The sequence below is a fragment of the Homoserinimonas sedimenticola genome (assembly GCF_026094475.1).
Taxonomy (GTDB): domain Bacteria; phylum Actinomycetota; class Actinomycetes; order Actinomycetales; family Microbacteriaceae; genus Homoserinimonas; species Homoserinimonas sedimenticola.
Genome location: NZ_JAPELL010000001.1, coordinates 113197 through 228539 on the forward strand (window position 1 = coordinate 113197; position 115343 = coordinate 228539).

The 115343-nt window shown below is 66.6% G+C and carries 106 protein-coding genes, 4 tRNA genes and 1 pseudogene (2 of these 111 only partly in view); 90 read left to right on the top strand and 21 right to left on the bottom strand.

The annotated features are described in order from the left end of the window. Positions 1 to 555, top strand: partial view of a flavin monoamine oxidase family protein gene (locus OH146_RS00505; protein ID WP_265156303.1) — the end only. Its footprint begins 888 nt before the window's first position; the window shows 555 of its 1443 coding nt (coding positions 889-1443); its start codon lies off the left edge, out of view; the stop codon is at positions 553 to 555. A 52-nt stretch (positions 556 to 607) separates the two neighbouring features. On the opposite strand, the pseudogene OH146_RS00510 reads toward OH146_RS00505, so the two are convergent. Both OH146_RS00510 and OH146_RS00515 read right to left on the bottom strand, forming a co-directional pair. After that, a pseudogene (locus OH146_RS00510) lies at positions 608 to 1009 on the bottom strand (Pr6Pr family membrane protein); the annotation flags it as partial. 172 nt (positions 1010 to 1181) lie between these two features. Continuing rightward, the gene (locus OH146_RS00515; protein ID WP_265156305.1) at positions 1182 to 1625 is read right to left on the bottom strand and encodes a hypothetical protein; all 444 of its coding nucleotides are present in this window, start codon (positions 1623 to 1625) and stop codon (positions 1182 to 1184) included. Between OH146_RS00515 and OH146_RS00520 the strand changes: the two genes are divergently transcribed. From OH146_RS00520 to OH146_RS00535, 4 genes are all read left to right on the top strand, one after another. Beyond that, positions 1624 to 2328 carry a CDP-alcohol phosphatidyltransferase family protein gene (locus OH146_RS00520; RefSeq protein ID WP_308214927.1) on the top strand — a complete coding sequence of 235 codons (705 nt, stop codon included), beginning with the start codon at positions 1624 to 1626 and terminating at the stop codon, positions 2326 to 2328. The two genes, OH146_RS00515 and OH146_RS00520, sit on opposite strands and share 2 nt — an antisense overlap. Before the next feature lie 144 nt (positions 2329 to 2472). Next, positions 2473 to 2898: an FHA domain-containing protein gene (locus OH146_RS00525; RefSeq protein WP_265160564.1), complete on the top strand. Its 426-nt coding sequence runs from the start codon at positions 2473 to 2475 to the stop codon at positions 2896 to 2898. After that, positions 2899 to 3621: a transcriptional regulator FtsR gene (ftsR, locus tag OH146_RS00530; RefSeq protein WP_265156307.1), complete on the top strand. Its 723-nt coding sequence runs from the start codon at positions 2899 to 2901 to the stop codon at positions 3619 to 3621. It abuts the gene before it with no gap. A 184-nt stretch (positions 3622 to 3805) separates the two neighbouring features. Further along, entirely contained in the window at positions 3806 to 4354 is a 549-nt protein-coding gene (locus OH146_RS00535; RefSeq protein ID WP_265156310.1) for a MerR family transcriptional regulator, read from the top strand. An 81-nt stretch (positions 4355 to 4435) separates the two neighbouring features. On the opposite strand, the gene OH146_RS00540 is transcribed toward OH146_RS00535, so the two are convergent. Continuing rightward, entirely contained in the window at positions 4436 to 5224 is a 789-nt protein-coding gene (locus tag OH146_RS00540) for a ParA family protein (protein WP_265156311.1), read from the bottom strand. Positions 5225 to 5326: 102 nt separating this feature from the next. Here OH146_RS00540 and OH146_RS00545 point away from each other — a divergent pair, with 102 nt between their 5' ends. Genes OH146_RS00545 through def form a run of 3 tightly spaced genes read left to right on the top strand, consistent with a single transcriptional unit; the run spans position 5327 to position 10677 of the window. Then, on the top strand, positions 5327 to 8731 hold the full coding sequence (locus tag OH146_RS00545) for a pyruvate carboxylase (RefSeq protein WP_265156312.1): 3405 nt from the start codon (positions 5327 to 5329) through the stop codon (positions 8729 to 8731). 46 nt (positions 8732 to 8777) lie between these two features. Continuing rightward, a complete protein-coding gene (locus tag OH146_RS00550) occupies positions 8778 to 10166 on the top strand; it encodes a MinD/ParA family ATP-binding protein (protein ID WP_265156314.1) in 1389 nt (462 codons plus the stop codon). A 22-nt stretch (positions 10167 to 10188) separates the two neighbouring features. Then, positions 10189 to 10677, top strand: a complete 489-nt coding sequence (gene def / locus OH146_RS00555; protein WP_265156317.1) for a peptide deformylase — start codon at positions 10189 to 10191, stop codon at positions 10675 to 10677. A gap of 74 nt (positions 10678 to 10751) precedes the next feature. Here def and OH146_RS00560 read toward each other — a convergent pair whose 3' ends face one another. Then, on the bottom strand, positions 10752 to 12578 hold the full coding sequence (locus OH146_RS00560; protein ID WP_265156319.1) for an AMP-dependent synthetase/ligase: 1827 nt from the start codon (positions 12576 to 12578) through the stop codon (positions 10752 to 10754). A gap of 187 nt (positions 12579 to 12765) precedes the next feature. On the opposite strand from OH146_RS00560, the gene OH146_RS00565 reads away from it, so the two are divergent. From OH146_RS00565 to OH146_RS00575, 3 genes are all read left to right on the top strand, one after another. Continuing rightward, positions 12766 to 13713 carry an ROK family glucokinase gene (locus tag OH146_RS00565; RefSeq protein WP_265156321.1) on the top strand — a complete coding sequence of 316 codons (948 nt, stop codon included), beginning with the start codon at positions 12766 to 12768 and terminating at the stop codon, positions 13711 to 13713. A gap of 32 nt (positions 13714 to 13745) precedes the next feature. Further along, on the top strand, positions 13746 to 14435 hold the full coding sequence (locus OH146_RS00570) for a lysophospholipid acyltransferase family protein (protein WP_265156323.1): 690 nt from the start codon (positions 13746 to 13748) through the stop codon (positions 14433 to 14435). Positions 14436 to 14591: 156 nt separating this feature from the next. After that, positions 14592 to 15926 carry a class II 3-deoxy-7-phosphoheptulonate synthase gene (locus OH146_RS00575; protein ID WP_265160567.1) on the top strand — a complete coding sequence of 445 codons (1335 nt, stop codon included), beginning with the start codon at positions 14592 to 14594 and terminating at the stop codon, positions 15924 to 15926. A 34-nt stretch (positions 15927 to 15960) separates the two neighbouring features. On the opposite strand, the gene pknB is transcribed toward OH146_RS00575, so the two are convergent. Then, positions 15961 to 17889, bottom strand: a complete 1929-nt coding sequence (pknB, locus tag OH146_RS00580) for a Stk1 family PASTA domain-containing Ser/Thr kinase (RefSeq protein ID WP_265156325.1) — start codon at positions 17887 to 17889, stop codon at positions 15961 to 15963. A gap of 82 nt (positions 17890 to 17971) precedes the next feature. Next, on the bottom strand, positions 17972 to 19240 hold the full coding sequence (locus OH146_RS00585) for a LysM peptidoglycan-binding domain-containing protein (protein WP_265156327.1): 1269 nt from the start codon (positions 19238 to 19240) through the stop codon (positions 17972 to 17974). A 194-nt stretch (positions 19241 to 19434) separates the two neighbouring features. On the opposite strand from OH146_RS00585, the gene OH146_RS00590 reads away from it, so the two are divergent. Further along, positions 19435 to 19779: an Rv2175c family DNA-binding protein gene (locus tag OH146_RS00590; protein WP_372508442.1), complete on the top strand. Its 345-nt coding sequence runs from the start codon at positions 19435 to 19437 to the stop codon at positions 19777 to 19779. 16 nt (positions 19780 to 19795) lie between these two features. On the opposite strand, the gene OH146_RS00595 is transcribed toward OH146_RS00590, so the two are convergent. After that, the gene (locus OH146_RS00595; protein ID WP_265156331.1) at positions 19796 to 20884 is read right to left on the bottom strand and encodes a polyprenyl synthetase family protein; all 1089 of its coding nucleotides are present in this window, start codon (positions 20882 to 20884) and stop codon (positions 19796 to 19798) included. A 72-nt stretch (positions 20885 to 20956) separates the two neighbouring features. Here OH146_RS00595 and OH146_RS00600 point away from each other — a divergent pair, with 72 nt between their 5' ends. The 24 genes from OH146_RS00600 to OH146_RS00715 all read left to right on the top strand — a co-directional run bounded on the left by OH146_RS00600 (position 20957) and on the right by OH146_RS00715 (position 46907). Continuing rightward, entirely contained in the window at positions 20957 to 21322 is a 366-nt protein-coding gene (locus OH146_RS00600; protein ID WP_265156333.1) for an SCO2097 family morphological protein, read from the top strand. Between the two features lie 327 nt (positions 21323 to 21649). Continuing rightward, entirely contained in the window at positions 21650 to 22081 is a 432-nt protein-coding gene (gene mraZ / locus OH146_RS00605; protein ID WP_265156335.1) for a division/cell wall cluster transcriptional repressor MraZ, read from the top strand. A 98-nt stretch (positions 22082 to 22179) separates the two neighbouring features. Then, positions 22180 to 23136 (top strand): 16S rRNA (cytosine(1402)-N(4))-methyltransferase RsmH, encoded by a 957-nt coding sequence (gene rsmH, locus OH146_RS00610; protein WP_265156338.1) that lies wholly within the window; start codon positions 22180 to 22182, stop codon positions 23134 to 23136. Beyond that, positions 23133 to 23741 carry a cell division protein FtsL gene (ftsL, locus tag OH146_RS00615; protein ID WP_265156340.1) on the top strand — a complete coding sequence of 203 codons (609 nt, stop codon included), beginning with the start codon at positions 23133 to 23135 and terminating at the stop codon, positions 23739 to 23741. The genes rsmH and ftsL overlap by 4 nt, the downstream gene beginning before the upstream one ends. A 101-nt stretch (positions 23742 to 23842) precedes the next feature. Then, positions 23843 to 25534: a peptidoglycan D,D-transpeptidase FtsI family protein gene (locus OH146_RS00620; RefSeq protein WP_265156342.1), complete on the top strand. Its 1692-nt coding sequence runs from the start codon at positions 23843 to 23845 to the stop codon at positions 25532 to 25534. A gap of 13 nt (positions 25535 to 25547) precedes the next feature. Continuing rightward, positions 25548 to 27086 (top strand): Mur ligase family protein, encoded by a 1539-nt coding sequence (locus OH146_RS00625; RefSeq protein WP_265156344.1) that lies wholly within the window; start codon positions 25548 to 25550, stop codon positions 27084 to 27086. Beyond that, complete coding sequence (locus tag OH146_RS00630) at positions 27086 to 28093, top strand: Mur ligase family protein (protein ID WP_265156346.1); 1008 nt, start codon at positions 27086 to 27088, stop codon at positions 28091 to 28093. Before OH146_RS00625 ends, OH146_RS00630 begins: the two co-directional genes overlap by 1 nt. Then, positions 28090 to 29196: a phospho-N-acetylmuramoyl-pentapeptide-transferase gene (gene mraY / locus OH146_RS00635; RefSeq protein ID WP_265156348.1), complete on the top strand. Its 1107-nt coding sequence runs from the start codon at positions 28090 to 28092 to the stop codon at positions 29194 to 29196. Before OH146_RS00630 ends, mraY begins: the two co-directional genes overlap by 4 nt. Positions 29197 to 29216: 20 nt before the next feature. Then, positions 29217 to 30203 carry a Mur ligase family protein gene (locus tag OH146_RS00640; RefSeq protein WP_265156350.1) on the top strand — a complete coding sequence of 329 codons (987 nt, stop codon included), beginning with the start codon at positions 29217 to 29219 and terminating at the stop codon, positions 30201 to 30203. 65 nt (positions 30204 to 30268) lie between these two features. Next, positions 30269 to 31543, top strand: a complete 1275-nt coding sequence (gene ftsW, locus OH146_RS00645) for a putative lipid II flippase FtsW (RefSeq protein ID WP_265156352.1) — start codon at positions 30269 to 30271, stop codon at positions 31541 to 31543. Next, on the top strand, positions 31540 to 32619 hold the full coding sequence (locus tag OH146_RS00650) for a UDP-N-acetylglucosamine--N-acetylmuramyl-(pentapeptide) pyrophosphoryl-undecaprenol N-acetylglucosamine transferase (RefSeq protein ID WP_265156354.1): 1080 nt from the start codon (positions 31540 to 31542) through the stop codon (positions 32617 to 32619). The genes ftsW and OH146_RS00650 overlap by 4 nt, the downstream gene beginning before the upstream one ends. A gap of 5 nt (positions 32620 to 32624) precedes the next feature. Continuing rightward, positions 32625 to 34037: a UDP-N-acetylmuramate--L-alanine ligase gene (gene murC / locus OH146_RS00655; RefSeq protein ID WP_265156356.1), complete on the top strand. Its 1413-nt coding sequence runs from the start codon at positions 32625 to 32627 to the stop codon at positions 34035 to 34037. A 352-nt stretch (positions 34038 to 34389) separates the two neighbouring features. Next, positions 34390 to 35064: an FtsQ-type POTRA domain-containing protein gene (locus OH146_RS00660; RefSeq protein ID WP_265156358.1), complete on the top strand. Its 675-nt coding sequence runs from the start codon at positions 34390 to 34392 to the stop codon at positions 35062 to 35064. Positions 35065 to 35229: 165 nt separating this feature from the next. Continuing rightward, the gene (gene ftsZ, locus OH146_RS00665) at positions 35230 to 36381 is read left to right on the top strand and encodes a cell division protein FtsZ (protein WP_265156360.1); all 1152 of its coding nucleotides are present in this window, start codon (positions 35230 to 35232) and stop codon (positions 36379 to 36381) included. Then, positions 36378 to 37082: a YggS family pyridoxal phosphate-dependent enzyme gene (locus tag OH146_RS00670; protein ID WP_265156362.1), complete on the top strand. Its 705-nt coding sequence runs from the start codon at positions 36378 to 36380 to the stop codon at positions 37080 to 37082. The genes ftsZ and OH146_RS00670 overlap by 4 nt, the downstream gene beginning before the upstream one ends. A 39-nt stretch (positions 37083 to 37121) precedes the next feature. Then, positions 37122 to 37604, top strand: a complete 483-nt coding sequence (locus OH146_RS00675) for a cell division protein SepF (RefSeq protein WP_265156364.1) — start codon at positions 37122 to 37124, stop codon at positions 37602 to 37604. A 19-nt stretch (positions 37605 to 37623) separates the two neighbouring features. Continuing rightward, complete coding sequence (locus OH146_RS00680; RefSeq protein WP_265156366.1) at positions 37624 to 37935, top strand: YggT family protein; 312 nt, start codon at positions 37624 to 37626, stop codon at positions 37933 to 37935. Positions 37936 to 38048: 113 nt separating this feature from the next. Further along, on the top strand, positions 38049 to 38771 hold the full coding sequence (locus OH146_RS00685; RefSeq protein WP_265156368.1) for a DivIVA domain-containing protein: 723 nt from the start codon (positions 38049 to 38051) through the stop codon (positions 38769 to 38771). Then, positions 38758 to 39372: a signal peptidase II gene (lspA, locus tag OH146_RS00690; RefSeq protein ID WP_308214928.1), complete on the top strand. Its 615-nt coding sequence runs from the start codon at positions 38758 to 38760 to the stop codon at positions 39370 to 39372. The genes OH146_RS00685 and lspA overlap by 14 nt, the downstream gene beginning before the upstream one ends. A 3-nt stretch (positions 39373 to 39375) precedes the next feature. After that, complete coding sequence (locus OH146_RS00695) at positions 39376 to 40296, top strand: RluA family pseudouridine synthase (protein ID WP_265156370.1); 921 nt, start codon at positions 39376 to 39378, stop codon at positions 40294 to 40296. A gap of 138 nt (positions 40297 to 40434) precedes the next feature. Further along, positions 40435 to 43896: a DNA polymerase III subunit alpha gene (gene dnaE, locus OH146_RS00700; RefSeq protein WP_372508483.1), complete on the top strand. Its 3462-nt coding sequence runs from the start codon at positions 40435 to 40437 to the stop codon at positions 43894 to 43896. 47 nt (positions 43897 to 43943) lie between these two features. Further along, positions 43944 to 45272 (top strand): histidinol dehydrogenase, encoded by a 1329-nt coding sequence (gene hisD / locus OH146_RS00705; RefSeq protein WP_265156374.1) that lies wholly within the window; start codon positions 43944 to 43946, stop codon positions 45270 to 45272. A 72-nt stretch (positions 45273 to 45344) separates the two neighbouring features. Continuing rightward, the gene (nrdR, locus tag OH146_RS00710; RefSeq protein WP_265156376.1) at positions 45345 to 45812 is read left to right on the top strand and encodes a transcriptional regulator NrdR; all 468 of its coding nucleotides are present in this window, start codon (positions 45345 to 45347) and stop codon (positions 45810 to 45812) included. A gap of 33 nt (positions 45813 to 45845) precedes the next feature. Further along, positions 45846 to 46907, top strand: coding sequence for a quinone-dependent dihydroorotate dehydrogenase (locus OH146_RS00715; RefSeq protein WP_265156378.1), 1062 nt, complete (start codon positions 45846 to 45848; stop codon positions 46905 to 46907). Here OH146_RS00715 and OH146_RS00720 read toward each other — a convergent pair. Continuing rightward, positions 46882 to 47457, bottom strand: coding sequence for a DUF3043 domain-containing protein (locus OH146_RS00720; protein WP_265156380.1), 576 nt, complete (start codon positions 47455 to 47457; stop codon positions 46882 to 46884). The two genes, OH146_RS00715 and OH146_RS00720, sit on opposite strands and share 26 nt — an antisense overlap. A 39-nt stretch (positions 47458 to 47496) precedes the next feature. Here OH146_RS00720 and OH146_RS00725 point away from each other — a divergent pair, with 39 nt between their 5' ends. The 6 genes from OH146_RS00725 to OH146_RS00750 all read left to right on the top strand — a co-directional run bounded on the left by OH146_RS00725 (position 47497) and on the right by OH146_RS00750 (position 53126). Then, on the top strand, positions 47497 to 48921 hold the full coding sequence (locus OH146_RS00725) for a dipeptidase (protein ID WP_265156382.1): 1425 nt from the start codon (positions 47497 to 47499) through the stop codon (positions 48919 to 48921). Positions 48922 to 49021: 100 nt separating this feature from the next. Next, positions 49022 to 49405 (top strand): iron-sulfur cluster insertion protein ErpA, encoded by a 384-nt coding sequence (gene erpA / locus OH146_RS00730; RefSeq protein WP_265156384.1) that lies wholly within the window; start codon positions 49022 to 49024, stop codon positions 49403 to 49405. Positions 49406 to 49579: 174 nt separating this feature from the next. Further along, positions 49580 to 50455 carry an aa3-type cytochrome oxidase subunit II gene (ctaC, locus tag OH146_RS00735; protein ID WP_265156386.1) on the top strand — a complete coding sequence of 292 codons (876 nt, stop codon included), beginning with the start codon at positions 49580 to 49582 and terminating at the stop codon, positions 50453 to 50455. 78 nt (positions 50456 to 50533) lie between these two features. Continuing rightward, positions 50534 to 52219 carry an aa3-type cytochrome oxidase subunit I gene (gene ctaD / locus OH146_RS00740; protein WP_265160573.1) on the top strand — a complete coding sequence of 562 codons (1686 nt, stop codon included), beginning with the start codon at positions 50534 to 50536 and terminating at the stop codon, positions 52217 to 52219. A gap of 6 nt (positions 52220 to 52225) precedes the next feature. Further along, a complete protein-coding gene (locus OH146_RS00745; RefSeq protein ID WP_265156388.1) occupies positions 52226 to 52696 on the top strand; it encodes a cytochrome c oxidase subunit 4 in 471 nt (156 codons plus the stop codon). Continuing rightward, positions 52665 to 53126, top strand: a complete 462-nt coding sequence (locus tag OH146_RS00750; RefSeq protein WP_265156390.1) for a GNAT family N-acetyltransferase — start codon at positions 52665 to 52667, stop codon at positions 53124 to 53126. Before OH146_RS00745 ends, OH146_RS00750 begins: the two co-directional genes overlap by 32 nt. A 73-nt stretch (positions 53127 to 53199) precedes the next feature. Here the strand turns inward: OH146_RS00750 and OH146_RS00755 are convergent, their stop codons facing one another. From OH146_RS00755 to OH146_RS00770, 4 genes are all read right to left on the bottom strand, one after another. Beyond that, positions 53200 to 55329: a 3-hydroxyacyl-CoA dehydrogenase NAD-binding domain-containing protein gene (locus OH146_RS00755; RefSeq protein WP_265156392.1), complete on the bottom strand. Its 2130-nt coding sequence runs from the start codon at positions 55327 to 55329 to the stop codon at positions 53200 to 53202. Next, the gene (locus tag OH146_RS00760; protein WP_265156394.1) at positions 55326 to 56528 is read right to left on the bottom strand and encodes a thiolase family protein; all 1203 of its coding nucleotides are present in this window, start codon (positions 56526 to 56528) and stop codon (positions 55326 to 55328) included. The genes OH146_RS00755 and OH146_RS00760 overlap by 4 nt, the downstream gene beginning before the upstream one ends. A gap of 73 nt (positions 56529 to 56601) precedes the next feature. Next, positions 56602 to 57831, bottom strand: a complete 1230-nt coding sequence (locus OH146_RS00765) for a ribonuclease D (RefSeq protein ID WP_265156395.1) — start codon at positions 57829 to 57831, stop codon at positions 56602 to 56604. A 28-nt stretch (positions 57832 to 57859) separates the two neighbouring features. Next, on the bottom strand, positions 57860 to 58453 hold the full coding sequence (locus OH146_RS00770; protein WP_265156397.1) for a DUF3000 domain-containing protein: 594 nt from the start codon (positions 58451 to 58453) through the stop codon (positions 57860 to 57862). A gap of 22 nt (positions 58454 to 58475) precedes the next feature. Here OH146_RS00770 and OH146_RS00775 point away from each other — a divergent pair, with 22 nt between their 5' ends. Next, a complete protein-coding gene (locus OH146_RS00775; protein WP_265156399.1) occupies positions 58476 to 59675 on the top strand; it encodes an alpha/beta hydrolase family protein in 1200 nt (399 codons plus the stop codon). Here OH146_RS00775 and OH146_RS00780 read toward each other — a convergent pair. Next, positions 59653 to 60090: a SufE family protein gene (locus tag OH146_RS00780; RefSeq protein WP_265156401.1), complete on the bottom strand. Its 438-nt coding sequence runs from the start codon at positions 60088 to 60090 to the stop codon at positions 59653 to 59655. The two genes, OH146_RS00775 and OH146_RS00780, sit on opposite strands and share 23 nt — an antisense overlap. A 43-nt stretch (positions 60091 to 60133) precedes the next feature. After that, complete coding sequence (locus OH146_RS00785; RefSeq protein ID WP_265156403.1) at positions 60134 to 61033, bottom strand: sulfurtransferase; 900 nt, start codon at positions 61031 to 61033, stop codon at positions 60134 to 60136. A gap of 195 nt (positions 61034 to 61228) precedes the next feature. Between OH146_RS00785 and zapE the strand changes: the two genes are divergently transcribed. From zapE to OH146_RS00800, 3 genes are all read left to right on the top strand, one after another. Continuing rightward, positions 61229 to 62269, top strand: a complete 1041-nt coding sequence (zapE, locus tag OH146_RS00790) for a cell division protein ZapE (protein ID WP_265156405.1) — start codon at positions 61229 to 61231, stop codon at positions 62267 to 62269. 221 nt (positions 62270 to 62490) lie between these two features. Further along, positions 62491 to 63705: an ammonium transporter gene (locus OH146_RS00795; RefSeq protein ID WP_265156407.1), complete on the top strand. Its 1215-nt coding sequence runs from the start codon at positions 62491 to 62493 to the stop codon at positions 63703 to 63705. Positions 63706 to 63824: 119 nt separating this feature from the next. Further along, positions 63825 to 64670 (top strand): hypothetical protein, encoded by an 846-nt coding sequence (locus tag OH146_RS00800; protein WP_265156409.1) that lies wholly within the window; start codon positions 63825 to 63827, stop codon positions 64668 to 64670. On the opposite strand, the gene OH146_RS00805 is transcribed toward OH146_RS00800, so the two are convergent. Both OH146_RS00805 and OH146_RS00810 read right to left on the bottom strand, forming a co-directional pair. Further along, the gene (locus OH146_RS00805; protein ID WP_265156411.1) at positions 64651 to 65994 is read right to left on the bottom strand and encodes a cryptochrome/photolyase family protein; all 1344 of its coding nucleotides are present in this window, start codon (positions 65992 to 65994) and stop codon (positions 64651 to 64653) included. The genes OH146_RS00800 and OH146_RS00805 overlap by 20 nt on opposite strands. Positions 65995 to 66123: 129 nt before the next feature. Beyond that, a tRNA-Val gene (locus tag OH146_RS00810) sits at positions 66124 to 66199 on the bottom strand. A gap of 136 nt (positions 66200 to 66335) precedes the next feature. Here OH146_RS00810 and OH146_RS00815 point away from each other — a divergent pair. From OH146_RS00815 to OH146_RS00835, 5 genes are all read left to right on the top strand, one after another. Beyond that, positions 66336 to 66407: transfer RNA gene (locus OH146_RS00815), tRNA-Gly, on the top strand. A 34-nt stretch (positions 66408 to 66441) separates the two neighbouring features. After that, positions 66442 to 66515: transfer RNA gene (locus tag OH146_RS00820), tRNA-Cys, on the top strand. Between the two features lie 20 nt (positions 66516 to 66535). Further along, positions 66536 to 66607 (top strand) — tRNA-Val (locus tag OH146_RS00825). A 334-nt stretch (positions 66608 to 66941) separates the two neighbouring features. Continuing rightward, complete coding sequence (thrS, locus tag OH146_RS00830; protein ID WP_265156413.1) at positions 66942 to 68897, top strand: threonine--tRNA ligase; 1956 nt, start codon at positions 66942 to 66944, stop codon at positions 68895 to 68897. Beyond that, positions 68897 to 69457 (top strand): HIT family protein, encoded by a 561-nt coding sequence (locus OH146_RS00835; protein ID WP_265156415.1) that lies wholly within the window; start codon positions 68897 to 68899, stop codon positions 69455 to 69457. Before thrS ends, OH146_RS00835 begins: the two co-directional genes overlap by 1 nt. 9 nt (positions 69458 to 69466) lie before the next feature. On the opposite strand, the gene pdxY is transcribed toward OH146_RS00835, so the two are convergent. Continuing rightward, positions 69467 to 70318, bottom strand: a complete 852-nt coding sequence (gene pdxY / locus OH146_RS00840; protein ID WP_265156417.1) for a pyridoxal kinase PdxY — start codon at positions 70316 to 70318, stop codon at positions 69467 to 69469. Between the two features lie 26 nt (positions 70319 to 70344). Beyond that, complete coding sequence (locus tag OH146_RS00845; protein WP_265156419.1) at positions 70345 to 71694, bottom strand: aminotransferase class I/II-fold pyridoxal phosphate-dependent enzyme; 1350 nt, start codon at positions 71692 to 71694, stop codon at positions 70345 to 70347. 61 nt (positions 71695 to 71755) lie between these two features. Here OH146_RS00845 and pdxS point away from each other — a divergent pair, with 61 nt between their 5' ends. From pdxS to OH146_RS00895, 10 genes are all read left to right on the top strand, one after another. Next, entirely contained in the window at positions 71756 to 72643 is an 888-nt protein-coding gene (gene pdxS / locus OH146_RS00850) for a pyridoxal 5'-phosphate synthase lyase subunit PdxS (protein WP_265156421.1), read from the top strand. After that, positions 72594 to 73256 carry a pyridoxal 5'-phosphate synthase glutaminase subunit PdxT gene (pdxT, locus tag OH146_RS00855; RefSeq protein ID WP_265156423.1) on the top strand — a complete coding sequence of 221 codons (663 nt, stop codon included), beginning with the start codon at positions 72594 to 72596 and terminating at the stop codon, positions 73254 to 73256. Before pdxS ends, pdxT begins: the two co-directional genes overlap by 50 nt. 38 nt (positions 73257 to 73294) lie before the next feature. Then, the gene (locus OH146_RS00860; RefSeq protein WP_265156425.1) at positions 73295 to 74053 is read left to right on the top strand and encodes a YebC/PmpR family DNA-binding transcriptional regulator; all 759 of its coding nucleotides are present in this window, start codon (positions 73295 to 73297) and stop codon (positions 74051 to 74053) included. 9 nt (positions 74054 to 74062) lie between these two features. Beyond that, entirely contained in the window at positions 74063 to 74647 is a 585-nt protein-coding gene (gene ruvC / locus OH146_RS00865; RefSeq protein WP_265156427.1) for a crossover junction endodeoxyribonuclease RuvC, read from the top strand. Further along, the gene (ruvA, locus tag OH146_RS00870; RefSeq protein ID WP_265156429.1) at positions 74644 to 75267 is read left to right on the top strand and encodes a Holliday junction branch migration protein RuvA; all 624 of its coding nucleotides are present in this window, start codon (positions 74644 to 74646) and stop codon (positions 75265 to 75267) included. The genes ruvC and ruvA overlap by 4 nt, the downstream gene beginning before the upstream one ends. A gap of 38 nt (positions 75268 to 75305) precedes the next feature. After that, entirely contained in the window at positions 75306 to 76313 is a 1008-nt protein-coding gene (gene ruvB / locus OH146_RS00875; RefSeq protein ID WP_265160576.1) for a Holliday junction branch migration DNA helicase RuvB, read from the top strand. 74 nt (positions 76314 to 76387) lie between these two features. Next, positions 76388 to 76729: a preprotein translocase subunit YajC gene (gene yajC, locus OH146_RS00880; protein ID WP_265156431.1), complete on the top strand. Its 342-nt coding sequence runs from the start codon at positions 76388 to 76390 to the stop codon at positions 76727 to 76729. Between the two features lie 88 nt (positions 76730 to 76817). Continuing rightward, positions 76818 to 78650: a protein translocase subunit SecD gene (gene secD, locus OH146_RS00885; protein ID WP_265156434.1), complete on the top strand. Its 1833-nt coding sequence runs from the start codon at positions 76818 to 76820 to the stop codon at positions 78648 to 78650. After that, positions 78650 to 79645, top strand: a complete 996-nt coding sequence (gene secF / locus OH146_RS00890) for a protein translocase subunit SecF (protein WP_265156436.1) — start codon at positions 78650 to 78652, stop codon at positions 79643 to 79645. Before secD ends, secF begins: the two co-directional genes overlap by 1 nt. A 75-nt stretch (positions 79646 to 79720) precedes the next feature. Continuing rightward, entirely contained in the window at positions 79721 to 81967 is a 2247-nt protein-coding gene (locus OH146_RS00895; RefSeq protein ID WP_279348662.1) for a RelA/SpoT family protein, read from the top strand. Here the strand turns inward: OH146_RS00895 and OH146_RS00900 are convergent. From OH146_RS00900 to OH146_RS00910, 3 genes are all read right to left on the bottom strand, one after another. Next, the gene (locus OH146_RS00900; RefSeq protein ID WP_265156438.1) at positions 81957 to 82514 is read right to left on the bottom strand and encodes a type IV toxin-antitoxin system AbiEi family antitoxin; all 558 of its coding nucleotides are present in this window, start codon (positions 82512 to 82514) and stop codon (positions 81957 to 81959) included. The genes OH146_RS00895 and OH146_RS00900 overlap by 11 nt on opposite strands. Positions 82515 to 82599: 85 nt before the next feature. Further along, a complete protein-coding gene (locus tag OH146_RS00905; protein ID WP_265156440.1) occupies positions 82600 to 83832 on the bottom strand; it encodes a DUF349 domain-containing protein in 1233 nt (410 codons plus the stop codon). Positions 83833 to 83907: 75 nt separating this feature from the next. Beyond that, on the bottom strand, positions 83908 to 84687 hold the full coding sequence (locus OH146_RS00910) for a peptidylprolyl isomerase (RefSeq protein ID WP_265156442.1): 780 nt from the start codon (positions 84685 to 84687) through the stop codon (positions 83908 to 83910). A 97-nt stretch (positions 84688 to 84784) separates the two neighbouring features. Between OH146_RS00910 and OH146_RS00915 the strand changes: the two genes are divergently transcribed. The 29 genes from OH146_RS00915 to OH146_RS01055 form a co-directional block, all read left to right on the top strand. Continuing rightward, positions 84785 to 86119: a replication-associated recombination protein A gene (locus tag OH146_RS00915; protein ID WP_265156443.1), complete on the top strand. Its 1335-nt coding sequence runs from the start codon at positions 84785 to 84787 to the stop codon at positions 86117 to 86119. 178 nt (positions 86120 to 86297) lie between these two features. Beyond that, complete coding sequence (gene rpsD, locus OH146_RS00920) at positions 86298 to 86927, top strand: 30S ribosomal protein S4 (RefSeq protein WP_265156445.1); 630 nt, start codon at positions 86298 to 86300, stop codon at positions 86925 to 86927. A gap of 187 nt (positions 86928 to 87114) precedes the next feature. After that, positions 87115 to 87342 carry a hypothetical protein gene (locus OH146_RS00925; protein WP_265156447.1) on the top strand — a complete coding sequence of 76 codons (228 nt, stop codon included), beginning with the start codon at positions 87115 to 87117 and terminating at the stop codon, positions 87340 to 87342. 71 nt (positions 87343 to 87413) lie between these two features. Continuing rightward, entirely contained in the window at positions 87414 to 90071 is a 2658-nt protein-coding gene (alaS, locus tag OH146_RS00930) for an alanine--tRNA ligase (RefSeq protein WP_265156449.1), read from the top strand. A gap of 2 nt (positions 90072 to 90073) precedes the next feature. Further along, complete coding sequence (gene ruvX / locus OH146_RS00935) at positions 90074 to 90550, top strand: Holliday junction resolvase RuvX (RefSeq protein WP_265156451.1); 477 nt, start codon at positions 90074 to 90076, stop codon at positions 90548 to 90550. Beyond that, positions 90534 to 91847, top strand: coding sequence for an endolytic transglycosylase MltG (mltG, locus tag OH146_RS00940; RefSeq protein ID WP_265156453.1), 1314 nt, complete (start codon positions 90534 to 90536; stop codon positions 91845 to 91847). Before ruvX ends, mltG begins: the two co-directional genes overlap by 17 nt. Continuing rightward, the gene (locus OH146_RS00945; protein WP_265156455.1) at positions 91840 to 92676 is read left to right on the top strand and encodes a shikimate dehydrogenase; all 837 of its coding nucleotides are present in this window, start codon (positions 91840 to 91842) and stop codon (positions 92674 to 92676) included. Before mltG ends, OH146_RS00945 begins: the two co-directional genes overlap by 8 nt. Before the next feature lie 40 nt (positions 92677 to 92716). Next, on the top strand, positions 92717 to 93928 hold the full coding sequence (aroC, locus tag OH146_RS00950; RefSeq protein ID WP_265156457.1) for a chorismate synthase: 1212 nt from the start codon (positions 92717 to 92719) through the stop codon (positions 93926 to 93928). A gap of 8 nt (positions 93929 to 93936) precedes the next feature. Next, positions 93937 to 94485 carry a shikimate kinase gene (locus OH146_RS00955; protein WP_265156459.1) on the top strand — a complete coding sequence of 183 codons (549 nt, stop codon included), beginning with the start codon at positions 93937 to 93939 and terminating at the stop codon, positions 94483 to 94485. Then, on the top strand, positions 94482 to 95555 hold the full coding sequence (gene aroB, locus OH146_RS00960; RefSeq protein ID WP_265156461.1) for a 3-dehydroquinate synthase: 1074 nt from the start codon (positions 94482 to 94484) through the stop codon (positions 95553 to 95555). Before OH146_RS00955 ends, aroB begins: the two co-directional genes overlap by 4 nt. A gap of 119 nt (positions 95556 to 95674) precedes the next feature. Continuing rightward, positions 95675 to 96238, top strand: a complete 564-nt coding sequence (efp, locus tag OH146_RS00965; RefSeq protein WP_265156463.1) for an elongation factor P — start codon at positions 95675 to 95677, stop codon at positions 96236 to 96238. Then, positions 96238 to 96654, top strand: a complete 417-nt coding sequence (nusB, locus tag OH146_RS00970; RefSeq protein ID WP_265156465.1) for a transcription antitermination factor NusB — start codon at positions 96238 to 96240, stop codon at positions 96652 to 96654. Before efp ends, nusB begins: the two co-directional genes overlap by 1 nt. Before the next feature lie 89 nt (positions 96655 to 96743). After that, on the top strand, positions 96744 to 97568 hold the full coding sequence (locus OH146_RS00975; RefSeq protein ID WP_265156467.1) for an ABC transporter ATP-binding protein: 825 nt from the start codon (positions 96744 to 96746) through the stop codon (positions 97566 to 97568). Between the two features lie 43 nt (positions 97569 to 97611). Beyond that, complete coding sequence (locus OH146_RS00980; protein WP_265156469.1) at positions 97612 to 98643, top strand: aliphatic sulfonate ABC transporter substrate-binding protein; 1032 nt, start codon at positions 97612 to 97614, stop codon at positions 98641 to 98643. Continuing rightward, complete coding sequence (locus OH146_RS00985; protein ID WP_265156471.1) at positions 98643 to 99548, top strand: ABC transporter permease; 906 nt, start codon at positions 98643 to 98645, stop codon at positions 99546 to 99548. The genes OH146_RS00980 and OH146_RS00985 overlap by 1 nt, the downstream gene beginning before the upstream one ends. 121 nt (positions 99549 to 99669) lie before the next feature. Next, positions 99670 to 100212 carry a bifunctional pyr operon transcriptional regulator/uracil phosphoribosyltransferase PyrR gene (pyrR, locus tag OH146_RS00990; protein WP_265156473.1) on the top strand — a complete coding sequence of 181 codons (543 nt, stop codon included), beginning with the start codon at positions 99670 to 99672 and terminating at the stop codon, positions 100210 to 100212. Beyond that, a complete protein-coding gene (locus OH146_RS00995) occupies positions 100209 to 101162 on the top strand; it encodes an aspartate carbamoyltransferase catalytic subunit (protein WP_265156475.1) in 954 nt (317 codons plus the stop codon). Before pyrR ends, OH146_RS00995 begins: the two co-directional genes overlap by 4 nt. After that, positions 101159 to 102487 (top strand): dihydroorotase, encoded by a 1329-nt coding sequence (locus OH146_RS01000; RefSeq protein ID WP_265156477.1) that lies wholly within the window; start codon positions 101159 to 101161, stop codon positions 102485 to 102487. The genes OH146_RS00995 and OH146_RS01000 overlap by 4 nt, the downstream gene beginning before the upstream one ends. Further along, positions 102480 to 103016 (top strand): PH-like domain-containing protein, encoded by a 537-nt coding sequence (locus OH146_RS01005; protein ID WP_265156479.1) that lies wholly within the window; start codon positions 102480 to 102482, stop codon positions 103014 to 103016. The genes OH146_RS01000 and OH146_RS01005 overlap by 8 nt, the downstream gene beginning before the upstream one ends. Continuing rightward, entirely contained in the window at positions 103016 to 104161 is a 1146-nt protein-coding gene (gene carA / locus OH146_RS01010) for a glutamine-hydrolyzing carbamoyl-phosphate synthase small subunit (RefSeq protein ID WP_265156481.1), read from the top strand. The genes OH146_RS01005 and carA overlap by 1 nt, the downstream gene beginning before the upstream one ends. Continuing rightward, on the top strand, positions 104161 to 107466 hold the full coding sequence (gene carB / locus OH146_RS01015) for a carbamoyl-phosphate synthase large subunit (protein ID WP_265156483.1): 3306 nt from the start codon (positions 104161 to 104163) through the stop codon (positions 107464 to 107466). The genes carA and carB overlap by 1 nt, the downstream gene beginning before the upstream one ends. Beyond that, a complete protein-coding gene (gene pyrF / locus OH146_RS01020) occupies positions 107459 to 108298 on the top strand; it encodes an orotidine-5'-phosphate decarboxylase (RefSeq protein ID WP_265156485.1) in 840 nt (279 codons plus the stop codon). The genes carB and pyrF overlap by 8 nt, the downstream gene beginning before the upstream one ends. Before the next feature lie 9 nt (positions 108299 to 108307). Further along, the gene (gene gmk, locus OH146_RS01025) at positions 108308 to 109222 is read left to right on the top strand and encodes a guanylate kinase (protein ID WP_265156487.1); all 915 of its coding nucleotides are present in this window, start codon (positions 108308 to 108310) and stop codon (positions 109220 to 109222) included. A 22-nt stretch (positions 109223 to 109244) separates the two neighbouring features. After that, positions 109245 to 109502 (top strand): DNA-directed RNA polymerase subunit omega, encoded by a 258-nt coding sequence (rpoZ, locus tag OH146_RS01030; RefSeq protein WP_265156489.1) that lies wholly within the window; start codon positions 109245 to 109247, stop codon positions 109500 to 109502. Between the two features lie 10 nt (positions 109503 to 109512). Continuing rightward, complete coding sequence (coaBC, locus tag OH146_RS01035; protein WP_265156491.1) at positions 109513 to 110730, top strand: bifunctional phosphopantothenoylcysteine decarboxylase/phosphopantothenate--cysteine ligase CoaBC; 1218 nt, start codon at positions 109513 to 109515, stop codon at positions 110728 to 110730. Between the two features lie 25 nt (positions 110731 to 110755). After that, positions 110756 to 111952 carry a methionine adenosyltransferase gene (gene metK, locus OH146_RS01040; protein WP_265156492.1) on the top strand — a complete coding sequence of 399 codons (1197 nt, stop codon included), beginning with the start codon at positions 110756 to 110758 and terminating at the stop codon, positions 111950 to 111952. A 13-nt stretch (positions 111953 to 111965) separates the two neighbouring features. After that, positions 111966 to 113948 (top strand): primosomal protein N' family DNA-binding protein, encoded by a 1983-nt coding sequence (locus tag OH146_RS01045; RefSeq protein ID WP_265160582.1) that lies wholly within the window; start codon positions 111966 to 111968, stop codon positions 113946 to 113948. A gap of 40 nt (positions 113949 to 113988) precedes the next feature. Beyond that, positions 113989 to 114936: a methionyl-tRNA formyltransferase gene (gene fmt / locus OH146_RS01050; RefSeq protein ID WP_265156494.1), complete on the top strand. Its 948-nt coding sequence runs from the start codon at positions 113989 to 113991 to the stop codon at positions 114934 to 114936. Next, positions 114933 to 115343: the 5' portion of an RsmB/NOP family class I SAM-dependent RNA methyltransferase gene (locus OH146_RS01055; RefSeq protein ID WP_265156496.1), read on the top strand. It continues 1002 nt past the right edge of the window; only the first 411 of its 1413 coding nucleotides appear in the window; it begins with the start codon at positions 114933 to 114935; the stop codon falls past the right edge of the window. Before fmt ends, OH146_RS01055 begins: the two co-directional genes overlap by 4 nt.

Below are 115343 nucleotides of genomic sequence, written 5' to 3' on the forward strand. Positions count from 1 at the left end.
CCTGTCCTTGCTGAGGGCGACGAACTCGTCACCGGCGACTTCCAGAGCTTCGTGGCGGCTGAGCTTGAGGGCATCGACGTCCTTCCCTCGAGCCACGTCTCGCACATCACGACGACGGAGCACGGTGTGAGCCTACGGCTCGTGCGCGGCGAGTCCTATTCCGCCGAGCGGGTCGTCGTGACGGTGCCTCTCGGAGTGCTCAAGGCCGGCACGATCGAGTTCGAGCCGCCCCTCCCGTTCTCACATCGCGGCGCCATTAGCGCGCTCGGAATGGGCTTGCAAGACAAAGTGCTGCTGCGTTTCGAGAAGCCGTTCTGGTCGACGGATGCCGCGGTCTGGACGGTCATCGACGGTGACACCGATTTCCCGCTCTGGCTCAACCTCCTGCCAGCGACGGGGGAGGCGATCCTCGTGGGCCTCACGGGCGGTGAGGCAGCGCAGCGCCTCGCGGAGTACGGCGATCAGGAGGTCCTGGATGCCGCTCTCGCGAGTCTTGAGCCGTTCCTTGACCCCTCGCTCGCCTCGCCGCGGCCCTCGAGTGGTGTCGGCGGCTGATCACGATGAGGGCGGCCACCACGAGAGAGAAGACGCCGACGATCGCGAGTAGGTAGAGGCCGAACTCCACGGGAATTCCGACGAGGGCCGGGTCGAGGAAGAAGTAGGGGTACCAGTAGACGTTGGCTCCGCGGATCATCGTGTAGACGACCCACACCGCGGGAAACGGCAGCACGAGACCGAGGGTCCTCCACGGCACCTCCCGCCCGGGGGCAAGCCACCAGTCGAGCAGGGCGTAGGTGGGTAGCACGAAGTGCAGAAGCTGGCTCGACCAGGGAGCCCAGACGGGCACGCCCCGGCTGGTTCCCTCGATCAGGAGCGCTGCGAAGACGACACCCGAGACAGTGACGTAGGTCGTCGTGAGGGCGCGCGCCTGATCAAGCCAGACGGGGTCGCGCGGCCGCGTCAGGGCATTGATGGCGCCCATGATGAAGACGAGCGTGGCGAGCAGCATGCTCTGGACGGTGAAGTAGCTGAAGAAGTTCGCGATCGCGAGGGGACCGGCCCCGATCGTGAAGTTGATGTCTCCCACGAGGGCGATGATGGCCGTGATGGCAGCGAGGATCCGCGCGACTCCGAACCACTTCCGGCGTGAGTGCACTCGTCTGGGGAGGGTCGGGCGCGACTCAGGCGTCGACGAGGGTGCCCTTCCAGTGCACAAGCTTGCGCACTGTGGCACTGGGGTCGGTCGAGAGGCGCTCCATGACGTCGGCGGGCACGTAGTAGTTGACGGCGAGCCAGCCTCGCACGGTCTCGGAGGGGTCATCGGCCATGCTGCGCAGCACATCACATGGAGTGTGCTCGTTGCGGGCAACACAACTGCGCACACCCTCGTCAGGGTCGCGCGCGAGCTCCGCGATCACGTCGGCGGGAGTGTTGTAGTTGCTCGCGGCGCTCTCCCGGATGCGGGAGTTGTCGCTCTGCGCGAGCAGGCGCAGGCGGCGTAACTTGCTTTCGGTCACGGGCGGCGCGGGGTGCAGCCTCGCGGCCTCCTCGGGGCTCAGCATCGCCGGGGCGTGGTCTCGCATCGCCTGGCGTTGGGCCGGGGTGTTGAAGCGGATGCACGACATGTCCCGAGCGTACCCCGCCCGCCTGCGCAGCTGCGGAACGGGCGGGGCGCGCCGTCTGCGGGGCGCGGTCGATAGACTCGGGCTCGTGGAGGAGGCGTCGATGGCTGCGCGGCGGGGGCGCGTGTTCACGGTGCCGAATATCCTGAGCATGCTGCGCCTCCTGATGGTCCCGCTCTTTCTCTTCTTCGTCGCAAGCGGCGACGATGTGCCCGCGCTGATCGTCCTCGCAGCCTCGAGCATCACCGATTACCTCGACGGCATCATCGCCCGCCGTTTCAACCAGATGACGCGCTTGGGGCAGATCCTCGATCCGGCGGCGGACCGGCTCTTCATCTTCGCGGCGCTGCTCGGACTCGCAATGCGCGAGGTGTTGCCGTGGTGGCTCGTTGCCGTCGTCGTCGCTCGCGATGTCATGCTTCTCGCGGTGGGCGTCGTGCTCGCGAATCACGGCTACGGGCCCCTCCCCGTGCATCACATGGGCAAGTTGGCCACATTCTGCCTGCTCTACGCCTTTCCCCTCCTGATGCTGGGTCAAGCTGTGCCGTCGACGGCGCCCATCGCCGATCCGCTCGGTTGGGCATTCGGGCTCTGGGGCGCGTTCATCTATTGGTGGGCTGCCGCGGTCTACGCGCGTCAGGCGTTCCGTCTGATCGCAAATCCGACTCCCGTGGAGCGGGGCGAATCCGATACGCTGGATCGCTAACGAGCTAGGGAGGTTCACATGGTCGATTCGACGCCATCCGCGCATGACCCGCACGCCCGTCGTTCCTCCCCGTCCGAGGAGGGCTCCCGCGACGTCGTCTCGAGCGACACGGTCGCCGTCACGCCTCGCCCGTCGTCGAGCACGATGGACACGACGGCGCATTTCGGGCCCGAGTTCGAGTCGCAGCTCGCGGCACTCAGCGGGGATGTCACGCCCGAGGAGCTCGAGGCTGTGGGCGCCCTTCCGTCCCGCTCAGCTCTCTTGATCGTGCGCCGCGGACCCAACATCGGCGCCCGCTTTCTCCTTGATTCGGATGTCACGACGGTGGGTCGTCACCCCGACGCCGACATCTTTCTCGACGATGTCACGGTCTCGCGCAAGCATTCGCAGTTCGTCCGTTCGGGTTCGACCTTCGAGATCCGTGACCTGGGCTCCCTCAACGGCACGTATTTCGACGGCGTCCGCGTGGATTCGGCCGTGCTCACCGATGGGGCCGAGGTCCAGATCGGCAAGTTCCGTCTCACCTTTTACGCGTCTCGTCTTGATCTCGCGACGCGGGCGGGAAGCTAGATGGGCCGGGCCGCGGCCCAGGTCAAGGCAGTCCCGGAGTCGGCAGGTGCGGCATCATCCGCCCCGCTCCTCAGCATCGGGCAGGTCCTTGCCCGGCTGACCTCCGAATTTCCCGATCTGACCCCTTCGAAGCTTCGCTTCTTGGAGGAGCGCCGCCTCGTCTCGCCGGCGCGCACCGAGTCTGGCTACCGCAAGTTCTCTCACGACGATGTCGAGCGGCTTCGGCTCGTCCTGACGATGCAGCGGGACCACTATCTGCCGCTCAAGGTGATCAAGGGGTACCTCGACGACCTCGACGCGGGGCGCTCGCCCGAGTTGCCGGGAGTTCCCAACGTCTCGACGACGTCGATGCTCTCCACCGAGCGGCGCTTTGGCCGCGAGGAACTCTTGCGCGAGGCGGGGGCGACTTCGCAGTTGCTCTCGGACGCCGTCTCGTCGTCCCTCATCGTCGCCGCGGATGTCTACGGGGAGGACGCCCTGCGGGTGCTTCAAGCGCTTGTGGAGCTGAAGCGCTCGGGGATCGAGCCCCGGCACCTGCGAGGCTTCCGCGCCGCGGCGGAGCGTGAGCTAGGCCTCATCGAGAGCGCCCTCATGCCGGTCGCTGCGCGGCGCGACGCCTCGAGCCGCGCGAAGGCGGGAGAGCTGGCGCGGGAGATCGCGGGCCAGCTTGAGGTTGTCCGCAGCAGCCTGATTCGCAGTGCGCTTTCGCGCCTCGAACCGTAGACTTGGCTCACCGCATCCCGCATCAGGACGACACGCCGGGCTCGACTCGAGTCAATGCAGACTTCGAGGGCTCGGGCCTCGTAGCGTTGATGCAGGATCAAGTTCAACCACACATTGAATGTTGCTCCCGGCCACCGTCCCGTGGTCATGAGGCGTCAGAGACCCACGTGGAAGGCACAGCGAGATGAGCGAACTCAGCAGCAAGAACGAGGACTCTCGCTACGACCTCGGCCTCCTCTTCACAGACGGGCTTCCCGACCTGGACGACGCCGCCGGCTACCGCGGTGCCGTCGCCGCCCGAGCGGCGGGCATCAGTTACCGTCAACTCGACTACTGGGCTCGCACGGAGCTCGTGCAGCCCACCGTCAGGGGCGCGGCAGGCTCGGGATCGCAGCGGCTCTACGGTTTCCGCGACATCCTCGTCCTCAAGCTGGTCAAGCGACTTCTTGACACGGGAATCTCACTGCAGCAGATCCGCACGGCAGTGAATCAGTTGAGGGAGGCCGGCGTAAACGACCTGGCGCAGACGACGCTCATGAGCGACGGCGCGAGCGTCTACCTCTGCACGTCCAACGATGAGGTCATCGACCTCGTGAACCGGGGACAGGGCGTCTTCGGCATCGCCGTCGGCAAGGTCCTGCGTGAGGTCGAGACGAGTCTCGTCGACCTCGAGACCGATAAGCCGGAGGCGCTCGACGAGCTCGCGGCTCGCCGGGCATCCCGCGCCTCCTAGCGCGTATCGCGGGCGGTGTTCCTTCGGGCAACGACCGTGCCGCGGCTCGAGTAGCGAGCGCAGCGATCGGTCCGAAGCGCCTTAGACCAGCCCGGCCGTCCGCATGATGCGTTCAAGCAGCTGATCGAAGTTTCGAGCCATCTCCTGCGCGCTCTCGCCGGGCCACATGTGTAGGGGCTTGGCGGCGCCCTGAGCCTGCTGGAGCGAGGTGCGCTCGGGCAACTGGGGGCTGAGAACGAGTGGACCGAACATGTCGCGCAGTTCCTTGATACGGAACTGATGCTCGAGCGACTGCACGCGGGCCCTGTTGACGATGATGCCGAGCGGTTGCAGGCGGGGGCTGAGACCCCGTCGGATCTCTTCGATCGCCCGGAGGGCGCGGTCGGCGGCCGCGACCGAGAAGAGCCCCGGCTCCGTCACGACGGTGACGCGATCACTCGCAGCCCACGCGGTGCGGGTCAGGGCGTTCAGTGAGGGGGCGCAGTCGATTAGCACGAGATCGTAGTCGTCCTCGACGTTCGCGAGTGCCTCTTCGAGCTTCCAGATGTCGCGGATGCTCGGATGCGGCCCGTCGAAGTTGATGGCCGAGGGGCTGCCGATGAGCACATCCACCTTGCCCGGCCGCCCCTTGGTCCAGCCGCTCGGTGCGATCGCCTGCCGCACGACCTTCTCTTTGGGGGAGGCGAGCACGTCGGCGATGTTGAGATGACCTGCGACATTGATGTCCATGCCGGTCGAGACATCCGACTGGGGGTCGAGGTCGACGACGAGGGTGCGCAGCCCCTTGGCGAAGGATGCCGAGGCGAGGCCGAGCGTGACGGTCGTCTTGCCGACGCCTCCCTTGAGGGAGCTCACGCTGAGTACATGCACAACACGAAACTCTACCTTCAGTAGTCTGAAGGCAACCACCATCGCGGCTGCCCTGCGTGTCCGCGATGTACCCGTGTGCAGTGCCGTGCCGAAAGGGGCAGGATGTTCTCCAAGATTCTTGTGGCCAACCGTGGCGAGATCGCGATCAGGGCGTTTCGGGCCGCATACGAACTGGGGGCCCGCACGGTCGCCGTCTACCCGTATGAGGACCGGAACTCCTTGCACCGGCAGAAGGCAGACGAGGCTTACCAGATCGGTGAGAAGGGGCACCCTGTCCGCGCGTACCTGGATGTCTCGGAGATCATCCGGGTCGCGAAGCTGAGCGGGGCAGACGCGATCTATCCCGGCTACGGCTTCCTCTCGGAGAACCCGAATCTCGCCCGCGAGGCCGCTGCGGCGGGCATCACCTTCATCGGCCCCGGCGAGAGCGTGCTCGAGATGGCGGGCAACAAGGTGACCGCCAAGGAGCACGCGATCTCGGCGGGCGTGCCCGTGCTCGCCTCGTCGCCCGCGACGACCGACATCGAGGTGCTCCTTTCGGCGGCGGACGAGATCGGTTTCCCCGTATTCGCCAAGGCGGTTGCGGGAGGAGGCGGCCGCGGCATGCGGCGGGTCAACACGCGTGAGGAGTTGCGCCCGGCCCTCGAGGAGGCGATGCGCGAGGCCGACAGCGCGTTTGGCGACCCCACGATGTTCGTCGAGCAGGCGGTGCTGCGTCCTCGCCACATCGAGGTGCAGATCCTTGCGGATGCGACGGGGGAGACCGTCCACCTCTTCGAGCGCGACTGTTCCATCCAGCGCCGCAACCAGAAGGTCGTCGAGATCGCGCCGGCGCCGAATCTCGACGAGTCGATCCGGCAGGCGCTCTACCGCGACGCGGTCGCCTTCGCGAAGTCGATCGGCTACATCAACGCGGGCACGGTCGAGTTCCTCCTCGACACGGAGGGGGAGCGCGCGGGCCAGCATGTCTTCATCGAGATGAACCCGCGCATCCAGGTCGAGCACACGGTGACGGAGGAAATCACGGATGTCGACCTCGTGCAGTCGCAGATGCGGATCGCTGCGGGGGAGACGCTCGAGCAGCTGGGGCTCCTGCAGGAGCAGCTGCGGATGCACGGCTCCGCCCTCCAGTGCCGCATCACGACCGAGGACCCCGCCCAGGGCTTTCGCCCCGACACGGGCAAGATCACGACCTACCGTTCACCGGGAGGCAGCGGCATCCGTCTCGATGGCGGCACGGTCGCGACGGGTTCGGAAATCAGCCCCCACTTCGACTCGATGCTCGTCAAGATGACGTGTCGGGGCCGCGACTTTCCCTCTGCCGTGAGCCGGGCCCGCCGTGGTCTCGCGGAGTTCCGCATCCGCGGCGTCTCCACCAACATCCCCTTCATTCAGGGCGTGCTCGAGGACCCGCAGTTCGTTGCGGGCGATGTCAGCACGGCTTTCATCGACACGCGCCCGCACCTGGTGCACGCTCATCCGACGCGCGATCGCGGCACCAGGATCCTGAACTGGCTCGCGGATGTCACGGTGAACCAGCCGCACGGAGCCGGGGACAGTGCGCTCAACCCCGCCGTGAAGCTTCCCAAGGTCGATCTCTCGACGGACGCACCCGCAGGTTCGCGCCAGCGCCTGCTGGAGCTCGGGCCGGCCGGTTTCGCTACCGACCTTCGGCAGCAGAAGGCCCTCGCGGTGACGGAGACGACCTTCCGGGACGCCCACCAGTCACTGCTCGCGACCCGCGTCCGCACGCGCGATCTCGCGGCCGTCGCCCCCTACGTCGCCCGGCTCACGCCCCAGCTGCTCTCGGTCGAGGCGTGGGGCGGGGCGACCTACGACGTTGCCCTGCGCTTCCTCGGCGAGGACCCGTGGGAGCGGCTCGCAACCCTGCGCGAGGCTCTCCCGAACGTCGCCATCCAGATGCTCCTCCGTGGTCGCAACACGGTCGGCTACACGCCCTATCCGACGGAGGTGACGGATGCCTTCGTGCGCGAGGCCGCGGCGACGGGCGTCGATATCTTCCGCATCTTCGACGCCCTGAACGATGTCTCTCAGATGCGTCCCGCGATCGACGCGGTGCTCGAGACGGGCACCTCCGTCGCGGAGGTGGCGCTCTGCTACACGGGCGATCTGCTGAACCCCGATGAGAACCTTTACACGCTCGACTACTACCTCCGACTGGCGGAGCAGATCGTTGAGTCGGGCGCGCACATCCTCGCGATCAAGGACATGGCGGGACTGTTGCGGGCAGGCGCGGCGGAGACCCTCGTCTCGGCCCTGCGCGAGCGCTTTGACCTGCCCGTCCACGTGCACACGCATGACACGGCCGGCGGCCAGTTGGCGACCCTGCTGGCCGCGAGCCGTGCCGGCGCGGATGCGGTGGATGTCGCATCCGCCCCCATGGCGGGCACGACGAGCCAACCCTCCATGTCGGCTCTTGTCGCGGCGCTCTCGAACACGGAGCGCGACACGGGGCTCTCGCTCGCGGGTGTCTCGGACCTCGAGCCGTACTGGGAGGCCGTGCGCGACGTCTACGCCCCCTTCGAGTCCGGTCTTCCCGGGCCAACGGGTCGCGTCTACCACCACGAGATCCCCGGCGGGCAGCTCAGCAACCTTCGTCAGCAGGCGATCGCGCTCGGCCTCGGCGACCAGTTCGAGCGGATCGAAGACGCCTACGCGGCCGCAAATGCCATGCTCGGTCGCCCGCCCAAGGTGACGCCGTCGTCGAAGGTCGTGGGTGATCTCGCCCTGGCCCTCGTCGCCGCCGACGCCGATCCGGCCGACTTCGAGGCGAATCCGCAGAAGTACGACATCCCTGACTCCGTCATCGGCTTCATGGCGGGCGAGCTCGGTGATCTTCCGGGCGGATGGCCGGAGCCCTTCCGTAGTCGCGTGCTGGAGGGACGCACCGTGCGCGTCGGGGTGAACGAGCTCTCTGACGAAGATCGCGAGGCGCTGGCCGGCTCGCCGGAGGAGCGCCGGGAGCGGCTCAACCGGCTGCTCTTCCCCGCCCCGGCCGCGCAGTTCGCGGAAGTGCGGGAGCAGTTCGGCGATCTCTCCGTCGTCGACACGGTCGACTACCTCTACGGCCTCCGGCAGGGCGAGGAACACGTTGTCGAGATGGAGAAGGGCGTGAGCCTCTACGTCGGCCTCGAGGCGATTGGCGACGCGGATGAGAAGGGCATGCGCACTGTCATGACGACCATGAACGGACAGCTTCGCCCCGTCTTCATCCGCGATCGAAGCATCACGGTCGAGACGCGGTCGACCGAGAAGGCGGATGCCTCGAAGCCCGGCCACGTCGCGGCCCCCTTCGCGGGCGTCGTGACCCTCCAGGTGGAGGAGGGGGCCATGGTGGAGGCTGGTCAGGCAGTCGCAACGATCGAGGCGATGAAGATGGAGGCAGCCATCACGGCGGGCATCTCGGGCGTCGTGCGCCGGCTCGCGGTCAAGGCCACCTCGCCCGTGGAGGGCGGTGACCTCCTGCTCGAGATCGGCGCCGACTGAGCGTTTGGTAGTCTCGAGAGTTGCCTTCAGCGAAAGGAATCCGCCCGTGACATCCCCCCGTGATGCGTCGGACCCGCTCGCCGGGTCAGATTCCGCTGATGACCCCGGTGCCGCGGAGAAGGACGCCCCTGCCCCGAGCTTCGCCGAGTCGGTGCTGCTCCATGACTCCGACGATGACTCCGAGGAGCCGACATCGACCCTCACGGTGAGTGTCGACCTGCCGGCAGAGGTGCGAACGATTCCGGAGGACGAGCTCGCCGTGACGATCAGCGCGGAACCCGTCACGCCGAACATCCTGACGGGGGTCGAAGCGGCGAACGTCTCCATCAGTGTTGATCCCGTGCTGATCGATCGCAGCGACGAGGAGGAGTCTCCCGTCGACGCGGTCGAGGTACCGCCGCTGCCCGCGCGCGACATCCCCGAGCAGGATGCGCAGGCTCACGAGCGGCAGAGCCGGAGAGAGCGGCTGAGGGGCGAGATCTCGAGCACCCCCGAATCGGCGAACATGCTTACGGCCGACCGGCTGATCGACGTCAAGAAGCGCAAGCGAGCCGCTCCCGAGGGCGCCTGGCCCGCCTTCGTCTACGCCGCGAGCCTTCACCTCGTGAACCTCGGGGATTCGCCCAAGGCGCGGGAACGCAAGGAATTGGATGCCCGCATCGACAAGCAGTTCGAGGGTGGCACGCGCTTCGTGCCCGTCCTCACTCGTAAGGGCGGCGTCGGCAAGACGACGGTCACAACCCTGCTCGGCATGGCGCTCTCCGATGTGCGCGAAGACCGCATCATCGCGATCGACGCCAACCCCGACCGCGGCACTCTCTCCGAGCGGGTCAGCAAGCAGACCCGCTCGACCGTGCGGGACGTCGTCACCCAGGCGGCATCCATCACAAGCTTCAACGACTTCTCGACGATGGTCTCGCGCGACGACACGCGGCTCGACATCCTCGCCTCTGACACCGACCCCCTGCTCTCGGAGGCTTTCGATGAGAACGACTACAACGTGGTCGCGGACCTCGCGGCACGCTTCTACTCGATCGCTCTGACGGACTGCGGCACGGGAATCGTCCACTCGGTCATGCGGGCCACCTTGCAGCGCGCCGACTCGATCGTGATCGTCTCGGGTGGCAGCGTCGACGAGGCCCGTCTCGCCTCCGAGACCCTCACTTGGCTGGAGTCGAACGGCTATGCGGATCTCGTGCGCAACGCCGTCGTGGCTCTCAACACGGCCACGCAGGCCACCAACCTCATCAAGCTCGACGAGATCGAGTCGCACTTCCAATCTCGAGTGCGAGAAATCGTCCGTATTCCCTACGATCCGCAACTCGCGGCGGGATCCGTTATCGACTATTCGCGGCTCAAGCCGCTCACGCGCGAGGCCGCCCGTCGCCTCGCGGCCCTCGTCATGGACGGCCTGCCCGCGCGTCGCACCGAATGACCGCCCAGGAGGAAAACAGAAGATGACCGAGCGACAGATCAGGTACTTCGGCGATCCAGTGCTGAAGACCGTCTCGGACCCGGTGCGGCCCGGGGATGATGTGCGCGGCCTCGTCGAGGATCTCATCGACTCGGTCAAGGTGCCCGGGCGTGCTGGCGTCGCCGCGCCCCAGATCGGGGTCAACCTCCGCGTATTCAGCTACAACGTCGACGGCGATATCGGCTACGTCATCAACCCCGAGCTGGTCGAGGTCTCGGGTGAGCCAGAGCTCATCGATGAGGGCTGCCTCTCAGTTCCGGGCTTCTACTTCAAGCGCCGACGCTATCCCTTCGCGAGGGTGCGCGGCGTCGACCTCGACGGCAACGTCATCGAGCTCAGCGGGACGGGGACGATGGCGCAGGCGCTCCAGCACGAGACCGACCACCTCAACGGCGAGCTCTATATCGACGGTCTTGACAAGGAGACCAAGCGTGAGGCTATGAGGGCGATCCGCGAGTCCGACTGGTTCTAAATTCGTCTCGCCGTCTGAACGGCGAAGGGGCCCGCATGCTCGGCATGCGGGCCCCTCGTGCGTTCGCTCGCGGATCAACCGGAGACGGAGATACCCTCCGTCGCGGGGGACTCGTTGTACATCCCCTCGATGACGCCCGCGAAGTCGCGCAGGATCACGTCACGCTTGATCGAGAGCTTGGGCGTGAGGTGTCCGCTCGCCTCTGTGAGCTCCTTCTCGAGGATCGTGAACTTGCGGATCGACTCGGCGCGCGAGACCGCGGTGTTGGCGGTGTCGATCGCGCCCTGGATCTCTGCGAGCACCTTGGGGTTCTTCGCCGCCTCGACAACGCTCATGGTGGCATCCTCGCCTGCGTTGTTGAGCCAGACGGGCAGCATCTCCTCGTCCAGGGTGATGAGCGCCGAGATGAACGGCTTCTGGTCGCCGACCACGATCACCTGTCCGATGATCGGGTTCGCGCGGATCGGGTCCTCTAGCACGGCGGGCGCGACGTTCTTGCCGCCGGCCGTGACGATGATCTCCTTCTTGCGACCCGTGATCGTAAGGTAGCCGTCGTCGTCGAGTTCGCCGATGTCGCCCGTCTTGAACCACTCGCCGTCGAAGGTGTCTTTCGTCGCCTGCTCGTTGTTCCAGTAGCCCGCGAAGACGCTGACGCCCTTCGCCTGCACCTCGCCGTCCTCGCTGATACGCACCGCGTTGCCAGGAATCGCTGGTCCGACCGTGCCGATCTTGAAGCGCGAGGGCTTGTTGACGGTGACGGGGGCCGTGGTCTCGGTGAGACCGTAGCCCTCGAGGATCGTGAGGCCGAGGGCGCGGTAGAAGTGTCCTAGGCGCAGGCCGAGGGGCGCCGACCCGGAGACGGCGTATTCGACGCGGCCGCCCATCGCGTCCCGCAACTTCGACAGCACGAGGCGGTCGAGCACGGCGAACTTGAGCTTGAGTCCCAGCGGCACCTTGCCCGCGTCGAGCGCCTTCGAATACTCGATCGCAGTGGCTGCTGCGGCGTGGAAGATCTTGCCCTTGCCTCCGGCCTCCGCCTTCTGCTCGGAGGCGTTGAACACCTTCTCGAAAACGCGGGGCACCGCGAGAAGGAAGGTGGGGCGGAAGCTGCCGAGCGCTTGCAGCAGCTTCTTGGTGTCGGGCTCGTGGCCGACCTTGACGCCGCCGTGGATGCTCAGGACGGAGATGAAGCGGGCGAACACGTGCGCAAGGGTGATGAAAAGCACGGTGCTCGAGTCCGAGTGCATGACCTCGGGAATGTCGAGGCGGCTGTTGCGTGCCAGCTCGTAGAAGTTCGAGTGGTTGAGCCGCACGCCCTTGGGCTTGCCCGTAGTGCCGGAGGTGTAGATAAGGGTCGCGATGTCATCGGCCTTGGCGAGCGTGCGGCGACGTTCGATCTCCTCGTCGCTCACCCCCGTGCCGGCGGCGCTGAGCTTCGCGATGTCTCCGAGGTCGATCTGCCAGACGTTGCGGATTCCGGGAAGGTCGGCGCGCACCTCGTCGAAGCGGGCGAAGTGGTCTGGGGTCTCTCCGAAGAAGGCGACGGCCTCGGAGTCGGTGAGGTACCACTGAATCTGAGCGGGGGCGGATGTCTCGTAGATCGGCACGAGCATGGCGCCCGCGTACCACGCCGCGAAGTCGATGAGTGTCCACTCGTAGCGGGTCTTCGCCATGAGAGCGATGCGCTCTCCAGGCTCGATTCCCGCCGCGACGAAGCCCTTCGCTAGTGCGATGACCTGACGCTCGAACTCGCGGGACGTGACATCCTGCCACGTACCGTCGGGCATGGGAATCGCGAAGAGCGCCTTGTCGGGCGTCTGCTTGACTCGGTCGACGAGAAGGTCGGTGGTGTTCGCGTTGGGATCGGCCTCCACCAACGCGGGCGCGCTGTACTCTTTCACGGCAACTCCTTCGGTACCTCAGAGGGTGCGGGTATTCGATCCAGAGTACCGGGTGGAGCAGCGTCATCCCGAGGTGCTGGTGGATTCCCTACACTTGTTCGAGGACCCGCCAGAGGTCCGTTGTCGCGCATCGCACTAGACCGCCGCGCGCAGCATCCACCCCCGAGCCCAGAAGCGAGGACACCTGATGCACGCTGTCGGAATCGACATCGGCGGGACGAAGATCGCGGGCGCCCTCGTCGCGGAGGATGGCACGATCCTCCGCACCGATCGCGTCCCCACGCCGGCGGGTGATCCCTCGGCCATCGTGGATGTCGTTGTCGGCATGATCACGCGTCTCGCGGAGGGCGAGGAGGTCACCGCGGCCGGCGTGGCGGCGGCGGGCTTTATCGACGACCAGCAGTCGACCGTCTACTACGCCCCCAACATCAACTGGCGCAACGAACCCTTCCGCGACCGGCTTCAGGCCCAGCTTGACCTCGATATCACGATCGATAACGACGCCAATGCCGCCGGCTGGGCCGAGTATCGTTTCGGCGCGGGTCGTGGGGTCTCGGACATGACGATGCTCACGATCGGCACGGGCGTCGGCGGCGCCGTCGTCGTGGGCGGACGCCTGCTGCGCGGAGGCTTCGGTGCCGGCGCCGAACTGGGTCATCTTCGAGTCGTTCCGGGTGGCCTGCCCTGCGGTTGCGGTTCGCGCGGATGCATCGAACAGTACGGTTCGGGACGGGCTCTCCTTCGGATGGCGAACGACATCGCTGACGTGGGGGGAATCGGTCTGCGCCTCGCTGAGCTCCGAGAGCACCATGGGCAGCTCGCGGGAGAGCATGTCGCGCAGCTGATCACGGCGGGAGACCCCGGCGCGCGGCAGGCGCTTCGGGAGCTCGGCGGGTGGCTGGGGCAGGCCTGTGCCTCCCTCAGCGCGGTGCTCGACCCGCGTCTCTTCGTCTTCGGCGGGGGAGTCGCCGCGGCCGGCGAGCTCCTGCTTGAACCGGTGCGCGAGGCCTATCTCGCCCACCTCCCCGCCCGCGGCTACCACCCTGAACCCGAGTTCGTTACGGCACAGCTCGTGAACGACGCGGGCGTCGTGGGGGCGGCAGACCTCGCACGGCTCCACTGGCGCTCGCGCTAGAGTGTTCGAGCCATCCCCGTAGAGAGGTATCGATGTTCTACTGGTTCATGAAGAACCTCATCGCGGGTCCCATCCTGCGTACCGTCTTCCGCCCCTGGGTGCTTGGTCACGAGAACATTCCGAAGACGGGCGGGGTCATCCTCGCGAGCAACCATCTCTCCTTCATCGACTCGGTATTCCTGCCGCTCGTCATGGATCGCCGCATCAGTTTCCTTGCGAAAAGCGACTACTACACGGCGCGAGGCATTAAGGGCTGGGCCATCAGGAACTTTCTCACGGCGACCGGGATGCTGCCGATCGACCGTTCGGGCGGCAAGGCTTCCGAGGCGTCGCTCAACACCGGGCTCGGGGTTCTCGCCCGCGGCGAGGTGCTCGGCATCTACCCAGAGGGAACTCGTAGTCCGGACGGCAAGCTCTATCGCGGCCGCACGGGTGTCGCGCGCATGATCCTGGAGGCGGGCGTGCCGGTTGTCCCCGTCGTCATGGTCGACACCGAGAAGGTCATGCCGATCGGCACCCGCATTCCTAAGGTCCGCCGCGTCGGTGTCATCATCGGCGAGCCGCTCGACTTCTCCCGTTTCGAGGGGCTGGAGGGAGATCGCTTCATTCTGCGGGCCATCACAGACGAGATCGTCTACGAACTCATGCGTCTCGGCGGGCAGGAGTACTCAGACGTGTATGCGTCTTCCGTCAAGGAGAAGCGCGGCAGTCTGAGTCGCTGACGCTCTGAGCAGGGGCATACCGTCGGGCTCAGACGATGGCCCGTAGTCGGCTAAGCTGGCTCAACCGGGTCGAGGCACCCGGATTTTCATTGCACTTCGAAGGAACCACCCGTGGCTAAGTCGTCAGAAGAAACCGTCGTACATGCTGATCCCTCAGTGGTCGCGGGTCTCGACTATTGGCGCACGCTGCCCATCAAGCAGCAGCCGCAGTGGCCCGATGCAGATGCCGTCGGTGCCGCCTCGGCTGAGATCGCGGCGCTGCCCCCGCTCGTCTTCGCGGGTGAGGTCGACCAGCTGCGCAGTCGTCTCGCCGATGCCGCAGCGGGTCGCGCGTTCCTCCTCCAGGGAGGCGACTGCGCTGAGACCTTCGCGGGCGCGACGGCGGAGCAGATCCGCAACCGCGTGAAAACGATTCTCCAGATGGCCGTCGTGCTCACCTACGGAGCCTCCATGCCCATCGTCAAGATGGGTCGGATGGCGGGACAGTTCGCGAAGCCGCGGTCAAGCGACACCGAGACCCGTGGCGACGTCACCCTTCCCGCGTACCGTGGCGACATCGTCAATGGCTACGACTTCACGCCTGAGTCCCGGGAGGCGGATCCCCGCCGGCTGGTGCAGGGCTACCACACCTCCGCGTCGACCCTCAATCTCATCCGCGCCTTCACGCAGGGCGGCTTCGCCGACCTGCGCGAGGTGCACAGCTGGAACCGCGGCTTCGCCTCCAACCCGGCCAACAAGCGCTACGAAGCGCTGGCTCGCGAGATCGATCGGGCCATCAAGTTCATGGAGGCCGCTGGAGCGGACTTCGACGAACTCAAGCGGGTCGAGTTCTACTCGAGCCATGAGGGCCTTCTGATGGACTACGAGCGCCCCATGACACGAATCGACTCGCGCACAGGAACCCCCTACAACACCTCGGCGCACTTCCTCTGGATCGGGGAGCGCACTCGCGAGCTCGATGGCGCACACATGGACTTCTTCTCGCGCCTTCGCAACCCCATCGGTGTCAAGCTGGGCCCGAGCACGACGCCCGAGGTCATGGAGCAAATCATCGACAAGCTCGACCCCGAGCGCGAGCCGGGGCGCCTCACCTTCATCACGCGCATGGGTGCCGGCAAGATCCGCGACGCCCTGCCGCCCCTCCTCGAGGCCATCAAGGGGATGGATGCGACGCCACTGTGGGTCACGGACCCGATGCACGGCAACGGCATCACGACGCCGACGGGCTACAAGACGCGTCGCTTCGACGATGTCATGGATGAGGTCAAGGGTTTCTTCGAGGCTCACCGAGCCGCGGGGACGCACCCTGGCGGCATCCACGTGGAGCTCACGGGCGACGATGTCACCGAATGCCTCGGCGGGTCGGAGTTCATCGACGAGGAGACCCTGGCGACGCGCTACGAGTCACTGTGCGACCCGAGGCTCAACCACATGCAGTCGCTCGAGCTCGCGTTCCTCCTCGCCGAGGAACTCAGCGCCAGCACCCAGTAGCTACCGCTGAGGCTGAGTGGGGGCGTGCCCCCGCTCAGCCGGCAGCGAGTCCGACGGTCACGGTTGAGCCCTTGTCGATGGGCGTTCCCGCGGGCGGGTCGACGTAGGTGACCCGCGCGTTGTCGGGCACCGCGGAGAGGAACTCGCTGATCGGGTTGCGGAACTCGACTGCGAAGCCAGCATCCGTGAGTTGCTGACGCGCCGTACGCCATGTCGCACCCTCGATGTCGGGGACGGGCACCTGCTCGACGCCCTTCGAGAGGATGAGGTTGACCGTGCCACCCTCGGGGACAACGGCTTGGTCCTGCTGCGGCTGCGCTCGGATGACGCGCCCCGCCTCGATCGTGTCGTGGAACTCTTCGGCGGCCTCGACCCCCGTGAGCCCGACGGCCGCGAGGGTGGCCTTGGCCTCCTCGACTGTCTGGCCAGCAACATCCGGAATCGCTCCCAGCGACACGACAAGGGTGACCTGCTGTCCTTCGCCGTAGCTCGGAAGCGTTGTGAGATCGACGTCGCCCTCGCCGAGCGCCTGCACGACAACGCCCTCGGCGACCGAGCCGTGGAAAACGTAGCGCGGGGCAGCCGCGGTGAAGCGGGACTCCTCGATGACGCGGATAGCCTCATCCTCGGCGAGGCCGACGAGAGTGGGGATGGGAAGCTGCTCCGGTCCGAGCGAGACGACGAGGGTCACCGTGGCGCCGTGGTCGAGGGCGGTGCCCTGCGGCGGATCTGTTCCCACCACGTGGTCGACGGGTATCTCCGGATGGTGCGCGGTTGCTGTTTCGGCAGAGACGACGAGGTCCTGCTCTTCGAGGGCCGCAGTGGCCTCCTCGACAGTGAGGCCTGCCACATCCGGCACCGCGACGGCCGAGCCAGGGCCGGCGCCGAAATACCATCCGGCGCCCGCAGCGACACCGGCGAGAAGCAGGACGAGCCCCAGCAGCCAGGCGCCTCGTGTGCGCCGCCGCTGGCTCTGTGCAGCGAGAGCATCGACGGTCGGGCTGTTGGAGGGCTCAGCCCGCTGAGCTTTGACAGGGGCGATGACCTGCGTCGCGTCGGTTCCTCCGACGGCCATGGGCAGCACCATGGTGGGCTGCGGTCCCTGGTGCCCCTGCGTGCCGGACAGCTGGCGTTGGATGTCCATCAGCTCCGAGAGCATGATGCTCGCGTCGTGGGGGCGCTGCTCGGGGTCCCGCGCGGTGGCCCACAGCACGAGCTCGTCGAGCTCGGCAGGTACGGCAGGGTTGCGCGTGCTCGGCGTGGGCACAGTGTCATTCGCATGCTGTTGTGCGATCTGGAAGGGCTGCTCACCGCGATAGGGCTGCTGCCCGGCGAGCATTTCGTACAGCATGATCCCCACGGCGTAGATGTCGCTGCGAGTATCCGCGACGCCGCGGGTGACGAGTTCGGGGGAGAGGTATGCCACCGTGCCAAGGAGCGCATTCCCTGTGGCCGTGTTGGCGGATGCCGCACGGGCTAGTCCGAAGTCGCTGATCTTGATGCGCCCATCGTCCGCGAGGAGCACGTTCTCGGGCTTGAGGTCTCGGTGGACGATACCGCTGCGGTGTGCGGCGGCGAGACCGCTGAGGACGGCTTCCATGATGTCCAGCGCCTGCTCGGTCGTGAGCACCTGGTGGTCGCTGAGGAGGTCGCGCAGGGTGATCCCCGGCAGGTATTCCATGACGAGATAGGCGGTCTCGGAGTCCTGGCCCTGGTCGTAGACATTCACGACGTTGGGATGGGCCAGGCGTGCGGCGGAACGGGCCTCTTGGATGAAGCGAGCCCGATACTGTGCGTCGTCGGCGAGGTGAGGGTGGATGACCTTGATGGCGACGCGCCGCTCGAGTCGCAGGTCGGTAGCGAGGTATACGGTCGCCATACCGCCTCGCGCGATGCGGGAGCGTACCTGATATCGGCCGTCGAGCAGACGGCCGATCATCGGGTCCGAACTCACATTGCTCACCGCTCAAGTCTAGAGTCGGGGGTGTCTCCGACCGCGGCGTGAAACGCCTCTGGGTGCAGAAGGCGAAAGGCTCCTGGTGCGTTCAGCCGATCTGCGCAAGCCACGCCCGCGCCGACGTCTCCCACTTGGCGTATGCGTCGGGAAAGGCCGAGATCTGCACGGCCTGGGCAGCCTGTGTGACGGTCATGGACTGCCACCCGGGGATGTCGAGGAGTCCCCGGGTGATTCCCGCGTTGGGATTGCTCGGACCGCCGAAGAAGAGTCGGGCTGCGTAGTCGGGGGTCGTCAGCTGGCTGACGGTTCCCCATCCCGCACTCGGCCGCTGCTGAAAGAGTCCGACCGAGTCGAGGTCGCCCCAGTCGAGATTCCGCAGGGTCGACTCCTGTGCCGCCGTTGCGAGAGCAATGACGAGCCCGTAGTCGCTGACACCGAGGGCTCGACCGACGCCCACGATGGTGCGCGCGTGGCCCTCCATTTCGCTCGTCATGGGCACGACGGTGCTGGAGGTCGCGGGCACCGTGCCTGCTGGCTGCACAGCGGGGACGACGAGGGAGGCGCCCGCGTAGATCGTGCTCGTCGTGGTCAGGCCGTTGGCCGAGAGCAGGGCCTGCACGCTCACGCCCAGTGTGTTCGCGATCGACGTGATGGTGTCGCCGGCGACGATCGTGTACTTCGTGACAGGGGCGACGCCGACAGCGACGGCCGTGTCGGCGGCCGCGGGGGAAGAGGGAATGACGATCCGCTGCCCGGGGTAGATGATGGACCCCATGCTGAGCCCGTTCGCCGAGAGGATCGACTGGACGCTGACGCGGAAGGTCGCGGCGATGCCGCTGATCGTGTCGCCGCGCGAGATCGTGTAGCTGCTGCCGGCAGCGGAAGCGAGGGGCGCCGCGGCGACGGGGCCAGCGCTCTTGGCCAGTACCAGCACTTGCCCCGGGTGGATGACGGACTTCCAGCCCAGCCCGTTCATGGCGAGCACGGATGCGGTGGAAAGTCCGAATCGTCCTGCGATGCCGCTGACGGAATCGCCTGATTGCACAGTGTAGGTCGCGGGGCCTGAGTAGGTCGATGCTGTAGCGAACTGTCCCGCAGGGGTCGGCGACGCGTGAGCGGGGGCGTGACTGACGGACGCGAAGGCCGAGCGGGCACTGTCGCGAAGGTGGGACGGGGTCCTCTCGTCCCCGCTGTCCTTGCCCCCGTCTCGGTCGAGAACGATGGGGCCGCTGAGGTTCATGCTCATGGCGAGCGACGACGCGATGACGAGCGGGACGGTCGAGAGTGAGACCTTGGCGTTACGCGGGCGCCCGAGCTGCAGGCGGTTGCGAATGCGTCGGTCGAAGGTGGCAGTCATATTCGGTCTCGATCGGTGATGAGCGGCTCGTGCAGCGACGTACGACAACGTGACACAGAACCATACGGATGTCAATCATCGTGGCTAGCGTGACGACTGTGAAAGAAGTTTACAAGCATGTAACATCGCGCTCGGCTTCCCCCCTTCTCCGCACCCCGGCGGTCTCGCCGTGCGGCGGGGATTTCTGACAGGCTTTGACTGTGAATACCGCTCCAGACATCCGCTGGTTGACCATCCCCGACCTTGTCGAGATTCTCGGGCTCGGCGTGAGCAAGGTTCGTCGCCTGATCGAGGACCGCAGTCTCGCGGCTCGCCGCATCGACGGTGTATGGCAGGTCCCCGAGCCCTTCATCCGTGATGGCGAGCCGCTCTCGGAGTTGCGCGGCACGCTCATCGTCCTCGCCGACAACGGTTTCAGCGACGACGAGGCAATCGACTGGTTGTTGGCACCTGAGGAGAGTCTCGGCACGTCTCCCATCGAGGCTCTTCGGGCGGGGCGCAAGGCGGAGGTTCGGCGGGTGGCCCAGGCGCTCGCCTGAGCTCTTACCCGCGGAGCTACACCACCCGCTGCGTAACGGCCTCCACGAGGGCCAGCAGCTGCCCTCGGGTGACGGCGTCGATTTCGCAGTCCGCCAGTGAGGCACGGGCTCGGTCGGCGTTCCTCGCAATCGCCCGCTCGACGTCCTCGACCGCACCGCTCTGGCGAAGGGTCGACTGAAGCGTTCGCACCTGCTCGTCGCTCAGTTCGGGATCACCCAACAGTTCGTCAAGGAGCCGGGCCGACGGGGCGGAGAGACGGCGCCTTGCCTGTGCTACCAGCACGGTCCTCTTGCCTTCGCGGAGATCGTCGCCCGAGGGCTTTCCCGTCTCCGTCGGATCTCCGAATACCCCGAGGAGGTCGTCGCGTAGTTGATAGGCGATCCCGAGAGGCAGCCCGAAGCCGCGGAGGCCTTCCGCGACCCCGAGGCTTCCGCCCCCGAGCATGGCTCCGATGAGGAGGGGCGCCTCGACGCTGTACTTCGCCGACTTGTAGACGATGACGCGCTGGGCACGCTCGAGGTGCAGGTCATCCGCCCAGGATCGCCAAGAGTGCTCCTCGAGCACATCGAGATATTGGCCTGCCGTGACCTCGGTGCGCATGCGATTGAATTCGCGCCGTGCGGCGCGCGCTGCCGAAACGTCCCTGAGGCTCTGGATGCCGTCGTCGAGGATCTCGTCACTCCAGCCGAGGAGGAGATCGCCGAGCAGGATGGCACTGGAACGACCGAAGGACGAGGCATCCCCGCTCCAGCCTTCCGCGGCGTGCATTGCCTTGAAGCGTCGATGCGCGGCGGGTTTCCCGCGCCGCGTGTCGGAGTTGTCAATGATGTCGTCGTGGACAAGAGCCGCGGCATGAAAGAACTCGAGGGCCGTCGCGGCGGATGCTACGGCCTGGAGCTCTGAACCGGGGTCGCCGCCGCCGGCGCGCCAGCCCCAGTAACAGAACTGCGCCCTGAAGCGCTTGCCGCCAGCGAGGAGCTCGCGGGAGGCGTCGACGAAAGGTGCGAGATCGGGGGAGACCTCGGCGAGTAGGGCAGCTTGATCGTCGAGTATGCGGTCGATGGAGGTCTGCACTCGGTCAACTATCCGCGTACTCTCAGTCACGCATATAGCCTAGTCAGCGAGTGCAGCATAGAATTGGCAGGCAGTTGATCTGATTCGCCGGGAGGAGTCATCATGCCGCTGTCGGAACGTGAGCAGCGTCTCCTGGACGAGATGGAGCGGAGCCTCTATCAGAACGACGCCGATTTCGTGTCTACCGTGAGTCCTCGGCGAGGCCGCCCGAACTACCGGCTTCTCATCATCGGCGTGCTCATCGCCATCCTGGGAATCGCGGCCATCATCGTCGGGGTGTTCATCAAGCAGCCTCTTGTGGGGGCACTCGGCTTCGTCGTCGTCTTCGTCGGTGCACTCCTCGCGATCTCTCCACCGCGAAACTCCGTGGGTCCCGCAGAGACAATCTCAAGCCCCTCCCGCGGGCGCTCCACGAGCTTCATGGACCGCATGACTGAACGCTGGGAGCGTCGCCAGGGCGACCGCTGAGCCCACCGCAGGCAGCTCGGTCCACCGCAGGTTCCATCGTGCTGATGGCTGCCATGGAGCGTCGTGACACGTAGTGTCACGGGCGATCGAGTCCTTTTCTAGGCACGCCGCCCGATAATCACAGCCGGCCCTTCGGGGCTGGCTTTTTTTGTGCCCTCCTGCCGCAATTTCCCTCCACCCTCCTCCACCGCGGTTTTCGCCCGTATTTCGGGGCCTTTCGGAGCCTCACTGCTCGAAATCGCGCCCAAAATCCTTGTTTGGTGGATGAGAGTGGAGTAAAGTGGAGCCAACCTGAAGCTGGGCCGGAGTCGGAAGGGGGTGCCGGGGATGTTTCTTGGCACCTACGCGCCGAAGCTCGACGACAAAGGTCGCGTCATCCTGCCCGCGAAGTTCCGGCCTGAACTGGAGAACGGAGTGGTGCTCGCTCGCGGCCAAGAGCGGTGCCTCTACGTCTTCAGCACGCGCGAGTTCGAGGAACTCGCGGACAAGATGCGCCAGGCGCCCGTCACGGGAAAGCAGGCGCGCGACTTCATGCGCCTCTTCCTCTCGGGAGCGGCGTCCGAGGTTCCTGACAGCCAGAATCGCGTCACGATCCCCGCAGCGTTGCGCTCCTACGCCGGACTCGACCGTGAACTCACGGTCATCGGCGTGGGCAACCGGGCCGAGATTTGGGACACGGCCGCATGGGAGGCGTACTACTCCGAGCAGGAGAGCGCCTTCGCCGACACGACGGAGGAGGTGATTCCCGGACTCTTCTAGCTCCCTGGGCGTGACTCCCAGCCGAACGCCCTGCCGCACTTCCCCGGCGGCAGGTCGAGTCGGATGGGGATCAGGCCACGGGGGCTCCCGGAACTCTTATGACCGATAACTCTGCGATCCACACTCCTGTCATGCTCGAGCGCTGCATCGAGCTGCTGGCACCCGCTCTCGGTCGCCCCGGCGCTGTCATCGTCGACGCGACGCTTGGCATGGGCGGGCATGCCGAGGCGCTCCTCGAACGCTTCCCCGGGCTGACACTCGTCGGCCTCGACCGGGACACGGATGCTCTTGCCATCGCGGGCGAGCGGCTCGCGGCCCACAGGAACCGCGTCCACCTTGTGCACACCGTCTACGACGAGATCGCGGGTGCCCTGGAGGGACTGGGTATCAGCGAGGTTCAGGGCATCCTCTTCGACCTCGGTGTTTCCTCGCTGCAACTCGACCGCACGGAGCGCGGCTTCTCGTATTCGCAGGACGCGCCCCTCGACATGCGCATGGACGCGACCTCGGAGCTGACGGCGGAGCGCGTGCTCGCGGAGTACAGCGAGGCGGAGCTGCGCCGGATCTTCCGCGAATACGGCGAGGAGCGGCTCGCCCCGCGGTACGCGCAGCGGATCGTGCGGGCGCGGGAGACTGCCCCGCTCACGTCATCGGCACAGCTCGTCCGCATCATCACAGAGGCGACACCCGCGGCGATCCAGAGGAAGGGTCATCCGGCCAAGCGCGTATTCCAGGCCCTGCGGATCGAAGTCAATCAGGAGCTGGCCGTCCTCGAGCGGGCCATCCCGGCCGCTGTAGCGCGGCTCGCTGTGGGGGGTCGCATCGTCGTGCTGGCGTATCAATCGCTCGAGGACAGGCTCGTCAAGCGCTACCTCGCCTCCCTGTCGTCCTCCAGCACGCCTGCTGGTCTTCCGGTCGAGTTGCCTGAGCACGCTGCCCAGCTGCGACTTCTCGTGCGGGGCGCCGAGCTCGCAAGCGAGGAGGAGCGCGCAGCCAACCCCCGGTCCATTCCCGTGCGACTTCGTGCCGCCGAACGTGTGAGGAGTGCGGCATGAGCAACGCACACGCCGTAGTCACCCCCGCCCCGCGGCCGGCAGCCCCAGCCCCCTACCTCGAGATCGCGCCTTCGCGCGAGCAGCGGCGCGCCCGACCTCGGCTCGCCTACGCGATGATCGTCGTGGGCGGGCTCTTCGCGGTGCTCGTCTCGCAGTTGCTGCTGAGCATCGCTCTCGCCGACGGCGCCTACGAGATCGCGGCGCTGCAGGCGGAGCGCAAAGAGCTCAGCCGGGACGAGCAGATCCTGAGCGAGCAACTTGACGTGCTGAACTCTCCCCAGAACCTGGCGGCCCGCGCGGAGTCACTCGGCATGGTGGCCAACGAGAGCGCCGTCTACCTGAGCCTTGCCACGGGCGCCGTGCTCGGAGTGCCGAAGCCGGCGAGCGAAGGTGCAGGCAGCGTCGTCGGCGAGAACGGCACGCTCCTCATTGCCAACGAGTTGATCGGCGAGGTACCTGACATGGGCGGCCTGCTCGTCACACAGGCGGCCGCCGATGCGGATGCGGCCGCGGGAACAGAGGAGGCGGGCGTGGCGCCCGGCGTGGCGGCGGATGCCTCGGTACCGTCGTTCCCGAACGGAATACCCGCGCCGGTGACGCAGTGAGCATTCGGGCGACGCGTGGTCAAGCGGGGAGGTGACGTGTGAGCGACAGGCGAGTGGCGAGTAGGCGACTTTCCCTGGCAATCCTTGCCACGATTGCATTGATGGCGGTCTTCGTGGTGCGTCTTGTCGATTTCCAAGTGGTGCGGGCCAACGAACTGAATGCGGAGTCGGTCAACAAGCGGGCCGTCGAGACCACGACCTACGGCATCCGCGGGCAGATCCTCGACGCGAACGGCACGATCCTCGCCGACACGGTGCTGCGGTACAACGTGACGGTCGCCCCGAAGATCGTCGGTGACTCCTTCGACCGCGAGACCGAGGATGGTCAGGTCGAGGAGGTGACAACGCTCGATGCGCTCGAGGAGATCGCGGCCATCACAGGGGGAAACGCCTCGGAGATGTACCTGACGATCACGACCAACCCTGACTCCAATTACGAGATCCTCGCAAAGGATCTCGACACGGAGCAGTACAGGGCGGTGCGTGCTCTCGGCATCCCCTGGCTCTACTTCGAATCGCTGCCCGACAGGACCTACCCCAACGGTGCCGTCGCGGGAAACCTCGTGGGTTTCGAGGGCACAGACGGCCCGCAGAACGGACTCGAGTACACCGAGAACGACTGCCTCGGCGGTCAGAACGGCACCTCGACCTATGAGCGGGGGGTCGACGGCGTGCGGTTGCCGGGCAGCACGGTCGTGACGCAGGAGGCCATCGACGGCGGCACCCTCAATCTCACGATCGATAGCGACCTCCAGTGGTTCGTGTCGCAGCGCCTTGCAGAACAGGCGACGGCCATCGGCGCCGACTCCGCATCGGCAATGGTCGTGCGCGTCAAGGACGCCCACATCATGGCGGCTGCCGACTGGCCCGCCGTGGACCCCAACAACGTGGATGCGACGCCGATCGAATACCTGGGCGCCGCCGCGTTCTCCGCGAGCTACGAGCAGGGCTCGACCTTCAAGCCGCTCAGCGCGGCGATGTTGATCGAGGAGGGTGCGGCCTCCCCGGGCACGCAGCTGACGGTGCCTGCGCTATGGGATACGCCTGAGGGCGGTCAGGTGCGGGATGCGGCTCCGCATCCAACGCAGAACCTCACACTCACGGGAGTGATCCAGACCTCCTCCAATGTCGGAATCTCGATGCTGTCGTCGAAGCTCTCCAACTCGACGCGCTACGACTATCTCAAGAAGTTCGGGATGGGTGAGCAGACTGCGGTCGGGTTCCAGGGCGAGGGCTACGGCATCCTGAGCGACTACTGGGATTCGCAGCAGAAGTACGACGTCTCCTATGGGCAGGGCGTCGCATCCACTCTCGCTCAGCTCGCCGGGGCCTATCAGGCTCTCGCCAATGACGGCGTGCGGCTGCCTCTCCGGCTCGTCAAGAGCTGCACTCTTCCTGACGGCACCGAGATCATCGACGAGCAGCCGGAGCCCGTCACGGTCGTCTCGAAGTCGACTGCCGACCAGGTCCTCGCCATGATGGAGACGGTTGCGAGCGGCGGCGGGCTTTCCGAGCAGCTCACGATTCCGGGCTATCGCGTCGCCGCGAAGTCCGGAACGGCCCAGCTGGCCGTAGGCGGCGTCTACACCTCGGAGCGCGTCGTCTCGGTGGCGGGCATGGCGCCGGCCGAGGACCCCCAGTACGTCGTCCTCGTGAGCTTCGTCAAGCCGGATATTATTAAGACTTCCGCGGCGGCGGCCCCCACATTCCAGAAGATCATGACCCAGGTGCTCAAGACGTTCCGCGTCGAGCCGTCCACGCAGCCGGCCCCGAACCTCCCGACGACCTGGTGAGAAAGAGGACCCATTGCCTGATCGGATTCCCCCGGTCCTTCGGCCGGAGCATCCGTCGGCGAGATCCCTGATCGGTCTCGTCTCCGAGTTCGGCCTCGACTCCGTCGGATCGCTCGACGGTGTTGAGATTACGGGTATCACCCTGCGCTCCAATGAGGTGCAGCCGGGGGACCTCTTCGTGGGAGTTCCCGGTGCTGCCGCACACGGTGCTGAGTTTGCGGTGGCTGCCCGCGAGGCGGGTGCCGTCGCTCTCATGACGGATGCTCGGGGCGCTGAGCTAGCGGCCGACGCGGGTCTTCCCATCGTGCTCGTTGACTCGCCGCGCGCTGCGCTCGGCGAGGTCTCGGCCTGGCTTTATCAGACCAACGAGCGCCCGCCCCTCACCCTCGGGGTCACGGGGACGAATGGTAAGACCTCCACTTCCTACATCCTCGAAGCGATCCTCCGCCAACTCGGTCTCGTCACAGGGTTGAGCACGACGGCCGAGAGGCACATCGGCGAGCTCACGGTCGTGAGCCGGCTCACGACGCCGGAGGCGAGCGAGATCCACGCTCTTCTCGCCCGCATGCGGGAGAGTGAGGTGCGCGCTGTCGTGCTCGAGGTAAGCGCTCAGGCGCTCAGCCGCAACCGCATCGACGGAATTACCTTCGATGTGGTCGGGTTCACCAATCTCAGCCACGACCACCTCGACGACTACCGCGACATGGAGGAGTACTTCGAGGCGAAGCTGGCCTTCTTCGATCCGGATCGGGCCCGCCGCGGTGTCGTGTCGCTCGATTCGCCGTGGGGAGAGCGCGTGGTCGAGGCCTCGCGCATCCCGGTGTCGACCGTGTCGGCGACGGAGGGTGTCGAGGCGGAATGGCAGCTCGAGGTGCTCGAGGAGCGCGCCGAGTACACCGCCTTCCGCCTGACGGGCCCCGAGAATCGCTTCATCGAGACGAGCGTTCCCCTGATCGGGCGGCACATGGCCGCCAATGCAGCCCTCTCGATTGTCATGCTCGTCGAGGCCGGGTTCGAGCTTGAAGCGATCGGGCATGCCATCAAGGACGGAATCGCCGCATACCTGCCCGGTCGTACCGAGCGCGTGTCGGGTGAGCGCGGGCCCGCAGTATTCGTCGACTTCGGGCACAGCCCCGACGCGTTCCTCAACACCCTCACGGCGGTGCGTACCTTCACGACGGGCCGCACGATCATGGTCTTCGGCGCGGACGGCGACCGTGATGCGAGCAAGCGGCACGAGATGGGGCGGATCGCATCGGAGTACTCCGACATTCTGGTGATCACGGACCATCACCCGCGCTTCGAGGATCCCGCGTCTATCCGCGCGACCCTCATCGAGGGTGCGCACCTTGCGGAGAATCAGGCGGAACTGCACGAGGTCAGCCCGCCTGAGCAGGCGATCCGCCATGCGGTGTCGCTCGCCCAGGAGGGGGACTCCATCCTCTGGGCAGGTCCCGGGCACCAGGATTATCGCGACATTCGCGGCGTCCGCACCCCTTACTCGGCGCGTGACGAGGCCCGTGCGGCTCTCCGCGAGGCGGGTTGGGCATAGTGCCGCCGAGTTCCGTGCAGGCGAGCGCGACACCGCCCATTCCTGCGCTGCACGCCACGGTCGTGGGCATGGCGGGCCGCCGCTCGACCCGGCGGATGCTCGAAGCCATCGCCGCTTCGACGCCGGAGCTCGAGTGGCCCCGCGTTGTGGTCCTGCTCTCGCGCGGTGAGACCCGCGCCGACGGCTCGGATGAGGTGCGGTCGTGGAGCGAGGTGCTGTCCTCCGTGCATCCGGATTCCGTCGTGGTCGCACCGTCTGATGACCAGCAGCTGCTTGACGCGGTGCGCGTCTCGGGGGCGCGAGTGGTGACCTTCGGCACGGATGCTCCGGCCGACGTCCGTGCACACGGACTCGTTGCGCGATCCTCAGGCACCGAGTTCACCGTGTCGGCGGCGGGGGAGTCGCGCCACGTGAGCCTTGCTCTGCTGGGGGAGCATCTCGCGGCGAACGCTCTCGCAGCGTTCGCCGCCGCAACCGGCGCCGGTGTTGCCCTCGAGACCGCGATCCATGCGGTTTCCTCCCTCGGCGACGTCGGCGAGGGCGTCATGCGTCCCCTTTCGCGCCGCGATGGCACCCTTGTCATTGACGACTCCGCCTCCGCGAGCGCCGTCTCTGTCGTGGCCGCACTCAAGGCGCTCGCCATGTTCGGCACGGAGGGCCGCCGCACCGTTGCGGTTCTCGGCCCCCTCGATGCACCTGGCGCGCTGTCGCGGGAAGAGCTTCGTGAGGCACACGACCGGATCGGGCGGATGATCGTCCGTCTGGGCCTCTCGCAGGCGATCGTGGTCGGCGATGACGCGCGTCACATCCACAATGCTGCGGGGCTGGAGGGGTCGTGGAACGGAGAGTCGGTCCTCGTCAGCACCGCCTCCGAGGCTTACGATCGGGTGCGTGATGATCTTGGTCCGGATGACGTCGTGCTGCTGAAGCTCGCGGGAGTTCCCGGTGCCGAGGATGTCGTCTCCGCGCTCCGGACGCGCGAGGCCACGGGGGGTCGCGTGCGATGATCGCGCTGCTTCTCGCGGCGGGCGTCTCCCTTGTATTCTCGCTGCTGCTCACGCCGCTGTTCGCCCGCACGTTTCGGCGGATGAATCTCGGTCAGTTCATTCGGGCAGACACCCCGACGACTCATGTCGTCAAGCGTGGGACACCGTCGATGGGTGGAGTCGTCTTCATCCTTGCTGCCGTGGTGGGGTATTTCATCGGCAATCTCGCCGGTCAGGAACGACCCTCCGTCGCGGCGATGCTCGTGATCCTCATGATGCTCGGCCTCGGCCTGATCGGCTTCATCGATGACCTCATGAAGGTGACGCGGCAGAACAGTCTGGGCCTGAGCGGACCAGCGAAGATCATCGGCAGTGTGCTTGTGTCGATCCTCTTCTCGGCGCTCGCTCTGAGCTACCGCGACCAGAACGGGGTGAGCCCCGCGTCGGCGGCGATCTCCCTGGTACGCGACATTCCGGCCCTCGACCTTGTGGCAATCTTCGGTGTCGGGCTCGGCACGGTGCTCGCGATCGTGTGGATGGCGTTCCTCACGACCAGCGTCTCCAACGCGGTCAATCTCACCGACGGTCTGGACGGGCTCGCGGCGGGTTCGTCGATCTTCGCCATCGGCTCCTATGTCGTGATCGGCTTCTGGCAGTACAACCAATCGTGTTTCGCGCCGCGACTCGACCCTGCTGTCGCCGAGCAGTGCTACGTCGTGTCCAACCCTCTCGACCTGGCCGTCATCGCCGCCGCGATTGTTGGAGCCCTCATCGGATTCCTCTGGTGGAACACTTCTCCGGCTCAGATCATGATGGGTGACACGGGGTCGTTCGGGCTGGGGGGCGCGCTGGCGGCTCTCGCCATCCTCTCCCGCACCGAGCTGCTCCTGATCCTTCTCGGCGGGATCTTCGTCGTCGTCACGAGCCAGGTCATCATTCAGCGGCTCTACTTCAAAGCAACCAAGGGCAAGCGCATCTGGCGGGCGAGTCCGTTGCATCACCATTTCGAGATGGTGGGCTGGCTCGAGGTCACGATCGTTGTACGCTTCTGGCTCATCGCTGCCCTCTTCGTCGCGAGCGGGATCTTCCTGTTCTACATCGAATGGTTGGCGCTGCTGCCGTGACTTCTCGCTGGGATTCCCTCGTGAGCTGGCACGACGACTGGCGGGGCCTCCGGGTCGCCGTGCTGGGGCTGGATGCGCGGGGCTTCGCGGTCGCGGATACGCTGCTGGAGCTCGGGGCGGATGTCACGGTGCTGTCGCCGGGCGGACACACGCAGGATCGCGAGGAACTCCTCTCGGTCATCGGCGGACGACTGCGGCTTATCCCCGCCGATTCTGACGCTGTCTCCGTTCTCCAAGCGATCGAGCCGGAGGTTGCCGTCGTGACGGCGGACTTCGGTCCGCGGCATCCGCTCGTCGCGGCGGTGCGGGGAGAGACTGCCGTCGTGAGCGAACTCGAGCTCGCGTGGCGTCTTCGCGACAAGGTGGGTGAACCCGCTCCCTGGCTGCTCGTGACGGGCGGTGAGGGCGCTGGTTCGACGGCCCACCTCGCCGAGGCGATGCTGCTGGCGGCCGGAAGGCGCGTCATGGCCTGCGGGGCGACAGAAGCGGGTGTTCCCGTGCTCGACGCCATTCGCGTGCCCGAGGGCTGGGAGTGCGTCGTGATCGCAGCCAGTGGCGACGATCTGCATTTCGCGACCTCGGTCTCGGCCGTCGCAGCGGCGTGCCTCTCATCCGAGGGGCAGCGAGGAGCGGATTCCGATCTCGCCCGCGTATACACGAACGCCCAGGTCGCATGCGTGTACAACCGCGATGACGAGGAGACCATGCACATGGTCGAGGAGGCGGAGGTCATCGAGGGCTGCCGCGCGATCGGCTTTGGATTGGGCATTCCGGGGCCGAGCGACTTTGGCGTCGTCGAGGGGATCCTGTGCGACCGTGCCTTCCTCGAGGAGCGCCATGCCTCCGCACTGGAGTTCGCAACGGTTGATCTTCTGGGCTCAGCGGGCCTTGCCACCGGCGAGGGGGTTGCGCGCGTGCTTGCCGCCGCTGCCCTCGCACGCTCCGTGGGCGTGCCCGTCTCAGCCCTCAACGCGGCGCTTCGCGGCCTCGGACCTGCCCTCGGCTGAGCACCGTTACGCGACACGCGCCCCGGGGTGATCGGGATCGCGTGCCCGTGGCTGAGACTAGGTGAGTGACTGAGCGGGGAGGACGACGGATGCCGACGACACGATTCGTCGCTTCCCCCGAGCGCGATGCGGGCGCTGGCCCGGGGCGGAGCGACGCACCGCCGCGCGGGGGTGCAGCCGTCGTCGCGGTCCGCCGCCTCTTCGGCGCAGAGACGGGCAACTTCTACCTGCTTCTCGGCACGACACTCTTCCTTGTCGCATTCGGTCTCGTCATGGTGTTGTCCGCCTCCTCGGTCACGTCCTACACGGAGTCGCAGCAGTTCTTCGGCGGCTTCGAGCGGCAGGCCCTCTTTGCCGCCCTCGGCATTCCGCTCATGCTCGTCGCCTCCCGCGCGCCAAGCAGCTTCTGGAAGCGGTGGGCTCCCATCGCGATCATGGCGGCCGTCACTCTGCAGTTCCTCACGGTGGCAACTCCCCTCGGCTATGACGTCAACGGCAACCAGAACTGGATCAGGCTCGGCGAGTCGCTCAGCTTCCAGCCGTCCGAGACCGTCAAGTTGGCGCTCGTCATCTGGATGGCGCTTATCCTCTCGCGCAAGCAGGGGCGCATCCGCGAGTGGAAGGAACTGCTCCTGCCGCTCGGGCCCGTCACGGCCGTCGCGATCGGCCTCGTGCTCGCGGGCGGTGACCTCGGCACTGTCATGATCCTCGTGGCAATGGTGCTCGGCACGCTCTACTTCGCGGGTGCTCGCCTCCGTCACCTCGGCGTCGCGATCCTCGCCATGGTCTCGGTGGCGCTACTGTTCGCGGCGAGCACGGCATCCCGTCAGAGCCGCATCGATGCGTGGCAGAACGGATGCGTGGGCGTCGATGACTACGACGGCCTCTGCTGGCAGACGCTTCACGGCTGGTGGGCCCTCGCATCCGGGGGTTTCTTCGGGGTCGGCCTTGGCAACTCGAAGTCGAAGTGGAATTGGCTTCCGGAGGCCGACAACGACTTCATCTTCGCGATCATCGGCGAGGAGCTCGGGCTTCTGGGCGCGGTGACGGTGCTTGCGCTCTTCGTCGTGATGATGATCGCTTTCGTCCGGATCATCCGTGCCAACACGGATCCTTTCGCACGGGTCGCCGTCAGCACTGTCATGGTGTGGATCATCGGGCAGGCCTTCGTCAACATCGCTGTCGTCCTCGGGGTGCTCCCGGTGCTCGGCGTTCCGCTGCCCTTCATCTCGGCGGGAGGCACTGCGCTCATCTCGGGCATGATCGCCATCGGAATCGTGCTGTCGTTCGCCCGACGACCGGTATCCACCGGAGCGCGGGGGAGGGCGACTCGGCAGTGACCACCTACCTCTTGTGCGGGGGTGGCACTGCGGGGCATGTGAACCCCCTGCTCGCCATCGCCGACCGGCTCCGCAGAGACGAGGCGGATGCCCGCATCATCGTTCTCGGTACGGCGGAGGGCCTCGAATCACGGTTGGTTCCCGAGCGCGGCTATGAGCTTGTCACGGTCGAGAAGCTGCCGTTCCCCAGACGGCCGAACCGGGCGGCGCTCGCTTTCCCAGCCCGGCTGCGGGGTGTCATCCATGGCATCGCGACTCTTATCGCAGAGCGTGACGTCGACGTTGTCGTGGGTGTCGGGGGTTACGTTGCCGCCCCTGCCTATCTCGCGGCTCGGCGCGCACGGGTTCCGATCGCCCTGCACGAGGCGAATGCGCGGCCCGGCATGGCGAACCGCCTGGGCAGTCTCCTCACCCGGCATGTTGCGGTCGCGTTCGACGGTACGCCCTTGCGTCACGCTCGCACGGTGGGCATGCCCCTGCGGGCCGAGATCGAGTCGCTCGATCGGGAGGCCTTACGGCCGGAGGCGATCGAGCGCTTCGGCCTGGACCCGGAGCGTCGCACCCTGCTGGTGACGGGTGGTTCCCTCGGCGCCCAACGCATCAATGAGACGATTCGGAACACGGTGAAGGAGCTGGTCGGCACCGGATGGCAGGTGCTGCACATCACGGGGGAGCGTGACAGCTCAGCCACCGCCGCCGCGATGCCCGGCTACCGCGCGCTCGACTACTGCAGCCGCATGGACCTCGCCTTCGCTGCTGCTGACCTTGCGGTCTCTCGCGCGGGGGCGGCCACCGTGAGCGAGCTCACCGCTCTCGGCATCCCTGCCGTGTATATTCCGCTCGCGATCGGCAACGGGGAGCAGCGGCTCAATGCGCGCAACGCCGTCGAGGCGGGCGCGGCGATGCTCGTCGAGAATGCGGCCTTCACAGGGGAGTGGTTGCATGCGCAGCTGCTCCCGCTCATGGCGGACGACGCCACCCTCGCGGCGATGGCCGCAGTGGCGCGTCGCATCGGCGTTCGCGACGGAACCGCGCGCATGATCGAAGTCGTGCACGAGGCAGGCGGGATACGGTAGGGGCGATGATCAAGTCGGACTTCTCAACCCCCATTCCCGATCGCCTCTCCGCCGTGCACTTCGTCGGGATCGGCGGCGCGGGGATGAGCGGCATCGCCGCCATGTTCCATGAGCAGGGGATCGCCGTCACGGGTTCCGATTCGCGCGGAGGTGCGACGGTCGACGCGCTGCGCGAGCGCGGTATCCAAATCATGATCGGCCACGACGCGGCGAATGTACACGACGTCGATGCCATCGTCGTCACGGGCGCGATCGCGGAGGACAACCCAGAGTACCTGGCGGCGCGAGAGCGGGGCATTCCCTCTCTGCATCGCGCGCAGGCGCTCGCCTGGCTCACCCGATCCTCCCGACTCGTCGCGGTCGCGGGTGCACACGGCAAGACGACGTCGACGGCCATGCTCGCGACCGCGCTGCTGCGCCTCGGGGCGCAGCCCAGCTTTGTCAACGGCGGAGTCATCCGAGAGCTGGGGGTGAGCGCGGCCCACGGTGAGGGTGAGATGTTCGTCGTCGAGGCTGACGAGTCCGACGGCTCCTTCCTGCTGTACGACACGTCCGTCGTGCTCATCACGAATGTCGATCCTGATCACCTCGACCACTACGGCTCCCGCGAAGCCTTCACCGACGCATTCGTACGTTTCGCGGAGACGGCTGCCGAGCTCGTCGTGATCTCCGCTGACGATCCGGGGGCTGTGCAGATCACGGGTCAACTGGCCGCACGCCGCGTCATCACCTTCGGGATGTCGCAGGGTGCTGATGTGCGCATCCACGGAGTGGACACGGGGCCAACCGTCACCTTCTCGATTGAGTGGGCGGGGGTCGATCACGCCGTTCGACTGCGGGTCGCGGGGGCGCACAACGCTCTGAACGCCGCTGGCGCATTCGCGGTGTTGGTGGGTCTCGGCTTCGATCCGGTCGAGTCGGTCGCTGCGCTTGAACACTTCGAGGGGGCAGAGCGGCGTTTCGAGTTCCGAGGCGAGGTCGGCGGCGTCCGCGTCTTCGACGACTTCGCGCATCATCCCACCGAGGTAGAAGCGGCCCTCTCCGGCGCGCGGGGGGTTGCGGGCACGGGCCGTCTGATCCCGCTCTTCCAGCCACACCTCTTCACACGAACTCAAGACATGGCGCAGGAGTTCGCGGACACGTTCGAGCGCCTCGCCGACCACACGGTCGTCGTTCCCATCTATCCGGCCCGTCAAGAGCCCATCCCCGGCGTCACGGGCATGCTCATCGCGGAACGATTCACGGATGCCGCAGCCGGCCGCTACATCGATGACTGGTCGTCCGCGGTCGACTACATCGCCTCTATCGTTCGCCCGGGGGATGTTGTGATCCCCATGGGCGGGGGCGACATTCACCTGATCATCCCGCAGCTGCTCGCTGCCCTCGAAAAGAACTCCTCGACGGATGCGACGGCCTGAGGGTTTCGACCCGCGCGGCTCTTCCCTGCCCGAGGAGGACACCCAGCCGACGGGGCGCGCCCGGTTTTCGCGCTCGAAGCAGCCCCAAGGGACTGCGCCGACACGGGCGGAGTCACCGAAACAAGGGTCCGTGAAGCTGCGACGTCTGAAGCCCGAGGGCGATGAGAAAAGCGCGCCTAAGCGGATGCGTTCCGCCCGAAGGCCAGAGCCCAGCGAGGCGCAACGCGCCGCGGCTTCGGCTCGTGCCCAGGCCAAGGCTGCGCAGCGCGATGCTCGCCGTGCTGCGGCGGAGCGGAGACGTTTCGAGCGTGCCGAGGTGCGGCGGTTCACGCGGCGTGCGAGGAATCGTCGCATGGCGTGGCTCGTCACAGGCGGCGTAGTCGTGACGCTCGGGGCTCTGATCGCGACGGCGGTGTTCTCGCCCCTGCTCGCCCTTGAAGAGATCCGCGTCACGGGGACTTCCCGACTCGATGCGAGCGAGGTCCAGGACGCGGTGGACTCGCAGCTCGGCACCCCTCTCGCGCTCGTGGACTTTGATCAGCTCACGCAGGATCTCTCTGACTTTCCGCTCATCAGGAGCTACGTGACTGAGACGATTCCCCCGCATACTCTCGTGATCCACGTGTCAGAGCGGCAGCCGGTCGCCTCGGTCATGGCGGGAGACGGGTATCTTTTGATCGACCCGGCCGGGGTGGAGATCGAGCAGTCCGAGACACGGCCGGCGGGGGTACCGCTGCTCGAGCTAGAGGAGGATGAGGTCGGCGGAGATGTCTTCGCCGCCGCCATCGAGGTGCTTCTGGCTCTCCCTGCTCCTCTGCTCGCCCAGGTGGATCGGGTCGCCGCATCCACACTCGACGACGTCACCCTCGTGTTCGCTGGCGGGGGGCAGCGCGTGGTGTGGGGGAGTGCCGAGCGCTCCGAGCTCAAGGCTCGCGTTCTCGAGCGGCTCATGGCTGCCCACGGCGGGGGTTCCGCTGTCGAGTTCGATGTCACGGCTCCCCTCAGCGCTGTGGTTCGTCCGCTCTGACCAGAATGCGCGCGTATCCTGCGAATTCGCGCACGGTTTCGCGACACGCCCGCGTGAGTGGGGCGAGCAGGGGAGGCTCGCGCATACCGTCGCATGCAGGAAATACATACTGAGCATAACTTTAAGCCTCTACTAGAGGTTGAAGGTTCCCAGCGGAGGCCGGACGTGTCAACAAACCAGAACTACCTCGCCGTGATCAAGGTCGTCGGCATCGGCGGCGGCGGCGTCAATGCGGTCAACCGCATGATCGAGCTCGGGCTTCGCGGAGTCGAGTTCATCGCCATCAACACGGATGCTCAGGCGCTCCTCATGAGCGACGCCGACGTCAAGCTCGACGTGGGCCGCGAGCTCACGCGCGGTCTCGGCGCGGGCGCAGATCCCGAGGTCGGTCGCCGCGCGGCCGAGGACCACGCGGACGAGATCGAGGAGGCGCTCGCGGGTGCCGACATGGTCTTCGTGACGGCGGGTGAAGGTGGCGGAACCGGGACGGGCGGTGCGCCGGTGGTGGCTCGCATCGCCAAGTCGATCGGTGCGCTCACGATCGGTGTCGTGACGCGTCCCTTCGGTTTCGAGGGCAAGCGGCGCGCGGCACAAGCCGAGCTCGGCATCGCGGCTCTCAAGAGCGAGGTCGACACCCTCATCGTCGTTCCCAACGATCGCCTTCTCGAGATCAGTGACCGGGGCATCAGCTTCCTCGAAGCCTTTGCGACAGCCGACCAGGTCCTCCTCGCCGGTGTTCAGGGCATCACCGACCTCATCACGACCCCGGGCCTCATCAACCTCGACTTCGCCGACGTCAAGTCGGTCATGCAGGGCGCCGGCTCGGCGCTCATGGGCATCGGCTCATCGCGCGGGGCCGATCGCGCCATCAAGGCGGCCGAACTGGCGGTCGCTTCCCCCCTTCTCGAGGCCAGCATCGACGGTGCTCACGGAGTGCTTCTCTCGGTGCAGGGCGGCTCCAACCTCGGCATCTTCGAGATCAACGATGCCGCCAAGCTCGTGCAGGAGGCGGTGCACCCCGAGGCGAACATCATCTTCGGCGCCGTGATCGACGACACCCTCGGCGACGAGGTCCGCGTCACGGTCATCGCCGCCGGCTTCGATGGCGGCGAACCTGTCGTCAAGCGGCAGGGCCACCGCTCCAACTTCGTCGACCCCGGTGACGAGGCCACTTCGGCGGCCGTCCCTGCGGCTACCGAGGAGGGGGACCGCGGTCAGGCGGCGTGGAGCGCCGAGCCCGAGCTTCCTAAGGCGCCCAGCGACCCTGTCTTCGACGACAACGACGACAATCTCGACATCCCCGACTTCCTGAAGTGACGGAACGGCCGCAGCATCCGAGTCCCGATCCGGGGCTCGCCGAGCGCCTCGCACGAGTGCAGGGCGAGATCGCGGATGCCGCGGCCACCGCCGGCCGCTCGGTCGACGAGCTCACGCTCATCGTCGTGTCGAAGTTCCAGCCCCTGTCGCTCATCCGTGACCTCATGGCCCTCGGTGTTCGAGACTTCGGTGAGAACCGGCACCAGGAGGCTCAGGTCAAGGCGGCCGAGCTCTCGTCGGATCCGCCGAGATGGCACTTCGTCGGTCAGTTGCAGAGCAAGAAGGCGCGGGCAGTGCGCGAGTACGCCCACAGCATTCATTCCTTGGACAGACAGAGCCTTGTGGACGCGCTCTCGGTCGGCGCAACGACCGAGATCGATTGCTTTGTGCAGCTGAATCTGACGGAGGACCCCTCGCGAGGAGGTGTCGACGAGGCGGGTCTTGAGGCGCTCGTGGAACAGGTGCTGGCCTCGGATGCGCTGCGCCTTCGGGGCATTATGGCGGTCGCTCCGCTCGATGAGGAACCGCGTCGGGCCTTCGCCCGGCTGCGGTCCGCATCCGAGCGCGTGCGGGCCCTCGAGCCACACGCGGACCGCATTTCGGCGGGAATGTCGCACGACTTCGCGGACGCGATCCTCGAGGGCGCGACACACCTCCGCATCGGTTCCGCAATCACGGGAAATCGGCCGAGCCGGGGTTAATCTCGTGACGAGACACAACGACCAGGAGGCTCAACACTGATGGCTAATCCGCTTCGCAAGACGATGGTCTACCTCGGACTTGCCGATGAGGAGTTCGACTACGACGAGCAGCCCGCCCAGGCCGCTCCCGCTCCGGTCCAGAATGCCGCTCCTGCTCCGGCTCCCGCCCAGAATTCAGCCCAGCGTGCACCGGTGACGCCGCTTCGTCGTCCCACGCCCGCGCGAGTAGTGGGACCCACCGAGATGAACGAGATCCTCACCGTCCACCCCCGCCAGTACAAGGATGCACAGGCTATCGCCGAGAGCTTCCGCGAGGGCATCCCTGTCATCATCAACCTCTCCCAGATGAGCGAACCGGATGCTCGTCGTCTCGTCGACTTCGCGAGCGGCCTGTCTCAGGGGCTCTACGGCAAGATCGAGCGGGTCACCTCGAAGGTCTTCCTCCTCTCGCCGGCACACGTTGCCGTTAGTGGGGAGCAGGGGCTCTCCGACGACGCTGAGTCCGTCTTCGGACACCAGTAGACCCGGGCGAACACCGCCCGTGGTTCTCGCTGTCCTGCTGACGATCGCTTATATCGCTCTTTTCGTCTACTTCCTGGTCATGTGGGCTCGCTTCGTGCTTGAGCTCGTCACTGTTTTCCAACCGCGCTGGCGACCGCGCGGCGCTGTACTCGTGGTGGCGGAGGGGGTCTACACCCTCACGGACCCCCCGGTTCGCTTCACCCGGCGCCTCGTGCCGCCGGTTCGCTTCGGCGGAATCTCGCTCGACTTCGCGTGGAGCATCGTGATGCTCGTGGTGTTGGTGTTGCTTTATGTAGTCTCGTGGGGTCGCCAATTCGCCGGTTCCCTGTAATCTAGTGAAGGTCCGGTGCCCGGCGACGCTTCGATGCCTCGCCAAGGGGCTCATTGCACGGTCAGGACCGGCGGCACTGCCGGTCGAGAAGAGAATCATCAGAGGTGACGAGAATGGCCCTTACGCCTGAAGACGTGGTCAACAAGCGGTTCCAGCCGACGAAGTTCCGCGAGGGCTACGACCAGGACGAGGTCGATGACTTCCTCGACGAGGTCGTCGTCGAGCTCCGCCGTCTCGGCCAGGAGAACGAGGAGCTTCGCCAGCGCCTCGTCGCGAGCGAGTCCCGCATCGCGGAGCTGCAGCGCAGCGGTGGCGAGCAGCAGGCGGCTCCCTCCTACTCGGAGTCCGCTCCCGCTCCCGAGCCCGTTCCGGCCCCTGAGCCCGCTCCTGCGGCTCCCGCGCCCGCAGCGGCAGCTCCAGAGACCACACCCGGCCTCGACGAGACGGGCAGCACCAACAACCTTCTGCAGCTCGCACGTCGTCTCCACGAGGAGCACGTCCGCGAGGGCATCGAGAAGCGCGACGCTCTTATCGCTGAGGGCCAGGCAACCGCGGCGCGGCTGGTCTCCGAGGCCGAGGCCGAGCACGGCAAGAAGGTGGCGGAGCTTGAGCAGCAGCGCACGGCGCTCGAGTCTCAGATCGATGAACTGCGCTCCTTCGAGCGCGACTATCGTTCGAACCTCAAGAGCTACATCGAGGGCCAGCTGCGTGAGCTGGACTCCGCCGAGTCGGTGAACACGGGCGGATCCAACGCTCCGGCCGGCGACTTCGGTGGCGATTACGGCGTTCCCGCGCATCAGCCCCCGGCCAACTTCCAGGGCTTTGTCGGCAACTGAGCCGGTAGTTCCCGCCTCCGCACCTCGCTCCCGGCTCCGGGCGCTCCTGTCGCTGGTCTGCGTCGCGATCCTCGTATACGGCGCAGACCAGCTCAGCAAGCACTGGGTTGTCACCACCCTGCCGGAACGGGTGAGCGAACCCGTGTTGGGCGAGTTGCTGCAGTTCACCTTCGTCCGCAACCCCGGTGCTGCCTTCTCGCTCGCGAGCGGCTCGACGTGGATCTTCTCCATCGCGGCTGCCGTCGTCACGGTCGTCATCCTTGTGTTTGCGCGTCGCATCCGTGCCCTGAGCTGGGCTCTGCTGTTCGGGATGCTGCTGGGCGGGGTGCTGGGCAACCTGACGGATCGTCTGCTGCGTGAGCCCGGCTTCGGGGTCGGCCATGTGATCGACTTCATCGAGGTGTGGGGCTTCCCTGCGATTTTCAATATCGCGGACATCTTCATCGTCTCGAGCATGGGGCTCTTCGTGATTCTCACGCTTCGCGGAGTGCGTCTCGACGGCACGCGAGAGTCGGCAGTCCGCGCTGACGACGTGCTCGCCCAGGAATCCACCGTGTCGGATGCCGCGTTTGACGCCGACCGTCGGCGCGACCGCGGCTGAGCCATGGAATCTCGCAGTCTCCCTATTCCCGACGGCCTCGCGGGCGAGCGCCTCGACGCGGCCCTCTCGAAGCTCATGGGGTTCTCCCGTAGTTTCGCCGTCGAGGTCATCGAGGCGGGAGGCGTCCGCATCGACTCCGTGACCGCGGCAAAGTCCGACCGGCTGCGCTCGGGTGCATGGCTCGAGGTCGAGTGGATGCCGCGGTCGGCTCCCACGATCGAGGCGGCCGTCGTCCCCGGCTTCGAAGTCGTGCATGATGACGACGACATTGTCGTCGTGGACAAGCCGGTGGGGGTAGCAGCGCATCCCTCTATCGGCTGGACGGGACCGACCGTCCTTGGCGCCCTCGCAGGTGCAGGTTTCCGCATTTCGACGTCAGGTGCCGCCGAGCGAGCGGGCATCGTCCATCGGCTCGATGCCGGCACGAGCGGCCTCATGGTCGTCGCGAAGTCGGAGCGCGCCTACACGGAGCTGAAGCGGGCGTTCCATGACCGCGATGTCGACAAGGTCTATCACGCGGTCGTGCAGGGGCATCCGGATCCCCTGCGCGGCACGATCGACGCGCCCATCGGTCGCCATCCTTCTTCTGCTTGGAAGTTTGCGGTCGTCGCGGGCGGCAAGGACTCCGTCACCCACTACGAGACGCTCGAGGCATTCCCGTCCGCCTCGCTGCTCGAGATTCACCTCGAGACAGGGCGCACGCATCAGATTCGTGTCCACATGGCGGCGCAGCGGCATCCGTGTGTCGGCGACGCGATGTACGGTGCGGACCCCACGATCTCGGCCCGGCTGGGGTTGAGCAGGCAGTGGCTGCACGCCATGAGGCTGGGGTTCCGCCATCCCGCGAGCGGCGAGTACGTCGAGTTTGCCTCGCGCTATCCCGCGGACCTTCAGCACGCTCTCGACGTGCTCCGCGCCGTCTGAGGGCGCTTCCTCCGCCTGTCGTTCGAGGCTGTGTCGGCGCTCGGTCGTAGACTTGATGCCGACCCCGAGCCAGACGGAGAAGCAGTGCCCGCGAGCAGCGATTCCTTCGTGCACCTGCATGTGCACAGCGAGTATTCGATGCTGGATGGAGCTGCGCGCATCAAGCCGCTCATCGACGCCGCGATTGAGCAGGGGATGCCCGCAGTCGCCGTCACTGACCACGGCAATGTCTTCGGGGCCTACGAGTTCTGGAAGGCGGCGACGGCGGCCGGGATCAAACCCATCATCGGCACGGAGGCTTACCTCACGCCGGGAACGCATCGCAGCGACAAGACTCGCGTGAAGTGGGGCGACGGCGGGGGAGACGATGTTTCGGGCGCCGGCGCCTACACGCACATGACCCTCCTCAGTGAGACGACCGAGGGGCTCCAGAACCTGTTCCGGCTCTCCTCCAAGGCCTCGCTCGAGGGGTACTACTTCAAGCCGCGCATGGACCGCGAGCTCCTTTCGGAGTACGGCAAGGGGCTCATCGCGACGACCGGATGCCCGAGTGGCGAGGTGCAGACGCGCCTGCGCCTCGGACAGTATGAGGAGGCCAAGAAGGCTGCGGCAGACTTCAGGGACATCTTCGGGCGAGAGAACTATTTCGCCGAGATCATGGATCACGGTCTCGGCATCGAGCGGCGGATCATGGGCGACCTGCTCCGCCTCGCCAAGGAACTCGACCTTCCGCTCGTCGCGACCAATGACCTTCATTACACGCACGCCCACGACGCGACGAGCCACGCGGCACTCCTGTGTGTCCAGTCGGGCACGACTCTCGATGACCCCAAGCGCTTCAAGTTCGACGCCGACGAGTTCTATCTCAAGTCGGCCGCACAGATGCGCCATCTCTTCAGCGACCATCCTGAAGCATGCGACAACACCCTGCTGATCGCCGAGCGGTGCGACGTCGTATTCGATGAGAGCGCCAACTACATGCCCCGGTTCCCCGTCCCGGAGGGGGAGACGGAGGAGACCTGGTTCGCGAAGGAGGTTGAGAAGGGCCTCCACTACCGTTATCCGGGCGGCATTCCCGACGATGTGCGGCAGCAGGCCGAGTACGAGAAGCAGGTCATCATCCAGATGGGCTTCCCGGGCTACTTCCTCGTGGTGGCCGACTTCATCAACTGGTCGAAGGAGAACGGCATCCGCGTGGGTCCGGGTCGTGGCTCCGGTGCGGGCTCGATGGTCGCCTACGCGATGCGAATCACGGATCTCGACCCCCTGCGCCACGGGCTCATCTTCGAGCGCTTCCTCAACCCCGACCGAGTCTCGATGCCTGACTTCGACGTCGACTTCGACGACCGCCGCCGGGGCGAGGTCATCAAGTACGTCACCGAGAAGTACGGTGACGAGCGCGTCGCGCAGATCGTCACCTACGGCACGATCAAGGCCAAGCAGGCGCTCAAGGACTCCTCTCGAGTGCTCGGCTTCCCCTTCGGCATGGGGGAGAAGCTGACGAAGGCGATGCCGCCGCCCATCATGGGGAAGGACATCCCGCTGACGGGGATCTTCGACAAGGAGCATCCGCGTTACAAGGAGGCCGGCGACATCCGCTCTGTCGTCGAGACGGATCCGGATGCCAAGACGGTCTTCGACACGGCCCTCGGCCTGGAGAACCTCAAGCGGCAGTGGGGGGTTCACGCGGCGGGCGTCATCATGTCGAGCGAGCCGCTCATCGACATCATCCCAATCATGCGTCGTGAGCAGGACGGCCAGATCGTGACGCAGTTCGACTACCCTGCGTGCGAGTCGCTCGGGCTCATCAAGATGGACTTCTTGGGCCTGCGCAACCTCACGATCATCTCGGATGCCCTCGACAACATCGAGTCCAACCGCGGTCAGCGGCCGGATCTCGAGCTGCTTGAGCTCGACGATGCGGCGGCGTATGAGTTGCTCGCCCGCGGCGACACGCTCGGGGTGTTTCAGCTCGACGGCGGGCCGATGCGCGGACTGCTTCGCCTCATGAAGCCCGACAACTTCGAGGACGTCTCCGCCGTCATCGCGCTGTATCGCCCGGGGCCCATGGGCGCCGACTCGCACACGAACTATGCGCTCCGCAAGAACGGGCTCCAGGAGATCACGCCCATTCATCCGGAACTTGAGGAGCCTCTCCGCGAGATCCTCGACGGCACCTACGGCCTCATCATCTACCAGGAGCAGGTGATGGCGATCGCGCAGAAGGTCGCTGGCTTCTCGCTAGGACAAGCCGACATCCTGCGCCGCGCGATGGGCAAGAAAAAGAAGTCCGAGCTCGACAAGCAGTACGAGGGCTTCAGCGGCGGTATGAAGGAGCGCGGTTTCTCGGATGCCGCAATCAAGGCACTGTGGGACATCCTCCTGCCGTTCTCCGACTATGCCTTCAACAAGGCACATTCGGCGGCCTACGGCATGATCTCCTACTGGACCGCCTACCTCAAGGCGCACTTTCCCGCGGAGTACATGGCAGCTCTCCTCACGAGCGTGGGTGATTCCAAGGACAAGCTCGCGATCTATCTCAACGAGTGCCGTCGCATGGGCATCAAGGTTCTGCCCCCCGACGTCAATGAGTCGATCGGCTTCTTTGCGGCCGTCGGCGACGACATCCGCTTCGGCCTTGGCGCCGTGCGCAACGTCGGGTTCTCGGTTGTCGAGCTCATCCGCGCCGCCCGCGAGGAGAAGGGGCGCTTCTCCTCGTTCGACGATTTCCTCAAGAAGGTCCCGATCGGCGTCACCAACAAGCGCACGATCGAGTCGCTCATCAAGGCAGGCGCCTTCGATTCCCTGGGGCACACGCGCCGGGCGCTCTTCGAGATCCATGAGGATGCCGCCGAGGCGGCCGTGCGTGAGAAGCGCGCGGAGGCCAATGGGCAGGTGGGTTTCGACTTCGACGACCTGTGGGATGAGCCCCAGGAGGCGGGCACGGTGCCGGACCGCCCGGAGTGGTCGAAGCGCGACAAGCTCGCCTTTGAGCGGGAGATGCTGGGCCTCTATGTCTCGGATCATCCCCTCGCGGGACTTGAGCTTCAACTCGCGAAGCACGCGAGCACGACGATCGCAGAGATCCTGGCGGGGGAGTCGGTGCATGATGGCGACACCGTGACGATCGCCGGTCTTGTGACCTCTGTGCAGCATCGCACTGCCCGCAACTCGGGCAACCAATACGGTCTCGTGACGGTCGAGGACTTCGGCGGCGAGATCACGGTCATGTTCCTCGGCAAGACCTACCAGGAGTTCTCACCCGCCTTGGCGGCGGACTCGATCGTCGTCATCCGAGCCAGGGTCAGTCAGCGCGACGATGGAGTGAACCTCCACGCGAACAGCATGTTCGTGCCCGATCTGGGGGCGAGCCTCGGCTCCGGCCCACTGATGATCTCGGTGCCGGAATTCCGGGCGACGACGGATGTCGTGGCGGCGCTGGGTGATGTGCTCATCCGGCACGCTGGGGAGACCGAGGTGCGCCTCAAGCTCATTAAGGGCTCGACAGCTCGCATGTTTGAGGTGCCGTATCCCGTCTCGGTGACGGCGGATCTCTACGGTGAGCTCAAGTCGCTGCTGGGTCCGGCCTGCCTCACCTGACATCCGGGCAGATCGACGTGAGTCAGCGCGGCTAGAGTGGTGTGGCCATGATCCAGACCATCGACCTGACCGGTCGGCGCCCCAGCGCCGCCGAACTACTCGCGCTCATTCCTCGCTCGCTGACCGATGTCTCGGCGGCGTCTTCGATCGCCCAGGAGTTGATCGACGATGTCCGTGCCCGGGGGAGCGCGGCTCTGCTCGACCAGGCGGAGCGCTTGGACGGCGTGCGTCCCGCCCAGGTGCGGGTGCCCGCCGACGAGATCTCCGCCGCCGTCGCGACGCTCGAACCGGACGTCCGGGAGGCTCTCGAGGAGGCGATTGTGCGGGTGCGGGCCGCCAGTTCCGCGCAGGTTCCCGAGCCCGTCACGACGTCGCTCGGGCCGGGCGCGAGCGTTGTCCAGCGTTGGGCTCCGATCCCGCGCGTGGGCCTCTACGTGCCGGGCGGCAAGGCGGTCTATCCTTCGAGCGTCGTCATGAATGTGGTTCCCGCCCAGGTGGCGGGCGTCTCCTCGGTGGCGCTCGCCTCGCCCCCGCAGAAGGACTTCGGCGGTTCCGTTCATCCGACGATCCTCGGTGCTGCCGGGCTGCTCGGAGTCGACGAGGTGTATGCGATGGGCGGCGCCGGCGCCGTCGGTGCGCTTGCGTACGGTGTCGCCGACGCGGGTTTGGATCCCGTGCAACTCATCACGGGCCCGGGCAATGTGTTCGTCGCCGCAGCCAAGCGCCTCGTGCGCGGGCAGGCGGGTATCGATTCCGAGGCGGGTCCGACGGAGATCCTTGTGATCGCGGATGCTTCGGCCGACGCGTCGATCGTCGCCGTCGACCTCATCAGCCAGGCGGAGCATGACGAGCTCGCCTCGGCCGTACTCGTGACGAATTCCGTGGAACTCGCCGAGGCCGTCGTGTCGGAGTTGGCACGCCTGGCGCCGTTCACGGCGCATCGCGAGCGTGTGGCGGAGGCGCTGCGGGGGCCCCAGTCGGCGATTGTCCTGGTGGACGATTTGGCCGTTGCTGCGGACTTCAGCAATGCCTACGGTCCTGAGCATCTAGAGCTGCAGGTCGAGGACGTCGACTCCTTGCTCTCGTCGATCGACAGTGCGGGGGCGATCTTCCTCGGCCGCTATTCGCCTGTGAGCCTGGGGGACTACCTTGCCGGGTCCAACCACGTGTTGCCGACAGGGGGCCAGGCCCGCTTCTCCTCGGGTCTCGGGGCTTATACCTTCCTGCGTCCCCAGCAGGTCGTTCGCTACGAGGAGTCGGGTCTGCGCGAGGTCGAGCGCCGCATCGTCGCCCTCGCTACGGCGGAGGATCTGCCGGCGCACGCGGCCGCGGTGACGGCTCGCTTCGAGCGTGACGTCCCTCCGACCGCGTCCTGATCCGATCGAGCGCCCGCCGCTGCCGCCTGTCGCCGCGTCTTCCCGTCGTCGAAGGCCTATCCTTGGGGCACCATGTACTGCCCCTTCTGTCGCCATCCCGATTCTCGCGTCATCGACTCGAGGACGAGCGACGACGGTCTTTCGATCCGTCGGCGTCGTCAGTGTCCCGAGTGCGGCCGCCGCTTCAGCACGACCGAGACGGCAAGTCTCAGTGTTGTGAAGCGCAACGGTGTTCTCGAGCCCTTCAGCCGGGAGAAGGTCGTATCGGGGGTTCGCAAGGCCTGCCAGGGGCGTCCGGTCACGGACACGGATTTGGCACTGCTGGCGCAGCGCGTCGAGGAATCAATCCGCGCGACGGGCGCGTCTCAAATCGAGGCGAACGATATCGGTCTCGCGATCCTCGCCCCCCTTCGCGAACTCGACGAGGTAGCCTTCCTCCGTTTCGCGAGCGTGTATCAGGCCTTTGAGTCGCTCGAGGATTTCGAGTCGGCGATCTCGCAGCTGCGGGAGGAGCACGGGTCCGTGGGCGACAGCGCATGAGAGTCGTCCCCGGCGCGCTAGGGTGACCTAGGCATGTATCGCTTCCTCTTCTCCACCTTTCTCACGCGGCTCGACCCGGAACGAGCGCACGGTCTCGCCTTCCGCGTGATCCGGCTGCTCCCAGCCCTCGGTGTCGGGGCTCTCGTGCGCATCTGGTCTCGCCCTGCTCCTGCACTGGAGGTGGAGGCGTTGGGACTCCGCTTCTCCTCGCCCTTCGGACTTGCGGCGGGCTTCGACAAGGAGGCTCTCGCCATCCGGGGCCTCGGTCAGCTCGGTTTCGGCCATGTCGAGGTGGGCACGCTCACGGCACAGCCCCAGCCGGGCAACGATCGTCCGCGCATGTTCCGCCTGGTGAGGGATCGCGCGCTCGTCAACCGCATGGGCTTCAACAATCACGGCGCTGCGGATGCCGCACCGCGTCTCGCGGCCGCCCGTCGGCGCCGCAGCCGGCCCATCGTGGGCGCCAACATCGGCAAGAGCCGCGTCGTCGAGGTGGATGCTGCGATCGAGGACTACCTCGCGAGCACGCGCCTGCTCGCGCCCGTGAGCGACTACCTCGTCGTCAATGTAAGCTCGCCCAACACGCCGGGCCTGCGCGGGCTTCAGGAGCTCGATCGGCTGGAGCCCCTGCTCGCTGCGGTGAGGGATGCTGCATCCGGAACCCCCGTGCTCGTGAAGATCGCCCCGGATCTGTCGGACGAGGAGGTCGAGCGCATCGCAGGGCTCGCCACTCGCCTTGGCCTCGGGGGCGTCATCGCGACGAACACGACGATTTCGCGGGAGGGGCTGCGCAGCGACGCGCAGCAGGTTGCTCGGATCGGGGCCGGCGGCCTCTCGGGAGCACCGCTCAAGGCCCGCTCGCTCGAGGTGCTCTCTCTCCTGCGCCGGGTGCTCCCCGAGGAGATGTGCGTCATCTCGGTGGGGGGCGTCGAGACGGCGGCGGATGTCGCGGCGCGCCTGCGGGCGGGCGCCACGCTCGTTCAGGGTTATACGGCCTTCGTCTACGAGGGGCCGCTATGGGCGGGACGCATCAACCGCGAGCTCGCGCGTCTCGCGCGCGAAGGCCGTCTCACGCGGGGTACTGGCCCCGCTTGACCTGGGGCTTCGGCAGGCGCATCGGCCGCATCTGAAGGCAGCGCATGGCGGTGTACCAGCGCACACCCTTCTGCACCTGTTCCTTTCCAAACTTCTCTGCGAGGCGACGCGAGACGATCATTCCTGCGATCACGCAGTCGACGACAGCCAGGATGAAGAAACCCCACAGCACCAGGAAGCTGGCGACGGCGACGGTGGGGTCGGGGACGAGGGTGAGTACGATCACGAGCAGCATGACGGGGATCATGAGCTCGCCCATGCTGAAGCGGGCGTCGACGTAGTCGCGCACGAATCGGCGCTGGGGGCCCTTGTCGCGCTGCGGGAGGTACTTCTCCTCGCCGTTGGCCATACCGATGCGGGCGCGGTCGCGTGCCTTGTTGTACTTGGCCCTGGCCTCCTTGTTCGCGGCACGGCGGTCGTTGGATACGAGTGGACGCAGGTTGGCGGCCTCGCGCTCCTTGCGCTTGGGAGTCGGGCGTCCCTTGCCCTGGTTCGTGCCCTCGTCGTCGCTCGTGAGCGCGGGCTGCGGTTCGTGTGTGGGCTTTGCCATGGAGATTCCTTGCGTTGGGGACTGCTTAAGATTACCTGCATGACTTCTCCAGAAGATGCGGGCGCAATGTCGCAGGACCGGCAGCTCGAGGCCCTCTCGGCGGTCGTGCAGGAGGGGTTCCCCTCCGCCGTTGCCGATCTCTCCCGTCTCGTTCGCATCCCCTCGGTGTCCTGGCCCGCCTTCGACGAGCGGCACGTCGAGGAGAGCGCTGCCGCTGTGGCGAGCCTTTTGGAGGAGCTCGGCATCTTTGAGTCGGTCACAGTGTCGAGTGCGCCCAAAGCGGATGCCTCGGGGCAGGGCAAGCCGGCTGTGCTCGCGACCCGTCCCGCGCGCCGTGGCCGTCCGACTGTGCTGCTCTACGCGCACCACGACGTCCAGCCGCCGGGGGACGAGGGGGAGTGGGATTCGCCCGCCTTCGAGCCGACCCTGCGTGGCGACCGTCTTTACGGTCGTGGCTCGGCCGACGACAAGGCCGGAGTCATGGCGCATGTCGCTGCGATCCGCGCCCTCCGCGAGACCCTCGGTGACGACTTCGATCTGGGCATCACGGTCTTCATCGAGGGCGAGGAGGAGGCCGGGTCTCCCTCGTTCGGCAATTTCCTCAGGCAGCACCGCGAGCAGCTCGCCTCGGATGTCATCGTGGTCGCCGACTCGGACAACTGGAGCATTGACACCCCATCGCTCACGGTGTCGCTCCGGGGCAATGTAGCCTTCGCGTTGGAGGTCCGCACGCTCGCTCATGCGTCGCACTCCGGCATGTTCGGGGGAGCGGTTCCCGACGCCATGATGGCGCTCGTGCGCATTCTCGCATCGTTTCACGACGAGGTGGGTGCGGTCGCGATCGAGGGACTCACGACGGCGCCGCTCGAGACTCCCGCGGACGACGAGTCTCGGCTCCGCGACGACGCCGGGCTTCTCGACGGCGTCACTCCCGTGGGGCGCGGCAACATCCTGTCTCGGGTGTGGGCCCAGCCTGCCGTGACGGTGACAGGCATCGATGCACCGTCGGTCGCGAATGCGTCGAACACTCTTCTCCCCGTGGCGCGCGCTCGCGTGAGCGTTCGGATCGCACCCGGCCAGGATGCACAGGAGGCCTACGCCGCGATTCAGCGTCACATCGAGCGGCACACGCCGTTCGGCGCCCAGGTCTCGCTCGCCCATCCGGAGCTCGGCAATCCCTTCCTGGTGGACACCTCGGGCTGGGCCGTCGCGGAGGCTCGTGCGGCAATGGCGGATGCGTGGGGAGCAGACGCCGTTCTTGCTGGAGTGGGCGGCTCCATCCCCTTCATTGCGGATCTCGTCGATGAGTTCCCGTCCGCCCAGATCCTCGTGACAGGGGTTGAGGATCCCGAGACTCGCGCGCACAGTCCCAACGAGTCGCTGCACCTCGGGGTTCTTCGCAGGGCGATCCTGACGGAGGCGCTCCTGCTCTCCCGCCTCAACACGCGCGACGACCTGGGGTAAACCCTCTCCCTTCAGGGAATGGTTTCCCATCTGCCCGCGTTTACACTGGAATGAGCACCGGGGGCGGACATCCGACGGTGCCGAGACGTGAGGAGACGGCATGACCGACACGACCGTGAACAACGCGACCCTGGCCGACACGACGGCGGATGCTCCCGCTCACGGCGTCTCGCTGACTGACGCCGCTGCGACCAAGGTCAAGTCCCTTTACGAGCAGGAGGGCCGCGACGACCTGCGCTTGCGCATCGCCGTGCAGCCCGGCGGATGCTCGGGGCTGATCTATCAGCTCTACTTCGATGAGCGGCTGCTCGACGGCGACGCGACTGTCGACTTCGACGGCGTCGAGGTCGTCGTCGACAAGATGAGCGTGCCCTACCTCGACGGCGCGAGCATCGATTTCGAGGACACGATTCAGAAGCAGGGTTTCACGATCGACAATCCGAATGCGACGGGCAGCTGCGCCTGCGGGGATTCGTTCCACTAGACGTTTCATACCGATCATCGGGAGGGGAAGCCGCGACGCGGCTTCCCCTCCCGCCGTTTCGTGAAAGCGCCGGCTGACGGTGTCGGCGTTCGTTGGCGCGTCACGGGAGCGGTAGGCTGGTTCGTGTCAATAGACTGAGTTCGATCCAGTCCCGCGTCATCCGAGAGGTCACAGGTGCGCTCTAACCGCCGTCTTCGATGGGCTGCCCTCCCCGTGGCAGCATCCCTTGTTGTCGTCCTAGCAGGATGCACGCAGGCGCAGCTGCGCGGCTTCATGCCGGGCGAGCCCGGTGTCACGAATCACAGCGACCGCATCACGGGGCTCTGGACGACCTCGTGGATGATCCTGCTCGTGGTCGGCCTCGTCACCTGGGGTCTCATCCTGTGGGCGGCCATCGCCTACCGACGCCGTAAGGGCCAGTCGGGGCTTCCTGTCCAGCTCCGCTACAACATGCCGATCGAGATCCTCTATACGGTCGTGCCCTTCATCCTCGTGATCGGCTTCTTCGCCTTCACGGCGCGCGACCAGGCCGCGATCGAGGAGCCGATTGACGACCCCGACGTGCAGATCGAGGTCTATGGCAAGCGCTGGGCCTGGGACTTCAATTACCTCAACGAGGGCCCGGGGGGCGATGGCGTCTACTACCAGGGAATTCAGGCGCAGGAGAGGGACGAGTCTCCCTACATCGACTACGACCAGCTGCCCGTGCTGTACCTCCCGGTCGATCAGACGGTTGAGATCAAGCTCGAGAGCCGTGACGTGATTCACTCCTTCTGGGTTGTTGACTTCTTGTACAAGAAGGACACAGTCCCAGGCAAGAGCAACTACATGTACTTCACTCCCCAGGAGGAGGGCGAGTACATCGGAAAGTGTGCCGAGCTCTGTGGTGAGTACCACGCGCTCATGCTCTTCAAGGTCAAGGTCGTCTCGCAGGCCGAGTACGACGACTACATCCAGAGCCTCGTCGATGCCGGCAACACGGGAACACGCGGGCCTGAGTACAACACGAACAGCAACCTGCCGGGCACCGAGCCCGTGCGCCCAGAGTAAGGCGAGATCATGAGCACCACTACGGAGAGTCGTCCAGAGGCCGCACCCACCGCCGGTAGCGCCACGGCGAGCCACACGATGTCGCCCAGCGCACGCCGCAAGGGCAACGTCCTCGTGAACTGGATCACGTCGACCGACCACAAGACGATCGGGTACATGTACCTCATCAGCTCGTTCGTCTACTTCTGCATCGGCGGAGTGATGGCCCTCATCATCCGCGCGCAGCTCTTCGCGCCCGGGCTTGACCTGCTGCAGACCAAGGAGCAGTACAACCAGCTGTTCACGATGCACGGCACGATCATGCTTCTCATGTTCGCGACGCCGCTATTCGCGGGTTTCGCGAACGTGATCATGCCCCTGCAGATCGGCGCCCCGGATGTCGCGTTCCCGCGTCTCAACGCGTTCGCGTACTGGCTCTATAGCTTCGGTAGCCTCATGGCGGTCGCAGGCTTCCTCACCCCGCAGGGTGCGGCATCCTTCGGTTGGTTTGCCTACACCCCGCTCTCGACGACGACGTTCACGCCCGGCGTGGGCGGCCATCTCTGGGTGGTTGGACTCGCGATCTCGGGCTTCGGCACGATCCTCGGTGCCGTGAACTTCATCACGACGATCATCGCGATGCGCGCTCCGGGCATGACCATGTGGCGCATGCCGATCTTCACCTGGAACACGCTTGTCACTTCGATCCTGGTCCTCATGGCGTTCCCGGTTCTCGCTGCCGCCATGTTCGGTCTCGCGGCCGACCGTCTCTTCGGGGCGCATATCTACAACGTGGACGCGGGGGGTGCCATCCTCTGGCAGCACCTCTTCTGGTTCTTCGGCCACCCCGAGGTGTACATCATCGCCCTGCCGTTCTTCGGCATCGTGTCCGAGGTGTTCCCGGTCTTCAGTCGTAAGCCGATCTTCGGCTACAAGACGCTCGTCTACGCGACGATCGCCATCGCGGCGTTGTCGGTGACGGTCTGGGCGCACCACATGTACGTCACGGGCTCGGTACTGTTGCCCTTCTTCGCACTCATGACGATGCTGATCGCCGTGCCGACGGGCGTGAAGATCTTCAACTGGATCGGGACGATGTGGCGTGGCTCGGTGACCTTCGAGACACCGATGCTGTGGGCGATCGGCTTCATCGTGACGTTCGTCTTCGGCGGACTGACCGGCGTGATTCTCGCGTCGCCGCCGCTCGACTTCGCGGTCTCCGACACGTACTTCGTCGTCGCCCACTTCCACTACGTGGTGTTCGGCACCGTCGTGTTCGCGATGTTCAGCGGCTTCTACTTCTGGTGGCCGAAGTGGACTGGCAAGATGCTCAACGAGCGCCTCGGCAAGATCCACTTCTGGGTGCTTTTCATCGGCTTCCACACGACCTTCCTCATCCAGCACTGGCTCGGCGTCGTCGGCATGCCGCGGCGCTACGCCGTGTACCAGCCTGAGGATGGCTACACGTGGATGAACCAGCTTTCGACGATCGGTGCGATGATCCTCGGGGTCTCGCTGATCCCGTTCCTCCTCAACGTGTACCTGACTGCGCGCAAGGCACCCAAGGTGACGGTCAACGACCCGTGGGGCTACGGCCGCTCCCTCGAGTGGGCGACATCGTGCCCGCCCCCGCGCCACAACTTCACGTCCATCCCGCGTATCCGTTCGGAGTCCCCGGCCTTCGACCTGCACCACCCGGAGGCGGGCATCCCGGTCGGTGTGGGTCCTGCGAAGGACGCCCCCGACGCCCCCGTGTACGACAGCGCCGACGAGAAGGTGAAGTAGCAACAAATGAAGGTCAACGCCAACATCTTCTGGCTCCTCGCCGTCTTCTTCGCTGTCGTTGCCGTCGCGTACAGCATCTGGAGCTACTTCGTGTCGCTCGCACAGATCGAGGACTACGCGCAGCGTGTGGGGCCGGGCGGTATCACCGAGGGCCACCCCGAGTGGGTGGGCACAATCGCGCTCGCCCTCTGCGCGGTGCTCGCCGGTTTCATCGCCTTCTACATCGGCAAGGTGCACAAGGCCCAGGGCGGCGAGCTGCCCGAAGATCGCCTCGATGCAAACATCGACGATGGCGATCCCGAACTGGGGCACTTCAGCCCCTGGAGCTGGTGGCCGATCGTACTTGCCGGTGCAGGGTCGCTGGTGATGCTGGGTCTTGCCGTTGGGGTGTGGATCTCCTTCATCGGTGCTGCGCTCACCTTCGTCGCCATCGTCGGGTGGGTCTATGAGTACTACCGCGGCAACTTCAGCCACTGAGGTTGCGATACGCAGGGCGTCGTCGGCAGATGCCGACGGCGTCTTCGCGCTGGTTGCGCAGCTCTCCGAAACCTACGACGTCGAGCGGTCAGCCTTTGACGCCGCGTTTGAGGACGCCGTTGAGCACCCGACGCGCAATGTGCTTCTTGTGGCGGAGAATGGCGATCGCATCCTCGGCTACGCGCTTATGACGGTCGCCCGCCTGATGTACACACGCGCGGATGCGGCACAGATCCAGGAACTCATCGTCGACGAGGGTCATCGCGGTCTCGGCATCGGCAGTCGACTGGTTTGGGCTGTAGAGGACATCTGCCTCGAGCTCGGCTTGCAGCAGCTCACGGTGGCAAGTAGCCGTGCGCCAGCGTTCTATGATCGGCTCGACTTCCGATCCACGGCCGACTACCTCAAGAAGGTCTTCCGCAGCGAGTAGGACGTTCTTGACGGCGAAAGGGCCCCGCAGCGTAAGCTGCGGGGCCCTTCGCATGAGTCAGAGTCACGGCCCGTCAGGCGTGCTCGATCCCGCGAATCTGGGGAGTGTGGAACGTCCCACCAAAGACCCGCTCGGATGCGCCGACCCTGTCGAGGTAGGGCGTCGCGCCGCCCATCTGGAACGGCCAGCCGGCACCGAGGATCATGCAGAGGTCGATGTCCTCGGCGGCCGCGACGACGCCGTCGTCTAGCATGCGCTTGATCTCATCGGCGAGCCCGTCTTCGAGTCGACGGAGAATCTCCTCGCGGCTCATGGGCGTCGTTCCGCCGGAGACGATCTTGACGGCCTGCTTGTCGAAGCCCTTGATCTCGCCCTTCTTGTTTCGCTCGAAGATCGCCCCGTGCTCAGCGAGCCGGTGCAGGTTCTCGCTCTCGAAGAAGCGCTCGGGGAACGCCGCGTGGTGAGTGTCCAGCACGTGGGCCCCGACCTTGAGTCCGACGAGTTCGAGCAGCTCGAAGGGGGACATCGGCAGGCCCAGGGGATCCGCTGCCGTGTTCACCACCTCGAACGGTGTGCCCGTGTCGACCGCATGCATCGCCTCGCCCAAGAGTTTTGCGAGTACACGGTTGACGACGAACCCAGGAGTGTCCGCCGTGATGACCGCCGTCTTGTAGAGCTTGCTGGCCGTCACCATCGCGGTACTGAGTGTCTCGTCGTCGGTCTTCGGTGTCTTGACGACCTCGATGAGCGGCATGACCGCGACAGGGTTGAAGAAGTGGAATCCGACGAGCCGCTCGGGGTGGGTGAGCTTCGCACCGATCTGCTCGACGGACAGCGACGAGGTGTTGGTCGCGAGCACAGCAGTCGCTGAGACATGCTGTTCGATCTCGGCGAAGACGTCCTGCTTCGCCTCGAGGTTCTCGAAGATTGCCTCGATGACCCAGTCGGCGTCGGCGAAGTCCGCCTTGTTGGTGGTCCCCGTGACGAGAGCCTTGAGCCGGTTGCTGTCGTCGCTCGAGAGCTTGCCCTTGGCGTGCAGCTTGTCGATCTCTCCGTGGATGTAGGCGAGACCCTTGTCGATCTGCTCCTGCGAGATATCGGTGATGACGACGGGCACCTTGAGCCTGCGTACGAAGAGCAGGGCGAACTGCTGCGCCATGAGGCCCGCGCCGATGACGCCGATCTTCGTGACAGGCTTCGCGAGCGCCTTGTCGGGCGCGCCGGCCGGGCGCTTGCCGCGCTTCTGCACGAGATTGAAGGCGTAGATGCTCGCGACGAACTGGTCGCCCGCGACGAGCTCCGCGAGCTTCTCATCCTCCGCCGCGAAACCCGTCGCCTTGTCGCTCTTCTTGGCAGCCTTGAGCAGTTCCAGGGCGGCGTAGGGAGACTTCGCGACCGTGCCGATGCGCTCCTCGAGCATCTTCTTCGCCACGCTGATGGCGATATCCCACTTGAAGGCGCGCTCGGCCTTGCCCGGCTCGTTCGGTCGCGTGACCTTCGTGGTGCCGGAGATGACGCCGTCCGCCCAGCGGATGGACTCCTCGAGGTAGTTCGCGGGGTCGAAGATCGCGTCGGCGATGCCCATGTCGAAGGCCTGCTGCGGCTTCAGCATGGTGTTGTTCTTGAGCGGGTTCTGAATAACGACCTTGAGCGCGTTCTCGATGCCGATCAGGTTGGGCAGCAACCAGGCTCCGCCCCAACCGGGGATGAGCCCGAGGAAGACCTCGGGAAGCGCCACCCCGGCACCAGAGCGGTCGATCGTGCGGTAATTGGCGTTGAGAGCCACCTCAAGGCCGCCACCGAGGGCGAGGCCGTTGATGAAGACGAAGGAGGGGACGCCGAGATCCTCGAGCTTGCCGAAGACATGGTGACCGAGCTGTCCCAACTTCTTCGCCGCATCCCTGCTCGGGATCTCACTCACCTTGCTGAGGTCGGCACCCGCGGCGAGGATGTATTGCTTGCCGGTGATCGCGAGTCCTGCGATCTCACCGTGAGCCGCGCGCGACTTCTGTGCGTCGAGCACCTCGCCGAGTTCGAGGAGGCCGAGCGGGCCGAAGGTGTTGGGTCGGGTGTGATCCTTGCCGTTGTCGAGAGTCACGAGCGCGAGCGTGCGTCCGCCCGACAGCGGGACATCCGTAACGTACGAGTGCGTCACGACCTCATCGGTGGACAGTTCCTTGAGTTCGTCGAACTGCGACGTCATTTCTTCTTCCTCCCAGTGAAGTGCGGGTTCTCCCAGATAACCGATCCGCCCTGCCCGAGGCCGACGCACATGGCGGTCAGGCCGTAGCGAACCTCCGGGTGCTCCTCGAACTGGCGGGCGAGCTGAATCATGAGCCGCACGCCTGACGATGCGAGGGGGTGTCCCACTGCGATCGAGCCGCCCCACTTGTTGACGCGGGGGTCGTCGTCGGCGATCCCGAAGTGGTCGAGTAAGGAGAGGACCTGCACGGCGAACGCCTCATTGAGTTCAAAGAGACCGATGTCGTCGATCGAGAGGCCCGCCTTAGCGAGGGCTTTCTCCGTTGAGGGGATCGGGCCGATTCCCATGATCTCCGGCTCGACGCCGGCGAAGGCATAGCCCACGAGCCGCATCCGCGGGGTGAGGCCGAGTTCCTTGGCCGCCCGCCCGCTTGCGAGCAGGCTCACTGTCGCGCCGTCGTTGAGCCCGGAGGAGTTACCGGCGGTGACCCGACCGTGCGGGCGGAACGGAGTCTTGAGTCCCGCGAGTCCCTCCATCGTCGTTTCCGGACGCGGTGCCTCGTCGCGTGTCGCAAGTCCCCAGCCCTCTGCCGTCTTGACGGCCACCGGCACGAGGTCGGGGTCGATCTTGCCCGCAGCGACCGCAGCGGCGAACTTCTGCTGGCTTCCCAGCGCAAAACGGTCGGCCCGCTCCTTCGTGATTGCGGGGAGGCGGTCGTGAATCTTCTCCGCCGTGTTGCCCATGTTGAGCGCCTCGGGGTTGACGAGCTTCTCGGCGACGAAGCGGGGATTGGGGTCCACGCCCGAGCCCATCGGGTGATGTCCCATGTGCTCGACGCCACCCGCGATCGCGAGGTCATAGGCGCCGAGGGCGATGCCACCCGCGATGGTCGTCACGGAGGTCATGGCACCCGCGCACATGCGGTCGATCGCGTAGCCGGGAACCGTCTGGGGGAGACCCGCGAGGATCGCCGTGCTGCGGCCCAGAGTCAGGCCCTGGTCGCCGGACTGGGTGGTCGCGGCGATTGCCACCTCGTCGATCCGGTCTTTCGGCACGGACGGGTTCCGCTCGAGCAGAGCGATCATCGCTTTGACCACCAGGTCATCGGCGCGGGTGTTCCAGTACATCCCCTTCTCGCCCGCACGTCCGAAGGGAGTCCTCACCCCGTCGACGAACACGACATCTTGCATTTCGGCCACAACGCCTCCTTGGTCTGGGATCTGGCTTGATCCTAGGTGGGCGGTTTTTCGGTCCGGAATCCTTTGCACCTTCCTACGAAGGGCTTTCCTCGCCCTCCGAGACGCCTTGGCTCGCCTCTACAAAGGCATCGTGAATGATCTGTACAGTTGCGTCAATCTGCCAGGGTCGGGCGCCGAGGTTTGCTAGCGCCACGACAAGGCTCTCCACGGTGAGAGGCTCGGGAGGAGTCCACGCGACCCGCCGCAGCGTGTCGGGGGTCAGCAGGTTCTCCACGGGAAGCGAGAGCGCTTCCGCCCTCTCGACGACGCGCGGGCGGGCCGCCTTGAGCCGTCGGTCCGCGTCCGGATTCCGATCCGCCCATGCCTTGGGAGGAGGGATCGTCTCGACGCCGGGCACCCGCAGCGACGGCAACTCCTCGGCAGCCTTTCCCTCCTCGATCGCCGACCACCAGCGGCCGAGCTCGCTTCGGCTCGCCCTGCCGATGAACTCTTTCAGGCTGGCGAGTTCTCGTTTGCTCGCGGGGAGTGCTTTGGCAGCGGCGACGAGGCTCGCGTCGGGCACGAGACGGCCGGGAGCGACATCCGTCTCTCTCGCGTAGGCATCCCTCGCCTCCCACAGCGCCTTTGCCACCGCGAGATTGCGGGGATTGCGAATCGAGTGAACTCCCGAGAGCCGCCGCCAGCCCTCTCCGCGGGAACTCGGCCTCGCCGTGCGGTTGAGGACCTCGGCAAACTCCTGATCCGCTATCTCGGATTTGTCCTGCTCCTCGAGCAAGCGGGCGACCGCCTCTCGCAGGTCGACGAGAAGCTCGACGTCAAGTGCGGCGTAGAGGAGCCAGGATGCGGGGAGCGGCCTCGTGGACCAGTCGGCTGCCGAGTGCTCCTTGGCGAGGTGGATGCCGAGGAGAGACTCGACCACCGTGCCCAGCCCCACCCTCGGGAGACCGGCGAGGCGTGCTCCGAGCTCTGTGTCGAAGATTCTCTGCGGGTCCAGGCCCACCTCGCGGAGGCACTCCAGATCCTGGCTGGCAGCGTGGAAGACCCACTCGACATCGTGCACCGCCTCGTTCAACTCCGCGAACGATCCGATGGCGGGCGGGTCGAAGAGGAAGGTTCCCGCACCGCGGCGGAACACCTGGATGAGGTAGGCGCGCTGTGAGTAGCGATAGCCGGATGCCCGTTCCGCATCGATCGCGAGGGGCCCTTCGCCCCCGGCGATGCGCTCGACGGCCGCGAGGTAGTCCTCCCGCGTCTCGATGACGCTGTAGGTGCCTCCGGATTCGTTCACGGATGCGGCACTCACGCCGTCCTCCTGCACTCGGTCCTCCTCGTCATGATTGCCGAGCCGCCCTGTGGGTCGTGAGTGACCTCACGCCCTCCGCGGGGGGAAGGCCCGCGAGCATGCAGAGCAACTCGCCCCAGCCTTCGACATGCGCCGTGACATCCGCATCGTGGGGTGTCCAGGAGGCTCGGAGCTCGATCTGCGCGCCGTCGCCCTGCTCAGCGAGCTCGCCGTAGCCGGTGGAGAGGATCTTGGTCGCGGTTCCGGACGCGCGAGAGTAGCGGGCGCCCCGGGCGTCGAGGGCGTCGGTGAGCCACGACCATGCGACATCCGCGAGGAAAGGGTCGACGCCGATGTCCGTCTCAAGGGGAGCCTGCACGAAGCAGACGACCCGAAACTGGCCGTCCCAGGCATCCTGACCCTCGGGGTCGTGCAGCAGCACGAAACGCCCCGTGCCCAGCTCTGAGTCCTCGTCGTGGCGTGCCGGCGTGACATCCGCCGAGAGGGCGATCGAGTGGGGTGCGACCGATGAGGGGGACGGGATGTCCTGGACGCTGAGCTCGGAGCGGAACCGCGCCCGACGGATCGCCTCGACGGCTTCACGGAAGGGAGCCGGGAGTGAGCCCGCGTCTGTATTCGGCACACGTGAAGACTAAAGTTCAAGAGTGAAGCTTGCACGCAGGCACGCCGCGCCCGGGCGCCGCTGGCTCATCCGGGCGGGACTCGGGGCCGCGGTCGCCGGCGGGGTGACACTCGCGGTCCTCGCGGGAACAACCTTGATGGTCGCGCGCCGTGTTGTGACGCCTCCGCGCCGAGCGACGCAGGATATGCGAATCGTCTCCGTGGACCGGGAGAACGGGCGTATTACCCTTACGGCGCATCCTGAATCCCGGGTGGACGGCCGCTACGGGCTGTGGTTCGACCGGGACTCGGGCTATGCCAAGATCGGCACCATCGTGCGGCAGGATGTGGGCAGTGTGACCCGCGAGCTTGTCGCGCTGGAGGAGGGGAACCCGCGCCCGGGAGCCCGGTGCCGCATTTCCGGGTGGTACTACCGCGACCCGTCCGAGCTCGGCTTCGAGTACGAGGAGGTGGTCGTGCCCACGACGGTGGGGCCCGCTCCCGCCTGGCGGATCGACCCGCCCGACCCCACGGACCGCTGGGTGGTTCAGGTTCATGGGCGCGCTGTCGACCGCCGCGAGGGGATCCGTGCGATTCCCGTCTTCCGTGGCGCCGGCTTCACCTCGCTCCTCATCTCCTACCGCAACGACGGGGTGGCGCCGCGCAGCGAAGACGGACTCTACGCACTCGGCGACGTCGAGTGGCTCGATGTGGAGGCGGCTTTGCGCTACGCACTCGACCACGGGGCGAAGGATGTCGTTTTGATGGGGTGGTCGATGGGTGGGGCCACCGTTCTGCAGACGGTCTCCCGCTCCAAGCTCGCACACGTCGTCCGGGGCGTGGTGCTCGAGTCACCCGTCGTCGACTGGGTGACCGCCCTCGACCATCAAGCAGGGATGCTGCGGATCCCCCGACTGGTGACGACCTCCGTCTACCGCATCCTGTCGCGGCCGTGGGGCAGGCTTCTCACGGGTCAGTCCGAGCCAATCGACCTCCGCAGGCTTGACTTCGTCACGCGAGCGATGGAGCTGCGGGTGCCCATGCTGATCCTCCACAACTCGGGGGATCGCTTCGTGCCGAACGCGGCGTCACGCGCTCTCGCCGAGGCGCGCCCCGACATCGTCGACTTTCCCGAGATCGAGGGTGCCGGTCACACGCGCGTGTGGAACTCCGACCCGGAGCGGTGGGTGGGCATGATCACGGCCTGGCTCGAGTCCCGGGTCAGGCGGCGTTCCGCTCCCTGACCTGACGTTTCACGCGCGCCAGCAGAGCGGACATTCCCCGCAGGCGAAGCGGGCTGATGGCTCGCGCGAGACCTATCGTCTGGGGGTAGTCGTCGGGTACGTTCAGCACTTCGGCAGGCGTCAGACCCTCGAGTCCCTGCACGAGGATCGAGGCGAATCCGCGCGTCGTCGGAGCCTCCTTCGGTGCTGTCACGTGAAGGTGCACGATGCCGTCGATGATCTCCGTGAAGAGGAAGACGGGAGCCTGACATTCCTCCACGCGCTCCAGAAGGTCAGGATGATCGGCATAGCGCTCGGGAAGGTCCGGCAGTTCTTCTGCAAACTCGAGCAGAAGAGTGAGCCGCTCCTTCTCTCCGACCGAGAGAAACTCTTCGCGGATGTCGGCGAGCGCCTCGGGCAGGGGTGTTTCAGTCATCCCCCCGAGTATCGCACCGGGCGCTGGATGCGACCTGCTCGTCTCAGCGGCGCGGATCCTCACCCGGCTCGGAGCCGGTCACGATGGGAACTCGAACGGCGGAACCCCATTCGGTCCAGGAACCGTCATAGTTGCGCACCTTTTCGAGGCCGAGGAGGTGCGTGAGAACGAACCAGGTGTGGCTCGAACGCTCACCGATACGGCAGTAGGCCACGACCTCGTCGTCGGGGACGATGCCAGCCTCGTCAAAGTAGAGGGCCTCCAACTCCGCCCGCGAGCGGAAGGTGCCATCCTCCGCTGCAGCGCGGCCCCATGGAACGCTGACAGCGGTGGGAATGTGGCCGGCCCGCAACGCCGATTCCTCGGGATACGCGGGAGCCGTCGTCCGTTCGCCCGAGTACTCCTCGGGAGAGCGCACGTCGATGAGTGGCTTGCCGAAGTGGAGCAAAACGTCATCCTTGAACGCCCGGATGGCCTCGTCCTGACGTTCAACAACGGGGTAGTCGGTCTTGACGCGAGTGGGAACCTCTGTCGTGTACTCGCGGCCCTCGGCCTCCCACTTCGCCCGGCCGCCGTCGAGAAGGCGTACGTCCTCGTGTCCGAAGAGGGTGAACACCCAGAGAGCGTAAGCCGCCCACCAGTTGCTCTTGTCGCCATAGATGATGACGGTGCTATCGCGGCTGATGCCGCGCTCGCCCATGAGGCGTGCGAAGCCCTCTCCGTCGACGTAGTCCCGTTGCACGGGGTCGTTGAGGTCGAGGTGCCAGTCGATCTTGACTGCCCCCGGAATGTGCCCGGTCTCGTAGAGCAGCACGTCTTCATCGGATTCGACGACGACCAATCCTTCGTCGTGCAGATGCTCGGCGAGCCACTCGGTGCTGACGAGACGCTCCGGGTGTGCGTACTCGGCGAATCTCGCGCTGTCGTCGCTCGTGACGGTCATTGCTGCCTCCGTGGTGCCAGGAGCCGCGACATCCTGCCGCCGACCCGCGGGTTAACATGGGTTTCACTCCCACTGAAGACTGTAGGCGCTCCGCCGAGGGTGTTGCAGCCGGTCGTAAGACTTCGACACGGCGTCCGCGCGCGGGCGTGACCTTGGCGGCAACGATGCGGCGCACCACGAATGGACAGGCCTCGCGTGACCCCAGAAAAGCCCAGCTCCGCCACGTCGGCTCCCACGAGCCTCCTCAACCGCGATGACCGACTCTCCGGCCGCGAGATGGTCGAGCATCTGGTGCCGCCGCGTCAGTTCATGTCGGCATCGCTCGATAACTACCGCCCTGATCCGGACTTTCCCTCGCAGGCGGAGGCAGTCGAGGCAGTGCGGATCTTCGCCAGCGGCGCTGCTCCGCGCCGGGGCGGTCTCTTCTCGCGACGCAAGCCCAGCGAGGAGGTGCGGCCAGGAATCTACCTTGACGGCGGATTCGGCGTGGGCAAAACCCATCTGCTCGCGTCCCTGTGGCATCTTGCTCGCGGACGCAAGTACTTCGGCACGTTCATCGAGTACACGGCGCTGGTCGGCGCCCTCGGCTACGCGGACACGGTCAAGGCGCTCAAGGGCGCGTCCCTTCTCTGCATCGATGAGTTCGAACTCGATGACCCCGGAGACACCCGGCTGATGGCTCGGCTCCTCGGAGAACTTGTCGCCTCGGGCTCACGGATCGCTGCAACATCCAACACGCCGCCGAATGCGCTCGGTGAAGGGCGTTTCGCCGCACAGGACTTCCTTCGCGAAATCGATGCGCTGGCGGGCCAGTTCACGACCATTCGTGTCGACGGGGTCGACTACCGTCATCGCGAGAACTCCGGCCACGCAGTCACGACAGAGCCGGCTGAGGTGCGGGAGCGTCTGGCGGCGCTGGGCGGCGACACCACCGTCGACGATTTCGACGCAGTCCTGGGCTTCCTCGGCACGGTCCATCCCTCGCGCTACGTCAAGGTGGTCGAGGGGCTTGTCGGCCTTGGCCTTCTCGACGTGCACCCCTTTACGAGCCAGACGGATGCCCTGCGCTTCGTCGCCTTCGTGGACCGTCTCTATGACGCGCAGGTGCGGGTCGTCGCGAGCGGAACCGCCCTCGACGAGGTCTTCCCCGAGGAGATGCTGTCCGGCGGCTACCGCAAGAAGTACCTCCGCGCCGTGTCACGTCTCATCGCTCTCACATCCGACCAGAGGGAATAGGTCGAAACTGCGGCTCTGCGCGGCGTATTCGCAGCCAATGCGAGGGGCCGGGAAACACGGTGTTTACCTTCGCGCGATTCGCGTAACATTCGCGAAACTCGGCAACAGTCCCGCCGAAACAGTGCCTCACGAAACTGGGCCACGTACCGAAAGCGTCGTACCGCCCCGGGCGGTGGACGTGCGGTCCATCCCGAATCGAGAGAGGCAATAGGCAAATACCTATGGACACCGGCGAACTGACTTGGGCCCTCGTGGCCACTGCCCTGGTGCTGTTCATGACACCAGGCGTCGCACTGTTCTACGGCGGCTTGGTCAAGGCCAAGAGCGTCGTGAGCATGATGATGATGAGCTTCGGCTCGATGGCGCTCATCGGCGTGCTGTGGATCCTTTACGGATTCAACATGTCGGCCACTACCGGCCCGTGGGCATTCTCGGGCAACCCCTTCGGGGAGAACTTCGCTCTCGCGGGTCTCGACAACGACGGGCTCATCGGGGCAGTCTTCGGATCGACCTTCGCCATCATCACGGTCGCCCTCATCTCCGGTGCGATCGCCGACCGGGCGAAGTTCGGCTCGTGGATGCTCTTCGCGGGCATCTGGGCGACGCTCGTATACTTCCCCGTCGCCGCGTGGGTCTGGGGTGGCGGTTGGATCCTCAGCATCGGTGACTCGATCATGGAGGGCATGCCGGCCGTGATCGACTACGCCGGTGGAACGGCGGTGCACATCAACGCGGGCGCTGCTGCCCTGGCCCTCGCGCTGGTCCTCGGCAAGCGCGTCGTCTTCCAGAAGGGCGCGCACAAGCCGCACAACGTGCCGCTCGTCCTGCTCGGCGCCTCCGTGCTCTGGTTCGGCTGGTTCGGTTTCAACGCCGGAGCCGAGTTCCTCAACGGCATGGCGAATGTCGGCCTTATTGCAGTCAACACGCTCGGCGCGACCGCGGCCGCCATTCTTGGCTGGGCCATCGTCGAGAAGCTCAAGGACGGCAAGGCTACCGCGGTGGGCGCCGCCTCAGGTGCCGTCTCCGGTCTCGTTGCGATCACCCCGGCCTGTGCCAACCTCGACCCAATCTGGGCCCTCGTGCTCGGTGTCGTCGCCGGTGCCGTCTGTGCCCTCGCGATCGAGCTCAAGTTCAAGCTCGGCTTCGACGACTCGCTCGACGTCGTCGGCATTCACCTCGTCGGTGGCCTCATCGGCACGATCTACCTCGGCTTCTTCGCGATCGACACCGGCCTCTTCACGGGGGGTGACGCCGGTCAGCTGATCGTGCAGGTCGTCGCGGCACTCGGTGTCCTGATCTACTCCTTCGTGGTCGCCATGATCCTCGGCTTCGCCATCGAGAAGACGCTCGGCTTCCGCGTCAAGAACGAGGACGAGATCGCAGGCATCGACACGATCGTTCACGGCGAGGAGGGCTACGCGCTCGAGAACGCCTGATCGTTCGATTTCCCGCGGGGGTGCTGCCACACGGCGGCACCCCCGCTTTCGCGTGTCGCGGCGGCGCGTCGTGTGGTCGCTGGAGCATCGCTGCGGCTGCCGCAGGGCACTATGGGGGAGTGATCGACCATGTCGTGTTGCTCCTCCTCATGGGGGTCGCCGCTGCCGGGGTCATCGCGATGCTTTTCCCTCCGAGTCCGCGGGTGTTCATCATCGCCGCAATTTGGTTCGCCGGATGTCTCGTGCCCCTCGTCCTCGCGCAGGCGTCGCGCATTCCCGATCCACTGTCTCTCTCGGACGCGATGGACTTCGCCGGCGCCGCCGCACTGCACCTGTCCCTCGCCGTCTATGCCTCGACGGCGATCAGAGTCTCCGCCTCACCAGCGCCCACGCCTCCCATCCGCGAGCGGGCGGGCTGGCGGGCTGTCGTCGGAGCCGTCGCTCTCGTCGCAGCATGGTGTGCGTGGATCGTCGCCCTCGAGGGGCGACTGACTGTCTTCACAGCTGCCCTCGTCGGTAACGTTCTGCTGTCGGCCCTGGGCGGCCTCGGCGGCGCCACGCTCGTGGCAGGCCTCCGCGCGCGCCACCGCAATGACCCACTTGGCGGGCTACTTGCGGGCCTCGCGGCGGCGTCGGCCGCGGCATCCGGGATCCCCCCAGCGGCGGCCCTCAGCGTTGGTTTCGCCGCCGGGATCGTTGCCGTTATGAGTGGAGCGCGAGGGGGTGTGGTCCGGCCGCGGTCGTGGATTCGCCCGACAGGCATGGGGGCACTCATCGGGCTGTTGGCTGTGGGGGTCCTCGATGTGCGCTCGGGCTTCTTCTTCACGGGGCAACCGACAGCGGTCATCGCACAACTCGTCCTCGTCGCGGTCGCCATCGTGGTTCCCGCAGCGCTGGGAGCCGTGGGCGGCCTGATCGGCCGCGGAGGCACCGGAGCGGCCTCCGCTAGCGAGCCCTCAGCCTGACGCGCTCATATGCCTCGAGCGCCGCCGCGCGGCTCTCGCGCAGGTCGACGATCGGCTCAGCGGGGGAGTCCGGTGCCCACTGGGCGATGTAGAGGCCGTGCGCGTCGAACTTCTTGGCCTGCAGGGCAGGATTGAAGACTCGGAAGTAGGGGGCGGCGTCGGCGCCGGAGCCCGCCACCCACTGCCAGTTGAAGGCGTTGCTTGCGGCATCCGCGTCGACCAGCGTGTCCCAGAACCACTCCTCGCCGACGCGCCAGTCGATGAGCAGGTTCTTCACGAGGAAGGATGCCGCGACCATCCGCACGCGGTTGTGCATGTAACCCGTGTGCCAGAGCTCGCGCATGCCCGCATCGACCAGGGGGACGCCCGTGCGCCCCCGCTGCCAGGCACTGAGGTGATCCTCGTCGATAGGCGGCCAGGGGAACGCGTCGAACTCGGAGCGCAGGTTGCGCGTCGCGAGCTCGGGGAAGCGGAACAGGGTGTGCCACGCGAACTCCCGCCACCCGAGTTCGGAGAGGAACCCGCCCGTGCCGCCTGTCGCGAGTGCCGAGTGCCAGACCGTGAACGGACTCAGCTCGCCCCAGCGCAGCCGCGGCGACAGGAGCGATGTCGCGCCAGCGGACGGCTCGTCACGTGCGCGCTCGTAGGCTGCCACGTCCTCCTCGAGAAAAGTCTCCAGTCGTTCGACGGCGGCAGGCTCGCCCGGCCGCCACGTCTCGCGCAGGCCCGCAGCCCAGTCGGGTCGGGTCGGCAGCAGTTCCCAACCGTCGAGGGCATCGGATGCCACGGCGCCCGCCACCAGGCCGCGCAGCTCCTCCGGCTCCGGCAGGGGAGCACGGGGCGCCGGCATCCCCAGGCACGCGCGCCAGAAGGGTGTGAACACCGAGTACGGCGTACCTGCCCCTGTCGTCACAGTCCATGGCTCGAACAACAGCGACGCTGCGAAGGACACTGCCTCGACGCCCGAGTCCCGAAGATCGGCCTTGATCCCCGCATCGATGGTGCGCTCCGGATCACTGTAGCGGCGGTTCCAGAAGACAGCGCCGGCGCCGAGTTCCTTCGCGAGCTCGGGAATGACACGTGCCGCGCTACCCCTGCGGAGCACAAGTTGCACACCACGGGCATCCAGTCGCTCCGCCAGCGAGGCGAGCGAACCATGCAGCCACCAGCGCGCAGCTCCACCGAGCGGGCGGAACCCAGGAGACTCCTCGTCGAGGATGTAGAGCGCTACAAGCGTCTCGTCCCTGGTGGCAGCGGCCGTCAGGGCGGGGTTGTCGGCCAACCGGAGGTCGTCGCGAAACCAGACGATCGAGGGGGAGGGCATCAGCGGTCTGGCCTGCGCGTGATCCGAAGCGGACCCCGCGCTGTCTCCGCGTCCACGCCATGACCTCTCTGCATCATGCGCAGAACGTACACCGGAACGCGCACAATCCGACCGGAGAACAAAGGGAACTGGTGGGCGATACCAGACTCGAACTGATGACCTCTTCCGTGTGAAGGAAGCGCGCTACCAACTGCGCCAATCGCCCGTGAAGACAATCTTGCCACACGTTTGCGGCGACGGATGCACGTCACAGTGCGTCGCGACGCGCCCGGCTCTGCTCGGTTTGGTGTCGACGCGGAAGATCGGTTAGAGTCATCCAGCACGCAGAAATGCGAGCAAATGCGGATGTGGCGCAGTGGTAGCGCATCACCTTGCCAAGGTGAGGGTCGCGAGTTCGAATCTCGTCATCCGCTCGAGTGAAGTCTCACGCACGTGGGAACCCTCCACGGTGGCGTGGCCGAGAGGCGAGGCAGCGGCCTGCAAAGCCGTCCACACGGGTTCGAATCCCGTCGCCACCTCCACTCGGCAACACAAACACCCCGGGCGATTGGCGCAGCGGTAGCGCGCTTCCCTGACACGGAAGAGGTCACTGGTTCGATCCCAGTATCGCCCACAGAGAGATGAAGCCCCGGTACACGCCGGGGCTTCTCTCGTTTCTGGAGGATCGAACGAGTGACCTCGCGACCGCCTGTCGGCGCTCGCGCTGGTTCGATCCCAGTATCGCCCACAGAAGAAGCACGAAGCCCCGAAGTGATTCGGGGCTTTTGTGTTCTCTGGATCGAACAGTGACCTCGCAACCGCCTGTTCGCGCTCGCGCTGGTTCGATCCCAGTATCGCCCACAGAGAGATGAAGCCCCGGTACACGCCGGGGCTTCGCTCGTTAAGCCGAATCGAACGAGTGACCTCGCGACCACGTGGGCCTTCAGCGCGCCACTAAACTTGGGCGAATGAGCCAGCAGTCAGGATTCGATCTCTTCACCGACCGCGACATCGTCGCCATGCGGGTCAACGGCGAACTGAAGGACCTGGCCGCCACAGTCACTCAAGGCGATGAGGTCGAGCCCGTCCGCATCGACTCGGAGGACGGTGTCGCTATCCTGCGCCACTCTGCCGCTCACGTGGCCGCGCAAGCGGTGCAGTCCATCAATCCCGAGGCGAAGCTTGGCATCGGCCCGCCCATCACGGACGGCTTCTATTACGACTTCGACGTTGCGGAGCCCTTCACGCCCGAGGATCTCAAGGCGCTCGAGAAGGCGATGGAGCGAATCATCCGCCAGGGCCAACGTTTCGTGCGTCGGGTCGTCACCGACGATGAGGCTCGCGCGGAGCTCGCCCACGAGCCCTACAAGCTTGAACTGATCGGGCTCAAGGGGTCCGCTGCTGAGGGCGGCGACAACGAGTCGGTTGAAGTCGGGGCCGGCGAGCTCACGATCTACGACAACGTCGACCCCAAGACGGGCGAGACGGTGTGGAAGGACCTGTGCCGCGGCCCGCACCTGCCCAACACCCGCATGATCGGCAACGGCTGGAAGCTCATGCGGACCGCTGCCGCATACTGGCGTGGCTCAGAGAAGAACAAGCAGCTCCAGCGTGTCTACGGCACCGCCTGGCCGAGCAAGGACGAGCTGCGCGCCTACACGACGCGCCTCGAGGAGGCAGCGAAGCGCGACCACCGCAAGCTCGGCTCGGAGCTGGACCTCTTCTCCTTCCCGGACGAGATCGGTTCGGGACTTGCGGTCTTCCATCCGAAGGGCGGCATCATCCGCAACGAGATCGAGAACTACATGCGGCAGCAGCTGCTCGCACACGACTACGACCTCGTAAACACCCCGCACATCACGAAGGGTCACCTCTTCGAGACCAGCCAGCACCTCAACTGGTACAAGGACGGCATGTTCCCCGCTATGCACCTCGATGAGGAGCGGGATGCCGAGGGCAACATCACGAGGCAGGGCCAGGACTACTACCTGAAGCCCATGAACTGCCCCTTCCACAACCTGATCTTCCGTGCCCGCGGGCGCAGTTACCGCGAGCTGCCCCTCCGCCTCGCGGAGTTCGGCACGGTCTATCGCTACGAGAAGAGCGGCACCCTCGCTGGTCTGACGCGCGTGCGTGGACTGACGCAGGACGATGCCCACATCTATGTGACGCCCGAGCAGGTCAAGGACGAGATCAAGCGCCAGCTCGACTTCGTCTTTGAGACCCTCCGCGGCTACGGGCTGAGCGACTTCTACCTCGAGCTCTCGACGCGCGACCCGGAGAAGTCGGTCGGCACCGACCAGCAGTGGGAGGAGGCGACGGAGACACTCCGACAGGTCGGCGCGGAGTCGGGTCTCGAGCTCGTGAACGACCCGGGTGGGGCGGCTTTCTACGGGCCCAAGATCTCGGTGCAGGCACGCGACGCTATCGGCCGCACCTGGCAGCTCTCGACCGTGCAGCTCGACTTCAACCAGCCCGCGCTCTTCGAACTCGAATACACGGCCGCGGACGGCAGCCGTCAGCAGCCCGTCATGATCCACCGAGCCCTGCTCGGGTCGGTCGAGCGTTTCTTCGCCATCCTGCTCGAGCACTACGCGGGCGCGTTCCCCGTGTGGCTCGCCCCCGTGCAGGTCGTCGGCATCCCCGTCGCGGAGGAGTACAACGAGTACCTCTCGGAGGTCATCGCTCGGCTCCGGCAGCGCGGCGTGCGCGCCGAGGTCGACCTGTCGTCCGATCGGATGCCCAAGAAGATTCGAAACCACACGAAGGCGAAGGTGCCGTTCCAGCTGATCGCGGGCGAGGAGGACCGGGCGAACGGAGCAGTGAGCTTCCGCTTCCGCGACGGCAGCCAGGAGAACGGCATCCCGGTGGATGACGCGATCGCGCGCATCCTCGATGCGATCGCCACCAAGGCGCAGGTCTGATGTCCTCCTACACTCCGGACGAGTTCGGGGACATCGACGCGGAGCGTGCCGAAGGCTTCGCAGCATCCGGGGATGCCTTTCAGAGGCTCTGGACACCGCACCGGCTCGTCTACATCGAGGACGGACAGCAGCCAGCGGCGCACGACTGCCCCTTCTGCAATGCGCCGACAATGGACGACGAGAAGTCGCTCATCGTCGCCCGGGGCGCGCACGCCTACGTGCTTCTGAACCTGTACCCGTACAACTCGGGCCACCTGCTGGTGTGCCCGTACCGGCACATCGCGACCTATGACGAGGCGAACGCCGACGAGATTGCCGAGATCGGAAGCCTCACCCAGACCGCGATGCAGGTGCTGCGGAAGACCTCCTCATGCGACGGATTCAACATCGGCATGAATCAGGGCAGGGTTGCGGGCGCAGGCATCGCCGAGCACCTGCACCAGCACATCGTGCCGCGGTGGGCCCTCGACTCGAATTTCTTCCCCATCATCGCTCGGACGAAGGCGGTGCCGAGACTTCTCGGCGAGGTGCGCGACGAGATCGCTGCCGCCTGGCCGTGAATCCTCCCGTCAGCGCACCTGCGTGACCTCGAACTGTAGGCGAGGGTGCGCGTAGGCCTCCTGCGACTCGACGAGCAGCAGCTCGCGCGAGCCGCCGTCGTAGGTGTTCTGCAGCAGGTCGAAGACGCTTGAGGTCGTGCGGGCCAGGGCCGCAGCCACGTCACCCGTCTCCCGGTAGTGGGCCGTGAAGAGCGCTGCAGTGACGTCCCCCGACCCGTTGGCCTTCATGGGGATGTGCGGCGTTTGCACGATCCATGCGCCCCTGTCGTCGACAGCCAGCATCTCGATTGTCCCCTCGGGTCGTTCGGGGCGCTCGACGCTTGTGACGAGCACAGTGCTCGGACCCATCGCACGCGCCGCATCGACGGAAGCCAGCGTCGACTCGAGATCGCTTGGCTCCGTCTCGGTGAGGAAGCCGAGCTCGAACTGGTTGGGCGTGATGATGTCGGCGGCCGGAACGACGCGCTCGCGAAGCAGGATCGGGATGGCGGGAGCCACGAAGCATCCGGATTTCGCGTTGCCCATAACGGGGTCACATGCATAGACAGCCGTGGGGTTCGCGGCCTTCACACGGGCCACCGCGTCGAGGATGACGTCCGCAATGCCCTCACCGCCCTGATATCCGGAGAGCACCACGTCGATGTCGCCGAACGCGCCGCGCTCCTCGATGCCTGTGATGACGTCGCGGACGTCGTCAGGGCCGATGAGGGGTCCGCGCCAGGCGCCGTACCCGGTGTGGTTGGAGAAGTTGACGGTGTAGACCGGGTACACCTCGACTCCGATGCGCTGCAGCGGAAAGACGGCGGCGGAATTGCCGACATGGCCATAGGCGACGGCGGACTGGATGGAGAGGATCTTCACGAGGGCTCCTGTGGGTTGAGGGCGGGTCAGGCGGTGTGGAGGACGGTCTCGACGGCGGCCGCGATGTCCGTCGCGAGCCGGTGCGCATCTTCATCGTCGAGATCGTGGACGGTGAGGCGGAGGTGGTGAGCCGCCGAATCGTCGGCGAGCAGAAACTCGTCGCCGGGACGGACCAGCCAGCCGCGGCGCATGAGCTGCTGGGTGACGGCGCGGGCGGGCGCGGGCAGCGGCAGCCACACGCTCAACCCGTCGCCGGGACGGCACGGGAGTCCTGCAGTGCGCGCGTGCTCCGCGAAGGCGGCATTGCGCGCGGAGTAGTGTTCGGCGGCGCGTTCGACTCCCGCCATGACGTCCGCGTCGTCGACGAGCGCGACGACGAGCCGCTGCAGCAGGTGGCTCACCCATGTCGATCCCGGCGTCAGGCGTTGCGCGAGCCGATCCGCGGTCTTCGCATCGCTCGCTGTGATCGCGAGGCACAGGTCAGGACCCAGGAACTTCGAGACCGAGCGGATGAGCGCCCAGCGCTCGTGCTCGGAGCCGATGATGGAGACGTAGGGGCGGCGGGAGAGCATCGAAAAGTGGTCGTCCTCGATCACGAGGATGTGCGGATGCTCGGCGAGTGCCTCCCGCAGCGCCGCGGCTCGTTCCGGGGTGAGGCTCGCGCCCGTCGGGTTGTGTGCGCGTGGTGTGCACACAATTGCGCGGACGCCGGCCTCGAGTGCCGCTTGGAGGCCGTCGACCGTCATGCCCTCCTCGTCCACCGGGATCGGATGCGGGCGGTATCCGCCGACATGGACCGTACGCAGCGCCGAGAGGAAGCAGGGGTCCTCGAGGCCGACCAGGTCACCGCGAGTCAGTGCGTCTGCGAAGAGCCGTTCGAGGGCGTCGACTGCTCCGCCGGTAACGGTGAGCCTCAGTTCCTCTTGATGCCTCAGGTCCTCTGCCATCCACGCGCGAGCCCACCGCTCGAGGGACGGATCGATCGTCGGCTCGCCGTACAGTACGGGGCGCCCGGCGAGCGTTGCGAGGGCGGGGGAGAGGTCTGGAATGAGCGTCGGGTCGGGGTTGCCGTTGGCGACATCGCGGAGCACCGAGTCCGGCGCGTAGCCCTCGAGCGGCACAATGGCGCGCGTCGCGATGCGAGTTCCGCCACGGCCGCGAGTTTCTACTGCGCCGGCCCGGCTGAGCAGCCGGTAGGCGGCGACGACGGTGTTCCGGTTGACCCCGAGGTCTTCCGCGAGGGCGCGGACGGGTGGGAGTGCGTCGCCTGGGGCGAGGATGCCGCGGTCGACCAGGGTACGGATGCTCTCAGCGATCTCCGCAGCAGACTCGCCCGTGATGGGGCTCGTCCCCAGGCGTGCGTCTCGAATCGTCACCTGTTCAGTGTATGGGTCATGCCATGCTACGGTTTGGCCTAAGTCAAACAGAGGAGCTGTTATGTCAACCGCGGTCGGAACTGCCCGGGTCAAGCGAGGGCTCGCCGAGATGCTCAAGGGCGGCGTCATCATGGATGTTGTGACGGCCGAGCAGGCGCGCATCGCCGAGGGGGCGGGTGCCGTCGCCGTCATGGCTCTCGAGAGGGTTCCGGCGGACATCCGCGCGCAGGGCGGCGTGGCGCGGATGAGCGATCCCGGCCTCATCGACGAGATCATCGCATCCGTCTCTATCCCGGTCATGGCGAAGGCGCGAATCGGGCACTTCGTCGAGGCGCAGGTGCTGCAATCACTCGGTGTCGACTACATCGACGAGTCGGAGGTGCTGAGCCCGGCCGACTACGTCAACCACATCGACAAGTGGCCCTTCACGGTGCCCTTCGTGTGTGGGGCGACGAACCTGGGAGAGGCGCTGCGCCGGATCAACGAGGGAGCCGCCATGATCCGCTCGAAGGGCGAGGCGGGCACAGGGGATGTCTCGGAGGCGACCAAGCACATCCGCACTATCAAGCGCGACATTGCACGCCTCACGTCCATGAGCGACGACGAACTCTATGTCGCGGCGAAGGAGCTGCAGGCGCCCTACGACCTCGTCCTCGAGGTTGCCAAGACGGGCACCCTCCCCGTCGTCCTCTTTACCGCGGGCGGCGTCGCAACCCCGGCGGATGCCGCGCTCATGATGCAGCTCGGAGCCGACGGGGTATTCGTCGGCTCCGGCATCTTCAAGTCGGGGAACCCAGAGAAGCGGGCCGCAGCGATCGTCAAGGCGACCACCTTCTACGACGACCCTGCCGTCATTGCCGACACGTCGCGCGGCCTCGGGGAGGCGATGGTCGGCATCAATGTCGCCGACCTGCCCGCGCCGCACCGGCTCGCCGAGCGTGGCTGGTAGCGGGAGCGCTGCGTCACCCGCAGTCGGAGTCCTGGCTCTTCAGGGCGACTTCCGCGAGCATCTCGCTGTCCTGCACGGGCTGGGGGCGGACGCGCGAGTTGTGCGGACGGCCAGGGACCTGGCCGCCGTTGACGGGCTCGTCATCCCGGGTGGCGAGTCGACAGTGATCGACAAGCTCTCGCGAAGCTTCGGGCTCGCGGAACCGATCAGGGAGGCCATCGGGATGAGGATGCCCGTTTACGGCACCTGCGCGGGACTCATCATGCTGGCCGACCGCATTCTCGACGCCGCCGCCGGACAGTGCTCCTTCGGAGGCATCGATGTCGCCGTGCGCCGAAACGCCTTCGGTAGCCAGGCTGACTCCTTCGAGAGTGACATCGCGGTGCCGGAGCTTGGCGATCCGCCCGTGCATGCGGTCTTCATCCGGGCCCCCGTCGTCACTGAGGTGGGCAAGGGTGTGACCGTGCTGGGGTCGCTCGACGATGGTCGAGTCGTCGCCGTGCGCCAGGGCAACCTCATGGGCACGTCCTTCCATCCCGAGGTCACTGATGACCACCGCTTCCATGCGCGCTTCCTCGAGCTGGTGCGCGGGTGGAGCGCGCTGCGCGCCTGACGCGGGGGCGCGAGCGGCGCCTCGCTAGAATGTTCCCCATGTCAGGGCACTCCAAGTGGGCAACCACGAAGCACAAGAAGGCGGTCATCGACGCTCGGAGGGCCAAGTCCTTCGCGAAGCTGATCAAGAACATCGAGGTCGCGGCGAAGATCGGCGGAGCCGACCTCTCCGGCAACCCGACACTCGTCGATGCCGTGCAGAAGGCCAAGAAGACCTCGGTGCCCAACGACAACATCGATCGCGCCATCAAGCGCGGCGCAGGGCTCACGGGCGAGTCGGTCGACTACACGACGATCATGTATGAGGGCTACGCGCAGGGCGGAGTGGCCCTGCTGATCGAGTGCCTCACCGACAACAAGAACCGGGCTGCGGCCGAGGTCCGCACGGCGATGACGCGCAACGGCGGCAACATGGCCGACCCGGGCAGCGTCGCATACAACTTCAACCGTAAGGGCGTCGTCTCGGTCACGAAGACCGACGGGCTCTCGGAGGACGACGTGCTTCTCGCGGTGCTCGACGCGGGGGCCGAGGAGGTCGTCGACCGGGGCGCGGGATTCGAGATCATCAGCGATCCGTCCGATCTCGTGGCCGTGCGCACCGCCCTTCAAGAGGCCGGCATCGACTACGACTCGGCCGAGGCGGAGTTCGTGCCGAACCTCAACGTCGAGATCGACGCCGATACGGCGTGCAAGGTCTTCAAGTTGATCGATGCGCTCGAAGACAGCGACGATGTGCAGAACGTCTTCTCCAACTACTCGGTGTCGCCGGAGACGCAAGCAGAACTCGACGAGGACTAGGCGCGAGTCATGAGCACGCGCATCCTCGGGGTGGATCCGGGGTTGACGCGCTGCGGCATCGGCGTCATCGATGTCCTGAGCGGTCGACGTGCCGCCCTCGTCGATGTCGGGGTCGTGCGCACGCCGCCCGACATGCCTCTCGAGCGGCGGCTCCGCGTGATCGCCGACGCGCTCGATGGGCTCATGGATGCGCATGCTCCCTCAGCGGTTGCCCTCGAGCGCGTCTTCGCGCAGCACAACCTGAAGTCCGTCATGGGCACGGCGCAGGTGAGCGGGGTTGTGCTGCTCGCCGCCGCCCGGCGTTCCCTCGCGGTCGGCCTGCACACGCCCTCCGAGGTGAAGGCTGCAGTAACCGGCTACGGATCGGCCGATAAGAAGCAGGTGGGGCACATGGTGGCGCGGATTCTCGGCCTCGACGCGCCCCCGACACCGGCGGATGCCTCCGACGCGCTCGCCCTTGCCCTGTGCCACGCCTGGCGCGGTGCCGGACCGGAAACGAGCAGAACCGATGCGTCGACTCCCGCCCAGCGAGCGTGGCGCGCCGCCGAGCGTTCCGCGGCAGTGTCGCAGGCGCCTCGTAGGCTGGAGTCATGATCTCCTCCCTTCGTGGCTCGGTGCTGTCGGTTCTGGGCACGACGGCGGTCGTGGAGGTCGGGGGAGTGGGGCTCGCCCTCACGGTGACGCCCGATCATGCGGCGTCGCTGCGGGTGGGCTCGGAGGCGAGCATCCGCACGGCGCTTGTCGTCAAGGAGGATGACCTCTCGCTCTTCGGTTTCGCCGACGCCGATCGGCTCGCGGTCTTCGATCTTCTCCGCGGCGTGACGGGGGTCGGCCCAAAGTCGGCGATGGGGGTCTTGTCGGTCATGTCGCCCGACGACGTCGCCCGCGCTGTGCACGAGGAGGACGACGGGGCGTTCCGCAAGGTCTCGGGCATCGGCCCCAAAACCGCGAAGCTCATCGTCGTGTCTCTTGCGGGCAAGGTCGTGGCCGCGCGGACGGAGCCGCGATCCAGCGCTGTTCCCGTGGATGCCCGCGCAAAGGTCGTCGAGGCGCTCGTCGGTCTCGGCTGGAACGAGCGGGCCGCCGCGAAGGCCGCAGACGACGCGCACGACCTGGTGGAGCCTAGCAAGGCCGATAACGTGCAGGCCCTTCTGCGGGTCGCGCTATCGGCACTCGGCCCGGCCGCGAGCTCGTCGCGGGTGGATGCGCGATGAGCGGTGAGGTCGAGGGTTTCGAGCGAGGTCGCGAGTCGATGACGGACGCCCAGTCCCAGTCGCAGGCGGAACTGGCCTTCGAGGGCGCGCTGAGGCCTAGGTCACTCGGCGAGTTCGTCGGGCAGTCGAAGGTGCGCGCGCAGCTCGAGCTGCTGCTCGACGCGGCAGCGCTGCAGAAGCGCACGCCCGACCACATCCTCCTGGCCGGCCCTCCCGGACTCGGCAAGACGACGCTCGCCATGATTGTCGCCGAGGAGGGTGCACGACCGCTGAGGCTTTCCAGTGGTCCCGCGATCCAGCATGCGGGCGACCTCGCGGCCCTGCTGTCGTCCCTCGTTCCCGGCGAGGTGCTCTTCATCGACGAGATCCACCGGATGGCGCGATCGGCGGAGGAGATGCTCTATCTCGCGATGGAGGATTTCCGCATCGACATCATGGTCGGCAAGGGTGCTGGCGCGACATCCATTCCCCTCGATCTCGCTCCGTTCACGTTGGTAGGGGCCACGACGCGTTCCGGACTGCTTCCCAATCCTCTGCGCGACCGCTTCGGTTTCACGGCTCACCTGGAGTTCTACTCCGATGCCGAGTTGGGTGATGTGATCGCCCGCGCCGCGCGACTGCTCGAACTTGAGATCGATGCCGAGTCACGTGCCGAGATCGCGGGACGCAGCCGCGGCACACCGCGCATCGCCAATCGCCTTCTGCGCCGCGTACGCGACTACTCCCTCGTTCATCGGGTGGAGGGTATCGAGGCGGTCCGTGCCGCCCTCGCTCTCTACGATGTCGACGATCTGGGGCTCGATCGGCTCGACCGCGCCGTGCTGACTGCGATCATCCGGCAGTTCGACGGGGGGCCTGTCGGGTTGAGTACCCTCGCGGCCTCCGTGGGAGAGGAGGCCGAGACGATCGAGTCCGTCGTCGAGCCCTTCCTCGTGCGAATGGGGCTTCTCGCGCGCACTCCGCGCGGTCGCACCGCGACGCGACACGCCGTCGCCCATCTCGGGCTGGCGCCGCGTGAGGCGACGCTCTTCGGTGAAGGCCTGTAAGATCTCAGGGTCGCCTGAAGGCGATGTCCTGGCGCTTCATACGCCTCCTCAGCTCCGGAAGGTTCTCCTCCAGCATGCCAATTGACCCGCTGATTCTCGTAATGCTGGCCGTCCTGGCCCTCTTCATCTTCGTCCAGTTCCGTTCGACGAAGAAGCGCCGGGAGGAGCAGGAGCAGCTCCAGTCGAAGATGGTCCCGGGCGCCGAGGTCATGACGCAGTTCGGTGTCTTCGGAACGCTGCTCTCGGTCGATGAGGAAAAGAACGAGGCCCTCATCGAGACCACGCCGGGCACGGTCATCCGCCTGCACCGTCAGACGATCCTCAAGGTCGTCGAGGACGAGACCGAGGCGGCCGAGGCGGATGGCGTGTCGGACGCCGATTCGCAGCCGAACGGCAAGGATGACGAGAAGCACTAGTCTTTTGTGGGCTTGCCAGCTGCTGGCGAGCCGACCCGAACTGATCCGTGGCGGACGCGCCACCGGAGCATAGAAAGCTGAGTTCCAGGTGGCAGCACCACGATCGACCCCGGCCAGGAAGGCCTGGCGTTCCCTGAGCTGGTTGGCGGTCATCATCGCCGGGCTGATCGGCCTCAATCTGGCCGGTGTGCTGTGGCAGGGCTCGGGATGGGCGCCCAAGCTGGCTCTTGACCTCGAGGGCGGGACCCAGATCATCCTCGCCCCGCAGCTCGAGAGCGGGCAGCAGGTCTCGAGCGAGCAGCTCGACCAGGCGGTAGCGATCATCCGTCAGCGCGTCGACGCTTCGGGTGTCGCGGAGGCCGAGGTCAACACCCAGGGCGCGCAGAACATTGTCGTCTCGATTCCGGGAACCCCCGATCAGGAGACGCTTGACCGCATCGAGTCCTCGGCCAAGCTTGAGTTCCGACCGGTGCTCCAGATCGCCGCGGCCACGGATCCGACCATGACCACCGAGGATTCTGGCGAATCTGTCGAGGGCGACAGCGGCGGCACCGAGACCGAAGGGGAGGAGGAGCCCGCCGCATCGGTTTCCCCCTCCGCCGGTACGGGCGAGGGCGGCGGTGCGGTGTCTACCGAGGCGGAGCCCTCCGCATCGCCCTCCGCCTCCGCCGCCGACGAGGTCGTAGAGCCCTCACCGTCGCCGACGGATGCGAGCGACCTGGCGTGGATCACCGCCGAGCTCCAGGAGGAGTTCACGAACTTCGAATGCTCGCAGCTCGACGAGTCCGGAGCCAATGTCGCCCCGGCGGGTGAGCCGCTCATCACCTGTGACGACACGGGCCAGCTGAAATACATTCTCGGGCCGGTGGAGGTATCCGGCGAGGACATCGCGGATGCGAGCCACGGCATGGTGGCAAACGCCCAGGGCGTGAGCACGGGCCAGTGGGGCGTCAACATCGTGTTCGACAGCGAAGGCACGGAGCAGTTCGGCGAGGTCACGACGCGCCTGTACTCGCTCACGGGCGTGCAGAACCAGTTCGCCATCGTGCTCGACGGCCGCGTTATCTCGGCGCCGACCACCAATGCTGTCATCACCAACGGCAAGCCGCAGATCACGGGCAACTTCACTCAGGAGACCGCCAAGACGCTCGCTGACCAGCTCAAGTTCGGCGCCCTCCCGATCGGCTTCGAAGTTCAGAGCACCGAGACCATCTCGGCGACCCTCGGTGAGAGCCAGCTCTGGAGCGGTCTCATCGCGGGCTTCATCGGTCTCGGGTTGGTCGTCGTCTACTCGCTGTTCCAGTACCGCACGCTCGGTTTCGTGACAGTGGCCTCACTCATGGTCGCCGCTGTCATCACCTATCTCGTCATCAACCTACTCTCGTGGCGAGAGGGCTATCGGCTCTCGCTCGCGGGGGTCGCGGGTCTCATCGTGGCCATCGGCATCATTGCCGACTCCTTCATCGTGTACTTCGAGCGCATCAAGGATGAGCTGCGCGACGGTCGGGCTCTCGGTTCGGCGGTCGAGGCCGGGTGGAAGCGCGCGATTCGCACAGTGCTCGCTTCCGACACTGTCAACTTCCTCGCAGCGTCGATCCTCTTCCTCCTCGCGATCGGCAACGTGCGAGGTTTCGCGCTGACGCTCGGCATTACGACGCTCATCGACCTGGTCGTCGTCGCGCTCTTCACGCATCCCGTGCTGCAGTTGCTCGCTAAGACTCGCTTCTTCGGCGAGGGCCACCCCCTGAGCGGCCTCGACCCCAGGGCGCTCGGCGCCGTGTATCGCGGCAGGGCCACCTTCCGCGAGCCGCTGGGTGGCGGCAAGCGCGCCGGCAGCAGCCGCGAGGCTGCACGCAGACAGACGATCGCCGAGCGTAAGGCCGCCGCCGACGTCGCCGGATCGAAGGGCAAGGAGTCCTGATGGCCAACTTCACCAAGTTCGGCAACGACCTCTACACCGGCCGCCGGTCGATCGATTTCGTCGGTCGTCGCCGTCTCTGGTACGTCATCGCGGCGCTCGTCATTGTCGCCGCCGTCGTCGGCCCGTGGCTGCGCGGCGGTTTCGACTTCGGGATCGAGTTCCGCGGGGGCTCGCAGTTCCAGGTGGAGCGCAGCAGCGAGTTGAGTCAGCCCGTGGGTGAAGAGGCGGTGACAAGCGTCGTCGATGATGCTGTCCCGCGCGTGACGGTCATCGGCACCGACACCGTGCGGGTGCAGACGGACACCGTCACCGACGACGAGGCCTTCGAGATTCGTACGGCTCTCGCTGACGCCTACGGCGTCCCCCTCGATCAGGTGAGTTACTCCTACATTGGACCCACGTGGGGTGCCGACATCACGGCGCAGTCCATCCGGGCGCTCGTGGTGTTCCTCGTTCTCGCGGGCGTCGTCATGGCCCTGTACTTCCGCACCTGGAAGATGTCCGTCGCCGCCCTTGCCGCGCTTGCCCACGACCTCATCCTCACGGCCGGTGTCTATGGCATCCTCGGCTTCGAGGTGACTCCCGCCGCCGTGATCGGCTTCTTGACGATCCTGGGGTATTCGCTCTACGACACCGTCGTGGTGTTCGACAAGGTCCGCGAGAACACGGCGGAGGACGGGGAGGCCTCTCCGCGAACATTCGCCGAGTCCGTCAACCTCGCGGTCAATCAGACCCTCGTGCGGTCGATCAACACGTCGGTGGTCGCCGTACTGCCCGTCGCAGCGATCCTCTTTATCGGGTCATTCGTCCTCGGCGCCGGCACGCTGCGCGACATCTCGCTTGCCCTTTTCATCGGAATCCTCGCGGGTGCCTATTCGACGATCTTCATCGCAGCTCCCGTGTACAGCCACCTGCGCGAGCGCGAGCCTGCCATCGCAAAGCAGACAGAGCGCATCCTCGAGGCTCGACAGGTCCAGACTGCCTCGGTCAAGTAGTTCGCCCCTCGTCGCGGCAGCTGAGCTTCAGGGTGGGAATGATAGTTTTGGCTCCACGACATCGCGGGAGGTGAGATGACGGAGGTCACGACCCCCACGTCTGCCACGCGGCGGATGCTGCTGCCGCGTCTCTTCTCGCGCGCTCAGCACGTCGGTGCCATCGAGAACCTCATTCGAACGGTCCGAACTCACCACCCGCGGGCGGATGTGGAGACGATCGAGCGGGCGTACCGCGTCGCCGAGGTCGCTCACCAGGGGCAAAAGCGCAAGAGTGGCGAGCCCTACATCACGCATCCGGTCGCGGTCGCGCAGATTCTCGCCGACCTGGGGATCGGCGCCAAAACCGTAGCGGCGGCTCTCCTGCACGACACGGTGGAGGACACCGACTACACCCTTGACATGGTGCGCAAGGACTTCGGGGACGAGATCGCGATGCTCGTCGATGGGGTCACGAAGCTCGACAAGCTCAAGTACGGCGACAGCGCGCAGGCAGAGACAGTGCGCAAGATGGTCGTTGCGATGTCGAAGGACATCCGCGTGCTCGTGATCAAGCTCGCGGACCGCCTGCACAACGCGCGCACGTGGGGCTTTGTCTCCTCGGAATCGGCCAAGCGCAAGGCGCAGGAGACCCTCGAAATCTACGCGCCCCTCGCCCACCGGCTGGGCATCCAGGCGATCAAGTGGGAGCTCGAGGACCTGTCGTTCGCCGTATTGCACCCCAAGCTCTACGTCGAGATCGAGAGTCTCGTCAAGCAGCGCACGCCGCAGCGCGAGGAGTTCGTGCACCAGGTCATCGACGCGGTGAGCGAGGACCTCAAGGCGGCACGAATCAAGGGCAAGGTCGTCGGGCGGCCCAAGCAGTACTACTCGATCTACCAGAAGATGATCCTGCGCGGTCGTGAGTTCGACGAGATCTACGACCTGGTGGGCATCCGAGTGCTCGTCTCATCCGTGCGCGACTGCTACGCCGTTCTCGGCTCCATCCACGCGCGCTGGACTCCCATTCCCGGCCGCTTCAAGGACTACATCGCGACACCCAAGTTCAACCTGTACCAGTCGCTTCACACGACCGTCATCGGCCCCAAGGGCCGGCCCGTGGAGATTCAGATCCGCACCGAGGAGATGCACCAGCGTGCCGAGTACGGTGTTGCGGCGCACTGGAAGTACAAGGAGCGCATCGCGGGTGGGCGTTCCTCGGAGGCACCGCCTGTCGGCGACTCCGACATGGCGTGGTTGGCCCACATCTCCGACTGGCAGGCTGAGACGGCGGATCCTAGCGAATTCCTCGACTCGCTCCGCTTCGAGATCGGCGCCAAGGAGGTCTACGTCTTTACGCCGCAGGGGAAGGTGATCGGGTTGCCTGCGGGAGCGACCCCGGTCGACTTTGCCTACGCCGTGCACACGGAGGTTGGTCACCGCACGATGGGTGCCAAGGTCAATGGCCGCCTCGTTCCGCTCGAGAGCGAGCTCTCAAGCGGCGACGTGGTCGAGGTCTTCACCTCGAAGAATCCGGATGCGGGGCCGAGCCAGGGCTGGCTCACCTTCGTCAAGTCGACCCGGGCCCGCAACAAGATCCGCCAGTGGTTCACCAAGGAGCGCCGTGACGAGGCGATGGAGCAGGGCAAGGACGCGATAGTCCGCGCCATGCGCAAGCAGAACCTCCCGCTGCAGAAGCTCATGAACCAGGGTGTGATCAGCGAGGTCGCCGCCCAGTTGCGCTACGACGATGTGTCGGCTCTCTACGCGGCAATCGGTGAGGGTCACGTCTCGACCCAGTCGGTGCTGGAGAAGATCGTGTCGACAGTGCAGGTCGAGAGTGACGCGGAGGAGGAGTTCACGATCTCCCGCACGCGCGGGAAGCGTCGCACGGCCGGGAACTCGGGCGTCCTTGTGAAGGGCGCTCCCGACATCCTCGTGAAGCTCGCGAAGTGCTGCACTCCGGTGCCAGGTGACGAGATCATGGGCTTTGTGACCCGCGGTGCTGGCGTCTCCGTGCACCAAGCCTCGTGCGTCAACGTCGCGTCGCTCATGAATGAGCCGGAACGCGTCGTGGACGTCGAGTGGGCCCCCTCATCGACAAGCGTCTTCCTGGTGCAGATCCAGGTGGAGGCTCTCGACCGTTCGGGTCTGCTCTCGGACGTGACGCGGGTGCTCTCGGAGCACCACGTGAACATCCTCTCGGCCACGGTCACGACGTCGACAGATCGGCTCGCGATCAGCCGCTTCGTGTTCGAGATGGGCGACACAACCCACCTCGACCGCGTGCTCAATGCTGTGCGCCGTATTGACGCCGTCTACGACGTCTACCGGGTCACGACGTAGGGCAGGGGTCGGCGATGAGGGCAACGCGCTCGAGGGCTCGCCGTTTGCCCGCGAGCTTATAGCGTGTCTCGATCTCACTGCGGAGGGTCGACACCTCTAGGCGGTTGTCCGCGAGGAGCTGGCGGATGATGCGTTCCGATTCGACCCCGTAGTTCTCGTCGCGGATGAGGTCGATTGCAGTGCGTAGCGGTGTCGTGACGGCGACGCCCGCAATTTCTTGCACCTCGAGGGGCGTGATCACGACCTCGCGCAAGACGAAGCGGCGCGATGCGGACGCGCGTGACCGCGCTGCGAGGGAGACACACAGCTCGTGGATAGCGGGGGGACGAGGGATGGCCCCGTGAATCCATGCCGCTGTTGCTCTCTCAGCGATGATCCTTGGCTGGATCATGGACGCGAGTGAGCGCGCCCGAAGGTGCGGCTGCTCGAACTCGTCGATAGATGCGAAACCCTCGCCGAGCGCGTAGATTTCACCGTCGAGGCGAGCAGCGTGGAGCTCAGGGAGGGGGAGGTCGAGTTCCGTGAGGATGGGGGCGAGGCGGGGCATTCCTCTATCGTGCTCTTGGCATTGAATGCCTGAGTGGCTCACCGACAATCTGTGGAGAACCTCCTCGATGTCCTGCTGAGGACGATCAGTCCGCGACCACTCCGAGCCACGCTCGGCGAGCGTCGAGAGCTTCCTGCGCTGCCGCAATCCTCTCAGTGTCGCCGCTCTTGCGCGCATCATCAAGATCGCGTTCGAGCTGAGCGATAGCCGCCTCGAGCTGTGCTGCGAGGCCCTCCGCGCGGGCCTTGCGCTCGGGATTGTTGCGTTGCCAATGCTCTTCTTCGAGCGCGCGAACGGCGGCCTCGATCTTGCGCAACCGGTCTTCGACCGACTTCATCTTCGCCCGGGGCACCTTGCCGACCTCGTCCCAACGCTGCTGAATCGATGTCAGCGCAGCTCGCGCGGCGGTCCGATCCTTCTCCTTCAAGAGCGGCTCCGCCTCGCTCAGCAGGGCCTCCTTCTTGGCGAGGTTCTCTTCGAACTCGGCGTTCTCGCGAGCATCCACCTCTGCCTTGGCTCCGTAGAGGGCGTCACCCGCGGCCTTGAACTTCGCCCACAGAGCGTCGTCCTGCTTCTTGCCTGCGCGCCCCGCGCTCTTCCATGCATCGAGGAGGCGGCGATACTCCGGGATGCCCTCTGCCCCCCGGGAAGTGAGGGCCTCGGCGGCCGCAATGAGTTCCTGCTTGCGCGCCCTCGCCTGCTTGTGAGATTGGTCGAGATCGGCGAAGAACGCCTTGCGCTCGGTCTCGAGGGTCGAGCGTGCCGCGCGGAAGCGCTTCCACAGCTCATTCCCCTCCGCCTTGGGGAGACGCGGACCGGTCTGCTGGTGGGCCTTCCAGCGGGCAAAGAGATCGTCGATGGCCGCCGTGGCGTGCTTCCACTGGATCTTCGACGGATCCTGCGCCGCGAGTTCCTCAATCTCTGCCACGAGAGAGGTGCGGTAAGCGATTGCCTCATCGAGGGCTGCGCGGTCTTCGGCCTCCTGCTTCTCGGTGAGCTCGTCGGCGACGCCACCGAGAGCTTCGAGGCGAAGGCGCAACGCCGCGAGGTCACCGACGGCGTTGGCCGTCGTGACGCTCGCGAGGAGGGCATCCACCGCCTTGGCCACGTCCGTGCCCGGGGTTCCGCGCTTGATGCGCTGCTCAAGCAGCGTCACCTGGCCGGCGAGGTCGACATACTTGCGTTCGAAGTAGGCGAGCGCCTCCTCCGAGGAACCGTCTGGGTACTGGCCGACGACACGCTCGCCGTCCCCCTCGCGCACATAGACGGTGCCCGTCTCATCGACGCGGCCCCACGGGGTCTCGTTGTTGTTCGTCACTGCCTCACCTTGCTGCCGGGGCCGACATTCGCCGTCGACCGCGAACTAGCCTATTGCACGCGCTATCCGCGGCAATCAGTCGAGGGTGACTCCCGTGATCGTCGTGGCAACGACGGGTGCCCCGTCGTTCTCGGACGACCCCGGCACCACGCCGGCATCCGTGATCTCGCTCTTCAGCGTTTCGAGGCCGGAGGTGATGCGACCGAGCACGGTGTAGCCGCCAGCCGCATCAGAAGGGATGGTCGTGTCCTCGTACACGATGAAGAACTGCCGACCGTTGCTCTCGGCGTCACCAGATGCGCGTGCCATTGCGATGGTCCCGGCCGTGTAGAGGTCGCCGGCGGGGGCATTCTCGATCGGGCCGAACTGGAAGCTGGGGTCGCTCGCCCCAGTGCCGTCCACCGAGCCGCACTGGAGCACGTAGAAGCCCCCGTCCGTCAACCGGTGGCACGACTTTTCAGGGTAGTAACCCTCCTGCACACCCTGCACGAATGCGGCGACCGCCTGCGGAGCTGCAGCGCCGTCGAGCTCGATGCCGAGCTCGACGTCGTTGAGCGTGAGCGTGCCTGTCCAGGTGCGATTCTCCGCGAGCTCGGGGGAGGGCACCACCGACTCCGCTGCAGCCGAGGGTGAGGTCGTCGGCGAAGGTTCGGGTGCGCCAGGGCCTGTCGTGAAGAACGCCACCTGCGCAACGACAGCAAGGACGACGACGGCGAAGGAAGCGGCGATTGCGACAATGTTGTCGCGGCGGCGGCGTTTGCTGCGCTGCTCGTTGACGGCTTGCCGAGCCTGATAGAGGCGGAGGCGCTCCCGCGCCTCGCGCGCCTGCTTGTCATTGCTCCTGCTTGGTGCCACTGGTCCTCCGACTCGCCGTGATTGCCACGAGAACCCTAGCCGACCGCGCGCTCGTTGCATGACTGGCGCGTCGGAGGGGGGCCGTAGCATTGCGTCCATGAATGTCGCGCCAGGCCTTTTCTCCGGGTCGACACCGCTTGCGGTACGCATGCGACCGAGGAACCTCGATGAGGTCGCGGGTCAGCGGCATCTGCTCACTCCTGGGTCCCCGCTGGTGGCCCTGGCCTCGAGCTCGGGCGAGCAGGGTGCCGTCTCGCTCATCCTCTGGGGTCCCCCTGGAACGGGCAAGACCACGATCGCGCAGGCGATCGCGCACAGCTCCGGCCGGCGCTTCGTCGAGCTCTCGGCCGTCACGGCCGGGGTCAAGGACGTGCGAGAGGTCATGGAGACCGCTCTCTCTCAGCGCGATCTCTATGGCCAGTCGACTGTGCTGTTTCTCGACGAGATCCACCGCTTCACCAAGTCCCAGCAGGATGCTCTGCTCCCCGGGGTCGAGAACGGCTGGGTGATCCTCATCGCCGCCACGACGGAGAATCCCTCTTTCTCGGTCGTCTCGCCTCTTCTCTCGCGTTCCCTGCTTCTCACTCTGCAGCAACTCAGCGATGAGGACCTCGGGATGCTCATTGATCGCGCCGTCGCGGACGAGCGGGGACTCGCGGGGCGATTCGCGCTGACGGACGAAGCTCGCGGCGACCTCATTCGGCTCGCCTCGGGGGACGCGCGGCGAGCACTCACCGCCCTTGAGGCGGCAGCGACCTCAGTAGCGGCGTCCCCTCAAGACGCGGGTGAAGAACATCCGACGATCACGGGAGAGGCGGTCGCGCGCGCGGTCGATCGCGCGCTCCTGCGTTACGACCGCAAGGGCGACGAGCACTACGACGTGATCAGTGCTTTCATCAAGTCAATTCGTGGTTCTGATCCGGATGCCGCGCTGCACTATCTCGCGCGAATGATCGAGGCGGGGGAGGATCCGCGCTTCATCGCGCGCCGCATCATCGTCCACGCCGCCGAAGACATCGGCATGGCGGATCCGAACGCGCTCGTGGTCGCGACATCCGCCGCGAACGCCGTGCAGCTGATCGGAATGCCGGAGGGGCGCATCCCGCTCGCCGAGGCCGTCGTGTATCTCGCTACGGCACCGAAGTCGCCCAGCATCATCAGAGCGATCGATGCCGCGATCGGCGACGTGCGGGCGGGCAAGAGCGGTCCGGTTCCCAAACACCTCCGCGACGCGCACTACGCGGGCGCGAAGAAACTGGGACATGGCAAGGGGTACCTCTACCCGCACGATGCGCCGCTCGGTGTCGTCGAACAGGACTACCTGCCGGCCTCTCTTCGAGGCCGTCGCTACTATGAGCCCACCGAGCACGGTAACGAACGCGATGTCGGCGCCCGACTTCAGAAGCTGCTACGTATCATCCGCGGCGGGTGATACGATGGTGGATGCCTACAGTGGGTATTCGTGCACGGCTGCCTCGATACCAAACGCTGAAGGGGCTGGTCCTTTAGCCGGACGCCCCACGGCACCATCCCTCTTCTGAATCGTCCGCGGGTGTTTGCCTGCGGTACCACTGCCTGAAGACTGATGACGTCTGTATCGAAAGGAAATCGTGTCTACCAAGTCACGTACTCGTAGCAAGACCAAGCTCTCCCGCGCGCTCGGCATCCCCCTGACCCCCAAGGCGGCCAAGGGCTTCGAGAAGCGCCCTTACGCTCCCGGTGAGCACGGCCGCACCAAGCGCAAGACCGACAGCGACTACGCGGTCCGCCTTCGCGAGAAGCAGCGCCTTCGTGCCCAGTACGGCATCCGCGAGAAGCAGCTTCGCATCGCGTTCAACGAGGCGCGCCGCACGGACGGCCTGACGGGTGAGAACCTCGTCGAGCTGCTCGAGATGCGTCTCGACGCGATCCTCGTCCGTGCCGCGATCGCCCGTACGACCGCTCAGGCGCGTCAGATGATCGTGCACCGCCACATCATCGTCGACGGCCAGCGCGTCGACCGCCCGTCCTTCCGCGTGAAGCCGGGCCAGCTCGTCGGCGTGCACCAGCGCAGTGAGGGCATGGAGCCCTTCCAGGTCGCGGCGGCCGGCGGCCACGTCGACCTCCTCCCCAAGACTCCGGCCTACCTCGAGGTTGAGCTCGACAAGCTCCAGGTGCGTCTCGTGCGTCGCCCGAAGCGTGCTGAGGTCCCCATCACGTGTGAGGTCCAGCTCGTCGTCGAGTACTACGCCGCGCGCTAGTTCTCGCCTCCAGCAGAAAGCGGGTCGCCCTGTGGCGGCCCGCTTTCTGCATTCACGCCTCCCGATCGAGGGCGTCGTGCGCTCCCACATCCGGCGCCCGACCGTACACGCTAGGCTTACACGGGTGCGATCGGGGCTCATGGGCCTTTCGTCGCGACCCACGACGACAGATCAGAAGGAGCCAGGCATGAAGAACCTCGTGATGCTCATCATCGGCGTCGGCATCGGTTTCGTCGCCGCACACCAGATCAACAAGACGCCCGAGGGTCGACGATTCTTCGAAGAGGTCGACAGCCGGGTGGGCGAATTCACGGGCGCCGTCGTCGACGGGTATCGGGCCCGCGAGGCTGAGCTCCGCGCCGCCGTCGCTGAGGCTGAGGAGACGATCGCCGACCTCAAGCGCTCGCAGGGCTGACACGAGTCCGCAAAGCAACCTCGGGAGACCGAGGACCAGAACCATCAGGAACCAAGACCCACCGGGAACCAATGCAGACTGCTGACCTCCGCCAACGCTGGCTCGACTACTTCGCGGAACGCGGCCACACGGTCGTGCCTTCCGCGTCCTTGGTCAGTGATGACCCGACGCTCATGTTCACGGTTGCCGGAATGGTGCCCTTCATTCCCTATCTCTCGGGGCTCATCCCTGCCCCCTATCCGCGTGCGACGAGCGTGCAGAAGTGCATCCGCACCCTCGATATCGAGGAGGTCGGCAAGACGACCCGGCACGGCACCTTCTTCCAGATGGCCGGCAACTTCTCCTTCGGCGACTACTTCAAGGAACAGGCGATCAGTTTCGCCTGGGAGCTCCTCACGAAGAGCGAGAGCGAGGGTGGTCTCGGATTTGAGGAGCGGGACCTTTGGGTCACCGTCTACGAGGAGGACGACGAGGCCATCGAGCTGTGGAAGCGCGTGGCCGGCCTCCCGGAACAGCGCATTCAGCGTCTCGGCAAAGCCGACAACTACTGGCATACGGGGCAGCCCGGCCCCGGCGGCCCCTGCTCGGAGATCTACTTCGACCGCGGGGCAAAGTACGGCGCCGAGGGCGGGCCAGCGGCGGATGATTCGCGCTACCTCGAGATCTGGAACCTCGTCTTCATGCAGTACCTCCTGGACGACGTGCGCAGCAAGACGGATTTCTCCGTCGTGCGGGAGCTGCCGAAGAAGAACATCGACACGGGTCTCGGCGTCGAGCGTGTCGCCTTCCTCAAACAGGGCGTCGAGAACATGTACGAGATCGACCAGGTGCGCCCCGTGCTGGATCGCGCCGCCGAGATCTCCGGCCGCCCTTACGGTCGCGACCACGGAGACGACGTCCGGATGCGCGTGGTCGCCGATCACGTGCGCTCCGCGCTCATGCTGATGGCTGACGGGGTGACCCCGTCGAACGAGGGCCGCGGCTACATCCTGCGCCGCCTGCTCCGCCGCTCGGTGCGGGCCATGCGGCTCCTCGGCGTCGACGTCGCCACGTTCCCCGAGCTTTTCACCACCTCGCGGGACGCGATGAAGGCGGCCTATCCCGAGGTGGAGAAGAGCTACGACCGCATCGCCCGTCTCGCCTACTCGGAGGAGGAGAACTTCCTCGGGACTCTCGCGAGCGGCACGAGCATCCTCGATCTGGCCGTCTCGAAGACGCGCGAGGAGGGGCGGCGACAGCTGCCGGGGGACACAGCCTTTCTGCTTCATGACACCTTCGGCTTCCCGATCGATCTGACGCTCGAGATGGCGGAGGAGGCGGGCCTGACCGTGGACCGTGGGGCCTTCGACGCCCTCATGGCGGAGCAGCGCAATAAGGCGAAGGCCGACGCGAAGGCCAAGAAGACGGCCCTCGCTGACCTCTCGGTGTACAGCGACTTCCGCGCGCTCGGGGAGACTGTCTTCACGGGCTACGACTACCTGCAGACTGAGACGCGGGTGCTCGGCATCATCGTCGACGGTGAGTCGGTGTCCCGAGCGGTGGCAGGCCAAACGGCGGAGGTCATCCTCGCCGAGACCTCGCTCTACGCGGAGTCGGGCGGCCAGGAGGCGGATGCCGGCACGATCGTCGGCGCGGGATTCGAGCTCGACGTCCTCGACGTGCAGAAGCCCGTCAAGGGTCTCGTGAGCCACCGCGTCGAGGTGCGCACAGGTGAGGTTGCGGTGGACGATGCGGCGACGACGATCGTCGACCCGGATTGGCGGCGCGGCGCGACGCAGGCCCACTCGGCAACCCACCTCATCCATGCTGCGCTCCGACAGGTGCTCGGCCCGGATGCGCACCAGTCGGGCTCCTACAACAAGGCCGGCTACATGCGCCTCGACTTCGGGTGGAACCAGGCGCTCTCACCCGAGACGCGCAGCGAGATCGAGGAGATCGCGAACGTCGCGATCCGGCGTGACCTTCCCGTGGAGACGCGGGTCATGCCCCTCGACGAGGCGAAGGCCCTGGGGGCGATGGCGCTCTTCGGCGAGAAGTATGGAGAGACGGTGCGGGTCGTCGACATCGGCGGACCCTGGTCGAGAGAGTTGTGCGCGGGAACGCATGTCTCCAGCTCTGCGCAGGTGGGGCTCGTCAATCTCGTGAGTGAGTCCTCGGTGGGTTCCACCAATCGCCGCGTCGAGGCGCTTGTCGGCATCGACGCCTTCCGTGAGCTCGCCACCGAGCGCGCCATCGTGTCCCAGCTGACGTCGAACCTGAAGACTCCGCGGGAGCAGCTCCCGGACCGGATCGCCGAGCTGCTCTCCTCGCTCAAGGCGGCGGAGAAGCGTATCGCCGAGTTCGAGTCGGCTGCTCTCGCGCAGCGCGTTCCGGATCTGGCCGCCTCAGCGGTGCGTCGAGGCGACTTCTCGGTCGTGAAGGCCGACGTGGGCTCGCTCGGCTCCTCCGATGACCTGCGGAGCCTCGTGACATCCGTTCGAGCACGCCTCGGCAGTGACGCTGCCGTCGTCGCGCTAGCCGGTGTGGTGGGCGGCAAGCCGTCCGTCATCGTCGCAGCGAACGACGCCGCCCGCGACCGCGGCGTCAAGGCGGGACCGCTCGCGAAGGCTGCAGCGGGAGTTCTTGGCGGCGGCGGAGGCGGCAAGGACGACCTCGCCCAGGGCGGCGGAACGAATGCCGAGGCTATCCCCGCGGCACTTGACGCCGTCGTTGACGGGCTGCCGAACTGAGCATGCGTGCGGGGGTCAGGCTCGGTGTCGATGTAGGTCGCGCCCGCATCGGTCTGGCTCGGTCCGACCTTCATGGGATGCTCGCGACGCCCGTCGAGACGGTTCCCCGAGGCGAGGGCGATGTCGCCACCATCGCGGCGGCAGCCCGCGAGTTCGAGGCGGTAGAGGTCGTCGTCGGTCTCCCGCTGTCGCTCTCTGGGGCGAGCACGGCGTCGACCGAGGACGCACGGGCATTCGCACTCCTGATCGCTCGCGAGGGCGTACCGGTACGGCTCGTGGACGAACGCCTTTCGACGGTCACGGCCCAGCAGGCCCTGCGCGCGAACGGCAGGACTTCTCGCAACTCGCGCGCGGTCGTCGATCAGGTGGCGGCCGTTATAATCCTCCAGCATGCCCTCGACGCCGAGCGGTCATCGGGGAAGGCCCCGGGGACCGTCGTCGACCCGCACGAAGGACACGTGGATGCCCCAGGACAATGACGCCCGCAGGCCCGACGATTCGTCGGGCGACGAACTCGACTGGGATTCCATCTTCACGTCGCAGCCGGAGCCGACAGCCTCGCGGGCGGAGGCTGCGCGTCGCGAGGGGGAGTCGCGGCGGGCGCGACAGGCGGACAGCGCGGGGGAGCCCCTCTCACACCGGGGGGATTTGAGGCGAGAACGCCGGTCCCGCGGCCCGCGAGACTCGCGTCCGCGCCGCCGCGGCTGGATCGGCTGGCTTGTTGCGCTCGTCGTCGTGCTGGGCCTCGGCGCGGGTGCCGTGGGATTCGTGTGGCTCAATTTTGAGGATCAGGTGCGCAGTGTCATGGGTTGGGAGATTCCTCCCGAGGACTACGAGGGCGAGGGCACGGGCGAAGCGACCATTGTGATCATGCCCGGCGATACCGGCGAGGATGTCACGGCGGCCCTTCTCGAGGCCGATGTGATCGCGAGCTACGAAGCGTTCTGGGAGCTACTTCTCAAGGAGAACCCGCAGTTCTTTCCGGGCTACTACATGCTGGCCCAGCAGATGAGCGCTGAGGCGGCTCTCGCGGCGCTTCAGGACCCGGAGAATCGCCTGGAGAACACGGCGCTCATCCAGGAGGGGATCACGGCTGACGAGGTCTTCGAGCTCCTGTCGGCTGCCACTTCGATCCCTGTCGAGGACTTCGAGGCTGCCGTCGCCGACCCCACGGTGTTCGGTGTGCCCGCCGAGGCCCCGAGCATCGAGGGCTACCTCTTCCCCGCCCGTTACACCTTTGATCCAGGAGTCGACGCCACGAGCGTCATCACGACTCTCGTGAACAGGACCTTTCAGTCGCTCGATGCGGCCGGTGTTCCCGCTGAGGAGCGCCACCGGGTGCTCACTATCGCGTCGCTCATCCAGCGTGAGGCGGGTAGCAATGAGGAGGACTTCTACAAGGTCTCGCGGGTCATCCAGAACCGCCTGAACGAGGGGATGGCCCTCCAGTTCGACTCGACCGCGCACTACGGCTACGTGCAGGCTCATGGCGAGCGCGAGGAGGGCGGCGTGTTCAGCACGGAGGACGAGCTGACGGATCCCAACCCCTTCAACACCTATGTGCACACGGGGTTGCCGCCAGGCCCCATCTCCGCCTCGGGCGACCTGGCGATCGACGCCGCAATGCACCCCGCGGAGGGCCCATGGCTCTACTTTGTAGCGGTGAACCTCGACACGGGGGAGACGGAGTTCAACGAGACGCTCTCCGGTCACAATGCTTCGGTGGAGAAGATGCGCGCCTGGTGCCGCTCGACAGGAAGCCCGAACTGTGGCTGAGCGTCGCCTTGCCGTACTTGGGCAACCCATTGCGCATTCGAAGTCGCCGCTCCTGCACGGCGCGGCGTATCGGGAGCTCGGCCTCGACTGGAGCTATGAGCGGGTCGAGATGACGGGGGAGGGCCTGGGAGCCTTCCTCGGCCGTCTGGGAGCAGAATGGCGCGGGCTCTCGCTCACGATGCCCGTCAAGCACGACATCATGCCCTTCCTCGGCGTGCGGCACGAGCTCGTGCGTCTCACCGGTGTCGCGAACACGGCGCTGCTCGACGGCGGGGTGATCCGAGGGTTCAACACCGACGTGCACGGTATCGTCGCAGCATTCCGAGAGGCTGGCGTCGAGGCTGTCACACATGCTCAGATTTTGGGTGGCGGCGCCACTGCCTCGTCGGCCATCGTCGCGGCTTCCCTTCTGGGCGCTCGGCAGGTCACCCTCTCCGTGCGGAGTCCTCAGCGCGCGATGCAGCTCCTGGACCTGGGCCCTCTGCTCGGCATCCGCGTCGACATCGAGCAGCTGGGCGAGCCGCTGAATTCGGTGCCCGACGCCGTCATCAGTACGCTTCCCAACGGCGCCGATCTCGACATGCGTCTTGCGGAGCCCACCGCTCGGCACTCGGTGCTCCTCGACGTTGCCTATGACCCGTGGCCGACCACCCTCGCATCCGCCTGGCAGGCGGGTGGCGGTCGGGTCATCTCGGGTCTCGAGATGCTGCTGCACCAGGCGGTCATGCAGGTGAGAATCTTCACCGGCGGGGATCCCGAGACGCCCCTCCCGGAGGAGTCAGTTGTCATCCGCGCAATGCGCGACGCCGTGGCGGCTCCGTCCCTCTGATGGAAACGGGGCACCTCGCCCCTGTGGGAAGATCGTTCACATGCTTCGTTGGTTGACCGCTGGAGAATCCCACGGACCCGAACTGCTGGCGATCCTCGAGGGGATGCCGGCGGGGGTGCCCGTTTCGCTCGATGACATCCGCGCTGACCTCGCCCGCCGCAAGCTCGGCTATGGGCGTGGGGCGCGGATGAAGTTCGAGGAGGATGAACTCACGATTTCGGGGGGTGTGCGTTTCGGCGCCACGATGGGCAGCCCCGTGGCTGTCCGCATCGGCAACACGGAGTGGCCGCGCTGGGTCGATGTCATGAGTGCCTCTCCCGTCGACCCCGCGACTCTGCCAAAGGGCCGTGGAGCGCCCTTGACGCGACCCCGCCCCGGCCACGCCGATCTGGTGGGGATGCAGAAGTACGACTTCCCGGAGGCTAGGAACGTGCTCGAGCGTGCCAGCGCCCGTGAGACCGCGGCTCGCGTCGCGCTCGGCGCCGTCGCCCGCCGCTTCCTGGCCGAGCTCGGGATCGAGCTCGTCAGCCACACGCTGTCGATCGGCACGGTCCGCGTCCCCGAGGGGCGTGCAGTGCCGGCGCCTGCCGATGTCGATCGCCTCGATGCTGATCCGCTCCGCTGCTTCGACCCCGAGACATCCGAGGCCATGGTCGCCGAGGTGGATCGTGCCCACTCCGATGGTGACACTCTCGGGGGAGTGGTCGAGGTGCTGGCCTACGGCCTCCCGCCGGGCCTCGGCTCCTACGTGCACTGGGACCGCCGTCTCGACGCGCAGCTTGCCGGTGCCCTGATGGGCATCCAGGCGATCAAGGGGGTGGAGGTCGGCGACGGCTTCCTCACGACGACGCGACGCGGCTCGGAGGCACACGACGAACTGTTCCTCGCGGAGGAAGGCATCACCCGCTCGAGCGACCGCGCCGGGGGCACTGAGGGCGGCATGACGACGGGAACGGTGCTGCGTGTGCGGGCGGGCATGAAGCCCATTGCGACAGTTCCGCACGCACTCCGCACAGTGGATGTCGCGGCGGGCGCTCCCGCGGAGGCTCACCACCAGCGCTCCGATGTTTGCGCGGTTCCCGCGGCGGGTGTTGTGGCCGAGGCGATGGTGGCCCTCGTCCTCGCGAATGCCGTGCTCGAGAAGTTCGGCGGAGACTCGGTCGCCGAGACGCGCCGCAACAAGGACGCCTACCTCGAGGCGGTCCCGGCCCCTCTGCGTACGACACCCACATCGGATCCCGGCCTCCTGTGAGCCCTGAGATGGCAACGACGCCACTGGTCACGTTCATCGGCGCCCCCGGTTCTGGCAAGACGCGAATCGGCAAGCGGGTCGCACGCCACCTGGGGGTGCCCTTCATCGACACGGATAAGCGCATCGTCGCGGAGCACGGACCGATCGCCGACATTTTTGAGCGGTTCGGTGAGCCCCACTTCCGTCGGCTTGAGCGCGAGGCTGTCGTGGCCGCGCTGCGCGAGCCTGCGGTGGTGTCGCTCGGGGGAGGCGCCATCATCAGCGCCGACACAAGGGCCGACCTGGCAAAGACCAGGGTCGTGCGTCTCGTCGTGAGCGCGGAGGCGGTCGCCTCGCGGATCACGGGCGGCAAACGGCCGCTGCTGGGGGCGGGAGTCGAGGCCTGGAAGGCCCTTGTGGAGCAGCGGCAGCCGCTCTACGATTCCGTTCCCTCGCGCATCTGGGACACCTCCAGCAGGCCGATCGATCACATCGCCGAGGAGATCGCGGAGTGGGTCGCTGCCGATGCCGGGATTTCGCTTCCCACTTCCGTCGTCACCGAGAGGGGTAGCCTGTGACCAGTACCACCATCTCCGTTGCCGGGGAGACGCCCTACGACGTGGTCGTCGGTAGGGACATCCTGTCGTCGCTCGGCGATCTGATCGGGCCGGACGCCCGCAAGGTGCTCATCGTGCACCCGCCGACGCTCGGGGCCCGGGCCGCGGCGCTGAGGGAGAGCATGCTCGATCGCTACGAGGTGCTGCTCGCCGAGATTCCGGATGCTGAGGCCGGCAAACGCATCGAGGTCGCCGCCTTCTGCTGGCAGGTCATGGGGCAGTCTGATTTCACGCGCAGCGACGCGGTTGTCGGCTTCGGCGGCGGTGCCGTGACGGATCTCGCGGGTTTCGTCGCGGCGACCTGGCTGCGCGGGGTGCGTCTCGTGCAGGTGCCGACGACCCTGCTCGGGATGGTGGATGCCGCAATTGGCGGCAAGACGGGCATCAACACGAACGAGGGCAAGAATCTCGTCGGCTCGTTCTATGCTCCTGCTGGCGTGCTGGTCGACCTGGCGACACTCGAGGGGCTCAGCCGCATGGAGATCCTCGCAGGCTTCGGCGAGGTCGTGAAATACGGTTTCATCGCTGAGCCCGAGATTCTCGACATCATCGAACGTGACGTGGATGTCGCAAGCGATCCGACTTCGGAGGAGTTCCGTCGTCTCGTGGAGCTCTCGATCGGCATCAAGGCGCGTGTCGTCGGCGGTGACTTCAGGGAGGCCGGCCAGCGCGAGATACTCAACTACGGCCACACTCTCGGTCACGCTGTCGAGTTCGCGGAGCGCTACCAGTGGCGGCACGGCGCGGCGGTGTCGGTGGGGATGATGTTCGCGGCGGAACTGGCGCGCCTCAGCGGTCGGCTCTCGGACGACGTCGTGGACCGCCATCGCCGCATCCTCGAGTCCCTGCAGCTGCCGACGACATACCCGGCGGGTCGCTGGAACACGCTTCTCAGTGTCATGAAGCGCGACAAGAAGGCGAGGGGCGACCTGCTGCGCTTCATCGTGCTCGACGATGTTGCCCGGCCCACCGTTTTGGCGGGGCCGGACCAGAGCCTGCTCTTCGCCGCCTATCAGGAGATCGGCGTCTGAGCGGCTAGCATTCGGCAGTCGCGCCTCCCAGCGGCTAAACTCTCTCACCGGCGCATTCGCCCGCTCTCTGTCCGGCCCGTGAGCCGGATCACGTCCCGATCGAACGGAATCCTTCCCTCATGGCCGCAACCGCTGACATCAAGAACGGCGTCGTCATCAAGATCGACGGCCAGCTCTGGACCGTCATCGACTTCCAGCACGTCAAGCCCGGCAAGGGTGGCGCTTTCGTCCGCACGAAGCTCAAGAACGTGGTGACGGGTAAGACTGTCGACAAGACCTACAACGCGGGCACGAAGATCGAGACCGAGAACGTCGACCGGCGTGACTTCACCTACCTGTATGCGGACGGCGACTCGTTCGTCTTCATGGACTCCACGGACTACGACCAGCTCACCGTCTCCGACGCGATCGTGGGCGACGCCAAGAACTTCATGCTGGAGAACCAGCCCGTCACGATCGCCCTCAACAACGGCAACCCGCTCTACATCGACCTGCCGGCATCCGTCGTCCTCGAGGTGACCTACACGGAGCCGGGCCTGCAGGGCGACCGCTCCACGGGTGGCACGAAGCCCGCGACGGTGGAGACGGGGTACGAGATCCAGGTGCCCCTCTTCCTCGAGACGGGCACGAAGGTCAAGGTTGACACCCGCACGGGCGAGTACCTGGGCCGCGTCAACGACTAGTGAGCGCACGCAGCAAGGCGCGTAAGCGCGCCCTCGACCTCCTTTATGGCGCCGACGTGCGCGGAACGACGCTCCAGGCGGCGGTGGCCGCCGAGTCTGAGCGGGCGGCGAACGAACCCGCTCGGCGGGAGTCGTGGCGCTACGCGCTCGAGATCGTCACGGGCATCATCGATCATCGCGAAGAGATTGACGAGCTGATCGAGACCTATGCGCAGGGGTGGACGATCGAACGGATGCCCGTGCTCGACCGTTCCCTCGTGCGCATCGGCATCTGGGAGATCATGTTCAACCCTGAGGTCCCCGACCCGGTCGCGATCTCGGAGGCAGTGAAGCTCGCGGAGGACCTCAGCACGGACGACTCGGCCGGGTTCGTCAACGGCCTGCTCGGGCGCATCGCGAGCGTGCACGCGGGGTGACCCGCCTCGCCTCGCGCGATCGTTCCGCTTCGTTTCGTTTCGTTACACATCGAATTGGGACGGGGACGGCCGAGCCGTAATCTCGACGGGTGTCCACCGCAAGCACCTCACCCAGCGCGACTCTGTCGCAGCCCTCGTCCTCGGCTGGCGCTCTCGGCGTCCGCCTCTCGGGCGTCGGGCGCACCTTCGATTCGAAGGTCGTTCTGCGCGATGTCGACCTCGACATCGCAGCGGGCGAGATCGTCGCACTGATCGGTGCGTCCGGATGCGGCAAGTCGACCCTTCTGCGCCAGATCTCGGGCCTTGACCAGCCCTCGACCGGCCGCATCACGATCGACGGGAGCCCCGTTGCGGGGATTGACCTCCGCTGCTCCGTCGGCTTCCAGGAGCCGCGTCTCCTCCCGTGGCGTTCGCTCGAGCACAACACGGAGCTCGGCCTTCCGCGCGGCACGGCAAAGGGCGAGGGACGTGAGCGGGTCCGCGAACTCCTGCGACTCGTGGGTCTCGGCCACGCGAGCGGGTTGCGGCCGAGGCAGGTCTCGGGCGGGATGGCGCAGCGTGCGTCACTCGCGCGAGCACTGGCCAGGCGCCCGGGGGTTCTCGTCCTCGATGAGCCCTTTGGGGCGCTCGATGCTCTCACGCGGCTCCAGATGCAGGACCTCCTCCTCGACGTGCACTCGGCCGAGCCGACCACGATCATCCTCGTGACGCACGACGTCGACGAGGCGCTCTACCTCGCCGACCGGGTCGTGCTTCTCGGCGCGGATCCGCAGGCACCCGCCGACGGCGCGACGATTCGCAGCATCACGGTCGTCCCCGGTGCACGACCCCGAGATCGTGGAGACGCGACTCTCGCGCACCTCCGCGTCGAGCTGCTCGACGGTCTCGGTGTCTCGGCGCACCACAGCTCCTGATCACTTCACACACCACCACTCGACGCAAGGAACCACACAGCACATGCGACTCAAGTCCCTCCTCACGTCCACCGCGGTTGTCGCGGCGGGCGCCCTCATCCTTTCGGGATGCGCCGCCGGTGAGGGCAGCGCCCTCCAGGATGACAGCGCCTCCGCGAGCGGCGAATGGAGCACCGACACCCTCAACATCGACTTCGCGACCTACAACCCCCTGAGCCTCATCATCAAGGACCAGGGCTGGTTGGAGGAGGAGCTCGACGGCGTCGAGGTCACCTGGCTGCAGTCGGCTGGCTCCAATAAGGCGAATGAGGCTCTGCGTGCCGGTGCTGTCGATGTCGGCTCGACGGCCGGTTCCGCCGCGCTTCTCGCGCGCTCGAACGGCTCGCCCATCCAGGTCATCGACATCTACTCGCAGCCCGAGTGGTCGGCGATCGTCGTGGCCGCGGACTCCGAGATCGCGGAGGTCGACGACCTCCGCGGCAAGACCATCGCGGCGACCAAGGGCACGGACCCCTACTTCTTCCTCCTGCAGACGCTCGAGGAGGCGGGAATCGGGCTCGACGAGGTGACTATCCAGAACCTCCAGCACGCTGACGGTGGTGCTGCGCTCACGTCGGGCGCGGTTGACGCGTGGGCGGGCCTCGACCCCATCATGGCGACGACGGAACTGCAGTCGGGCGCCAAGCTGATCTACCGCAACATCGACTTCAACACCTATGGCTTCCTCAACGCGACCGAGGACTTCATCGAGAACCACGCGGATGTCGCACAGGTCGTCGTGAACGCCTACGAGAAGGCGCGCGAGTGGGCAGCGGAGAATCCTGACGAGGCGGCGGAGATCCTCGCCGAGTACTCCGGTGTCGAGATCGCGATCGCGGACAAGGTGCTCAACGAGCGTACGAACCTCGATGTCGGCGAGCCCGGGCAGCAGCAGCGTGACGTGCTCGAGGTCGTGGGCCCGATCTTCGTCGACTCGGGCGATGTCCGCAGCCAGGACCTGATCGATGACGCGCTCGACTCCCTCTTCAATGACAGCTTCTACGCGGCGGCCGACCCCGACTCGATCGGAGAGTGATGACGGAGAAGCCTTCGCTCGCAGAAGCCCCTGCGCCCGACTCGGGCGCGGGGGCTCCCGCGAGCCTGCACCAGTACGCGTCGACGTACGGCTATTCGGCAGCGGGAACTGAGGGAAACCTCGTCCGCGAGCCTGTGAGAGGCGAGCGACGCGGCGGCCAGGGCTGGATCATCGTTGCTGGCCTCGTGCTGCCAGCGCTCCTGCTTGTGGCCTGGTTCCTGATTTCGGCACTCGGGCTCGTACCGGAGTATCGGCTTCCTGCCCCCCAGTCCGTTTGGCTCGCTGCCGTGGAGTTCGCAGAGAATGGCACTCTCGCCACTCACATCGCGATCTCGACCCAGCGTGTGCTCCTCGGTTTCGCAGCCGGCTCGATCCTCGGCCTCGCCCTCGGCGCGCTCGTGGGGCTCTCGAAGTGGGGCAGCGCGTTCCTCTCGCCCACGATCGGTGCTTTCCGTGCCGTGCCGTCGCTCGCGTGGGTTCCGCTCCTGGTCCTCTACATTGGCATCAACGAGGACTCCAAGGTCACCCTCATCGCAATCGGCGCGCTGTTCCCCGTCTACACGACCGTCGCCGGTGCGCTTCGCCACGTCGATCCGCACCTTGTCGAACTGGGTCGCGCCTATGGCCTCGGCAGGCTGCAGCTGCTGACGCAGGTGCAACTGCCTGCCGTTGTGCCGAGCATTGTCTCCGGACTCCGCCTCGCCCTCGCCCAGGCTTGGCTCTTCCTTGTGGCGGCGGAGCTGATTGCATCGTCCATGGGCCTCGGATTCCTCCTCGTCGACTCGCAGAACAACGGTCGAGTTGATCGGCTGTTCCTCACGATCATCCTCCTGGGAATCCTCGGCAAGACGACGGATGCGCTCATCGGTCTCCTGGAGAAGTACCTGCTCAAGCGCTGGTCCTGACTCGGGAGAAAACGGCTCGATGCGGGGCCGGAGGCGCAGAGCCTGCGGCCCCGTTCCTGTATGCTCGACCACGATCGACATCCTTTAACAGCCGTCCTGTGAGGCGGGGAAGGAGGTCAGAATGCCGGAACGCACTGTGCTCCAGCAGGCTGATATCGCGCGCGCGCTCACGCGCATCTCCCACGAGATTCTCGAGTCCAACCGTGGAGCCGACGGCCTCGTCCTTCTGGGTATCCCGACCCGCGGCGTTGTTCTGGCTCGTCGCATCGCCGCTCTCACGGGCGAGTTCTCCGGCTCGGCGATTCCTGCGGGCTCGCTCGACGTGACGATGTACCGCGACGATCTCTCGCGCGGCCGCGTGCGCACGCCTTCACCGACGGAGATCCCGCCTGGCGGCATCGACGGCGCGGTCGTGGTGCTCGTCGACGACGTCCTCTACTCGGGCAGGACTATCCGCGCCGCCCTCGACGCGCTCGGCGACATCGGTCGGCCCCGGGCGGTTCGCCTCGCGACCCTTGTGGACCGCGGCCACCGCGAGCTCCCGATCCGTCCCGACTTCGTCGGCAAGAACCTTCCCTCCTCGCAGCATGAGCGCATCAACGTGCGCCTCACCGAGACCGACGGGGCGGAGTTCGTCAGCATTGAGGGCGGCGAGGCAGCGTGAGACACCTGCTGAGCACGCGTGACCTCACGCGCGACGACGCCGTGGCGATCCTCGACGTCGCGGAGGACATGGCGGATGTCTCCACGCGCGAGATCAAGAAACTTCCGGCCCTGCGCGGCAAGACGGTCGTGAACCTGTTCTTCGAGGACTCGACCCGCACCCGCATCTCCTTCGAGGCAGCCGCCAAACGGCTGAGCGCCGACGTCATCAATTTCGCGGCAAAGGGCTCGAGTGTCTCGAAGGGGGAGAGCCTCAAGGACACGGCGCAGACGCTCGCCGCGATCGGGGCAGACGCGGTCGTCGTGCGGCACGGGGCATCCGGAGCACCTCAGGTGCTCGCGACGAGCGGCTGGATTGACGCGGGTGTCGTCAACGCGGGTGACGGCACGCACGAGCATCCGACGCAGGCGCTCCTCGATGCCTTCACGATCCGGCGCCGCTTCTTCGGAACGGATGCGCGGGGCCGAGACCTCGCCGGTCTCTCGGTCGTGATCGTGGGTGACGTGATCCACTCGCGGGTCGCGCGCTCGAACGCTTGGCTGTTGACGACACTCGGCGCATCCGTCCGTCTGGTGGCGCCGCCGACATTGCTGCCAGTTGGGGTGAACACGTGGCCCGTCACGGTCGACTATTCGCTCGATGACTCCCTCGCGAAGCCCGCCGATGTCGTGATGATGCTGAGAGTGCAGGGGGAGAGGATGAACGCCGCGTTCTTTCCCAACGCCCGCGAGTATTCCCGGCTCTGGGGGCTTGACGATGCACGTCTTGCAGGGCTCGGCGAGGGTACGATTGTCATGCACCCCGGGCCGATGAACCGCGGGCTGGAGATTTCGTCGGGAGCGGCGGACTCGGCACGATCGACGGTTCTCGAGCAGGTGTCGAATGGGGTTTCGGTGAGGATGGCTGTGCTGTACCTCTTGCTTTCTGGCGAACGGGAGGATCTGGCATGAGCGGGTCGATCATCGTAAAGGGCGCGCGGATCCTCGGAGCGGAGTCGCAGGACGTTCTCGTCCGAGACGGCGTCATCGCGCAGATGGGCTCGGATATCAGCGAGCAGGGCGCGCGCGTCATCGATGCCGCGGGTCTCGTCGCGCTACCGGGCCTCGTCGATCTGCACACGCACCTGCGCGAGCCGGGTTTTGAGCAGAGCGAGACGGTGCTGACGGGCTCACGCGCGGCAGCGGCGGGTGGCTTCACGGCGGTCCACGCGATGGCGAACACCTCGCCCGTCGCGGACACCGCCGGCGTGGTCGAGCAGGTGGCCTCGCTGGGTGACGCCGCCGGCTACGTCACCGTTCGTCCGGTCGGCGCCGTCACGGTCGGGCTGAAGGGCGAAGCCCTCGCCGAGATCGGTGCGATGGCGCGCAGCCGTGCAGCCGTGCGAGTCTTCAGCGACGATGGCAAGTGCGTTTCGGATGCGCTGCTCATGCGGCGTGCCCTCGAATACGTCAAGGCCTTCGACGGCGTCATCGCGCAGCACGCGCAGGAGCCCCGCCTCACGGAGGGCGCCCAGATGAACGAGGGCGAGGTCTCGGGCGAGCTCGGGCTCGCCGGCTGGCCCGCCGTCGCGGAGGAGGCAATCATCGCCCGCGACGTGCTCCTGGCCGAGCATGTAGGTTCCCGCGTGCACATCTGCCACCTGTCGACGGCGGGGTCGGTCGAGGTCGTCCGCTGGGCGAAGTCGCGCGGCATCGCCGTCACCGCGGAGGTGACGCCCCACCACCTCCTGCTCGACGAGCAGCTTGTGCGCAGCTACGACGCCCGCTACAAGGTGAACCCGCCGCTCCGGCGTGCCGAGGACGTCGAGGCGCTGCGTGCCGGCCTTGCCGACGGCACGATCGACATCGTCGCGACCGACCACGCTCCCCACCCCGCAGAGGACAAGGACTGCGAGTGGGCCTCGGCCGCCTTCGGCATGGTCGGCCTGGAGACGGCACTCTCGGTCGTGCAGGCCGCCGTCGTCGACACGGGACACCTGGAGTGGACGGATGTCGCGCGCGTCCTCTCGCGCACGCCCGCCGAGATCGGGCGCCTCGCCGGATACGAGCAGGGCATCGCGGTGGGAGCCCCCGCGAACTTCACCCTCTACGACGACAGTGTCACGAGCATCCTCGAGGCGGGTGCCCTCCGCGGCAAGAGCAGCAACTCTCCCTATCTCTCGTTGAGCCTGCCGGGTCGAGTCGTCGGCACGATTCACGCCGGATACGCGACGGTGCTCGACGGCGAACTCGTCGACGAGGAGACCGTGCGAGAGGCTGGAGGACGCCGTGGATAGGGCCTTGCTCATGGCGCTCGTCATCGCCTTCATGCTGCTGCTGCTCGGGCTCATGGCCCTCGGCTGGCGAGGCCGAAAGCGGCGGCAGGCCGCCCTGCCGCTGCCTCGCCGACTCGAGGGCGAGACGGGGGAGAACCTCTTCGAGACCGACTCCTTCTACGTCGCGACGACGGCAGCAGGCCAACCGCTCGAGCGCATCGCAGTAGGTGGGTTGGGGTTCCGTGCGCGTGCCGCGGTCGTCGTCGCGGAACGCGGCGTCGTGCTCGCCTTGCGCGGCGGTCATCCGCTGTGGATCCCTAGCCAGGAGATCGTGGGCACCGACCGCGCCACCTGGACGATCGACCGCGTCGTAGAACCTGACGGGCTCGTGCTGCTCGCCTGGAACCTCGTCGATGATGCAGGGGAGACGACCCGAGTGGATTCGTACCTCCGCTTCGATGCGCCGAGCGAGGCCACCGCTTTCATCGCCGCCGTCGAGCGGCTCCTCGATCAAGAACCAACACCATCTGCCCAGGGAGGGATCGCCTGATGGCCATCGCAGACCCCGCTGTACTCGTGCTCGAGGACGGCAGCCGTTTCACAGGACGCGCGTACGGTGCCTCAGGCACGACGCTGGGAGAGGCCGTCTTCGCGACGGGCATGACCGGCTACCAGGAGACGCTCACGGACCCCTCCTATGCGGGCCAGATCGTCATCATGACGGCCCCGCATATCGGCAACACGGGCGTGAACGGCGAGGACAACGAGTCCAAGCGAATCTGGGTCAACGGTTTCGTCGTGCGAGACCCGTCCCGCGTCGTGTCGAACTACCGCGCTGACGACACCCTCGAGGACCGACTCGCCCGCGAGGGCGTCGTCGGCATCAGCGGCATCGACACCCGCGCGGTGACCCGTCGGCTTCGCGATGTGGGTGCCATGCGTGCCGGCGTGTTCTCGGGAGCGGACGCTGCGATGGACCCCGAGGAGCAACTCGCTGCGGTGCGCGCCGCCGCGGGAATGCTGGGCCAGAACCTGTCGGGAAGCGTCTCGACGACCGAGTCCTATGTGCTCCCCGCGGAGGGCGAGCGACTCGGAACCGTCGCCGTGCTGGACCTCGGCGTCAAGGACTCGACCCTCAACTACCTCTCCGCGCGCGGCTTCGACGTGCATGTGCTCCCGCAGACGGTGACGATCGCCGAGGTGCTCGCGCTGGAGCCCGACGCTGTCTTCTACTCGAACGGCCCGGGCGACCCCGGGGCATCCGATCACCATGTCGAGCTCCTGCAGAACGTGCTGAGAGAGGGTCTTCCCTTCTTCGGCATCTGCTTCGGCAACCAGCTGCTGGGGCGTGCTCTCGGCTACGGCACCTACAAGCTCCCGTTCGGACACCGAGGCATCAATCAGCCGGTCGTCGACAAGGGCACGGGCCGCGTCGAGATCACGTCACACAATCACGGCTTCGCGGTCGACGCGCCCACGGACGGCCCGAGCGACTCGCCAGCAGGTTTCGGCCGCGTCGAGGTGAGCCACGTCAACCTGAACGACAACGTCGTCGAGGGGCTGCGTGCCCTCGATATTCCGGCCTTCTCCGTGCAGTACCACCCGGAGGCGGCGGCCGGCCCCCACGACGCCAACTACCTCTTCGACCGCTTCCGTGACATGGTGCTCGAGCACAAGCAGAAGGAAAGCAAGTAATGCCAAAGCGCGACGACATCAGCTCCGTCCTCGTCATCGGCTCCGGCCCCATCGTCATCGGCCAGGCTGCCGAGTTCGACTATTCCGGGACCCAGGCCTGCCGCGTGCTGCGCGATGAGGGAGTGCGTGTCATCCTCGTCAACTCCAACCCGGCGACGATCATGACCGACCCGGACTTCGCCGACGCGACCTACGTCGAGCCCATCACCTGGGAGGTCATCGAGTCGATCATCCAGAAGGAGAAGCCCGACGCGATCCTGCCGACCCTCGGCGGGCAGACGGCCCTCAACGCCGCGATCGAACTGCACGAGCACGGCATTCTCGAGAAGTACGACGTCGAGCTCATCGGCGCCAACTTCGAGGCGATCCAAAAGGGCGAGGACCGCCAGATCTTCAAGGACCTCGTGCTCGAGTGCGGCGCCGATGTCGCGCGCTCCCACATCGCGAAGACCCTTGACGAAGCGATCGAGTTCGCGGAGGACCTCGGCTACCCGCTCGTCATCCGCCCCTCCTTCACGATGGGCGGTCTCGGCTCGGGCTTCGCCTACACGCGCGAGGACCTTGTGCGCATGGTGACGGACGGCCTGCACCAGAGCCCGACGACGGAGGTGCTCCTCGAGGAGTCGATCCTGGGGTGGAAGGAGTACGAGCTCGAGCTCATGCGCGACACCTCCGACAACACAGTCGTCGTCTGCTCCATCGAGAACGTCGACCCCGTCGGTGTGCACACGGGCGACTCCATCACGGTCGCGCCCGCGCTCACCCTTACGGATGTCGAGTATCAGAATCTGCGCAACATCGGCATCGAGATCATCCGGGCCGTCGGCGTCGACACGGGCGGATGCAACATCCAGTTCGCCGTCGACCCCAAGACGGGCCGCGTCATCGTGATCGAGATGAACCCCCGCGTGTCACGCTCGAGCGCTCTCGCCTCGAAGGCGACGGGCTTCCCGATCGCGAAGATCGCGGCAAAGCTCGCGATCGGCTATCGCCTCGACGAGATCCCCAACGACATCACCCGCGTAACGCCCGCGAGTTTCGAACCCACCCTCGACTACATCGTCGTCAAGGTTCCGCGCTTCGGCTTCGAGAAGTTCCCGGCGGCAGACGCCACGCTCACGACGACCATGAAGTCTGTCGGCGAGGCGATGGCGATCGGCCGAAACTATGCGACCGCGCTCCAGAAAGCGCTCCGCTCCCTTGAGAAGCGCGGTTCCTCCTTCCACTGGGGCGTTGAGACCCGCAGCAAGGAGGAACTGCTCGCCGCGGCATCCGTGCCCACCGACGGCCGCATCATCACGGTGCAGCAGGCCTTGCGTGCGGGCGCGACCGTGGACGAGGTATTCACGGCGACCGGTATTGACCCGTGGTTCATCGACCAGATCGTGCTCATCAATGAGGTCGCTGCGGATGTCGCGGCCGCCCCTGAGCTCGACGGGAACGTCACCCGCCACGCCAAGGAACACGGCTTCAGCGACCAGCAGGTCGCCGAGCTGCGGGGTCTGAGCGAGCAGAAGGTCCGCGACATCCGTCAGGGCCTTGGCATTCGGCCCGTGTTCAAGACGGTCGACACGTGCGCCGGCGAGTTCCCCGCGCTGACGCCCTACCACTACTCGAGCTACGAGCAGGAGACCGAGGTCGCCGCGAGCGACCGCCGCAAGGTCGTCATCCTCGGCTCGGGCCCGAACCGCATTGGGCAGGGAATCGAGTTCGACTACTCCTGCGTGCACGCCTCCTTCGCGCTCTCTGACGCGGGCTTCGAGACGATCATGATCAACTGCAACCCGGAGACGGTGTCGACGGACTACGACACGTCCGACCGCCTCTACTTCGAGCCACTCACCCTCGAGGACGTGCTCGAGGTCATCCACGCAGAGAGCGCGAGCGGTGAACTCGTCGGCGTCATCGTCCAACTCGGGGGCCAGACAGCCCTCGGGCTCGCGAAGGGGCTCAAGGCGGCGGGCGTGCCGATCCTGGGCACCTCACCCGAGGCGATCGACCTCGCGGAGGAGCGCGGCCTCTTCCAGGGCATCCTCGACCAGGCGGGTCTCGTCGCCCCGCGGAACGGCACCGCCATCGACCCCGAGGGCGCGGTCGCGGTTGCGGAGGCAATCGGCTACCCCGTGCTGGTGCGCCCCTCGTTCGTGCTGGGCGGGCGCGGTATGGAGATCGTCTACGACACGGCATCGCTCGAGGACTACTTCGAGCGGATGAAGGGCCAGGTCGTCATCGAGGAGGGCTACCCCCTCCTCGTCGACCGTTTCCTCGACGACGCCATCGAGATCGACATCGACGCCCTCTACGACGGCGAGCAGCTGTATGTAGGCGGCGTCATGGAGCACATCGAGGAGGCTGGTATCCACTCGGGCGACTCCAGCTGCACCCTGCCGCCCGTGACGCTCGGTCGCGAGCAGATCGAGCGGGTGCGCGAGGCGACGCTTGCGATCGCCTCAGGTCTCGGCGTGCGTGGCCTCCTCAATGTGCAGTTCGCCGTCGGCGCGGGAGTGCTCTACGTGCTCGAGGCCAACCCGCGCGCATCGCGCACTGTGCCCTTCGTCGCCAAGGCGACGGGCACGCAGATCGCCAAGGCCGCCGCGCGCATCATGGTGGGTGCGACGATCGCAGAGCTGATCGGGGAGGGGATGCTGCCGGAGCACGATGGAGCCGTCATCCCCATGGATTCCCCCGTCGCCGTCAAGGAGGCGGTGCTGCCGTTCAAGCGCTTCCGCACGGCAGAGGGACGCATCGTCGACTCCATCCTTGGGCCGGAGATGCGTTCGACGGGCGAGGTCATGGGCTTCGACTCGAACTTCCCGCGCGCATTCGCCAAGAGTCAGGTGGCTGCAGCTGTGCGCTTCCCCCAGCAGGGCACCGTCTTCGTCTCGGTCGCCGATCGCGACAAGCGTGCGATCGTCCTCCCCGTCGTGCGGTTGCAGCAGCTAGGCTTCACGATTCTTGCGACGAGCGGAACAGCCGAGATCCTCAGCCGGAACGGCGTCCAGGCAGAGGTTGTGCGCAAGTACGACCAGGGAGAGGCGACCCGCGACGGAGAGCCCTCGATCGTCGAGCTCATCGACCAGCAGAAGGTGGATCTCGTCATCAACACGCCAAGCGGGCGCAGCGCACGCGCGGACGGCTACGAGATTCGGGCGGCCGCCGTCGCGGCCGACCTGCCGCTCTACACGACCATCGCGCAGCTGGGCGCCGCCGTCGCCTCCATCGAGTCGACGCGGCTGGGGCTTTCGGTGACGTCGCTGCAGGACTACGCGAGCGTGCGTGCGGAACGGCTGGCGGCGGGTGAATAGCTTCGGAGCTCGCCTGCAGGGCGCGGTCGCGGCATCCGGTCGCCTCTGCGTCGGTATCGACCCGCATCCGTACCTTCTTGAGGCCTGGGGGCTCGAGGATTCGGCTGCGGGGGTGCGCGAGTTCGCTCTGCGTGTCGTCGAGGCGACGCAGGGACACGCCGGTGTGGTCAAGCCGCAGGTCGCGTTCTTCGAACGGCACGGTGCGGCCGGCTATGCGGCGCTCGAGGAGACACTCGTGGCAGCCAGGGCTGCCGGACTTCTCGTAATCGCGGACGCTAAGCGCGGTGATGTCGGCACGAGTGTCGAGGCCTACGGGCAGGCGTGGTTGAGCCCGGGAGGCTCTCTCGAGGCAGACGCCATGACGGTGAGCGCCTTCCAGGGGGTCGGCTCCCTCGAGGGCGTCATCGAGCTTGCTCGCCAGAGCGGCAAGGGCCTCTTCGTGCTCTCGGCGACCTCGAACCCTGAGGCGACTGTCATCCAGCGGTCACGCTCGGAGGAGGGGCTCACGGTTGCCGCGACCATCGCGCGTGACGTTGCACGCGCCAATCAGGCGAGCACGGATGCTGCGGGGTGGGGTTCTTTCGGGCTGGTCCTCGGGGCGACCGTCGCGCTGAGCGACTACGGGCTCGAGGCAGCGACGCTCGTCGGCACCCCAGTGCTCGCCCCCGGTTTCGGCCACCAGGGCGCGCGAATCAGCGACCTTGGCACCCTCTTCGGACCTGCGGCGGAATCGGTGCTCGTGAGCGCATCGCGTAGCATCCTCGCTGCGGGCCCTCAGGAGATCGGGACCGCGATCCGCGAGCACGCCAACGACATCGCGAGCCGTGCTTAGGATGTGCGCATGGCGAGCATGAGCCCTCCCGACGTCGATCGCGTCGCGGCGGCCAGGGCGGCGGTGGCCGCGAGACGCGCCAGAGCAGAGGTGAAGCGAGCCGTTGCCACGGGGGAGCGTTCTCCACTCGATGTCGTGCGCAGCGCCTGGGAGGGGAATTCGGATGTGCCGGAGGCGACCCTGCGCGTGCGTGAGCTTCTGGGAAGCATCGTGGGGCTCGGCCCTGTGCGCGTCGCCTCCGTCATGACCCAACTGGGCATTGCCGACTCCAAGCGCGTCGGCGGCCTTGGGCGCCGGCAGAGGCTTCGTCTCGAAGAGTGGCTCCGGGATCGTGAGGCGGTTGCTCGCGGTGGCAGTCGGCTCGTCGTGCTGGCCGGCCCCACCGCGGTCGGCAAGGGCACGGTCTCGAGCTACATCCGCGAGAACTACCCCGAGGTGCACCTCTCGGTCTCGGCTACGACGCGCGCGCCCCGACCCGGTGAGGTTCACGGAGTCAACTACTACTTTGTGAGCGACGAGGAGTTCGACGAGCTCGAAGCGTCCGGCAAGATGCTCGAGACCGCGACCGTCCACAACGCCTACCGATACGGCACACCCCGTGCGCCCATCGAGGAGGCGCTGGCGGAGGGGCGGAGCGTGCTGCTCGAGATCGACATCCAGGGCGCCCGTTCGGTCAAGGAGGCGATGCCGGAAGCGGTCCTCGTCTTCCTCCTGCCGCCCACGTGGGAGGAGCTCGTCCGTCGCCTGACCGGACGGGGCACGGAGGATGCGGCCGAGCAGGCGCGGCGCCTTGAGACCGCAAAGGTCGAATTGGCCGCTCAAGACGAGTTCGATCACCGCGTCGTCAACCACACCGTCAGCGAGGCGGCGCAGGAGGTCGTAGACTTGATGTCTGTCTCACGCCGACGCACGACGGCCCGCTGAGGGCCCCAAGGAGTTTTCGACCATGGTCAACCGTTCACAGGGCATCATCGACCCGCCCATCGACGAGCTGCTCTCGAAGGTCGATTCAAAGTACGCGCTCGTGATCTTCGCCTCGAAGCGCGCTCGCCAGATCAATGACTACTACGCCGACCTTCACGAGGGCAGCCTCTTCGACAATGTCGGCCCGCTCGTCGACTCGACGATCGACGACAAGCCGCTGACGGTCGCCCTTCATGAGATCAACGAGGACAAGCTCGTCGTCAAGCCGCTCTCCGAGTAGTCTCGCACCCATGGGAGAGGCTGCAGCCGCAGGGGCCGCGTCGCCGCGGCTCAACATCCTCTTCGGGGTCACGGGAGGGATCGCGGCCTACAAGGCCGTGCACGCCATCCGCGGACTCGTCCTCGAGGGGCACCACGTTCACGTGGTGGCGACGGAAGCGGCGCTGCGGTTCGTCGGGAAGCCCACGCTCGAGGCGATCAGCCGCAATCCCGTCCATTCGGATGTCTATGAGGGCGTCGCCGAGGTGCGCCACGTCGCGCTCGGCCAGGCCGCGGACGTCATCGTCATTGCCCCCGCAACCGCGAACACGATAGCGAAGCTCGCGATGGGGATCGCCGACGACCTCCTGGGGAACTCCGTGCTCGCGAGCACGGCACCCCTCGTGATCGCTCCTGCGATGCATACCGAGATGTGGCAGCATCCTGCGACCGTGGCCAACGTCGAGCTGCTGCGGCAGCGTGGAGCCACCATCGTCGGTCCCGCCGTGGGGCAGCTGACCGGCTCCGACTCGGGGCCGGGTCGCCTCGTGGAGCCCGAGGAGGTCGTCGAGGCCGCACTCGCGGCGGTCGGGCCGGGGGATCTCGCGGGTCGCTCGATCGTGGTGACGGCAGGCGGCACGCGTGAGCCCATCGACCCCGTGCGCTTCGTGGGTAATCGCTCGACAGGCAGGCAGGGAGTCGCGCTCGCGATCGCGGCGAGCCGCCGCGGCGCCGACGTGACCCTCGTCCTGGCCAATGCCGAGGTCCCTGCGCCCGCGGGGATGACGGTTGTGCCCGTCTCGAGCACGGCCGAGTTGCAGGCCGCTGTGACGGATGCCGCTGCATCCGCAGATGTCGTCGTCATGGCTGCCGCGGTCGCCGACTACCGGCCGGCGTCGGTGGCGGAGGCGAAGATCAAGAAGGATTCCCAGGGCGACACCTTGGCCCTCGAGCTCGTGCGCAACCCCGATATCCTCGCCGAGCTCTCGGCACAGCGGCGGCCGGGTCAGCTCGTGGTCGGTTTCGCCGCCGAGACGGAGGGGGACGACGCCGAGCGTCTTCGACTGGGGCGCGAGAAGGTCACCCGCAAGGGCTGTGACTTTCTCGTCCTCAACAGGGTGGGCTGGGCTGAGGGTTTCGCCACGGAGGGTAACAGCGTGACGATGCTCAATTCGGCCGGAACTATAGTGGGCGAGGCCTCCGGGTCGAAGGTGTCGGTGGCCAACCGTATCCTTGACCTGCTCATCTGACCGCTCATCGAAGGCTCCCGCTCACATGACCCATTCCCTGCGCCTCTTCACGTCCGAATCGGTCACGGAGGGGCATCCGGACAAGATCTGTGACCAGATCTCTGACTCGATCCTGGACGCTCTCCTTGCGCAGGACCCAGCCAGCCGGGTTGCCGTCGAGACGCTCGTCACGACGGGCCTCGTGCATGTCGCTGGCGAGGTCACGACCGACGGTTACGTCGACATTCCGGGCATCGTCCGAGACGTCATCACGGGCATCGGCTACAACTCCTCCGAGGTGAGTTTCGACGGCAGCAACTGCGGCGTGACCGTCTCCATCGGCGCGCAGTCACCCGATATCGCCCAGGGGGTGGATGTCGCGCTTGAGCAGCGGCTGGGCAGCGTCGATGACCCGGTGAGCCGTCAGGGCGCGGGCGACCAGGGCATCATGTTCGGCTTCGCGAGCAACGAGACGCCACAGCTCATGCCGGTGCCGATCTGGCTGGCGCACCGCCTCGCCGAGCGGCTCGCTGAGATGCGCAAGGACGGGCACATCAGCTACCTCCGGCCCGACGGCAAGACGCAAGTCACGGTGGGATACGAGGGACTCATTCCCCGTACGATCGACACGATCGTCCTTTCGACGCAGCATGCGCCGGGCGTGAGCGCCAGGGCGCTCGAGGCGGAGATGCGGGAGTTCGTGATCGATCCGATCCTCGAGCAGTCGGAACTCGACCATTCGGATGTCTCGCTGCTCGTGAACCCGACGGGCAAGTTCGAGATCGGCGGCCCCAAGGGGGACGCGGGTCTCACGGGCCGGAAGGTCATCGTCGACACCTATGGAGGTGCCGCCCGCCACGGTGGGGGCGCCTTCTCGGGCAAGGACCCCTCGAAGGTCGACCGCTCGGCGGCCTACGCGATGCGCTGGGTCGCCAAGAATGCGGTCGCGGCGGGTTTGGCCACGCGACTCGAAGTGCAGGTCGCGTATGCGATCGGCCGGGCGGCACCCGTCGGCCTCTATGTCGAGACCTTCGGGACGGGCGTCGTCGCGGACGCCGTCATCATCGACGCCATCCGTGAGGTTTTCGACCTTCGCCCGGCCGCCATCATCCGTGACTTGGATCTCCTTCGCCCCATCTATGCGCAGACGGCGGCATACGGCCACTTCGGCCGTGAGCTGCCCGACTTCACCTGGGAGCGGCTGGACCGCGTCGACGACCTCCGTTCCGCAGCGGGACTGTAGTGGCGAGGGCGTGATGGGCGAGGGCTCGCCGCGCGTCGCCCGGGTCATGATCGAGTCGCCCCTTCCGCAGCTCGACCGTCTCTTCGACTACTCCATCCCCTCCTCCGTCGCGGAGGAGTGCGTACCCGGCGTGCGAGTGCGGGTTCCGCTCCGATCGGCCGGCCGGGTCGCGGATGGCTTCGTGATCGAGCTGGCGGATGAGGGGGAGTATGAGGGCGCGCTGAGTCCGATCGAAGAGCTCGTCTCGCCCGTTCCGGTGCTCGCGCCCGAGGTGTGGTCGCTCGCGCGTCGGGTGGCCGATCGCGCGGCAGGCACGGCGAGCGACGTCGTCCGTCTCGCGGTCCCGCGCAGGCAGGTCAGAGTAGAGAAGGCGTGGCTTGGCTCGGCCGCGCCAGAGCGGCTCCCGCCGGTCGTCTCCGCGAACGTGAGTGCGTTCGGAGAGGGGCGGCTCGAGGCTGTCGTCTCGCGACGGGAGCGAATCGCCCTCTCCGCCGTGCCACGGCTCACACGGGTGACGGCGGAAGATGTTCCTCCCGTGTGGGTCGGACAGTGGGCCGTCGCCCTGGCATCGGCCGCGAGCAACGCCCTCGCGGGCGGTACGAGCGCGATCCTTGCCGTTCCTGACTACCGTGATCAGGAGCAGTTGTTGTCGGCTCTTCGGGCGGTGATCCCCGAGGAGTACATCCTGCGCTTCGATGCACGCCAGTCGAACCCGGACCGCTACCGGTCGCACCTCGCAGCCCTGGGCGAGGAGCCCCGCGTCATCGTGGGCAACCGTTCGGCCGTCTATGCCCCCGCGGCACGCCTGGGGCTCATCGCTCTCTGGGACGACGGCGATCCCCTTCACGCCGAACCTCTCGCGCCCTATGTTCATTCGCGTGACGCGGCGCTGATCCGGCAGGAACTGCAGTCGAGCGCCCTGATTCTCGCCTCCCACGTGAGGAGCGCGGAGGTGCAGCGTCTCGTCGAGTTGGGGTGGCTCACGGCGGTCGACCCGGAGCGCGCGGTCATGCCGAAGGTCATCCCGACGGCGGCGCAGGAGGGCGCCGAGGGGTATGCGGCGGCTGCTCGCATCCCGTCGACCGCGTGGCGTGAGGCGACCGCGGCCCTGCAGGAGGGGCCTGTACTCGTACAGGTGGCTCGACCCGGCTATGCGCCCGGCCTCGCCTGTGACTCGTGTGGGGTTGCGGCGCGGTGCCGAAGTTGCAGCGGGCCGCTCGCGATTCGGCGTGCAGGCGCCGCGCCCTCGTGTGCCTGGTGCGGCGCGATCGCGTCGGGGTGGCGCTGCTCCGAGTGCGACTCGAATCGCATGCGCAGCCGCGGCTCCGGCTCTCAGCGCACGGCTGAAGAGCTGGGTCGCGCCTTCCCAGGGGTGCGCGTCGTCGTCTCCGATGGCGAGCGTCCCGTCGAGTCGGTGTCGGCGCAACCCGCCCTTGTCATCGCGACGAGAGGGGCGGAGCCGATTGCCGAGGGCGGTTACCGGGCCGTGCTGCTCCTGGACGGCGAACGGATGCTCGCGCGGGAGAGCCTGCGGGTGGCTGAGGATTGCCTCCGCTGGTGGGGGAACGCCATCGCTCTCGCGGCTCCTGGGGCCCCGAGCATCCTTGTCGGGGTCGGCGGCGATCTTGCCCGCGCTCTCGCGACCGGCCGGGTGACGGACTTTCTCCACCGGGAGCTGCTGGAGCGCCGCTCGCTTCGGTTTCCGCCCGCCGTCCGAGTCGCGACGGTGGTAGGAACCGCCGAAACGGTCGAGAAGGCGGTGGCGGCCGTCTCATCTATCGCAGGAGTGGATGTTCTCGGGCCGACGTCGACGGAGGAGGGGGTGCGTGCGATCGTTCGTTTCGACTACGGGGCCGGCGGCGAGGTGGCGCGGGCACTCAAATCCGAGATCGTGAGGGCGGCGACGAACCGGAGGCGCCGCGTTCCTCCGGCGTCCGGTTCCTCCGCCATGCCTAGACTCAGAGTGCGGTTTGACGATCCCGAGCCCTTCGTGTGATCAACGTCCGCTGTCGATCTTGAAATGTGGTGCACCTTCCATGCGCGTCGTCTTTGCCGGTTCTCCTGAGGCCGCGGTTCCGACCCTGTCTGTTCTCGCTGCGTCCCATCACGAGGTGGTCGGGGTGATCACACGCGAGGATTCGCCCCAGGGCAGGAAGCGCGTCATGACCCCCACGCCGGTGGCTCTCGCTGCGGGGGAACTCGGTCTGCCCGTAATTCGAGCAAACCGCCTGGGCGAGGAGGTCGAGCGCAGCGTTTCCGCCCTCGAGCCGGATCTCGGGGTCATCGTCGCCTACGGCGGTCTCGTCCGGGAGCCGTTGCTTTCGATGCCCCGGCTCGGCTGGATCAACCTGCACTTCTCCCTGCTTCCGCGATGGCGGGGTGCCGCCCCTGTGCAGCGCGCCCTCATTGCGGGTGACGAGATTACCGGGGCTTCCGTGTTCCAGCTTGTCGAGGAGCTCGACGCCGGCGATGTCTACGGCGTGCTCACGCAGCGCATTGGCCCGCACGACACGGCGGGGGACTTGCTTGCGTCGCTTGCCGAATCCGGAGCGGGACTCGTCGCGCGCGTCGTCGATGGCCTTGAGGCCGGCACTGCGCGGTCCGAACCGCAGGTGGGCGACGTCACGCTCGCACCCAAGCTCTCCCTCGCCCACGGGAGGGTCGATTTTGCGCGTCATCCGGCGCTGGTCTCGGCCCAGATTCGGGGCGTGACGCCGGAGCCGGGCGCCTTCGCCGAGCTGGATGGCGCCCGATTGAAGATCCTCGAAATCGGGGGAGTCTCGGCAGACACCCCGCTCGCTCCGGGCGAGGTCGCTGCCATCGACGGGCGGATCCTGGTGGGCACGGATGCCGCGGCTCTCGAACTGCGGAAGGTGCAACCCGCGGGCAAGAAGCCCATGAGCGCGGGGGACTGGTTTCGCGGGCGGCAGGGTTCCGCCACGCGTTTCGATGTGGTGGCCCACGAGCCCGGGACCCGCGCATGAGCGGCGGACAGGCGGCACGGGGGAGTAGTTCTCGCGGTCGCGGCGACCTTCGCGTTCAGCCCGCTCGTCGCATCGCCTACGAGGTGATCTCGGCCGTGCGGGAGTCCGATTCCTACGCCAATCTCCTGCTGCCCGCCAAGTTGGAGCGGGCGGCACTCCACGGCGCGGATGCTGGCTTCGCGACAGAGCTCACCTACGGCACTCTGCGCCGGCGCGGCTACTATGACGCCGTCATCGCCCTCGCGGCTGGCCGCGCCGTCGACCGGATCGACCCCGAGGTGCTCGACGTGCTTCGCCTCGGCGCGCATCAGCTCCTGTCGATGCGGGTTGCATCGCACGCGGCCGTCGATGAGGCGGTCGCACAGACCCGTGCGATCGGATCGAGCGGGGCGACGGGTTTCGTCAAC

Coding starts and splice junctions, on each gene's coding strand:
- OH146_RS00520 (WP_308214927.1), top strand. CDS start 1,624: ATGTCCCGAGCGTACCCCGCCCGCCTGCGCAGCTGCGGAACGGGCGGG.
- OH146_RS00515 (WP_265156305.1), bottom strand. CDS start 1,625: ATGTCGTGCATCCGCTTCAACACCCCGGCCCAACGCCAGGCGATGCGA.
- OH146_RS00525 (WP_265160564.1), top strand. CDS start 2,473: ATGGACACGACGGCGCATTTCGGGCCCGAGTTCGAGTCGCAGCTCGCG.
- ftsR (WP_265156307.1), top strand. CDS start 2,899: ATGGGCCGGGCCGCGGCCCAGGTCAAGGCAGTCCCGGAGTCGGCAGGT.
- OH146_RS00535 (WP_265156310.1), top strand. CDS start 3,806: ATGAGCGAACTCAGCAGCAAGAACGAGGACTCTCGCTACGACCTCGGC.
- OH146_RS00545 (WP_265156312.1), top strand. CDS start 5,327: ATGTTCTCCAAGATTCTTGTGGCCAACCGTGGCGAGATCGCGATCAGG.
- def (WP_265156317.1), top strand. CDS start 10,189: ATGACCGAGCGACAGATCAGGTACTTCGGCGATCCAGTGCTGAAGACC.
- OH146_RS00565 (WP_265156321.1), top strand. CDS start 12,766: ATGCACGCTGTCGGAATCGACATCGGCGGGACGAAGATCGCGGGCGCC.
- OH146_RS00570 (WP_265156323.1), top strand. CDS start 13,746: ATGTTCTACTGGTTCATGAAGAACCTCATCGCGGGTCCCATCCTGCGT.
- OH146_RS00585 (WP_265156327.1), bottom strand. CDS start 19,240: ATGACTGCCACCTTCGACCGACGCATTCGCAACCGCCTGCAGCTCGGG.
- OH146_RS00600 (WP_265156333.1), top strand. CDS start 20,957: ATGCCGCTGTCGGAACGTGAGCAGCGTCTCCTGGACGAGATGGAGCGG.
- mraZ (WP_265156335.1), top strand. CDS start 21,650: ATGTTTCTTGGCACCTACGCGCCGAAGCTCGACGACAAAGGTCGCGTC.
- rsmH (WP_265156338.1), top strand. CDS start 22,180: ATGACCGATAACTCTGCGATCCACACTCCTGTCATGCTCGAGCGCTGC.
- ftsL (WP_265156340.1), top strand. CDS start 23,133: ATGAGCAACGCACACGCCGTAGTCACCCCCGCCCCGCGGCCGGCAGCC.
- OH146_RS00620 (WP_265156342.1), top strand. CDS start 23,843: ATGGCGGTCTTCGTGGTGCGTCTTGTCGATTTCCAAGTGGTGCGGGCC.
- mraY (WP_265156348.1), top strand. CDS start 28,090: ATGATCGCGCTGCTTCTCGCGGCGGGCGTCTCCCTTGTATTCTCGCTG.
- murC (WP_265156356.1), top strand. CDS start 32,625: ATGATCAAGTCGGACTTCTCAACCCCCATTCCCGATCGCCTCTCCGCC.
- OH146_RS00660 (WP_265156358.1), top strand. CDS start 34,390: ATGGCGTGGCTCGTCACAGGCGGCGTAGTCGTGACGCTCGGGGCTCTG.
- OH146_RS00675 (WP_265156364.1), top strand. CDS start 37,122: ATGGCTAATCCGCTTCGCAAGACGATGGTCTACCTCGGACTTGCCGAT.
- OH146_RS00685 (WP_265156368.1), top strand. CDS start 38,049: ATGGCCCTTACGCCTGAAGACGTGGTCAACAAGCGGTTCCAGCCGACG.
- OH146_RS00695 (WP_265156370.1), top strand. CDS start 39,376: ATGGAATCTCGCAGTCTCCCTATTCCCGACGGCCTCGCGGGCGAGCGC.
- dnaE (WP_372508483.1), top strand. CDS start 40,435: ATGCTGGATGGAGCTGCGCGCATCAAGCCGCTCATCGACGCCGCGATT.
- hisD (WP_265156374.1), top strand. CDS start 43,944: ATGATCCAGACCATCGACCTGACCGGTCGGCGCCCCAGCGCCGCCGAA.
- nrdR (WP_265156376.1), top strand. CDS start 45,345: ATGTACTGCCCCTTCTGTCGCCATCCCGATTCTCGCGTCATCGACTCG.
- OH146_RS00715 (WP_265156378.1), top strand. CDS start 45,846: ATGTATCGCTTCCTCTTCTCCACCTTTCTCACGCGGCTCGACCCGGAA.
- OH146_RS00720 (WP_265156380.1), bottom strand. CDS start 47,457: ATGGCAAAGCCCACACACGAACCGCAGCCCGCGCTCACGAGCGACGAC.
- OH146_RS00725 (WP_265156382.1), top strand. CDS start 47,497: ATGACTTCTCCAGAAGATGCGGGCGCAATGTCGCAGGACCGGCAGCTC.
- erpA (WP_265156384.1), top strand. CDS start 49,022: ATGACCGACACGACCGTGAACAACGCGACCCTGGCCGACACGACGGCG.
- ctaD (WP_265160573.1), top strand. CDS start 50,534: ATGTCGCCCAGCGCACGCCGCAAGGGCAACGTCCTCGTGAACTGGATC.
- OH146_RS00745 (WP_265156388.1), top strand. CDS start 52,226: ATGAAGGTCAACGCCAACATCTTCTGGCTCCTCGCCGTCTTCTTCGCT.
- OH146_RS00750 (WP_265156390.1), top strand. CDS start 52,665: ATGAGTACTACCGCGGCAACTTCAGCCACTGAGGTTGCGATACGCAGG.
- OH146_RS00755 (WP_265156392.1), bottom strand. CDS start 55,329: ATGACGTCGCAGTTCGACGAACTCAAGGAACTGTCCACCGATGAGGTC.
- OH146_RS00780 (WP_265156401.1), bottom strand. CDS start 60,090: ATGACTGAAACACCCCTGCCCGAGGCGCTCGCCGACATCCGCGAAGAG.
- OH146_RS00785 (WP_265156403.1), bottom strand. CDS start 61,033: ATGACCGTCACGAGCGACGACAGCGCGAGATTCGCCGAGTACGCACAC.
- OH146_RS00795 (WP_265156407.1), top strand. CDS start 62,491: ATGGACACCGGCGAACTGACTTGGGCCCTCGTGGCCACTGCCCTGGTG.
- OH146_RS00805 (WP_265156411.1), bottom strand. CDS start 65,994: ATGCCCTCCCCCTCGATCGTCTGGTTTCGCGACGACCTCCGGTTGGCC.
- thrS (WP_265156413.1), top strand. CDS start 66,942: ATGAGCCAGCAGTCAGGATTCGATCTCTTCACCGACCGCGACATCGTC.
- OH146_RS00835 (WP_265156415.1), top strand. CDS start 68,897: ATGTCCTCCTACACTCCGGACGAGTTCGGGGACATCGACGCGGAGCGT.
- pdxS (WP_265156421.1), top strand. CDS start 71,756: ATGTCAACCGCGGTCGGAACTGCCCGGGTCAAGCGAGGGCTCGCCGAG.
- pdxT (WP_265156423.1), top strand. CDS start 72,594: ATGTCGCCGACCTGCCCGCGCCGCACCGGCTCGCCGAGCGTGGCTGGT.
- OH146_RS00860 (WP_265156425.1), top strand. CDS start 73,295: ATGTCAGGGCACTCCAAGTGGGCAACCACGAAGCACAAGAAGGCGGTC.
- ruvC (WP_265156427.1), top strand. CDS start 74,063: ATGAGCACGCGCATCCTCGGGGTGGATCCGGGGTTGACGCGCTGCGGC.
- ruvA (WP_265156429.1), top strand. CDS start 74,644: ATGATCTCCTCCCTTCGTGGCTCGGTGCTGTCGGTTCTGGGCACGACG.
- ruvB (WP_265160576.1), top strand. CDS start 75,306: ATGACGGACGCCCAGTCCCAGTCGCAGGCGGAACTGGCCTTCGAGGGC.
- yajC (WP_265156431.1), top strand. CDS start 76,388: ATGCCAATTGACCCGCTGATTCTCGTAATGCTGGCCGTCCTGGCCCTC.
- secF (WP_265156436.1), top strand. CDS start 78,650: ATGGCCAACTTCACCAAGTTCGGCAACGACCTCTACACCGGCCGCCGG.
- OH146_RS00895 (WP_279348662.1), top strand. CDS start 79,721: ATGACGGAGGTCACGACCCCCACGTCTGCCACGCGGCGGATGCTGCTG.
- OH146_RS00900 (WP_265156438.1), bottom strand. CDS start 82,514: ATGCCCCGCCTCGCCCCCATCCTCACGGAACTCGACCTCCCCCTCCCT.
- OH146_RS00915 (WP_265156443.1), top strand. CDS start 84,785: ATGAATGTCGCGCCAGGCCTTTTCTCCGGGTCGACACCGCTTGCGGTA.
- OH146_RS00925 (WP_265156447.1), top strand. CDS start 87,115: ATGAAGAACCTCGTGATGCTCATCATCGGCGTCGGCATCGGTTTCGTC.
- alaS (WP_265156449.1), top strand. CDS start 87,414: ATGCAGACTGCTGACCTCCGCCAACGCTGGCTCGACTACTTCGCGGAA.
- ruvX (WP_265156451.1), top strand. CDS start 90,074: ATGCGTGCGGGGGTCAGGCTCGGTGTCGATGTAGGTCGCGCCCGCATC.
- mltG (WP_265156453.1), top strand. CDS start 90,534: ATGCCCCAGGACAATGACGCCCGCAGGCCCGACGATTCGTCGGGCGAC.
- aroC (WP_265156457.1), top strand. CDS start 92,717: ATGCTTCGTTGGTTGACCGCTGGAGAATCCCACGGACCCGAACTGCTG.
- OH146_RS00955 (WP_265156459.1), top strand. CDS start 93,937: ATGGCAACGACGCCACTGGTCACGTTCATCGGCGCCCCCGGTTCTGGC.
- efp (WP_265156463.1), top strand. CDS start 95,675: ATGGCCGCAACCGCTGACATCAAGAACGGCGTCGTCATCAAGATCGAC.
- OH146_RS00980 (WP_265156469.1), top strand. CDS start 97,612: ATGCGACTCAAGTCCCTCCTCACGTCCACCGCGGTTGTCGCGGCGGGC.
- OH146_RS00985 (WP_265156471.1), top strand. CDS start 98,643: ATGACGGAGAAGCCTTCGCTCGCAGAAGCCCCTGCGCCCGACTCGGGC.
- pyrR (WP_265156473.1), top strand. CDS start 99,670: ATGCCGGAACGCACTGTGCTCCAGCAGGCTGATATCGCGCGCGCGCTC.
- OH146_RS01000 (WP_265156477.1), top strand. CDS start 101,159: ATGAGCGGGTCGATCATCGTAAAGGGCGCGCGGATCCTCGGAGCGGAG.
- carA (WP_265156481.1), top strand. CDS start 103,016: ATGGCCATCGCAGACCCCGCTGTACTCGTGCTCGAGGACGGCAGCCGT.
- carB (WP_265156483.1), top strand. CDS start 104,161: ATGCCAAAGCGCGACGACATCAGCTCCGTCCTCGTCATCGGCTCCGGC.
- gmk (WP_265156487.1), top strand. CDS start 108,308: ATGGCGAGCATGAGCCCTCCCGACGTCGATCGCGTCGCGGCGGCCAGG.
- rpoZ (WP_265156489.1), top strand. CDS start 109,245: ATGGTCAACCGTTCACAGGGCATCATCGACCCGCCCATCGACGAGCTG.
- coaBC (WP_265156491.1), top strand. CDS start 109,513: ATGGGAGAGGCTGCAGCCGCAGGGGCCGCGTCGCCGCGGCTCAACATC.
- metK (WP_265156492.1), top strand. CDS start 110,756: ATGACCCATTCCCTGCGCCTCTTCACGTCCGAATCGGTCACGGAGGGG.
- OH146_RS01045 (WP_265160582.1), top strand. CDS start 111,966: ATGGGCGAGGGCTCGCCGCGCGTCGCCCGGGTCATGATCGAGTCGCCC.
- fmt (WP_265156494.1), top strand. CDS start 113,989: ATGCGCGTCGTCTTTGCCGGTTCTCCTGAGGCCGCGGTTCCGACCCTG.